The organism is Mesorhizobium kowhaii (assembly GCF_003253745.1).
Classification (GTDB): domain Bacteria; phylum Pseudomonadota; class Alphaproteobacteria; order Rhizobiales; family Rhizobiaceae; genus Mesorhizobium; species Mesorhizobium kowhaii.
This window is the reverse complement of record NZ_MZXV01000075.1, coordinates 1-85,296: the sequence shown is the minus strand read 5'-3', so window position 1 is coordinate 85,296 and position 85,296 is coordinate 1. Positions and strand designations below refer to the sequence as shown.

The following is an 85,296-nucleotide window of genomic DNA, read 5'->3' as shown; positions in this document are numbered from 1 at the left end:
ACATCGGCAACAACAATCCGGTGAAGCTGGCCGCCTATGTCGAGGCGCTGGAAAACGCGCTTGGCAGAAAGGCCATCATCGAACTGCTGCCGCTGCAGGCCGGCGACGTGCCCGATACCTTTGCCGACACATCGGCGCTGGAGCAGGCGGTCGGCTACCGCCCGGTGACGACGGTGACCGAAGGGGTAGGGCGGTTTGTGGACTGGTACCAGGCGTATTTTGGACAGACCTAGCTGAGGTCGCATCCTGGCGCCAAATAGTCCGGCCGTTTGTCAGGCGCCGAGATTGACAAGCCATTGCATAGAAGCGCAGCGGCTTATGTCAGGGCTGGGGTTCCGGCACGAGAGCCGCTTGAACGGAATTATCCTCCTGCAGACGCGCGCCTGCGACGATGCGTAAAGCAACTGCGCGGTGAGGAAGACCTACCTCACGCATCATTACATAATTTTCCGGAGGAAGGAACCTAGTGCCACTCGCCAACTTATGGCGAGATGAGCACACGCGGCACCGACTTCCTTTTGCTGAGTCTCGTACCGGTCCTATTTTGCAGCTCGCTTCTTCAGGCTCAAGCCTGGCAGCCGTTCGGTGTCAGGCAGCTTGGCTTCACATTCGATGTTCCCCCGGGTTTTGTGCTGACACAGCGTTCCGACCAGGGCGCGGCTTTTCGGGGCGAAAACGATGCCTTCCTTGCAGTGTGGGGAGCCAGACTCGGCAACGCCAGTTTTCGCGCCGAGATCGAGCATCGCATGGTCGAGGACGAAAAGGCTGGGTGGAAGCTGACCTATCGGCGCGTCACCCCGGGGTGGGCGAGTTACTCGGGCATCAAGGATCGCCAGATTCGATATGTGCGCGCTATCGCGGTCTGCAACGACCGTGCTGCGCTCTTCACCATAAATTACAGCAAGTCGGAAAAAATCCCCTATGACCCGGTTGTTGTACAGATGGTGCGATCCCTGAAAGCGGAAGGTTGCTAGCAACATATGAGCACCCGCGGAACCGACTTTTTGTACCAATGGATAGGCGCCAACGTCCCTAAAACGGCGGTTTCTGACATTATCTCAGTCGCCGATCTGACACAGAAGCTGTTCGCCGACGCAAAGGCAATAGGCATCAGCAGCACCGAGATCGAGGAAGACACGGGCAGCGTTTATGAGGCTATCCTCGACGCGATCGTGTTTCATAACGCCGGCTTAGCCGACTGATCGGCACTCAGCTATATCAGTCTTCATGGCGGGCAAGAACTGGACTTTCCAATCGCTGATCGACAGCAAGATGACGGTGACGGCGTCCTGTCAAAACTCCGCTTGCTACCATAGCCACAAGCTCGACCTGACAAAGCTCCGCGACCGCTTCGGCCCTGACGCGCCGGCCATGGAATGGGATATTCGTCCCAGGCTTCGGTGCAACAAATGCAACGGGAACGATGTCAGCCTGACATACACGCCCGACACCAGCCCGACCTACGGCAAAACTAAGGGCAGCTAATCGACCGTGTCGCGTAGCGCCTTCTTGCGTGTCGGCGTCCGCTATTTCTCCACCAGCCTAACCTTGTCGATGGCGACAGTCACCAGCGGCCCCAGGGCGATCGTCACCGTCTCGTCATCGATGCGCGTGACCTCGCGAATTGTACCGCTTCAGGATCTGTTCCGCGTTCGGAACGAGATTGTCCTCGACCTTTGCGGTGACCATCGTCCCACCACGGCGAACACCTTCCGCGTAGACGTGAGCATCGTTCTCCGGCATGCCGGATTGCGGTGAGTGGTGCCGTCGTCGGCGGTGCTGCAGGCGGCATCATCGGCGCAATGACGGAGCGCCGCTGGCCAAGGGCAAACTTGGTCGGCCCGTCACTGCTTCCTCAGTGACGGGCTTCCATTTTTCCTGCATCCAGTTTCTTGAAGACGCCACACCAGAACCGGTAATCGGCCTTCCGTCCAGCAAAGTGCGCCTCCAACGCGCAGCAAGCCAAAGCCGTCTTCGCTTGGTCCCCGTAAAGTTCGATCGCTGCGGAAATGGCTCGTTCCGGATCAGCGAGTTCTGCCAAGGTCAACGCCGGATAGGCTTCGCTATCGGCCGGCATTCGAAGGCCTCCTGTATCGTGCCATCGTAACTTAACACGACGACTTCACGCGTCCAGTTCCAAAGGTTCGTGCTCTGGATCGTCGTGATGGGCGACTTGGCGAAAATCGCGCATGTCGATCTGCTGGCCGCAGATCGGGCAAGTCATGAAATTCTCCTGTTCGTTCGCAGGTTCGCCGCCGTGCCGTTTGCCGGGGATAGGAGGTCCAAGGTCGGATAGCTTCGTCATGACCGTTGAACATCCGATCTAGCTAAAATGTTCCGGAACCATTTTAGCGCATGCTAATTGAATCGCGGTTTTGCGAGTCAGTTCATGCGTTTGAAGTTTGTCCCGCCACTAATGCCGACCTTGGTTGAGAAGCCTCCCGAAGGCGATGGATGGATTCACGAGGTCAAGTTCGACGGCTACCGCTCCCAGATCATCAGGGATGGCGAAGGCCTGCGGATCTTCACCCGCCGCGGTCTCGACTGGACGTCGAAATATCGTGACCTCGCCAAGGCTGCCGGTGAACTCGAGGTGGAAAGCGCCATCATCGACGGCGAGATCATCGTTCTCAACGCTGCCGGCCTGTCTGACTTTGGCGAGTTGCGAAAGGCGATCACCAGGCGTCAGCATGATCTCTATTTCGTCGCCTTCGATCTGCTGCACCTCAACGGCCATGATCTGCGAGACATGCCCTTAGAGCACCGACGCGAGATCCTGGCCGAGATGATCCCGGATGGCGGCCGCATACAGTTCAGCCAGGCGCTGCCGGGCGACGCCCAGGCGATCTTCCATCTCGTCGACCAGGCCGGACTAGAAGGCATGGTCTCCAAGCGTAAGGACAGCAAGTATCGCAGCGGCCCGTCGACCAATTGGCTGAAGGCGAAATGCTATGCGATCGGCGAGTTCGATCTGCTCGGCGTCGAGTGGCAGAGCGAGGCACAGGGCGCTACGTCGGTTCGGCCTTCATCACCTTGAACCGGGAGAGGCGCGAACGGCTCTGGCAGCGTGTCCAGGAGCGCGTAGGCGCGGCGCCCAAGGGCATGAAGCGGCCGGCGACGCAATGGGTCAAGCCTGGGCTGATCGGCCGTGTGAAGCACCTCCGCGGCGAGGAGGATCTACGTCACGCATCGCTGCAGGATTTTCGGGAAGAATGAGCAAGCGCGCCGATTGTTTCTTGGCGTGTGCGGCGACTGCGCAGAGGAAAGCCAATGCGGCAGCATCGCACGCCGTCCGCGACGGGCCGTTGGCGAAAAGTGCGGCGTCCGCAGCTTGTATCGACAAGCCATGCTTTTGGGCGAAAGAGGTGCGGCCGTCATCGAGCTACGCGTCAATCATGGCACCGGGATCTTCGGTGATGAGTCCAGGGCCGCCGCCGCGGTCCTCGCAATCTCGGTGTCGGATTCCTTGCTCAGTCCGGCGACACCCACAGCGCCCACGACTTCGCCATGCACACGCACCGGTACGCCGCCCTGCAATGCCATGATTTGGGCGGTGACGAAGGCGGTACGACCATGATCGATGCTTTCCTCGATTTCCACGGTCGGCCGCTGGAGCCGTGCGGCCGTTCGTGCCTTCTGTATGGCCAGATCCACGCTGCCTGGGCGGACACCGTCCATCCGCTGGAAGGCAAGCAGATCCCCGCCCGGATCAACCACAGCGATTGCCGACGGAGCCTTCCGCTGCTGCGCGCTCTCCCTGGCCGTTTTCAACACTGTCTGCGCCCCAGCCTGGTCCAGGACCAGCACGCTGATGGTTTGTGCCTCGGCCGGCAGGCAGAAGACTGCTGCCAGGATAACGGCGGTGATTCCATGTTTCGTCATCGCGAGCCTCGCTTCCGGATCAGCCGGTTCTCTCAAGGTAAAGGCGATATCTGACCTCCGCTTTGCCATGATTGCTGCATTCGATCGGGTCTTGCGGCCTTTTCGCAGCCAAGAGAAAGCGGTTGGAACCCGCCTCCTGTGGCTACCCTGCCAACAGTGAACAAAACCGATGAAGGTCGACGGTAAAATTCACTGGTTCACCGAGCGATTTCGCGGGTAGTCATTTTCTGATGGCAAAGGGCTGGACGTTCCAATCTCTGATCGATGCAAAGATGCGGTGACGGCGCGTCGCCAGACGGCGCCGTGCCACCACCGTCAGCCGCTCGACCTAGTGAAGCTCCGCTATCGGTTCGGACCGGATGCGCCCGCAATGGCGGATGACCTCGTTCGAAAACTGAAATGTGGCAGGTGTGGCGGCAGGAAAGTCGGCCTGATCTACTCGCCGGACACAACGCCAAGGGACTTTAGGTCGACATAACGCGGGATAAGAAAGCTCCCTTTATGGCCACGGCTTGACGGAACATTAGCCATCTCTAATTGTGCTATGGCGGCGGCGATGTCTCACCCACACCCCTGCCGAAGATCGGGCCCCCCCGATCGGCCCGCGCTTGCCCGCAAGCGGCGCGGGCTTTCAGTGCCTAGGGGAAGAGATGACCGACAAGCCGGCCACAACCTACGTCGTGAGCGTGTTCGAGATGCCGCACTGGCGGACTGTCCTGACCACGACGGACATAAACAAGGCTCTGGCCAAGGCAAAGGAAATAGGCGACCAAGTGCGGATCGAGCGGCGCGTTCAAGACGGTGGATGACACGCCGTCAAACCCGATTCTTGCGCAGCCTCACCCCAGCGCCGCCGGCCACCAGCAGTCCGCCGCGTGCCCCCACGCGACGGACCTCTGATGGGCGGCTACATCACAAAGGAATCAACCGCTTGTAGTTGTATTGTGAACTGCGGGATCGCGTTAGCCTATGGTGTGATCGCGGAAGCCCAAAGGCGCAGATCGAGGAGATCACGCCGAAGGGGAAGAGGCGGTGGGGCTCTGCCTAGATCGCGTCTGCAGGCGCAAAGAAGCAGTTTTCGTGCTCCTCGGTCGGGTGCAGGCAGATATGAAAGTTATCATCGCCAGACGGAATTACGGCATCGTAGGGAACGAAGTAGCGGTCTTGGTGGGTAACTTTCTGATGGTCGCCTGGCCGCCGCAAGATGATCACGTAGCCATCAGGTCGTGGTGTCACGGTTGTGCTTGGGATTTTGCCGCATTCTCCCGTCACCGGATCGCCGTGGCAGCAGGCGGATGGATAGGTCCAGCTGCTATGCGCACTGTGTGCTAACGCAGAACCATCCTCAAGCGCCGCAGCCGTGGCTATCACGCCTGCCAACCCCACCATGTGTCGTGTTCCGACCGCGTGCACTCGAAATGGTCCCCGAGCGGCGACCGACGTCGTCACAGGTATTGTACACCATTCGCAGGCGCTAATATAGAAATGCGCCTTGGCACCGGCCGGCCCTTACCAGCGCCTCAGGCGCTAGAGCAACAGCAGGTAGGCGCCCATGCCGGCCATGAGCAGGCAAGTGGCCATGCCGATCATGTCGCGCTACCTGTAGCGCCAGACGGCGCCAGCGAGCATCGAGGCCGCGATTGTGGCGATGTAGAGCGGGATGATGAAGGTCACGGGACTCAGTTCAGCCCATCCACCTTGCTGCTCCATCGTAGTCGCCTTGGCCCGCCGCCCAATGGGGTGACGGGCTTCAGCAGTTAGATTCGTCAGTCGTAGACTTTGACAATCTTGCGGGTGCCCGGGTCCACGAGAACCGTCCGGTTGTCGATCACGACATAGCGGTATTTGACGTCGGGCACTTTCACTTCATGCAGCTCGACTGTGTCGGGCAGCGCTGTGCCGATATTGAGTTCCACGCCGGGAATCTTGACCGATGCCAAGGGCTGCTTCTTCACATACTCATGGATGACAGTATCCTGCTCAGGCGTGATGACCACGTCCTGAGCAGCGACCGCGCCGATACCGGCGAAGAGCAACAACGCCGCAGCGGCGCCCGTAAGATGCATTCTCATGATTTTCTCCTCGTTATTGTCAGGCCGGCGCACGACGACATCGTCTAAACCGGCCCCACAACCAAACTTGGGGCTACCTTAAACGTTCCGGGGTTGAGGCTTTGGTCGGGCGGCAGGTAGGACTTGAGTCTGATCGAAAAACGCAATGGTGTTACCCGTCACTTTGCGTGGAACAGCCTACTTTCAGGGATGTTGTTTGTCCGAAAAGTAGGGAGAAATCAGATGGATAGAAGTGTTAGTCAAGCGCGCTGGTTGCTTGCACCAATCTTCGCGACAGCCGTGACCTTTCTCGTGATCGGAGTAGCTCTTGGCTGACATTTTTGCAGATCGGCGCAGCTGCGTCCCTTCCTGTGCTGATAGGGTTCGCGAGCCGCACGGCGATTGGCGAACCCTCAATTTGTACCGAGCGCAAGGCCTGCCTTTCCGGCCGCGCGCCTGGAGTTTGTAACATTAGAGTTGTGTAACATTGGGAGGCTTTCTATGGATCGGCGATCCTTCTTGACAGCAATGTTTGGCATTGCAGGGGCAGCGGCCTTTGCAAGCGCGGTTCGGCCTATCAATGCGGTAGCCGGCGTTCCAGGCGCCGAAAGCGGCATTCTCGATGAACTCGAGGCGCCAGAGGCCGAGACCTTCGACGACGAAGGTACTCCGGCAGAGGTGGAGCAGGTCTACTATCGGCGCTACCACCGCCGCTGCTATCGCCGCTACCACCGCCGGGGTTGGAGAAGGGTCTGCCGTAGCTATTGGCGACATGGTCGTCGGCGCGTCCGGTGCTACCGCAGGCATGCTTGGGGCATGTATCGGTATTAGCGCCTACCTGTGGGAGCGTTCCCACGGGCTGGGGCGGAGGATCCGTCGCTTCGAAAATGGGGCGGCGGGGCCTTCGATTCCGTGACGGATTTGGATGTTAGCGGCCCGGCACCCCTTCTGTTGGGATGAGCTAGGGCACCGGGCCTAACCGACAGGATGCCTGTGAGGAACAATGCTGGCGGCTGGAAGCTTTATGCGCTTCTGCTAATGTAAAGTGAAGCACCGAAGGTCGGGCGATGACAGGTACGCCGGCACTTGTAAGCGTGTTCGAGAAACCGCACTGGCGACAATACCACGCTCAACCAAGTCGCATGCAGATTTCTGCGCAATGGCAAAGAAGATGGGCGGCTAGGCCGACCGTCGAAGGCGGGCACCGGGTCCGCCTCCGAGTTGACTGCGGGCAGGTACTCCTCGCGAGGAGGTTGCCATAAATGGCGCCGGCCGGCCGGAACAGGTCCGCCGCGCTCAGCGATAGCTGAGGCTTCGAGCTACATGTTGCTTTATGCGGAAGACCAGCGAAAACGCCTAGGGCTTGCCGACTTCACGCGGCTGTAGGCGGTACCCAACCTATTGGATGAATTTTAAGGCCCCGGCGCTGCGTCGATGCGCTGGGGCCTTAGGCATGTACGAGCTACCTAGCATGTCCGTTTGTGAGCGTGGCCTAATATGGTCAACAAACGGCAGGCGATGCTCACCCGCTCTCCTGCCGAAGATCGGGATACGCACCACCTGATCGGCCCGCGCTTTCCGCGAGGAGGCGCGGGCTTTTGCGTGGCTCCTTCGGTTAGATAGCCGACTAGGGACTTCAGTCGTAGTTGAGCTATCTCTAATATGAGAATAGCGTAGACAGAGAGCTACAGATGTGGGCTGGGCAAGGTCTCGTCGCTTCGCAAATGGGGCGGCGGACCTTTGGATGGAGCGGCCCGGCACCCCTGCGGGTTGGGATGGGGCTAGGAGACACCGGGCCTAGCCGGCGGGATGTGCTCGCGAGGAACATCGCCGCCAGCTGGAGATCATTTATGCGCCTTTGCTAATTTAAAGTGAAGCGCCTAATGAAGGAACGCAAAGGTCTGGCGATAACAGGCGCGCCGGCAACAACCTACGTGGTGAGCGTATTCGAGAAGCCACATTGGCGCAGTGTCCTGACCACCAAAGACAAGGCCAAGCGCTGGCGATGGCCAAAGAGATCGGCGACAAGGTGAGGGTCGAGGAGATCACGCCGAGGGCGACGAGGCGCTGATCGCTATTCTGGATCGCGGAAGCGGTCTGTAGCCCGGCACCCAGTGGTGGTTCAAAGGCTGGCAAAACGCCGAAGAGGCTCGCCGGTCGATTAGGAAGGGTATGAGGGCCTCTACCCACAGGTGAGCGAACCTGTTCCAACAGTCATCGCCTGTCGTCCTGACGTTTTTCTATCTCATACGACAACCACTGACAGAGCATGCCGACGATGGACAGTGCAGCACCGCCAATCAAACAGGCGATAAACACAGGGCCTTTTGAGGCACTGGACCAACTTACGATGGCGACAAGAACAACGCTCGCTGTTGAAACCAGATACCCAATGCCCTTCAGCAGATGCATGGACGCTCTTGCCATTGGCGGAAATCTCCGAGGCTACACCCGCAACATTCTCTCACTACCGAGGTTCCATCGGAGGAACGATCGATTCCGCCCGGGACGCCCATGTCGATCAAATCATCCGCCCGGCTAAGCGCCGGAGCGTCTTTCTTGAGAGCGCAGGAACAACTCGTCACCGTTCGGGTTTTCCTTTGTAGCAGTTCCTCGACCGATGCCGATCAGGGATGCTCCCGATGTCCCCTCCCAGGGGACGTGGGCACGGTGCTGAGGGTCTAACAGAAGGAGAGCACAGATGAATTGGGATCAAATCAAAGGAAAATGGATGCAGTTCAAAGGCAAAGCCAAGGAGCAATGGGGCGACCTCACCGACGACGATCTCGATCGGATTGATGGCAATCGCGACCAACTCCTGGGACGTATCCAAGAGCGGTACGGGATTGCCAAGGAGGAGGCGGAGCGGCAGATCGACGCCTGGTCCAGAAGGGTCTAATCAGACTTAAATGCCATGCCATCCACGTTGATCCGAAAGGCGGACTACGATCCGGAAAGCCGAATCCTCTCGGTCCTTTTGACACTGAACACACCAGAGGGGCGCCGAGCCTTTACCGGAAGTGAGCGTAGGACCTCGCGACCGCTTTGGCCGGCGCCCTTTCAGGCAACCTTCAGCGTTCGCCGCGGGCCATCATCCAAAAGGCTGTATTCCAACAACTCGAGCGAGAGCGATACACTTAGGTGCGGTGGTGACCCGTAATGGGTCAATAGGTTTGGCACCGCAATTGCGTTGACAGATTTGGGGTGGGGTGCGGACCCGTCGCTTCGCAAATGGAGCGGCGGGACTGCCGTCCCACGCAGCCTTGCATCGGCGGCGAGTCCGATGCTCGCCGGCTCACTGCTTGCCGTTTCCGGCTTCGGCTGGCCGCTACTCATCGCTGGAGCCCTGAAGATCGTCTATGACATTCTTCTGCTCGTGACGTTCCGCAAGATTCGGCCGCCGGAGGAACGATAGTACAGTTCCCAACGACGTCGGAATCGGCGACGCGAATGATTCAACTTATGCCTGCTTCAATCCGAGCCGCCCATGCCCATGGCGGAGACACCCTGAGCGGCCATCCGCTGGAATAGGTCGTCGACCTGCGCCGGCGAAAGGCTGGCGTTCTCGGCGATCCACCAGGCAAGTACGGCAAGAAATGCTCCCGATATGAACTGGACCGCGAATTCGATCGGCACGCCTGTGTCGCCGGTCCGCTTGCCGGCAAGTTCCGTCCGCACGGCGCGCCGTATCCGTTCACGCAATTGGTCGTGGATGGTATCGCCACTGCTCGCAAGCAGCGCGTGGTGAAGCGACCGGAACGCCCGCGCGTGCTCGAACATCGGCAGGCTGAATTCGAACAAACGGTTGCCTGTCTTTTCGTCTGCCGGCACGCGCCTGCTCAGCGACTGCAGATGCGCTTCCAGGGTCGCGCTGCGCAGTTCGTCCTTGCCGGCGTAATGGGTGTAGAAGGTCGACCTGCCAACATCAGCTTTCTGGCAGATGTCTTCCACAGTGGAGCCGCATAGCCGCGCTCGGGGATCAGGGCAATCAGCGCGTCCTGCAGCAGGGCGCGCGTGCGTGCGACGCGACGATCGATCGTACCCCTGTCATCGGTCCGCTCAATTTTCATGGTCATTGCCCCTTGCCGCATGCGGTTTCGGACATTCGGCGGTCCGGTGTCTGGCAATAGAACTCCCGGACACAGTGTCCAATATGATACGCCAAGTCCAGAAGCTCAATGATGTTTTGAGCGCACCGGAAACCGACGAGGAGGCAAAAAGACATGCACCAATTTGGTCATCAGGCCGGCAACGGACAGCATTCGCGAAAGGGCGTCATAGTGCTTGCCGTGCTTGTCAAACTGTCGCTGGTCGCTGGTTTCCTGCTCATGCTGCATTTCGGGGGCGGCTATCTCAATGCCGGTGCCTGGACGGCTGCAGTCCACGGTCTCATTCTGGCACTGATCGTGACCGTGACGCTCTGGGGCGGTTTGCGTCACATGCAGCCCGCCGGCGCGCATGGCGCGAGCTCGAGAGGCATCGGCATCGTCCTACACAGCGGGGCCGGCTACGATCTGCTGGTGCGCATCCTGACCTGGGGCCGCGCGAGCCGGTTCCGTGAATTCATGCTGCGTCTGGCAAGGCTCCAGCGCGGCGAGGCGGTGCTCGATGTCGCTTGCGGCACGGGCACGCTGGCCATCGCCGCGAGACGGCTGGTCGGCCCGAGCGGCAGTGTTGCCGGCATCGATGCGTCGGCCGAGATGATCGAGAGAGCGCGCGCCAAGGCCATCCGCGCCGGCATCGATCTGGATCTCGTCAATGCGACCGCTCAGGAAATCCCTTTCCCGGAGGGGCACTTCGACATCGTGATCGGCACACTCATGCTTCACCATCTGTCGCAGCCCGTCCGCTCGACCTTTTTTCAAGAGGCAAGGCGCGTGCTGAAGCCCGGCGGTCGGCTGCTGCTGATCGACTTCAGCAGGCCGCTGCGCGAATCCAGATTGCCGAGGCTCCATCGGCATGCCCATATCGACATGAATGCGGTCGGAACGCTGTTGGCCGAGGCAGGTTTCAAGATCGAAGACATCGGCGCCGTCGGAGCCATGAATCTGGACTATGTTCGCGCCGCGACAGACAAGGCCCTTCCAGCCTGATCGCGGCATGCGGCTGCCGCCGGACCGGGCGCCGCCCGAAGACGCCCGTTACGCGGGCCGCGTTGCGCTATCGGCGAATCCGGCTTTATCTCGCCGGATTGCCATGTCTGAATCGTCGGGCTGATGTCCAAGGCCTTCTTTTCCCTGGCAAGTTCCATCGTCGATGAATGATCCCGCGCCGGTCCCATTTTGGCCTGCTTGCGCTTCCAGGTGTCCAGGCTGACGTGAACGATAAGGAAGTAGGCGCGTATGCGGCTGACATGTGGGATTTCAGGCGTGGCACTCCTGTTCGCTTCGACCGTTGCGGCGGGCGCCCACCCTCATGTCTTCGCCGAAGCGCGGCTGGACCTGACGGTCGGCGCCGACAGGTCGGTCAAGTCGCTTAGGCATCTCTGGCGGTTCGACGAGCTCTTCTCCTCGTCGGTGCTGATGGAATTCGACAAGAATTCCGACCTCACCCTCGATGCCAAGGAACTCGACGCCGCCGCTCTCACCATCCATGCCTCGCTCGCCGAATACAATTATTTCCAAATGGTCACGGTGGATGGCAAGGACGTGGTGATGACGCCGCCGGCCAGGCTCGTCATCAGGTACAAGAACAATCAACTCGTCATCCAGTTCGAGACGCAGCCGAAAGAGATGCTGCCGCTCGCCGGCAAGGTCAGCATCGGCGTCTATGATCCGACTTTCTACACGGCGATCGATTTCACCGACGACGACAAGCTTGCGGTGGCGGGCCTTCCGCAAGGCTGCGCACGCGCCGTCGTGCGTCCCGATCCGGACACGGCGATCGCGCAGAACCAGAAGAGCCTGACAGATGCGTTCTTCAGCGATCCGACCGGAACCGATCTCGGCAAGATTTTCGCGACCCGCCTCGAACTGACATGCGCTTGACGGGCCGGGCCGCCTGATGTTCCTGCACCTCCTCGAATTCCAGCGCACGATCTACCTGGCGCTTGCCGAGCAGATCAAACTGCTGTCCACCGGCGGCGACTGGCTGGGTTTCATGGCATTCTTGCCGATGGGTGCGCTCTTCGGTGCCGCGCACGCGCTGACGCCCGGCCACAGCAAGGCGGTGCTGGCAACCTATCTGGCCGGCTCGGATGCCAAGGTGGCGCGTGGCCTCCTGGTCTCGATCACGCTCTCCGTCACCCATGTGACCATCGCGGTGGTGATTGCCGCCCTGTCCTTGCCGCTCGTCTCGATCGCCTTGGGCAGCGTCGGTCGTGCGCCGCTGCTGGAAGACATCAGCCGCGGACTGCTTGGGTTGATCGGCCTGTGGATGCTGTGGCGGGCACTCAGCCATGGGCATCATCACAAGCACGAGGGCGAGGCCGTCGGCTTCATGGCCGGCCTGATCCCGTGCCCGCTGACGCTGTTCGTGATGACTTTCGCGATTTCGCGGAGCGTTCCGGTGGCGGGCCTTCTCTTTGCCGGCACGATGATGATTGGCGTGGCGATCACGCTATCCGCCGTCGCAATTTTGTCGATCCTACTGCGCGAACGCCTGGTGTGGTTTGTCGAAGGTAGGTCGCTCCTGTTCGAAGCGATCACCCGCTCCATCGAGGGCTTGGCTGGCGCTGCCCTGATCGCGCTTGCCATCCACGAAATCTTGCTTCGCTGATTTGACCAAGACACGACTGATTGTGCGCTGCTCGTAAGATGTCGTCCCCATTCGTGAATTAGGCCTGCCACGGCCACTTTGCACATTCCTTCCGAACCTGCGCAGGGCTCAGACCCAAGTCTGCCAGTTGATGGTTCTCGAGGTCAGCCAGTTGTTCCCGTTGGCGATGGAATTCGATCCAGCGCGCCACCGACGCCATCGAGCGCACTAAATTTTCTATGACGCGATGGGCACTTGCCGTTGGCGGTGAACGCCTCGGCGTCTCAATCAGCAGGGGGTTCAACATTTCTCATCCTTCCGCAGTGCTCTGGTTGACGTGTGGTGCGGAAATGCTCCAATCTGCCCACCGGCGCAAAGCATGGTTTCTCGTGCTTGGCCCAATTTTTCTCATGACATGGTGCGAAATTGGCCCGCCGATTGCCATCACTCAACGCCCTCAAAGCCTTCGAGGCGGCGGCGCGCCACGAGAGCTTCACCAGGGCGGCGGACGAACTTTCCGTGACGCAGGGCGCGGTGAGCCATCAGGTGAAGGCGCTCGAGCTCGAATTGGGCATCAGGCTGTTCGATCGCGAACGTCAAAAGCTCAGCATCACACGGGCCGGCCTCTCCTATCTGGAGGTCGTGCGCGATGCCTTCGACCGTATCGCTCTCGGCACGCAACGCATCCAGCATCTATCTCGGGCCGGAGCGCTGACGGTCAGCACGTCGCCCGACTTTGCCGCCAAGTGGTTGGTAAACCGCCTTGGCAGGTTTGCAGAGACGCATCCGGACATCGATCTCAGGATTTCCGCAACCATGCATCACGTCGACTTCGCAAGAGAGGACGTCGATCTTGCCGTGCGGCATGGCGATGGCAACTGGGCGGGGCATGATGTTGTCCGCCTGTGCTCCGAGCAACTGTTCGCGGTCTGCAGTCCCAAACTTCACCAGCGGATGCGCGAGCCGTCCGATGTGCTGAAATTTCCGTTGCTGCATCTTGATGACCGAAAGGACTGGTCGGAATGGCTCGAGGCCGCTGGCGTGGTCCATGCCGAACTCTCCCACGGACCGGTCTTGAACCGCGCCAGCATGGTCATAGACGCCGCTATCGACGGCCAGGGCGTCGCACTCGCCCGCACCACGCTTGCGGCTTGGGACCTCATCAACGGCCGCCTCGTAAGACCGTTCGCCACGGCTCTGCGATTGTCCAAGACCTACTGGATCGTCTGCCCCAAGGCGACGTCGATGCTCCCCAAAATCACGACATTCCGCGACTGGCTGTTGGCCGAGGCCGCCGATGATGTGCGCCGCCTCGACACGCTCGGTCCATAGGTCCAGCGCCTTCCAGATCGCGATGTCCCGTAGGGGGTATTCAAAGGCGGGGAGGGCGGTCCTGTGCCTGTGCCTTGTCTCCTATTCCGGCCCAGTCGACAATCTAGCTTCAAGCATTGTGCAGCGTCGCTGGCTACTCCGGGGTAGCCCTAGACCAACCGCTTTCGTGTGCACTATGTGTGCAATGAGAACTAAGATATAGCCGGGTGGCCTTCCGTTGCGGCGGAATAATCGTAAATTGGGCTACGTTTGGGCGGGTGTGTCAGGGCCAAATTGCTCAGTCGTTCCAACCGGGTATTGGACGGACTGAGACGAAAAAAAGATAATGAAATGAATAAGATAGAGAGACGTCTTGCTCTTGCGCCTATGATGGACTGGACGGACCGGCACTGCCGGTTCTTGCATCGCCAGTTGACGAGCCGTGCGCTGCTCTACACTGAGATGGTGGTGGCCGATGCGGTCATCCAGGGCGCCCGCGAGCGACTGCTTGGCTTCGATGCGGGGGAACATCCGGTCGCGCTGCAACTCGGTGGCTCGGATCCACGCAAGCTTGCCGAGGCGGCGCGCATCGGCGAGGCCTTTGGCTATGACGAGATCAACCTCAATGTAGGCTGCCCGTCCGACCGCGTCCAGTCGGGCACCTTCGGCGCCTGCCTGATGAAAGTGCCAGACCTCGTCGCCGACTGCGTCGCCGCGATGAAAGCGGCGGTGGCGATTCCCGTCACCGTCAAATGCCGCATCGGCGTCGACGAGCAGGATCCGGAGCCGGCGCTCGACGCGCTGGCGGACGGTGTTTTCGAAGCCGGCGCCGACGCGCTCTGGGTGCATGCGCGCAAGGCGTGGCTGGAAGGGCTGAGCCCCAAGGAAAACCGTGACATCCCACCGCTTGACTATGGCCGCGTCTATCGGCTGAAGGCCAGAAAACAGAACGAATTCATTGGCATCAATGGCGGGATTCAGTCGATCGAAGAAGCGCGGACGCATCTCGACCATGTCGACGGTGCCATGCTTGGCCGCGCCGCCTACCACACGCCCGGCATTCTGGCAGGCGTCGACGCCGCCTTCTACGGCGTCAAGTCCGACGCGTTCGATTTCGGCGCGCTGATCGATGCTATGGCAGACTACGCGGCCCACCATATCGAGCAGGGCGGGCGACTTGGCCATGTCACCCGCCATATGGTCGGACTGTTCCATGGCTTGCCGGGCGCGCGCCGTTACCGCCAGATCCTGTCCACCGACGCGACCCGGCCCGGCGCCGGACCGGACGTGCTGAAGACGGCTTTCGCCGCCGTCGAGTTCGGTGGAGCGGCGGCCGAAGCGGCCTGAGGCGTTCGGGTCGGGGTCAATCCCTGAGGATCATGCGGTCGCCGCGCACATCGAAGCCCGACAACGAGCCGATGAAGTTCATGCCGAGCAGGCTCTGGCTGAGCATGCCGGGTGCCGCGATCATCACCGGCATGTCCCTGCGCACGATGCCGCCGATCGCCAGCTGATCGGTCTTCACGGCCGCAGCGCGCGCCATGCCGTTGGCGGTCGAAACCGGTATGGTGTAGTTGAGCGCCGCTGGATTGAATCCGGATGCCTGGGCGTCCTCGGAGGTCAGCACCGTGCTGGTCGCGCCAGTGTCGACCACGGCCCGCACCGGGTTGCCGTTGACCAGGATGCGCGCTTCGAAATGGCCATTGTCCGCCTTGTCGAGCGTCACCGTGGCGTGGCCGTCCTCGACGCCCAGGGCCAGCGGGCTGCCGGGAACGAGGCCCGCGGTCACCCGGCTGGCGACATCCTGCAGTTCGTAACGATACTGGTAGCCGGCGATCAGCGCGAGCGCGATGGCCGCCCAGGCGCCGAGGTTGCGGGCCATGGCGCCCAAGGGCCTGCCCGAGCGAAGCAGGCCGGCGCCGATCAGGGCGCCGAAGGCGCCAAGCCAGATCAGCCGGCCAAAGTCGTAATTCTCGACGCCGAGCGTGCTGCCGCCGGAATCGTTGAGCATGAGCAGGACTGCTCCCACCCCGATCATGGCAATCAGTATCCAGAACAGCCGGTTCATCTGTGTGCTCGCCTCACGAAAGCACGTCGCGTTCGCGCGCCATGCGGGTGCGGCGCGTTTCCCGGCGCGGCCGACGCTCGACCGTGTCCAGCCGGGCAGGCAATTCAGCCATGACACTACGGCGTGTTTCCGGCGTCATTGCGATCCAGCCGCCGATTTCCTCGCGCGTGCGGCCGCAACCGAAGCAGAAGCCGGTTTTCATGTCGATCGAACAGACCAGGATGCACGGGGATTCGATGGCCGTCACGTCTTTCTCTTGAGGGTTTCCATCCGGAATCCCTTGTTCCATCTCCACATGGTGCAACCGCAAAGCCAATGCAAGCCCTCGCGATTGCGCCCTTCTGGGCGACCTTTGCGGCAAATGCAGGAGCATGATCCAAGAGGTTGTGCCAACCGCGCAAGGCGGCTATGCCGCTCACCAACTCCAGGGAATGATCGCCGACGACATGACCAGCGCGCCTTTCGATGATTTTCGCAACCTCTTGGCCAATTTGCCAGCAGCCGACACAACAGCCGAAGCCCGTGTGCGCACGCTGTTTGCCAAGGCCGACAAGCCCAGCAATTCGCTTGGCCGTATCGAGGACATCGCCGCCTGGCTGGCCGCATGGAGTGGCCGTGCTCCACCCGCGGTGACAAGACCGCTGATGGCGGTCTTTGCAGGCAACCATGGCGTTATCAGGCATGGCATTTCGCCACGGCTGGTGGCGGCGACCGCCAACGCGGTCGAGCTTTGTGCCGCCGGTGGCGCTGCGATCAACCAGATCTGCATCGCCAATGATCTCGGGCTGAAGGTTTTCGATCTTGCCCTGCACATCCCGACCGCCGACATCACCGAGGATGCCGCTCTCGACGAGCGCGGCTGCGCCGCCACCATGGCCTTCGGCATGGAAGCGATCGCCGGCGGCACCGACCTGCTTTGCCTCGGCGATCTAGGCGTCGGCAACTCCACCGTTGCTGCTGCCTTGTTTGCGGCGCTGTTCGGGGGCAGGGGCGCCGACTGGGTCGGGCCGGGGTCCGGCGCCGATGCGGCGATGCAGGCACGCAAGGCGGAGGTGGTCGATGCGGCGATGGCCTTTCATGGTGGCCATCTCGGCAACCCGTTTGAGGCGCTGCGCCGGGTCGGTGGCCGTGAGTTCGCGGCGATTGCCGGCGCCATCCTCGCCGCACGGATGCAGAAGATTCCGGTGCTGCTCGACGGATCTGCGGCAACGGCCGCTGCGGCGGTGCTCCATGCCGCCAACCCCGCAGCGCTCGACCATTGCCTTCTTGCCAGCCTGTCGCCAGAGCCCGCGCACGCCCGCGCCGCCGAACGCCTCGGTCTTCAGCCGTTGCTCGATCTGGGCATCAGCCACGCCGAAGGGACAGGGGCCGCTCTTGCCGCAGGTCTGGTCAAGGCGGCGGCGCTGACCAGTTCGGGCATGGCGGCGGCTGTTCGGGGTTAGGCGCCAGGCACGCCGTATCCGGGCGACGTCTGCTACCGCCGCCGCGCCGCCACCGCCGCGGTCGGCAGCGCGGGCAATTCCTCCATCACCCGGCTCAGCGGGAAGATGGCGATCGCCTCGGTGCCTTCGCGCAGTTTGGAATGGAGTTCGAACTCGCCGCCATGCATGGCCAGCAGCCCTTGCACGATCGGCAGGCCGAGCCCGGTGCCTTGCTCGGCGCTCTTGATGGCGATCGAGCCCTGGCCGAAGGCCGACAGCACCACCGGGATTTCGTCTTCGGGGATGCCGGGACCATTGTCCTTGATCGAAATGTACTGTCCGCCACCGGCCGTCCAACCGACGCGAACGCGGATTTCGCCGCCGGTGGCGGTGAACTTGATAGCATTCGACAGAAGGTTGAGCGTGATTTGCCGCACTGCCCGCTCGTCGGCGAACAGGCGCAGCAACTCATGCTCGAAATCCTGGACGACGCGGATATCCTTGTTGCGCGCCCTCAATTCCATCATGTGACAGCAATCCTCGACGATGTTGAGCAGCATCACCGGCTCCTCGTTGAGCTGGTAGCGGCCGGCCTCGATGCGCGACAGGTCGAGGATCTCGTTGATGAGGTCGAGCAGATGCTGGCCGGATTCGTGCACATCATGGGCATAGTCGCGATAGGTGGGATTGCTCATTGGTCCGAGCACTTCGTTCGACATCACCTCGGAGAAGCCAAGAATGGCGTTGAGTGGCGTGCGCAGTTCGTGACTCATCGAAGCGAGGAACCGCGATTTCGCGAGATTGGCGTCTTCCGCCCGCCGCCGTGCCTCGTCCGACATCGATTTCGCCGTCTCCAGTTCGGCGACCAGCGCATCCTTTTCCGAGCGGAATGACAGCAGCATCAGGGACGCGCGGTTGAGGTGGCGAGCCACATAGACGAAGAAGGGCAGCGACACGACCAGCAGCCCAGCCATGATCGCCCCGACCGGCATCCACAGCTTGACGCCGGCATAGGCGTAGAGCGCCACCGGAACGGCAAAGGTCGCCAGCAAGGCGCCGCTCAAGGATGAGGTCATCACCGCGGTCGCCGCCATGGCGACCAGCAGCACCACCGCCTTGACGACATGGAACTGGTCGACCTGGCAAGTGCTGCAGCCAAGCCAGACGAACCAACCCCAGCCGAGCCCGCACAGGAAGTGGCCGATCAGCAATTCTCTTTGTGTTCGCAAGGGGTTGAGATCGGAAGCTTCAGTACGCTCAATGCGCCGTGCCATGAAGGTAACGATGGTGTAGCAGGCGAGCGTGAACAGTGCCCAGAGCCCGATTTCATTGCCGACGCCGGTGAACCGGCCGGCTGCCGCGATCGCCAGGACGAGCAGCGGGATGGCGATGGCGCCGCTGGTCATCGCGCGGGCATGGAGCTTCAGCAGTTCGCGATCGAAATCAGGATTGCCGGCCTGCTGCGAAAGACGGTCGCGCGTCTTGCGCACCGCGCGCGCGACATCGCTGTTGCGATGAGGTTTCCGGCGGTCCACAATGAACTTGTCCGCTGTGTTCGAGCGTTGCAAGGGCATGAAACTTCAATTTATGCGAGCAGCGGTTTCCAAGTGTTAAGCTACGTTCGAATGATTAACCAACCGTTTGCCATATGAGACGTTCATGGGGCCCGGGGCCGCGCCGGCGATACGTTGCGCCACCCCGAAGCCTGTGGCGCCGGCTGCTGGATTACGGGCTTACCGTCATCATTCTCGGGCTGCTGATCCTGCTGGCGGCCCGTCTCGACAGGGTGGAGACACGCAAGACCGAGGGTGCGGCAATCGTCAACGATGGCGATTCGATCACGCTTGGCGCCGAGCGCATCCGCATGCGCGGCATCGATGCCCCGGAGTATACGCAGACCTGCCGCAGGAATGGCGCCGACTATTCCTGCGGCACGCTGGCGCGCCAGTCGCTGGTGCGGCTGATCGCCGGCAGACCCGTCTCCTGTACCGGCTGGCAGCGTGATCGCTACGGCCGGCTGCTTGGCGACTGCACCGCCGGCGGCAAGGACCTCAACCGTGCGCAGGTGGAGGCGGGCTGGGCGGTTGCCTTTGGCGACTTCAAGAGCGAGGAGGCCGTCGCCCGCGCAGGAAAGGCTGGCATCTGGGCGGGTACGTTCGACCAGCCGCAGGACTGGCGCGACAGCCATCACGGCGAAGTCGTTGAGAGAAAACACGGCACGCTGGCGTCGATCGGCGATGCCGTGCGCGAGATTTTTCGGTTCTGGTGAAGCCCGTAAGGGGCTGAACCCTATAGTTGTTGGGAAACCGGGAGGATGGGAATGAAGTTGTTCGATGGCGGCCGCGCACCCAACCCGAGGCGGGTCCGCGTTTTCCTGGCCGAGAAAGGCATCGCGGTTCCGCTGGTGCCTATCGACATGGGCGCGCTGGAGCACAGGAAGCAGTCGGTCAGTTCGCGCAACCCTTTGCAACGCCTGCCGGTGCTTGAACTCGACGACGGCACCATCCTCACCGAATCCGTTGCCATCTGTCGCTATTTCGAGGAGTTGCATCCCGAGCCGGCCCTGTTCGGGCGTGGCGCGCTCGGCAAGGCGCAAGTCGAGATGTGGCAGAGACGGATGGAATTCAACCTGCTCAGTTGCGTCGCCCAGGCCTTCCGTCACATCCATCCGGCGATGAAGGAATGGGAAATTCCGCAGATTCCCGAATGGGGCGAGGCCAACAAGCCCAAGGCCGTAGAATTCCTCAGGCTGCTGGACGATGAGCTGGGCAACCGGGAATTCATCGCCGGTGACAGCTACTCGATTGCCGACATCACTGGCCTGATCGCCATCGACTTCATGAAGCCGGCACGCATCAAGGTGCCGGACGAATGCGCCAATGTGTTGCGCTGGCATCAGGCAGTTTCCAGCCGACCGAGCGCCGCTGCCTAGCCATGATCCCGAAAAATGGAAGCCGGTTTTCGGACGAGATCATGGTCAACGAGGATGCGCTCGAAAGCTTCGCCGCGACGGTTCGCGCTTGCCGCATCTGCGTCGAAAATCCGATCGGCAAGCGATTGCCGCACGAACCGCGACCGGTGCTGCGACCATCGTCCAGCGCCCGCATCCTGATCGCCAGCCAGGCGCCGGGAACCAAGGTGCATATCACAGGCATGCCGTTCACCGATGCCTCCGGCGACCGCTTGCGCAGCTGGCTCGGGGTGACAAGCGAGGAATTCTACGACATCGAGAAATTCGCCATCGTGCCGATGGGCTTTTGCTTTCCCGGCCAGGATGCCAAGGGTGGCGACTTGCCGCCAAGGCGCGAATGCGCGCCGGCCTGGCGCGCGCCCTTGATGGCCTTGATGCCACGGATCGATCTGGTGCTGACGATCGGCATCTATGCGCAGTCCTGGCACATGGGTGCGGCGCGCCGGCCCTCGCTGACGGAAACGGTGATGGACTGGCGAGCCATCTGGAATGCGCCCGGCGGTCACAAAGTGCTGCCACTGCCGCATCCGTCGTGGCGCAACAGCGGCTGGCTGAAGAAGAATCCATGGTTTGAAATGGATTTGCTGCCATTCCTGAGATCGGAAATCCGCTATCGTCTCGATTGACCTTTCAGCAAGAAATCACTCGCTTTTTGCTCAATTGGCAGAATTTCTTTCTTGTGAAAGGTCCTGATAAGGCGGAATATAGCCAATCTATTCCCCCGGAGAGAAAAAGATGGACCGCCTCGATAGAAAAATTCTCCGCCTTTTGCAGGAGGACGCGACACTCGCGGTCGCTGACGTTGCCAAGAAAGTCGGGCTGTCGACGACACCTTGCTGGCGGCGCATCCAGAAGCTTGAGGAAGAGGGCGTCATCAAGCGGCGCGTCGCCATCCTCGACCATGAAAAGGTCAATGTGCGGGTCACCGTCTTCGTGTCGATCCGCACCAATTCGCACAGCCATGAATGGCTGCGGCGGTTTTCCGAGGTCATCCAGGAATTTCCCGAAGTGGTCGAGTTCTACCGCATGAGCGGCGATGTCGACTATCTCCTGCGCGTCGTGGTGCCCGACATCGCCGCCTACGATGCCTTCTACAAGCGGCTGATCGCCAAGATCGAGATTCGCGACGTGTCGTCGTCCTTCGCCATGGAGCAGATCAAATACACGACCGAAATCCCGCTCGATTACATGGTGCTGGACAAGGAATCGGGCGCCAACGCCGCTTGAGCTGACGGGACCGATCAGTTCTTTTTCTTGTTGAGGAAACTCCAGGGTGAGTTCACCGGCAGCGTGATCGTGTCAGGCACACTGTCGACGCTCACCACATCGGCCTTGCGCACGGTGTAACCGGACTGGATCACGCTGACGCCATCGAGAATGAACAGCTGGCTTTTCTCCATATCCGGCTTCAGCGCACCGGTAACCGAGACCGGCTGGTAGGCTTCCGACATCTTGTAGGGGCGAGCCGGCGTGACCAGCACGATCTGGTTGGGCGGCGGCGTCGGCATGTGGCTGCAGGCGCCGGTCCACGGCACCAGCAGGAACTGATAGACAAGGTCGCCGTCGCGGTCGACCGGCAGTGCATAGCCGGCCAGCTGAATGGTCTTGTCCTGCAGATCAAGAGACAGCGTCTCGCCATGGTCGGGCAATTTGGCCGCGATCATCGGCAGCCCGACGTTTTCGGCGGCGGTTTGTGTCGCCGGGCGCAGATCCTTCCAGAATATGTGTGCGGTCTCGGCCGAGGCATCGGTGGCAATGGACACAAACAGCGCGGCTGCGAGCGCTATGGTTGATCCGATATGGTTGTTCATTGGCCGCTTCCTTTGGTCTGGAGTAAAGACGCCGCTACCAATGACGTCAACGCTCGAGCCGCATCACATGTCGGCGAGAACCGGCCATGCCAATCTCGTGGAACCCGCGCGCCGCAAACATGTCGCGAAAACCCATGAAGCTGTAGCTCGGCGATGCCTGGTCGACCGGATAGGCCTCGATCGTGCTGGCCCCTTCGGCGAAGGCGTGGTTGATGGCCGCGTCTAGCAGTGCGGCGGCCAACCCGGCGCCGCGCAAGGCCCTTGGCACGTAAAAACAAACGATCGACCAGATATCGGCCTCGCTGTCGTCCTGTTGGCGTGAAAGCCTGCGATAGGCCTGGCGTGGCGCGACCGAGCACCAACCGACGGTCTTGCCGTCAAGATGGGCGAGGATGCCGACCGGCGTGCCGGCATCGACAATCGCCATCATGGCCCGCTTTTTCTCGTCGTTGTGGACATGCTCGCGGCTGGGCAGATGGCGCCAGGCCATGCACCAGCAATATTTCGGTGCGCCCGGCTGTTCGAACAGGTTTTCGAAATCGGCGCGTGTCGAGCGCGTCACTTCCGTGAAGCGGATTTCACGTCCGTCAGCTTTTCCTGGCGGCGAGGCGCTCGAGCGTCCTGGCATCCGATAGTTCCTTCACAGCATCCTTGCCGATCCAGCGCGCCGTCTTGTCGGTCGATTGCGCGAGCCTTTCGGCGACAGCAAGGACAGCACCGTGCATTTCCATCGATCGTTTGCCGATCGAACGAAGGGCCCAGTTCACGCCCTTCTTGACGAAGTTGCGGCCGTCGGTGGCATGCGCTTCGATGATCGGCAGGAAGGCGAGAAAGGTCGCCTCCGGCTCTTTCTTCCGATGGACGACAGACCAGGCCATCATGGCAAAGGCCGTGCGTCGAACGAATTCCCGTTCATCGGCCGCGAACTCGCCGATCAGTTCTTTCCAGGCGTCGGTGTCGACGAAGAGATCGGAGACGCCATCGACGATGTCCCAGGAGTCGAAACTCGACGCCCATTGCCTTGCGTCCGCGGCAGAAAACCGCTTCGGGTCGGCCGTGACGGAAGCGATGAACTGCGCCTCCATGATACCTGTCTGCCACAGCGCGAAAGCGCGCTCATGGTTGCGCTTGATTTTCCTAGCAATCTGCCGCTGCACGCCGTGCGGGATGCCGAGCGCACGTTCGATCTTGATGCCATAGCGCAGCATGCCACGGCGATTTTCCTCCGAGCCGATCGAGCGCAGATGCGCGACGATTTCGTCGGCACTGGACTGGGGCGAAAGCTCGGCCATCGCGACCCCTATTTTTCCAGGCGCGCCAGCAGCGAGGACGTATCCCAGCGCTTGCCGCCCATCGCCTGCACATCCTTGTAGAATTGATCGACAAGTGCGGTCACCGGCAGCTTGGCGCCGTTGCGGTCGGCCTCGGTCAGGCAGATACCGAGATCCTTGCGCATCCAGTCGACAGCGAAGCCGAAATCATATTTGCCGGCATTCATCGTCTTGTGCCGGTTCTCCATCTGCCAGGAACCGGCAGCACCCTTGGAAATCACCTTGATCACCTTCTCGATGTCGAGCCCGGCCCTCTTGCCGAAATGAATGCCTTCGGCCAGACCCTGGACGAGGCCGGCGATGGTGATCTGGTTGATCATCTTGGTGAGCTGGCCAGCACCTGCCGATCCCATCAAGCCGACCATGCGGGCATAGGCATCGATAACGGGCCTCGCCCTGTCGAAAGCTTCCTGCTCGCCGCCGACCATGACGGTCAGCACGCCATTCTCGGCGCCGGCCTGGCCGCCGGAGACCGGCGCATCGAGAAACGAAAAGCCACCCGCTTCCGCGGCCGCGGCCAGTTCGCGTGCGACCTCGGCCGAGGCCGTGGTATTGTCGATGAAGACCGAACCTTTCTTCATCGATTTGAAGGCACCTTCGGGACCTGTCGTCACCGAACGCAGATCGTCATCATTGCCAACGCAGGAGAAGACGAAATCCTTGCCCTTGGCCGCTTCCGCCGGTGTCAGCGCCAGGCTGCCGCCATGCTGGCCAACCCATTGCTCGGCCTTGGCCTTGGTGCGGTTGTAGACGGCGACGTCATGGCCCCCCTTGTTCCTGAGGTGCCCGGCCATTGGATAGCCCATCACGCCAAGACCGAGAAATGCCACAGATGCCATGAGCTTGCCCTTCAGACGGAAACGGAATTTGCTGCGAAAGCTCTAGGCCCTACGCTCAATTCGTCAAGACGCCTGTGGGCTGATCGACTGGTGCAGGCAGATGGAATCAGTCAGCGTTTCAGGTGGATGGTGATCCGGCGCTCGATCCATTCAACGCCATGGCGCAATATCTCGACCATGACGAGGTAGACGACGGCGACCCAGATATACGCCTGAATGTCGAAGGAGTTGGCGAAGGCGAGCTTTGCGTTGCCCATCAGGTCGTAGACGGTGATGATGGCGACGATGGCCGAAGCCTTGATCATCAGGATGAGTTCGTTGCCATAAGGCCGCAAGGCGACAATCAATGCCTGCGGCAGGATGATCTTGCGCAGCGTCTGCAATTTGTGCAGGCCAAGGGAAGCAGCACCTTCCCACTGGCCCCTGGGCACGCTCTCGATGGCGCCGCGCAGGATTTCGGCCTGGTAGGCGGCGGTGTTGAGCGCAAAGGCAAAGACGCCGCAGTTGAATGCGTCCTTGAAAAAATCCCAAAGTGTGAATCGGGCGAGAGTCAGCCCATCGCTGAAGACCGGAAGGTAGATACCGAATTCGCTGAGTTGCGGCCGGAAAGAGCCGACGCCGTAATAGACGAGAAAAGTCTGTACCAGCAGCGGCGTGCCACGGAAAAAGTAGACATAGCAATAGGCGAGGCCGGACAGGATCCGGTTGCTGGACATGCGGCCGTAAGCGACGGGAACCGACAGTATCGCACCAATCACCATCGCTATGGCGACCAGCGACAGGGTGACCCCAAGCCCTTTCAGATAGGCCGGCGCATACTTGGCAAAGAAGGCGGGATTCCAGGCAAGAACCAGATAGGCAACGATGCCCAGCCCGAAGGCTATCCACATGCAGACGAGCGCATAGCCAGCGATGCGGGGACGCGGCCAGCCCCGCGCCCGGGGCGGTGGCCGTTCGACCATGGTGGCGGTGGCGCTCATCGTTGTGCCTCCCGCCGACCGAGTGAGCGCAGGATCGCGCTGGTGGCGAAGGACGACACGATTGCCAGGCCAAGAAAGACCAGGGCCGCCACACTGTAAAACATGAACGAGTGCTTGGTGACGCGAGCCGCCACACCGGCATTGCGCAACGTCTCGGCGAGACCGACGACCGACACGAGCGACGTGTCCTTGAGCAGACTAAGCCAGCAGTTTTCGAGCCCGGGAAATGCGATGCGGAGCAGCTGCGGCAAGATCACCTTGCGCATGGTCAGCCAGTTGGAAAGGCCGATGGCATAGCCACCCTCATACTGGCCTTTCGGTATGGCGCGGAAGGCCGACAGGAAAACCTCGCTGGCATAGGACGAGAAGATCAGCGCAAGCACTATCATGCCGGCGACGAAGCTGTTGACATCGATGGTCGCTTCGGGCCGGAAATATCGGATGAGGTGCTGCAGCAGAATTGGCATGCCGAAGAAAAACAGGAAAAGCGTCACCAGTTCCGGCAGGCCACGGAAGACCGTGGTGTAGATGTTGGCGGCAAGGCGCAGCGAAGGTTCTTCGGACTGTTTGGCCAGTGCTATGAAAAAACCGATCGTCAGCCCAATCGGCAGTGTAGCGAGCGCAAGCGCCACGGTGACCAGTGCGCCATAAGCGATATCATCAAGCCAGCCATCGGGTCCCCAACTGAGAAGTGTCCATAAGCTCTGGGCTGGCATTGACTGGTCTTGTCTCCACGGCGATCACAGAAGACCGGAAGGCGGCGGGAGACCCCCGCCGCCTTTGTCATATTATCAGGATTCGGCGCCGAAGACGTCGAACTTGAAGTACTTGTCGTTGATTTCCTTGTACTTTCCGTTGGCGCGAATAGCATCGATGGCCGCATTGAACTTGTTGACGAGATCGGTCTCGCCCTTGCGTACGGCAATGCCGGCGCCCGGTCCGAAGATGTCGACCGGTTGCGGCGACGGCTGGCCGAGAATCTTGCAGCATGCGCCATCAGGCGAATCCAGCCACTGCTGAAGCACAACAATATCGTCCTCGATGGCGTCGAGACGACCATTGGCAAGATCGGCCTGCTCCTCGGGGCTACTCGGATAGCCCTTGATGGTGCTGTCGGTGTAAGTCTTCGAGGCATAGTTGAAATGCGTGGTCGTGGTGGCGACACCAATGGTCTTGCCGGCGAGATCTGCCTTGGTCACGCCTTTCAGCGTGCTGTCTTTAGGCACGGCCAGGGCCGACGGCGTGTTGTAATATTTGTTGGTGAAGTCGACCTTCTCCTTGCGCTCCGGCGTGATCGACATCGAGGCGACGATGGCGTCGAACTTGCCGGCCTGGAGAGCGGGGATGATGCCGTCCCAATCCTGGGCGACGAAGGTGCACTTGACCTTCATCTGGTCACAAAGCGCCTTGGCGATGTCGATGTCGAAACCGACGAGCTGGCCATCGGCGGTGAGGTTGTTGAAGGGTGGGTAGGCGCCTTCGGTGCCGATCCTCAGGGTCTTTTCCTGGGCCTGGGCTACGCCGAGCGTCAGCAGCGCAGCCGATGCGGCAAGCGCGATACGCAGTGCAATACGCATGATAGTCCTCTCTTTACGGTCCCGGCCGTCGTTCCTAACGGCTCTGTGGGGCGGTGCTTTTGACCGCCCGCTGGCGCGATACTCCCACTCTTTCCAAGAAAAAAGCAACTGCAAAACCACAAAAATGGGCAAGACTATTCTGCCGCTGCGTTAGCTCTCAAGCAACAAGCCCGGTGGCCCGCTCAATGAAGTCGGCTATTGATTCGACGTCGTTGAGATCGAACACCGGCAGGGGCTCGCGTTCGGCCGCAAAATCGGCGGCGACGGCGACGATGTTCGGATCACCTGCCGAAAGCGGCGTGCGGTCCTTCGCCTCCAGCCGGCGGGTTTCGATCTTGGGATGGGCTTCGCGCTTGTAGCCTTCGACCAGCACCAGATCGCAAGGGGCGAGCCGTGACAGAACCGCCTCCAGCGTCGGCTCATCCTCACCGCGCAGTTCGTGCATCAGCGCCCAACGATTGCCGGACACGATCGCGACTTCGGTGGCGCCGGCCTGCCTGTGGCGGAAGCTGTCGGCGCCCGGCCTGTCGATGTCGAAGTCATGATGGGCGTGTTTCACCGTCGACACCTTCCAGCCGCGCCGGACAAGTTCGGTGACCAGCTTTTCGGTCAGTGTCGTCTTGCCGGAATTCTTCCAGCCGGTGATGCCGAAGACGCGTCTGTTCATGGCTTCATGCTTTGCAACAGACGTTCGGCCTGAACAAGATCGTCAGGCTCGTTTATGTTGAAGAAAGGGTCGACTGGTTGGCCTGCGGATTGCGGAACCGGAAATTCCACCTCGACAAAATCATCTCGGTCGATGAAGGCCGAAACCCGCCTGATATCCTCATCGACCAGAAAGTGCCGCAAGGCGCCGCGACAGTCCATCGGCCACAGCGCGAAGGTCGGGTGCCGCTTGCCGGCCGAGCAAGCCACGGCAATCGAACCGGAACGTTGATCGGCGGCGGCCGCCAGCCGTTCGACAAGATCCAGCGGCAGGAAGGGCGTGTCGCCAGCAGCGGTGACGATCGCCGTGCAAGCCGTGTTGGCGGCTGCCCATTCGAGGCCGGTCAGGATTCCGGCAAGCGGTCCGGCAAAGCCCGTGACGGTGTCGGCAAGCACCGGCAGTCCAAAGCGGGAGAACCGCGACGGATCGCCGTTGGCGCTGAGCGCCAGACGGTCGATCTGTGGGCCAAAGCGCGACACGACCTGGTCAAGCACACAACCGCCGCCAAGCGGCAACAGGCTTTTGTCGCCACCGCCCATTCGTCTTGACTGGCCGCCGGCCAGAATGATCCCCGCAACATCTCGCTTCATGCCATCGAGCCTGTACGCCAGCCGTCGGAAATCACAAGAGCCTGCTAGATTCCATCCGGGACCATGGTTGGCCCGGTGCTTTCGGCGACGATCTTCCGCCGGCCGACGACCCGCTCACGGTAGAGCGCATAGAGGCCGGAGCCGATGATGATCGTGGCGCCGACGATCATCGGCAGATCGGGAATGTCGGCGAAGACGAACAGGCCAAGCAGGATCGACCAGATCAGGGCGGTGTAGCGGAACGGCGCGATGAAGGAGATGTCGCCCGCCCGCATCGCCATGATGATGAACTGGTAGCCGATGAGCACCAGCACAGCGGCCAGCGCCAGCAGGGCCGTGCTGTTCCCCGTCATCGGCGTCCAGCCACCCATCGGCGACAGCAGCGCGGCGCCCAGGATTGTCATGGCAAGCGCGGTGGCGGTCGACACCAGCAGCGTCGGAATGGCCTTGGGAATCCGCTTGGTGGCGAGATCGCGTACCGCACAACAGGCAACGCAGGCCAGCGCCACCAGCGAGTAGACGCTGAACCCCTCAAAACCTGGCCGCACGATGACCAGCACACCGGCAAATCCGATGGCGATGGCCAGCCAGCGCCGCCAACCAACGCCCTCATTGAAGACCAGTGCCGCGCCCATCGTCACCGCGAGCGGCAGCGCCTGGAGGACAGCCGAGACACTGGCGATCGGCAAATGGGCGAGCGCGATCAGGAAAGTCACCGTGCCGCCGGCTTCGCCGAGGACGCGCAGCGCCACCATTGGCTCCAGCATCGAGCGTAGCCGGACCAGAGCACCGCGCTGCCAGGCAAGCGAGGCGACGAACAGGGTCGCAAACGCTCCTCTGATCAGCATGACTTGTGCCATGTTCATCGATTGCGAAGAGTATTTGGTGATGGCGTCGTTAAGGGTGAAGCCGGCCATCGCCACCACCATGAACAACGCGCCGCGAAGATTTGGAGAGAGGGGCAAGATGACTACCGGCTTTGCTTTGCAGCAAACCTGTAGCAGTCGGGCATGAAACAGCAACAGCAAAGGGCTGGGCCACAGGATCGTCCGTGGCCCAGACTATCGCCGGCAACAGCGGCAGACCTTATTTCTTCGGTGTAAGCACCTCGGTGCCGTTGCCTTCCTTGCCGGCGATCGTCCACAGGCCGTGCAGCGAACCGTCGTCCATCACCTTGTAGACGACGAGGCCGATGTCCTTGTCCATGACATAGCCGGCGGAGAAGGCGTCATCGTTGCGCATGCAGATGCCGTCGGAAGATGAGCCGCCCGTCTCCCAGTGGATTGTGCAGGTCGTCCCGCTGGTCAGCGTGATGGTGGCTTCGCCGCCATAAGCCGAGCCGTCGAAGTTGGTGCCGGCGACGGTATAGGTGCCGCCGATCGACTGGGCCGAGGCGGGCAAGGCCATGATGCCGAGCAATGAAAGAGCAAGAACGAGTTTGCGCATGTCTTAATCCCCCACGGAGCGAAAATCGCGATGTGCAGGCTAGGGCGCAACAAGCCAACGGTAAATCCGGCCGGCGCCTGCGCTCAGCAATATTGTCGTTGTGTGGCGGAAATGCTCACCGTGCCTTGAGGCTGCCGGCGATGGCGCCGACAAGCGGATCGTATTTCGATTTCGCGGCGGGCGGATATTCGATCCAGACCGTGCGGATGACGCCATCCCGGCCGAACAGGCGTCGCTCGTAGAAAATGTTCCCATCCTTCAAGCCCGACAGCACCGCCCAGTCCTTGCTGGCCTTGCTGTAGGTGACCTTGTAGCCAGGTTCACTACTGGCTTTCTCGGCCGCCACGAAACCCTTGGGCGTGTCATCGTCGATGTTGAGGATGCCCGAGCAGATCAGGCTGGCGCCATCGGCACTCAGCCATTGCTGGCCGTCGCCATTGTCCGGCTCAGGCTGGCGGTCGGTGAAGATGTCGTCGGGAAAGGTGCAGACTGTGCCGAAGCGTTCATTCACATAGGTGAATGGCGCGGCAACGACGTTGGTCGCTGCAATTGTTGCGATAACCGCCAGAAATGAGGAACGACTCAGCATATCTCGCCTCGAAGCCAATGACCCGGAGGCGATCCTGCATGAATTTTGCGAAAAGATCAGCCGCCGGTGACGCTCATATGCCGCGAAACGGAAGGGCGGCTGGTGCGGCGGTCGATGATGAAGTCATGGCCTTTGGGCTTGCGGCCGATCGCTTCGTCTATTGCCGCGGCGACCAGTTCATTGCCTTCGGACGCACGCAAGGGCGCGCGCAGGTCGGCGGCGTCCTCCTGGCCGAGGCACATATAGAGCGTGCCGGTGCAGGTCAGCCGGACGCGGTTGCAGCTTTCGCAGAAATTATGCGTCATCGGCGTGATGAAGCCGAGCCGTCCGCCGGTCTCGGCGACATGCACGTAGCGAGCCGGGCCGCCGGTCTTGAAGGGAATGTCGGTCAGCGTGAACTGGCGTTCCAGCGACGCGCGCAGCAGCGACAGCGGCAGGTATTGATCGGTGCGGTCGCCCTCGATCTCGCCCATCGGCATGGTTTCGATGACCGTCAGGTCCATGCCGCGGCCATGCGCCCAGCGCATCATCTCTGGCAGTTCGACGTCGTTGAAATCCCTCAATGCCACAGCGTTGAGCTTGACCTTCAGCCCGGCAGCCTGTGCGGCATCGATGCCTTGCATGACCTTGTCGAGATGGCCCCAGCGGGTTATCTTGTGGAACTTGTCGGCATCGAGCGTGTCGAGCGAGACGTTGATGCGCTTGACCCCGCAATCGGCAAGCTCGGCGGCGAAGCGCGACAGCTGCGAGCCGTTGGTGGTCAGCGTCAATTCTTCCAGCGCGCCGCTGTCGAGATGCCGCGACAGCTGGCGCACGAGGTGCATGATGTTCTTGCGAACCAGCGGCTCGCCGCCGGTGAGGCGCAATTTCCTGACGCCTTTTTCGATGAAGACCGTGCACAGCCGGTCGAGTTCTTCCAGCGACAGCAGGTCCTTCTTCGGCAGGAAGGCCATGTCCTCGGCCATGCAATAGGTGCAACGGAAATCGCAGCGGTCTGTGACCGACACTCTGAGATAGCTGATCGTGCGACCAAAAGGATCGATCATGTTCATGCTGCAAGCAATTCCCGTGGCCGTGAGCGGCATCGTTATATACCGCTATGTGATACGATCCGGCCGGCCATTCAAGATACCGCGTCTCGATCTTTGGTAACATTCCCTGGCCGACATCGCATGTCGGCTCACCTCAAATGGCCTTTTCCCTTCTGGCGAAGCAGCGTAGGGAAGGGTGGATTGCTACGGGATCGAACACCATGACCGCACCCAGGGAACTCCGCGTCTCGAAGGACCGCAAACTGCTGTCCGTCACCTTTCCAGATCATCGGCCGTTCGAACTGCCGGCGGAGCTGTTGCGTGTCGCTTCGCCATCGGCCGAAGTGCAGGGCCATTCGCCGGACCAGCGGGTGACGGTTCCCGGCAAGCGCAATGTGGCGATCCTGAAGATCGAGCCGGTCGGCAACTACGCAGTGCGCATCACCTTCGATGATTTCCACGATACCGGCATCTTCACCTGGAATTACCTGCACACGCTCGGCCACGAGAAGGACGAGCGCTGGAATGCCTATCTCGCCGAGCTTGCGGAAAAAGGCTTGAGCCGGGACCGCTAGATTGATCCCGTCGCTGTCGTCAAAACGTCATCGAAGTGGGGTAGCGCCGGCAAAGGTTTGGAGACGAAGACAATGTCCGTCATCACCATGGTCGAGCAGCTCGAGGCGCTCTATGGCGTTCCGGGCGAAGCCTCACTGGTCAAGGAACTCGACCACGTCATTCCGGAATACGCCGCCTTCATCGAGGCCTCGCCGTTCGTCGCGCTGGCAACCAGTGGACCGGAGGGGCTGGACTGTTCGCCGCGCGGCGATCTCGCCGGCTTCGTGCGCATCGTCGATCCGAAAACGCTGATGATGCCGGACCGTCGCGGCAACAACCGCGCCGACTCGCTCAGGAACATCATCCGCGATCCGCGCGTCGGTCTTTTGTTTCTCGTGCCGGGTTCCGGCACGACGCTGCGCATCAACGGCCGCGCCCATATCACGACGGATACAACGCTGTGCGCGTCATTCAGCGTGGACGGCAAGGCGGCGCGCTCGGTTACCGTCGTCGATGTCGATTCGGTCTATTTCCAATGCGCCCGCGCCATTGTCCGCTCCGAGCTCTGGAACCCGGCGAGGCATGTCGACCCCAAGTCGCTGCCGACGCCCGGACAGATTCTGGAAGTCACCAGCCGCAAGAACATCGACGGCGAAACCTACGACAAGGAATGGCCGGAGCGGGCGAAGAAGACGATGTGGTAAGCTCAGGGCTGAAAGGGCGGCTAGGCGTCTTTCAGCACATCATAAATCTTGCGCATCTGCTCGCCGATCATGTCGCACTGTTCCGGTGTCGACTGGCTCATCGCCTTCTCGATCAACGCCATATGCACTTTCAGCGCCTGCATCAGCAGCGCCCCGCCGGCCTCGGTCAGGGCAAGCCGCAGGATGCGCTTGTCCTTCTCGTCGCCTTCGCGGCGCAGCAGGCCACGCGCCTCCAGCTGCGGCAAGAGCATGGTGATGTTGGAGCGGCCGACGAGCAGCTTGCGGGCAAGGTCGTGCTGCGACATGCCGGGGTGGCGATAGAGGTTCATCAGCACGTCGAGCTGCGCCGGCTTCAGGTCGAGCGGCGCGAGTTTTGTCGCCAGCGTGCGCTCAAGCACATGGCAGGCGCGCGCCACCGCGACCCAGTTGCGAAAACGTGGGTTGTCCCAAGGTAACTCTTGTTTATTGTTCATCTTTGAACTATTATGTTCATGCTTGAACGTATGGATGGATTCTCACTATGGCATCAATCGGGCTGAAGGTCATCCGGGGCGTGTTTGGTGCGGCCGAACGTATTGCCCCGCGCCTGACCGGGCGCGCGGCTTTCGAACTGTTCTGCCGTACGCCGAACGTGAAGGCACTCAGCGATGGCGAGCGCCGCGCCGTCGACCGCGCGGCCGAGTTCATGACCGAGGCGCGCCATCACCGGCTGAAGACGGCGACCGGCTGCGTCATGGTGCACGAATTCCGTCCGGAGCCGGGCAGGACGGCCGCCGGCACGGTGCTTGTCGTCCATGGCTGGCGTTCGCGCACCGAATATATGCGTGCGCTGATCGAAGGCTATCGCGCCGCCGGCTACAGGGTGGTTTCGCTTGACCTGCCGGGCCACGGCCAGTCGCAGGGCCGACGGCTGAACATGGTCAACGCCGTGGATGCAATGCGGGTTGCCGGCGAATGGTTCGGCCCGTTCGTGGCGGCGGTCGGCCATTCCTTCGGTGGCGCCGTCGCCGCCAATGCCATTGCCGGTTCGGTCAAGAACATCCCGCCGCTGGTGGCCGGACGCCTGGTGCTGATCGCAGCGCCCAGTTCCCTGCCGGCGATCTTCGCCGACTTCAGCCGCATGCTCAATGTCGGCCCGCGCTCGCAGGCCGCCATGGCGGACCGTGTCGAACATCTTTCCGGCCGGCCGCTGCATGAATTCACCGGCGACCGCCAGCTCGCCCATGCGCCGGTGCCGACCTTGGTCATCCACGCACCGGACGACCGTGAAGTTCCGGCCGATCATGCAACACGCTATGCCGGCGCCGGCGGCCATGTGCGGGTTTACTGGGCCGATGGGCTCGGTCACCGCCGCATTCTGGCAGACAAGGGCGTGGTCGGACGCGCGGTCGGCTTTGTGGCGGAGCATCGGGAGCCGTCGCTGCTGCATTGAGCGGCGATCGAAGCTATTTCTTCTCGCCCGGATCGACCGGCAATCCGGCGGCCTTCCAGGCGGTGTAGCCGCCAAGGATGTGCTTGACCGGCGACAGGCCCATATCCTGTGCCGTCTTGGTGGCCAGCGCCGAACGCCAGCCGCCGGCGCAGAAGAAGACGAAGCTCTTTCCCGAAGCGAAGAACGGCTTGTGATAGGGGCTTTCGGGGTCGATCCAGAATTCCAGCATGCCGCGGGTGACATGCTTGGCGCCGGGAACCCTGCCGTCGCGTTCGACCTCGCGCGGATCGCGCAGGTCGACGAAGATGGTGTCTTCATCGTCAAGCAGCCCGGCCGCTTCCTCCGGCGACACCACCTCGATCTCGGCGTTCGCCTCATCCAGCAGTTCGCGATACCCCTTTTTCACAGGCTTGTCCTCCCGACCGCGCATTTGGCTGGCTGTCTAAGCAGACATTCGTGGGATGCCCCACGAAGTCTGCTTAGATTCCCTTGTTTTTCGCAGGTTCTGATCGCAAAACCGTGGGACACTTTTGCGGAACCTGCTTAGATTTGCAGCACAATGGCCGGCGTTTGTCACGCTCTGTCCGTGCCGGCCATCGTGCGCCACGCCGCCATCGCGCCGGCCACGGTTGCCAGAAGAGCCGAATGCGAGGCGCCGTCGCGGGCCTGGATCGACATGCCGTGCTGAACCGTGGCGTAGAAGGTGGCAGCAGCGCTGCAGTCCAAGCTCGCCGGCAGTTCGCCTTCGGCAACGCCGCGTTCGAGACGCTTCCGCAGGGCGGCATGATTCTCGGCGCGACGGCGGCGCAGATCGTCGCAGATGGCGCCGCGACTGGAGTCCTGGTGCAGCGCGCCGAGCGTTATCAGGCAGCCCTGCGGGCGATCGGTCTGCGCATAGGCTTTCGCCGTCAGGCATAAAAATTGTTCGATCGCCAGCCGCGCGGTCGGTGCTTCCTCAAGCGCCAGCCAGATGTCGGCACCCTCGGTGCGCGAATAAAAATCCGTCGCCTCAAGGAACAGTGCCTCCTTGCTGCCGAAGGCGGCGTAGAGGCTGGGCGAGTTGATGCCCATGGCGGCGGTCAGGTCACTCATCGATGCGCCTTCGTAACCGCGGGCCCAAAAAACCTCCATCGCGCAGCGCAGGGCTGCGGTTCGATCGAAGGTGCGGGGGCGGCCTCGTTCCGACATGACGCTCTTTTCTGTGTCGATCGATACATAAATCAGTTGACGCAGCCGGGCAAGGCTGACAGTTATTTATGTATCGATCATTACACAAATGGAGAAACAAATGTCATCCAGCAGCTTGAACGGCAAGGCCGCACTCGTCACCGGCGGCAGTCGCGGCATCGGTGCGGCGATTGCGCGAAGGCTGGCGGCCGATGGCGCCAGTGTCGCGCTGACGTATGTGCATGGCGAGGAGCAGGCCCGCTCGGTTGTTGCCGAGATAGAGGCCAAGGGTGGGCGCGCCATCGCCATCAAGGCCGACAACCGCGATGCCGTGGCGATAGACAAGGCCGTCGATGACGCCGTGACCGCATTCGGTCGGCTCGACATCCTGGTCAACAGCGCCGGCATCTGGCGCGCCGCACCCATCGACACCCTGTCGCTCGCCGATTTCGACGAGACCATGTCGGTCAATCTCAGAGCCCCGTTCATCGCCTCGAAGGCGGCGACCGCGCATATGGGCGAGGGCGGCAGGATCATCTCGATCGGCAGCAATCTTGCCGAGCGGGTGACCGACACCAGTCTTGGCGCCTATTCGGCCAGCAAGGCGGCGCTGGTCGGCCTGACCAAGGCGCTGGCGCGCGACCTCGGCCCGCGCGGCATCACCGCCAATGTCGTTCACCCCGGTTCGACCGATACCGACATGAACCCGGCTGATGGCCCGCATGCCGAGCACCAGCGCCAGAAGATGGCGACGCCGCGCTTTGGCAAGGCCGAGGACATCGCCGGCATGGTCGCCTGGCTCGCAGGTCCGGAAGGCCGCTTTGTCACCGGCGCGGCACTGACCATCGACGGCGGCGCCAACGCCTGATCCGCATTGGATTTCCCCGGCTGGAGCGGAGACATCCGCTCCAGCCGTCACGATGTTGTGAAACCGTTCTGCAACAGGCGTTCGGAAATTTATGAAAGCTTAACGAAATCAGTATGAATCAGTATAGTCGCGCCTTACATCCGCCATGCGGTGCGCGAGATCGTCTAGCGGTGCGGAACGGGAGCCGGTTACAACCGGAGCGGGTTATCCATGAAATTCCTCGGAAAAAAAGCAACCGTGATGCCGCTGATGGCGATCACGGCGACGCTCGCTTTCGGCGTGCCCCAGGCCGGCGCGCAGGGGCTCTTCGAAATGCTTTTCGGCGGCGGCATCAGGCATGAGCCGCAAGGCGAGTTTCCGCCCCCACCACCCAAGCACAAGCCGAAAGCACCGGGTGGCGGCGGTGGCGGTGTGAAAATCAGCGGCCCGTCCTACTACACCTACAAGGCCGATCGGCTGGTGCGCATCGACTTTTCGGCGCTGGCCGCGGCACCACTGCCGGCGGCCGCGCAGGACGCCGCTTTCGTGCCGTCAGCCACGGGCGCTGCTTTTCGTGAAGCGGTTGCCGGCTTGAGCGACTACGAACTCTATGCCGAGCCGGACATCGCCAAGGCGCTGATCGCCTACTACTCGGCCAATCCGGATTTCATCTGGGTGACCGGAACCAGCCTCAACAGCCGCGCGCAGGATGCGGTGCGGGTGCTCGGCGAGGCAGCGAGCTACGGCCTTGAACCCGCCGACTACACGGTCGACGTGCCCGCCGCCAGCGCGTCACCGGCCGACGCCAATGCGCAACTGAAAGAGCTCGTCCGCTTCGAGATGGCGCTGTCGGCACGCGTGCTGCGTTATGCCCATGATGCCCAGAACGGCCGCGTCGAGCCCAACCGCATGACCGGCTACTATGATTTCCCGGCCAAGCCGCTCGACTTGCAAGGTGTGCTGAAAACGCTGGCGCATACCCAGGAAGTGCGCACCTATCTCGAATCGCGGCATCCGCAGAATGCGGAATACCAGGCGCTGCGCGTCGAACTGGAATCCCTGCAGGCCAGTGCCGAGAACGAAATTGTCGTCGACCCCAAGCTGCTGCTGAAGCCGGGCGAAACCAGCCCCGAGCTGCCGAAGCTGCTGACCCTGATCGCACGCAATCTCGATGACGAGATGGGCGGCGCCTATGGCGAGATCCTGTCACGGCTGGCGACCAGCGAGGTCTATGTTCCCGAACTGGTGCCGCTAATCAAGGCTGTGCAGCAGAAAGAGGGCATGAAGGGTGACGGCGTCATCGGTCCGCGCACTGTTGCCCTGTTGGCTGGAACGTCCAAAGCCGACCGGCTGCTCAAGGTAGAGGTGGCGCTGGAGGAATTGCGCTGGCTGCCCTCCGATCTCGGCAGCCCGCGGGTCTTCATCAACCAGCCTGCCTTCACCGCGAGCTATATCGACAATGGCGAGGAAAAACTGAAGACGCGCGTTGTCGTCGGCCGGGTCACCAACCAGACTGCTTTCTTTTTCGACCAGATCAAGCAGGTCGACTTCCATCCCTATTGGGGCGTGCCGCAGTCGATCATCGTCAACGAGATGCTGCCCAGATTGCGCAGCGATCCCGGCTATCTCGACCGGGCCGGCTACGAGGTGACCGACTCGCGCGGCAAGCGCATCCCTTCGTCGGCGGTCAACTGGGGCGCTTACGGCGCCAACATTCCCTACAGTGTGCGCCAGCAGCCGAGCGAGGCCAATGCGCTGGGCGAGCTGAAGATCCTGTTCCCCAACAAGCATGCGATCTACATGCATGACACGCCGCAGAAATCGTTCTTCAAGCAAGACATGCGTGCGCTCAGCCATGGCTGTGTGCGGCTGCAGGATCCGCGCGGCATGGCGGCGGCGGTGCTCGGCACCTCGGTCGACTATATCGCCGAGAAGCTGAAGCACGGACATTCGACCGAGGATGTGACGCGCAAGATCCCGGTCTATGTCGCCTATCTCACCGCCTGGCCTGATATGTCCGGCAAGGTTGAGTATTTCGGCGACGTCTACGATCGCGACTCGCGGCTGAAGCAGGCATTGGACGCCACCGAGGCGGTTCGCTCACCGTCGAGTTGAGCAAGGGCCCTCGGTTTTTAACGCTCCAACAGCGGTCGCCGAAAACCGGCGTCCCGCCCGGCGATCAGCCAATAGACCGATCCGGCGACAAGGCCGGCAGCGGCGATGATGCCGATGTCGGCCCAGCGCTCGGGGTCCATGTCCTCCGCTGAACTTGGCCAGATCAGGAAGAAACCGCCGGCGGCGGCCGCGGCACCGAATACCATGTGCAGCAGGACATTGCGCAGCGAGAAGAGCTCGGCAATCAGCGCGAAGATGAGCGTCTGCAGTGCGGTCACGACAATGGTCAGGAAATAGATGAACATGCCGAGCGGCGGCACCACCAAGGCCGCGATCGGCGTGACACCCATGACGTCGAAATAGGCGGGCGCGTTGGGCAAGGAACTGAGCGCGGCGTAGATCGCCACGACGGCGATCAAGCCGACCAGGACCGACACAAGGTAGCCGGCCAATATCATCAATATGCGCTTCAGCACATGCTTCGCCGTCGCCATGCCCATCCCCCATGCGGCGCCCAACCGCAACAATCAATCAGCCATCAAAGCGAGACTGACGCAAGGGGAGGCGCCCTCTGGCAAGGTTTCGCGGAGAGTGGCTGTTCAGGCGCCGCCGCACATGTGCTGCGAATCGGGCAGCGCCCGCGATCCTTTGATGGCGAGATCGATGCCGTAGTAGACGCGGCCGCGCTCATCGTCCTTGGGGCAATCCCTGGGAATCGAGATCAGGCACATCACGGCAGCGTCGCCGACCTTCGACGCGGCCAGGCCAGGCTCGCGATCATAGGAGACGGCGGTGCCGCCATTGGTGAATGTCGCGGCACTGCCTGCCTCGGGACTGGCCGTTGCCAGCGGATCGTCGCCAAGCCGCGTCGTCAGCGTTTCGATATGGGTGGACGCGCATTGCCCGATTGCCGAGGGCAGGGGCTGGTCAGCCCCGTTCGGGTTGTGCGCGGCGGCTTCCAGCGCCTTTTTGCCGATCAAGGCGGTGTTGTAATCCTGCACCCATGACGGCCCATTGCCATAGGTCTGCAGCGCGTTGTTCAGCGCGCTGACGATGCAGGCGGTATCGCTCTTGCAGGTATTGCGGTCGGCAATCAGCCCGCGGGCGATCATGCGTTTGTCGCCACCGAACGCCGGCTCGAAATCCTTGAACGCCCTGGAAACCAGCAGATCGATGGCCGACAGCTGCGGATCGGCGCAAATCGCCTTTTCCGCCGGCAAACTCGCCTTGCCGCAGTCGAAGGACGGCCCGTCGGCCCGCGCCGGAGCGGTCCCAAGGATGCCGCCGGCCAGGATGATGGCGAGCACAAGCAGGCGATAGGTTCGAACGGAAGATCGCATCAGTGCCCCAAGCCAACGGCATTGCCCAAGGCGCAGCCCACGCCCTGGCTTCGACATCATACGCCAAGAATGGACAATTTTAGGCGAGAGCCCGCTGGCCAATGAGAATGCGCGAGAACGGGTCGGCGCATTCGCGTCGGGCACGACGCCTGCAGCCGTCCTATTTTGGCTCGGCGGTCACGGGATCGTAGGGATTTCGACCTTCGCCTTGTCCGATGTGTAGTAGGTGACGACGTAGGCGCCGCTGTCCCAGTCGACCTCCTTCACATAGCGAAAGCCGTCGCGCTGTTCGACCTTGGCGAGGATCTCCGACAGCTTCTTGGCATTGGGCGGCGGCAGCCGGCTCTCATCCGCGGCAAGGGCCGGCCCGCCGGCGAGAAGAACGGCGACGCTTGTCGCCAGCAGAAATCTGGACATGGCTTTCCCTCAACTTTCGTCGGACAGAAACTCGCTGCCATGCCGGTTTGTTCCGCAGCTGGAATGCATGACGATTTTAGGTCTGTCGGAAGCGCAGGCAGCTACCGTTTGCAGGCCGGCTGAATATCGACGGATCTTAGTCCACCGGTTTGCGGGCTGCCCGGTGCTTTCCATCCCGAACTGCGCGTTTCATCCAGGCTTTTTGCTGGATGATCCCGAGACACCGGCGACGGACGCTGGAGAGGTCGGTCGTTTCATTTCAGTGTGACCAGGTCTATACTCCACGTGGGACAGGCCAGATCGATGGACCGTAAGCTTTCTGCCATTCTCGCTGCCGATGTTGTGGGCTATTCCGCCCAGATGGAACGCGACGAGGCCGGCACGTTCGAGCGCCTTCGTGCTCGACGCAAGGAACTGTTCGAGCCTGAGATTGCCCGCCACCACGGCCACATCTTCAAGCTGATGGGCGATGGACTGCTGGCCGAATTCGGCAGCGTCGTGGACGCGGTCGAATGTGCCGTGTCGTTGCAGCACGCCCTGGCGGAACGCAACGCCGCCGTTTCCGAGGATCATCGGATTCGCGTCAGGATCGGGATCAATCTCGGCGAGGTGATTGTCGAGGGCGAGGACCGATATGGCGAGGGCGTCAACGTCGCTGCCAGGCTCCAACAACTAGCGGAACCTGGCGGCATCTGTGTCTCGGCAAAGGTCGCAAAAGAGGTTGAGAAGAAGTTGGCTTTCGGCTTTGAGCCGATGGGCCAACAGAAGCTGAAGAACATCGCCGAACCGGTGCAGGCGTACCGGGTGCTGCTCGATCCCACGGTGGCGGGAAAGCCCATGGCTGTCAATCGACACCCACGCTTCAGGCGCAATCTGGCCGTCGCTATTGGGGTCCTTGTTGTCGCAGTCGGCCTTGCAGCAGCGTGGTGGCGACCGTGGGAGCCACCGCTTCCGCCCACCGCTCTGACGGCCAATGCGAAAGCCGACACCCGGCCATCCCTCGTCGTGCTTCCATTTGACAATCTCAGCGACGACAAGGCGCAAGGTTATCTGGCTGACGGTTTCACCGAGGACCTGACCACAGAACTTGCACGCGTGCCCGGCCTGTTCGTCGTATCGCGAAACGCGGCTTCCACCTACAAGGACAAGGAGACTAAACCCGCTGAGGTCGCCGCAGCGCTTGGTGTCCGGTACATACTGGAGGGCTCGATACGTCGGGTCGGCGACGACATGCGTATCAACGCGCAATTGATCGACGGCTCGACCACCGGTCATCTCTGGGCAGAACGTTTCGACGGCCAGTGGACGGATGTGTTTGCGCTGCAGGACAAGGTCGTCGTCAGCATCGCAGGCGCGCTCAAGCTCCGTCTCGTCAGCGGCCAAGGCAAGGCAGATGTCGCGGGCGGCACGCGCAATCCTGCAGCCTACGAAGCTTACCTCCAGGGCATGGAAATCTACAATCGTCGCAATACTCCAGACGAGTTTGCGCAGGCAGTGAGGTTTTTCCAGCAAGCGCTGGAACTCGATCCGAATTTCGGCGCGGCGGCAGCCTCGCTCGCATGGGCCTATTGGGACATGGACGGGCCGCGGGTCAAAGCTTTAGCCTTTTCGGAATCTGTGGCGTTTTACAACGTCTACAAGTACCTGGGGGAGGCGGCCAAGCATCCTTCGCCGTCCTACTATCAGCTCGTCGCCAGTTTGCTGGTTCGCGAGCACCGGTCCGACGAGGCAGTCGCGGTTATGTTCAAGGCAGTGGCGCTCGACCCGAGCGATCCCCTGAACTATGTCGGGCTGGCAGAAGCCCTGAATTTCAATGGCAGGCCGAACGAGGCGCGCGACTATCTCGTCGCGGCCAACCGTGTCGACCCAGGCGGCAATGACCATCGGTACTACCAGGCTGGGCTGGCTGAATTTGGCCAGGGTCGTTTCGAGGAAGCTGTCGACTACCTTGAAAGGATCGATCTCCAATCGCCCGATCCATGGCCGAAATTCTACGGCCTGCAGGTGTTGGTTTCGGCCTACGCACATCTCGGGCGCAGTGACCAGGTCGCGGCCTATAGTGACAGGCTAAGGAACGTCATGTTGGAACGAAAGGATGGAGGGGCAAATCAGCTGGTCACGCAGAGGTATTTTGTGTTCAAGAACCCGGCTGACATCGGGCGTCTGCTGGACGGCCTGGACAAGGCCGGTTTGCCGGAGTTGCCGGAAGGGGTCGATCTGGATGCAAAGGACCGGCTTACCGGTTCGGAGATCAGGTCGCTCATCCTCGGTCGTGACCTGCGCGGGGGAGGCGCATGGATAGATAAAGGAACCAGCTGGGTGCAGCAGAACTTCCTGTGCGACGCCTTTCCGAAAGTTCAGACAACCTGCGGCGCGATCTTCCGCAATCCTGCCGGGACGCCGGAGCGACGCAACGAGTATACGGCAGTCTTCCGTTTCGATCGTTTTGAGTTTTCGACCGTCAAATAAGACCACCCGGGACCTGCCGGAGAATATTAGCTGTGGCCAATGCACAAGTGAGCCTTTGGGCTCCGGTCGCGCCGGCCCACGCCCGAAGTTCCCCAGCCCCCAAGGTTAAGTCCGGCGCGACCTTCTGGTTGTCTGCGGCCTGTTGTGCCCACGGGCAGGGCGAGCGCACTATGGCGCAAGTCGGTCCCATTGCCGACTTTCCCGCACCCAATATTACTGTGAAGGATGATCTTGCTTTGAGGGCAACCACCGCCCACAACACAAAGGCTTCAATGGTTTTTATGCGGCCAGTTGGTCTCTGCCGGGCCGCATACGGTCAGCCGTCACTCCGGCAACCCCGCGATCCGCATGTGTCCGATCCAGCGCTCGAGGGGTCCGGGGGCGGTCCAATTCTTCTCCCACTGCTTGCGTTGTTTGCTGATGGAGTCGCCGGGCGAGTCTTTGAGGAAAACCGCAAGCGCTTCCTTTGCCTCCCGCTGGTTTCCCAGACAAGCGTAGATCCCCGCAAGCATTCGGTGTGCGCCGATCGGGATTGGGGACATTTTCCGCATCGCCGTTAGCGCAGCCCCGCAATCGTTCTTTTCATAGAGCGCCCAGCCCATGTCCCAGTTGTACCAGTCGGGGTAGAAGGGATCGATGCCTTTGGCCTGCTCGATCCGATCGATCGCTTCGTCGGTGCGGCCGGCAAAGAGCAGAGGGGCCGCACTGCCCTCGAGGATATTCGAGGCGCTGGGGTTCAGGGCGATCGCCTGATCGAACTGCGCAATGGCCTGCTCGATCTCGCCGGCTTCACTATGGATTTGGGCGCGGATTTGATGCGCGTTGGCATCGTCCGGAGCGAGCAGGATGGCCTTGTCGGCGTACTCTGCGGCCCTCTTCAACGCCTCGTCGGGGTTGTTTTCCTGCTTGTGCCAGAATACCGAGTCAAAGCGATAGGACCAGGCCAGCCCGATATAGCCGAATTGGGAGTTCGGATCCGCTTCAATCGCCTTGAGGCTGAACTGCCGCAGCAGTTCGTTCCCCGCGGCAGAAAAATCCTTTTTGTTCGCGGCAGACCCCATCAGGAGATAACTGAGCGCGCTAACCCGGGCGGCGTCGCTCTGTGGCAAGGGTCGCTCGATCCTTTGCCCGACCCGAGCCGCAAGCGTGCGGATGATCTCCTCCTGGACGACGAAAAGATCGCCGATCTCCCGGTTGTAGGTATTGGCCCAGACATGCGATCCGTCATGCGCATTCAGCAACTGGGCGGTCACTTTCAGCCGGTCTCCGGCCTTCTGCTGGCTGCCTTCGAGCAGGTAGTCGACGCCGAGTTCTTCGCCAATCTGCCTGATGTCAACCGGCTTACCGCGGTACCTGAAGCTCGAGTTCCGGGCGATGACGGCATAAGTCTTGCTCCGCGCCAGCTCGGTGACGATCCCCTCGGCAACGGCATCGCTGAGATATCCTTTGTCCGCACCGGCACTCATGTCGTCGAAGGGAAGGATAGCAATCCTGGGCATGTCGCTCGAACGAACGGGAGCGGCTCGCCATATTTCCGCGCCGTAGTATGCGCCGATCGCTGCCGCAACGAGAACGACTGCGACCAGAATGAAGCCGCGCTGCGAGAATCGTGTCTTGGCACGTGCCGTGCCGGCGTTTGGGTCCGCCGCGTCGGATGGATCGGTATTCAGCCGATAGCCTCTCTTTGGGAGGGTTTCCACGATCACGTGCGCGTCGTCGCCCAACGCACGGCGAATATCGGCAATGCATTGAGTGAGGCTGTCTTCGGTCACGAAGGTATCGGGCCAAACCGCCTGCATCAGCGCATCCTTGGACACGATTTCGCCCGGTCGCGAAGCGAGCACGGAGAGCACCTCGGCGGACTGGCTGCGAAGAGTGACCGCTTTGCCTTCGACGGTTCGGAGTTCTTTGCTTTTCGTCAGGAAGACAAAACCGCGAAACGTGATCGTTTCAGCAGATTTCGCCTCAATTTCAGGAGCCGTTCGGGACATTTCACCCTCCTGGCGCGCTTCCTAGCCTAGCCAATTCGGCCTTCGGCCTTCGCTTCCAAGCGATCCTAGCAGCACCGGATTGGAAAGAAGGATAACATGAAACGCACCAAGCTCATCATCGCTCTCGCTCTTCTTTTGGCAGCGCAAACGGCTGCGGAAGCGGATTCCCGCATCGCGAAACTCTGCGGCTCTGACCATGTCAACGAGGCCGCCTCAAGGGATGACGTGCGTCCCAACCCCGGCGGTTATTATGTCGCCAGCCTTAAGTCGATGGATGACCGCGCCATGTTCACCGCCATCGCTGTCACAATCCATCTGACCAACCAGGGGAAGCTAATCAGGCTCCCCCACGTGAAACCCATGACTTCCATGGCCGAATGCAGAGCTTGGACCCATCAACAGGAGTTCATGCCCGCACTCCCCGACTATCTCGCCACCTTCCATTACTGCGATTACGCATCAGTGGCTAACGTACGAAGCGGTCAGCGACCTGTCAGGCAAATGGCCGGTGAGACGAGTGCTCGATGAAGCCCGTCCCCACTGGCAACATAGCTGCAAAACAGAAAATTCCATGCGGCTGGGCCGATGATAGCCAAATCACCATCGACGAGTGGGTGAAACGCTTCGCGCCGAAGCGCGTCGACCCCGGCTCGAACTAACGGGTTGCATAACACCTGCTATCCGTGCACCCGCTCAGCGCACTGCGCCGCTACTGACCAATATGCGACGCGACCGACATCATCGCCTCAGAGTTCGGGTGGGCGCCCAAGCCGCCATCGAAAACCTCGGAGAACGTCCAGCGAACGACGCCGTTGCGGTCGAGCAGGAACTGGCCCATGAGCTGGCCCACGCCGGTCGCCATCATTTGCTGGTCCGCTTCAGTGATATCGTAATTGTCTTTTTTGTTCAGATATTCGAGCGTGGCAAACGGATCCATCGGCTCAGGCATTTCGCCTGGCACGTTGAGCCGCATCGCCTTCACATCGCTCATTGAGACCTTATGCGGCAATGCGCTCTCGCCCTCAGTTATTTGCATATTGGGCAATCCAAAGGCGCGGTGTGAAACGCGCTCCGGATCGGATGCAGCAAGCAAACCAACCATCGGATGGTAGCGGAGATAAAGGCGCGCTCGCTCGATGGGCGTGTTCACCACCGTGAGGCTTTCGATGCCCTTTGCGTTAAGGGCTGGTGTGAGCAGCGAAACCGTCGCGATATGACGCCTGCAAAACGGACAATGCAGACCTCGATACAGCCCAACCAGCACTGGCTTCTCGCCGCGGAAATCGTCGATAGCTACCTTGCCCTCGCGAGTAATTGCGTCGAGTACGAAATTGGGCGCTCGTTCACCCAGTTGCAGAGGGCCTACGTCGGCGCGGTCAGACATGCTTGATCCTCCTCGCGGGTCAATCCAGTAACGAAAGCGCGGCGGTACTTCCGGCTCCAGCCCGTGTTCGGCACACACTTCCTGTGCGTGTTGAAATTGCAATATAGCACAGAGATGGGCGGACGTTGGGGCGCTACCTTGGTGTCGGCACTTTCCGAGCTTGATTTCCGGCCATTTTCGCGTCTTCATCACGGACGGCCTCGTCCGCGATGTTGTCGGACTCGAGGCTGTCGGGCTGCCGGTTTACTGTGCCGGGATCATCGCGAACTCGCCGGCGCGCAATGGTCCAGGCACTGTCGGATTTCCGGTGGTGTTGGGAGGCGTGACCATCTCGCCGGGAGACATATTGGTCGGCGACCGCGATGGCGTCGCTGTGGTGCCACGCCTGGCGGCTGAGACAGTGCTGGCGCGGCTCGCCGCCGTCAGGGCGGCCGAGCAGGCTCTTGATGCCCAGGTGCGCCAAGGTCTGGAAATGCCCGACTTCGCTGAGGCCGTCCTCAAGTCTGACAGGTCGCGCTTCGTTGACTGAAATTGGGTCGCCGAATTGCAAAAGAGATTTGAGTTTAGAATGACACGTTTGGTGCTGATAGGGCCGATCTGCTCCGGCAAGTCCACGATTGCGGAGCGCCTCTCCGACCGTTTGTCACTGCGCAACATCCCGCTCGATCTCGTACGTTGGGGATACTATTACCAGATCGGCTATGACCGGCGGGAAGAGTGGCGGCGTGTCAAGGCAATGGGCTGGCGTGCACGTTTCGACTACTGGAAACCGTTCGAGGCGTATGCTGTGGAGCAGGTGCTTCTCGACTATCCGGATACGATCATCGACTTCGGCGCAGGTCACTCGGTCTATGAGGACGACGTGCTTCTGGCGCGCGTCCAGACCGCGGTCAAGCGCGCTTCACATGTCGTTTATCTGCTGCCCTCGCCAGATATCGAGCGCTCGCTGGACATCTTATGCGCTAGGGCTGAGGTACCGGAAGACGAAAGGGCGGATTTTGTCGCATTAAACCGGCCGTTCCTGGAGCACCCGTCAAACGCGTCACTGGCGACGGCAACGTTCTACACCGACGGCTACAGTGTCGATGAGACCTGTGAGCAGATTGCCCGCATACTCGACAGCCAAGCGCCGCCGGTGAGTTAATCGCTTGCACCTATCGAACCGGGACATCACAAGTTATAAAGGCAGAGCCGACATGCGTCCTGTACCTGGCTCGGCCTTCAGGGCGAATGCTGGTTGAGGGGCCGACGTAATAGACCCCCGCCAGCGTGCGGAGGACTTAACCCACCAAAACGTAACCTATGCGGCGCGTCGTTGAGCGGGCTGGAGACCTGAACGGGTTCGACGAGGGTCGACGGCGGTCACGATGCCGTGGTGGTGATCGCAATAGACGCGATCCGGCGAAGTTGGCCCGGCACAAAAACGGTAACCGCCGGGTACTGACGGGTCTTCGCTCACCGGGAAGCGGCACTGATAGACGCCTAGCTGAATGAGGGGGACGTCTCTCGAAGTTGGTCTGATATTTTCAGGCATGGTTTTCAGGTTCCTGGTTCATGGCCATTGCCGGCTGACGGCCGCAGTGCGACAGCGTCAAGGCGAGCTTCTCTCGTTTTGGAGGGCTATGGATCACCATATGGTGTTGGTCGCAGCGTCAATGAAGCCCGGGACCCTGCTTTCGGAAGCCAGTTGTTGCGACTTAAGGACACACTTGCCGCGGTTGCCAGCGCGAAGGCCCCCGGCGGGCGATGTTTTCGTCCCACTGATCGCTCCGCCCCCTGAGGGGCAGGGTCCCAACGCGCTGCGCGCTTTCGGTTTTCAGGGCCCTCAACCGGCCAGCCCCGGGAGGGCGGGCTGCGGGATCGAATACATTTTGTCAGCAGACAGCGTGGTCGCGTCCCAGCGCATCTCTCCGAACCGTTGCGCCGGTGCTATGGTGTGCCTGCATAGTCAGACAGCAGGGATATGAGGCATGCCCGAAGTCACCCGCCGTACACTTCTTGCGTTCGCCGCCGTGGCCTCGGTCGTTGAACCGACGTTTGCTGAAGGGGAAGGGGCCTCACCCGAATTGCGGGCGCTGATCGGAGCCCATGAAGCCAGCTATGTCGGGCTTCACAGGGTTGTTCATCAAGCCGGCAGCAGCAGCCACGAACGCAAGCGGGCAGACCGGATTGAACAGGAAGCATTGCTGGCCATCTGCTCCTATCCGGCGATCAGCCGAGGCGATCGCCGGGCCAAGGCCGAGTACCTGTTGACCGCTGAGGCTCGGGGTGAACTCGACCTGGAAGAGCACATGCAGGCCATCCTGCACGCGATGAAGCGCTGATCGCGGCTCGACCGGCGCAGAGCTTGGACCCATCAACGACGACCGCCTCGAGGTTTCGTTCTGGGATCTCGAGTAGATGAAAGTGCGGAACGGCTCCGACGTCTGCCAGTTCCAGAGCTACACGAGCTACAGCAGTGCCCTGAATTTCGCCCGGAAGAATTTGGTGGGGAAGGGGCGGACTGTAGCTGCTAGCTGGATTGGCTTGGGGCGCGGCGCCGAGGCGTTGGCAAGCGCCCAAGCGAAGCTCGGCCACGGGAGTTGGGTCATTCTGGGGCTTGTTCGGGCTCGGTGCCGCGTTTCTTGATGAAGAACAGGAATGGCAACCGCTTCCCGGAGACGCCTGCCTGATTATCCGCGCCGCGCTCATTGTTGCGCCGCCGCCAGCCGTGGAGTGAATTCAAATGCCAACTGGGGATGACTTTCGGCGAGAGGCAATCGCTCAGATATCGCGAGCAAGCCAACAGGGCCGCGCACACGTAGAAATCAATGCAGGCGAGCTTCATCGTGTCGTCGGATCGTACCCGAACGGCGGCGCCCATCGAATGCCCATGGCATGTAGCGTCTTGCGAGAGTTGATGCACCCAGGCGATGAAATCGTCTTTCAACCCGAATCTGGCGCCGGAGCTTGGCTAACGATCCGATATCGATTCCCGCGCTAGAGCACCTATGGAATATCCGCGTTCAGAAACCAGTGAGACCAGGCGCCGGTTGCGAGCACTTCGTAGAGTTCCAGTTCATCGCGAGGATAGCGGCGCACAGCGGCGTGCGCATCATTGTCTGGCTCGGGTTCGTGAACAATTCGAACGCTATGGCCCCGGGCCGAGCACGCGGTGCGTATGTCGCCGGCCTTACCCCGGGCGAACCCACTTTTGGGAGAGATCTTCAGCGAGCTGTTGCGTAGCGTGTGGACAGCTGCGGTAACTTTTTGCTGGTCAGATCCTGCAAAATGTTCAAGCCAAGTGGCGGACAAATAGGAATCAACATCGCGCATCGCAAAGGCTTCGGGGAGAATGCCAATTACATCGTCCGTGCCATCAGCCTTTCGCAGCTTGGAAAAGGGGACACTTCGTATCAAGTGGCCTTCGTCCGGTATCTTATCACCCTTCATCCGAAAACCACTGCTGGGGGTTATAAGGCTGCAAGACAACAGGGAGCCGCAGAATTGTAGTTTGGCCGGCTGCCGTCTCACAGCCGACATCGGTCTGGGTTGAGACAACCCACCGAACGCTGTCGTCGGGCTTACAAACGATCGTGAGGCGATTGCTTCCAGTCGTCCAGGACGCGACCAAATTTCCATCGTTGGTCGCGCCGAGACCCGGCCGTCGCGCCTTGAGGAAAATCAACATTCGGATAAACGTTAAGGATGATCCGGAAACAACCGGCTTGTCGTCTTCATCCCATTCTTCCGCGTCAAGGAGGCTATCGACCTGTCTGAATAGGCGCGCCCTCCAGTCCGACGACAACAGGTGCATGGCAACTGTGTTCGTCGTGACTTTGAAAATTGCTTTGGCGTTTTCCAACAGCGTACTGAGATGGCTATCACTACCGCGAGGCTTGCTATCGCCCAAAGGCTTGAATGATCTGGTAAGCGCATTGGACAATGCATAATTCATCTGCGTTGAATATGCGCCGGCCGCTCCACTCGGGGGCAGCGCCGTGGGGGTTCGTGGGTGAGCGGCTACCGTTTGGGTAGTTCTTGTCATCGAAATAAATCTCTGGCTCGGTCGGTAATGCAGCGCTCAAAGATAGTGTTCTTCAATGGTCGCGCCTCTTCGAGAATCGCCAGAACATCGGCGCTTTTGGATGGTATGTCGCGCATCCTAAAGACGTCAATGTCCAACAAAATGGACATATGGTTCAGCAATGGCGACGGTGCAACTATGGTAGACATAATGTTGCAGTCCCAATGAGGATTGGCTGTCGGCATCGACGCCTGTACCAGAAATGTGGACATCGGCTTGTCGGAAATATTTGGGATTTGGGGCAATAAATTTAGATAATCACTGAGTTCGATGCGTTCTTCGCCGTTGATTGGTATGTCTATACGGTTAATAAACCTAGCCCCCAGCCGAACAACACCCCTTCCCGATTGCCCCTTTGACCAGATACGCCAGTTCTTCCTGATGCGTTCACTTAGAACGTCCCACCCCGGATAGGGTGCGGCACGTGCAACTATTAGACTGGTGTCCGCGAAGATCACGATATCTGCTTGGTCATCCGAAGTCCTTCGGAAGCGATCCGGTGTTTGATCGGAGTGGATCGTGGCAGCACCGCCAAGCGTGTCGATGCGAACTTCAATGCCTTTTTCAATGGTTTGATTCTTGTAGTCGCCCGCGACCTTGTTCGACATTGCCTGCAGGTCGTCAAAGGATATGGGACTATTTGTGAGGAACTCGACGACAGCTTCGACAATCGGCGGACGGAGATAGGAATTCACCAGATTGCCCCCCTTGGTTCTTTTCAGGGCATTCTATAACGACACGCTGCGGCCGGGTCGACGAGATTTATTTAGCATCCTTGGTCGCCTTCGGCCCGGGTTCGGGAAGGTTTTGCGCCAGAGCCAAAGCACGGGCGGCGGATTGGCGCCGATCCAAATCTAGCCGCTGATCCGCAAGGCGGTGTGGGCATGCTCGCTCATGCGATGCTTCCGCCTGCCCGTGTTCGCTGCTATCCGCAGGTGTATATTCGACGAATATTTAAGGTATTCGCGCGAAACGACAGTAAGTGATTGGCTTTGTTGGTACGCCCAAGGGAATCGAACCCCTGTTGCCGCCGTGAAAGGGCGAAGGAGTCGAGCCGAGCGGAACGCCAATCTGGAAACTCAGTGGCGACATGGTGGCGATCCGGAAGGGGTGCCTATCGGAATTGCTGACAAGGCCATCAGCAGATAATTGATTTTTATATGGAAAATGGTGGGCGATGCAGGGATTGAACCTGCGACCCCACCCGTGTGAAGGGTGTGCTCTCCCGCTGAGCTAATCGCCCGCTCGTTGCCCGAAGGCCAAGCGAGCCGCGATATAAGGGAGGCGGGTGCGGGAAGTCAAGGCGGTGTCCGGCAATCCGACACAGATCGGATTGTCGCCCTTTCGGGCCTGTTTCCGACGTGACGCCCGGCCGCTTTCCCCTCACTATCCAGCGGTGGCAATCAGCCTTTGCGCCAGATCGAGGGTCAGCGCGTCGAAATGCGAGATCACCGCCGAGGGCTCGAATTCGCGCACATGGCGGTCGGTGTAGCCGAAATCGACCGCCACCACTGGAATGCCGGCGGCCTTGGCGGTGTCAATGTCGGTCTGCGAATCGCCAACCATCAGGGCGCGATGCGGGTCGCCGCCGGCGAGCTTGATGGTTTCAGTCAGATGGCGCGGGTCGGGCTTGCGGAATGCGAATGTGTCCTGTCCGGCGATTGCGGCGAAGTGCCTGGTCAGGCCGAGCGCCTCGATCAGCGCCAGCGAGTTGGCTTCGTATTTGTTGGTGCAGATGGCCAGGAGATAGCCGGCATTCTCGAAACGCGCGATCGCCTCGATGACACCGGGGTAGGGGCGCGATTTGCCGGGGATGTTGTCGGTGTAATGGTCGAGGAAGAGTTTCAGCAGCCGGTCGTGTTCCTCGACATCGAGCGATCGCTGCTGGGCTGCATGCGCCCGTTCAATCATCACCCGGCCACCGTGACCGACAAAGCGCCTGAAGCCGGCTTCGTCGACCGCCGTGATCTGGCTGGCGGCAAGGCTGTGGTTCAGGCTGTCGAGCAGGTCCGGCGCTGTATCGATCAGCGTACCATCGAGGTCGAACACGATGATCGGGCGAGTCATGGTCTGTCCTGCGCAGGTTTTTGCATGGGGCAGGCGATAGCGGCTGCGGCGCGTCAAGGCAAGCGTGCTGGGCAAGCTCGCGGGAGCAAGCAGGCCCACCGGGCATTTCGCGGCGAGCCGCCAGAAATGAAAAACCCGCCACGGCGGCGGGTCGTTGGCGCAAATCAGCACCATGGACAGATATGTAGCATAGCTGCCATCACCAGGTCAAGAAAAAATTCCTATCGGAGCTGCCCGCGCATTGCCCCTGACTGCGCGTTGCACAACATGCAGCCCGCCAACAGCAGTGGGCCGCGGCCAAAGGCTTTGACCGGACCGGCAAAAATGCTAGGAGCCCGAAACGCTAGGTTTCCGGGGCAGCAAGCGGCATGGATGCAAGACAGTTGAAGGTTGAAGCCGCACGGGCAGCACTCGCTTATGTGAGCGACGGCATGCGGCTCGGCATCGGCACGGGCACCACCGCCGAAGAGTTCGTGCGGCTGCTTGCGAGCAAGGTTGCCACTGGCATGACCGTCATCGGCGTGCCGACGTCGGAGCGCACCGCGTTGCTGTGCCGCGAGCTTGGCGTGCCGCTGTCGACGCTGGAGGAAACGCCTGAGCTCGATCTCACCGTCGATGGCGCCGACGAGGTCGATCCGGAGCTGACCCTGATCAAGGGCGGCGGCGGCGCGCTGCTGCGCGAGAAGATCGTCGCAGCCGCTTCCCAACGCATGATCGTGATTGCCGACCGGTCGAAGATGGTCGAGACGCTCGGCCGTTTTCCACTGCCGATCGAAGTCAACCGGTTTGGCCTGCGCGCAACCGAAATCGCGATTGGCGCCGCGGCTGAGAAGCTCGGCCTTTCCGGTCCGGTCATATTGAGGATGACGGGGGGCCAGGCTTTTGTTACAGACGGCGGCCATTTTATCCTCGATGCATCTTTTGGCCGCATTCCGGATACAAGAGCGCTTTCGAATGCTCTCCACGCCATTCCGGGCGTGGTTGAGCATGGTCTTTTCATCGGGCTGGCGTCAGCGGCCATCATCGCCGGCGGCGACGGTATCCAAACTGTCCATGCCGCCCGAAAACCAGGGAGTTCTATCGATCATGATGTTGCATAACCGGGTTCGCAGCCTTTGCGCCGTTCTGGCGGCTTCGGCTGTTTTGGCCTTCTCTTCGCCGGCGTTTTCTCAGGATGTCACGGACTCGCACCTGAAGGCCGCCCGCGCTGCGGTCGCGGCGATCCACGCGACCGACCCGTTCGACAACATCCTGCCGCAGGCCGCAGCCGCGCTCGAATCGCAGCTCATCCAGAAGAACCCCGACATGCAGGAACTGATCGGCAAGACGATCAACGAGAAGGCGCTGGCGCTGGCCTCGCGCCGCGCCGACCTCGAAAAGGAAGCCGCACTCGCCTACGCAAAAGTGTTCTCCGAAAAGGACCTGACCGACATCGCCGCCTTCTACAATTCCGATGCGGGCAAGAAGCTGCTCGATAGCGGCCCAACGGTGACCCGCGACCTGGTCAAGGCAGCCGACATCTGGCAGAACGGCGTCGCCCGCGATCTCGCCCAGCAGGTTGGCGAAACGCTGGCCGCGGCCGCCAAGGCCAAGGCGCCGGCAGCCCCTGCCGATGCCGCAGCGCCCGCGGATGGAGCTGCGCCTGCGGACGGCGCCGCACCCGCCGATGGTTCGGCCCCGGCAGACGACACGCAGAACTGATCCTGCGCTTTCAAACGGCCTTGCGGCCATCGACGAAGCCCGGCTTGTCCGGGCTTTTCTTTTGATGCCTGGCGGCCTACCTGTCTGTGGATTTCTGAAGCTTGAGGAGCCGCTACATGGCCGGTTACGACTACGATCTTTTCGTCATCGGCGGCGGCTCGGGCGGGGTGAGGGCGGCGCGCGTCGCGGCGGCACTCGGCAAGCGCGTCGGCATCGCCGAGGAGTACCGCTATGGCGGCACCTGCGTTATCAGGGGCTGCGTGCCGAAAAAGCTCTACGTCTATGCCTCGCAATTTCCCGAGCATTTCACTGACGCCGCCGGCTATGGCTGGACGGTGCCGGAGGCCAGTTTCGACTGGCAGACACTGGTCGCCAACAAGGATCGCGAAATCAGCCGGCTGGAGGCGATCTACCAGAGGAATGTCGAGGGCGCCGGCGGCGAGGCCTTTCACTCGCGCGCCATGATCGTCGATCGGCATGTCGTGCATCTTCTGGGCGACGATCGCACCGTCACCGCCGACCAGATCCTGATCGCCACCGGTGGCCGCCCGGCGCCGCATCCGGCGCTGCCCGGCCATGAACATTGCATCTTTTCCAACGAGGCTTTCGATCTCAAGAAGCTGCCCAAGGCGATCATGATCGAGGGCGGCGGCTACATCGCCGTCGAGTTCGCCAACATCTTCCACGGCCTCGGCGTCGACACCACGCTGGTTTATCGCGGCAAGGAGATCCTCAGCCGCTTCGACATGGACCTGCGGCGCATGCTGCACGAGACGATGGAAAAGAAGGGGATAAAGATCCTCTGCCATTCCGTGTCCGAATGGGTGCGCAAGCGGCCGGACGGCCGGCTCGACGCGCTCGTCACCGGCGGCAAGGTGCTGACGGTCGACCAGGTGATGCTGGCCATCGGCCGCATCCCCAACACCGAGAATATGGGTCTGGAAGGCATCGGCCTGGAGATGACCAAGACCGGTGCGATCGCGGTCGACCAATACTCCCGCACCAACATCGACAACATCTGGGCGATCGGCGACGTCACCAACCGCGTGCAGCTGACGCCGGTGGCGATCCACGAGGCGATGTGTTTCATCGAAACGGCCTTCAAGGGAAATCCGACGGCGCCCGACCACGACACGATTGCCACCGCCGTCTTTTCACAGCCCGAAATCGGCACGGTCGGCCTGTCGGAGGATGATGCGGTCAAACGCTTCCCCGACATCGAGGTCTACCGCGCCACATTCCGGCCGATGCGGCACACGCTGTCCGGCCGCGACGAGAAGATGCTGATGAAGCTGGTGGTCGACGGCGCTTCGAAGAGAGTGCTCGGCGCCCACATCCTGGGGCCGGATGCCGGCGAGATGGCGCAGCTTCTCGGCATTCCGCTGAAGGCCGGGCTGACCAAGGATGATTTCGACCGCACAATGGCGGTGCATCCGACGGCGGCGGAAGAACTCGTCACCATGTACAAGCCGACTTATCGGGTGAAGGACGGCCAGCGCGTGGATTAGCGGCAAACGCCGGACCACGGATCTCCGCCGCGGCAAGGTCCTCCTTGCCACGGCGGAGATAAGAGGAACTGCTCAGAGGAGCGTGCCGCGCAGGATCACCAGCGCCACCTCGAAATAGATCACCAGCCCGGTGACATCGACCAGCGTGGCGACGAACGGGGCCGACGCGCTGGCTGGATCGAAGCCGATGCGTTTCAGGGCGAACGGCAGCATTGACCCCGACAGCGAGCCGAAGGTGACGATGCCGACCAGTGCCGCGCCGACCGTCGTGGCGATCAGCGGCCAGTGCGGCCCATAGTCGTAGAAGCCCATATATTGCCAGAGCGCGATGCGGCAGATGCCGACCACGCCGAGCATGGCGCCGAGCACGAGGCCGGTGGGCAGCTCGCGCAGCGCCACCCGCCACCAGTCGCCAAGCCCGATCTCGCGCAGCGCCAGCGCCCGGATGACCAGCGAGGTCGCCTGCGAGCCGGAATTGCCGCCCGAGCTCATGATCAGCGGGATGAAGAGCGTCAGCACGATCGCCTTTTCCAGCTCGCCCTCGTAGCTCTGCATGGCGTTGGCCGTCAGCATCTCGCTGATGAACAGCGCGCACAGCCAGCCGCCGCGCTTCCTGATCATCGCAAGGAAGCTCATCTTCATGTACGGCTCGTCCAGCGCCTCCATGCCGCCGAAACGGTGCACGTCCTCGGTCGTCTCCTCGATCATCGTATCGATAATGTCGTCGATGGTGACGATGCCGAGGATCTTGCCGTGGTCGACGACCGGGACGGCGAGCAGATCGTATTTCGAGATCGTCTGCGCCAGGGTTTCGCGATCGGTCAGTGGGGTGACCGTCACCGGCGCACGATCCGGCGCCACCGTCATGATCGAGTCCTCCGGCTCACCGGTGATCAACCGGCGCAGGCCGGTCGACCGCACCAGGAGGTGCGTTTCCGGATCGACGATATAGATCGCGTAGACGGTTTCGCGCGTCCGCTCGACTTTGCGGATGTAGTCGAGCGTGCGGCCTACGGTCCAGTCCGAGGGCACGCTGACGAACTCCGTCGTCATGATCGACGCGGCACTGCCTTCGGGATAGCCGAGAATGGCAAGCAGCGTGGCGCGCAGCGGTGGCGCAAGCCCGCCGAGCAGCTCGGAACGGGCCGGTTCCTCCAGCTCGCGCAGGATGTCGGCGGCGCGGTCGACCGACATGGCGGTGAGCAGCTTGCCCGCCTTGGCGCGCGGCAGCGCCTCCATGAGTTCGGGCGCGCCGTCGAGTTCAGGCTGGTCGAAGATCTCGACCAACCTCTCGAACGTCACTTCACACAGCAGTTCCGTCGCGGTTGCTCGCGGCTCCCTGTTCAGGGCCTCGACAATGTCGGCAACGTGATCGTTGGCTAGGATACGGGCGATCGCGACGGCTTCGTCGCTCGCCACCGGGGCAAATTCGTTCATGGTTCACTTCCCTGCCGTCCGGCAGGACATGAACCATGTGAGGTCACGTCTAGGCGGACGGCGGTTGCGTTCGACTGTGACTGTCGCCAGGCATGGCGCGGTGACCTTTCCGCTTGCGGGTTCGCGTTTGACTATCTGCAAGCGGGCGCAACATAGGAGCGCGCCTTGCCGAGTCAATCGCAGTGAGGATGGAAAACGGTGCCGAATGGCACCAATCGCGAGACTGTGATCACCGGCCGCCGCATGACACGGCCGGCCGAGATCAAAGCGTCGTTACTTCTGCTTCAGCCGGCGCGAGAAGCGCAGCCATTTGTCCTCGACCGGCCTTGGCTGGGCGAGAATGGTGGTGAGTTCGACAGGCAGGGTCGGAACCAGGGGCTTCTTGGTGGCGACACCGTCGGCGATCGCGACGATGCTGTGATAGAATTCGCTGCCGGTCATCGATCTCGGCGCCACCGCCTCGTGCATGACGCTGATCACCGTGACATCGGGACAGTTGTCCTTGATGGCCTGATGGAAGGCAATCTTGCCCTCCGGATCGAGCGCGCCGGTCGCCTCGTCGAGGAACAGCAGCCCTGGCTGCTGCAGCACGATGCGTGCCACCACCAGCTTCTGTTTCTGGCCGCCCGACAGAACCTGGTCCCAGCTTTTGCCTTCACGGCTTCCTTCGGCCAAATGCGAGATGAAGTCGCCAAGGCCGGCCTTGTACAGCGCCGCCGCGACCTGCGCGTCGCTGTGGTCGTGTTCGGAGCCCGGCAGGCAGACCAGCTGCTTCAGCGATACCGGCTGCAGCTTGACCTCCTGGGCGGCATAGAAACTCTTCACCCCCTCGGGGAAGACGATGGTGCCATGGCCATAGGGCCACAGGCCGTTGATCGCCTTGATCAGCGAAGTCTTGCCGCAACCGGATTCGCCTTTCAGGAACGTCCATTCGCCGCGCCGGAAGCGCAAATTGGCGGCACTGAGGAACGGCGAGGCGTCTTCGCCCTGATGCGCCAGCTCGAGCTTCTGGATGGTCAGGCCGAAAACCGGGTTCTGTGCGGCATAGTGGAAGTCGGAGCGACCTGTCTGGCTGTAGAACTCCTGCGGATGCTGCACGTTCTCGATCGCATTGGCGAGCTCTGTGACACGCTGGCTGTTGGCACGCAGCGTGGCGATGGCCGGCATGACGTGGATGAACCACGAACATTGGCCGATCAGCGAATTGACCAGCTCGGAGCCGGTTATGTAGCCCTTGAGATCGAGACCGTTGTGGATGAACGGCACCAGGCCGGGTCCGTAGGCGACAATGCGGGCGCCGATGAAATTGTAGATCAGCTCGAACGACATGTAGACGGTGTTGACGATGTTCAGCCGCGTCCATGTGCCGTCGATATCGACATAGAGCCGACCATGCATGGTCCTCTGCACGCCTTCGCCCTGAGAGGCCGCGACATGGAAGCTACGGCGCAGGAACGTCGTCAGCTCGCCGCGATAGCTGCCTTCGGCCTGCTGCATCCTGACGTTGAGGCGCTCGAGCAGGCCGCCGAGCTTGACCGCAATCCATGTGTTGAAGGGGACGTAAATGGCGACCGCCAGGAGAGCAAGGGCGGCGCTGCCATAGCTTCCCAAGAACTCAAGTCCCTTCACCTCGACCGAGCTTTTCAGCAATGCGCCGCCAACAAAGTAGAACGAGGTGAAGACACTGAATACGCCCATGGCAAGCCCGATGGCGCCGCCGGTCATGTCCTTGATGGATTCCTGGACGCGCTGGTCGATGTTGTCGGGGGCCGGTGTGCCGCTGCCAGTCGACGCATGCTGGGCATGGAAATGCGTGTGATTGGTGTCCAGCAATGCTTCGTTGAAGCGGCTGTCCAGCCAGCCACGCCATTTGCGGTGCAATGTCGCCGAGACAAGATTGCGGATGCCGGTAAAGCCGGCGTCCTTGAGCAAGACCAGCAGCACGAGGATGCCGGCATTGACCAGCAACGTGCGAAGCGGCGTGGTGTTGGCGGCGTCGTGGAAGAAGGCGATCGAGTTGACCAACTCGCCGGAGGCTTCGGCGAACCAGACACCGGCCTTGCTGGACAGCGCCGTGAGCAGCGCGATCACCAGCGTCAGGGTCCAAGCTTCCTTCCACCGGTCCGAGACCCAGTAGGCCCGCATCAGTCCCCAGAAGCTGCGCATCGACGATACCGGCGTCAGAAGCGATGGCCTTGCGGCATCACGAGGTGTTTTTTCCGGTACTGACTCTTGCGATGGTCTACCGACCCGAATCACGATCCCGCCTAAACCTTTTTTGTTTTGTTACGGATGGTAACACCAATTGATCATATTCTATTAATTTTTAAAGCTGGCCAAAGGGATTACCCCGGCGGCCGTTGCCATGAGGCAACAGGTTGCGGCGCTAAAACGCAGTCAAACCGATCGGAAAAAGCGGAATATCGCTATTGATTTCAAATTGTTGATGGACGCGAGCGGGTCGTCGGCGAAGTTTCCCTTAGGGAAGGTTTTCACACGGGTTTGTGAACTCGAAAATCGAATGGACGGGTCTATTTCCTCACTGCGGACTGACCGGAACTTCGGAAATTGTGCCGTTCGTGACCTCGCCAGGCTTGCCGTCTATCCTTGTCGGAGGCTGAAAAGTGACTGGAAACGGTCGTTGCGGCAGCGTCTGTCGATCTCCGCTTCGCCGATCTCGAAACGAACATGTCCTGCGGGCGATTCACCAGATCGTCACCCGCGCCGGGCGGCACATCCCGCCCTATAGGGTCAGATCAGGAACCGTGTTTGACAATTCCTCCGTTCGGGATTGAACCTTGCCGGGCATTGTCGAGACCCATGCATGTCCGGTTCTCCAACAAGGAAGTTCTCCAATGCTTGTACGCGCGGCCGCTGTCCTGTCCCTCTTCGCCTGGCTGCCCCTGGCGCATGCCGCCGAGCAGAGCATCCCGGCCGGCACTGAGGGCCAGATCGAGTTCAACACGCCGTCCGACAACATTGGCTGCATCTACACGGCGAAGGGCGGCACCAGCACCTATGAGCCGCAGGACGGCGGTCCGGAACTCAGCTGCTCACGCGTCGCGCCGAGCTATGTCACCATCATCCTAGGCCCCAAAGGGCCGGCGACGCTGATCAAGAACCCTGGCGAGCAACCTTGCTGCAGCGATGCCACTAGGCTCGCTTACGGCAACCGCTGGAGCGAAGGTCCGTTCTCGTGCGAATCGTCGACCAAGGGCCTGACCTGCACGGCCACAAACGGCCATGGATTTTTTATCAGCAAGGCCAAGGTGGCGGTGAAGTGACACCTGTTCTTGGCACGGAATGGGAGCGTGGCCGGTCTCAGCCGACCTTTTCCAATTCGCCGCGCGCCTTGGCAGCAGCCACCTGACGAATGGCATCGGCCAGGGTGTCGACGTCCTGTGCGCCCATGACCGCATATTTGCCCTCGAGCAGGAAGCAAGGCACGCCTGATATGCCCATGCGCGACGCGGTGGCGATCTCGGTGCGAACCGCCTCAACGTCGGCGTCGGTCGGCAAAAGCGTGGCAACCACGGATGCATCCATGCCGGCCTCGCGCGCGGCCTCGATCAGCACGGTATGGTCGCCGATGTCAGCGCCTTCCTCGAAATTGAGCTGGAACAGGCGGCGCACCAGCCGATTCTGCACGGCTTCGCCGGCGGCACCGGCCCAGCGGATCAGGCGGTGCGCATCGAGCGTGTTCGGCGCCACCTTGATGGCGTCGAACGCGAACGAAATGCCCTCGGCTTCGCCCAGCGGTTCGATGCGGGCATGAATTTCGCGGATGCGTTCGTCGCTGCCGAACTTGGCCAGCATATATTCGTGGCGATCCTTGCCTTGCGGCGGAATGGTCGGATCGAGCTGGAACGGCCGCCAGCGGACATGCACCTCGGTGCCGTCGCCAACAGCGGCGATCGCCTTGTCGAGCCGCTTCTGGCCGATGAAGCACCATGGACAGACGACGTCGGACACCACATCGACGGTGATGGCGCTCAGTTCGCTCATCTCGATCTCCTGAATCCTCAGTTCGGCTTGCGCCACCAGCTTGGCAGTTGATACCCAAATATGGGCGTCTTTTGCGGATGGTCCAGATAGTTCCAGTAGGCAATCCATTGCTGCGTGTTGTACTGCGTCGGCACCATGTAATTGCCGGAGATCAGCAACCGGTCGAGAACGCGGACCGCGGCGACGTAATCTTCTTTCGACCGGGCTCGCAGCATCGCGTCAATCGCAGCGTCCACCGCCGGATCGGCGACCCCGGCCAGGTTGAACGAGCCTTCGGCCTTGGCCGCCTCGGATCCCCAGCGTCCGAGCTGTTCGATGCCCGGCGACAACGAGTTGTTGAAGCCGCTTGATCCAATCAGAGCCTCGAAGTCAAAGCGCTGCTTGCGCGACTGGATCTGGTCGCCGTCGAGGCTGCGAATCGTCACATCGATGCCGATCTTCTCGAGCGAGCGCTGGTAGATGCCGGCAAGGCGCTCCTCGTCCTGCGAGGCGACCAGAATCTCGAAACCGAAGGGTTTGCCGTCGGGATCGAGCATTGTCCCGTCCTGCACGTGGTAACCGACGCTTTTCAGCAGCTCGAAGGCCGCCTTCAGCACCTTGCGATCCTGCCCTGATCCGTCGGTGACCGGTGGCCGGTACGTGCCATCCATGACATCGGCCGGCACGCGGCCGGGGTAGGGCGCCAGAAGTGCCTTTTCCCTGTCGTCGGCCGGATGACCGAGCGCGGAAAGCTCGGAATTCTGCCAGTAACTCATCGCGCGCGCATATTTGCCGCCGAACAGGTTCTTGTTGGCCCATTCAAAGTCGTAGAGCATGCCGAGTGCACGCCGCACGACCGGGTTGGCGAACTTCTGCAGCCGCATGTTGAACAGGAAACCGGTCACCACGGGCGGAATGCCGGTGTCGAAGGTTTCGGCAACCACATCGCCCTTGTGGAAGGCCGGAAAATCGAGATCGCGCTCGCGCTTGACCGGATCGCTGTCGTCGTCGATGGCGCAAAGGCCCTTCTTGAACGCTTCGAGCTTGGCGTTGGCGTTGAGGAAATACTCGATGGTGATCTGGTCGTAATTGTCGAAACCGCGCTTGGCCGGGACGTCCTTGCCCCAGTAATCGGGGTTGCGCTTGAAGACAATGCGTTGGCCAGGCTGTACCTGCGCAACGGTGTAGGGGCCACTGCCGATCAGTGGCTTCAGCGTCGTCTTGTCGAACGTCTCCTTGTCGAAGGCATGCTTCGGCAGGATCGGCGTCAGCGCGATGATCAAGGGCGTCTCACGATTGGCCTTGTCGTTGAAGGTGAAGCGCACACTGTGGTCGCCGGTCTTTTCAAGCTTGGCGATCAGGCTCATCCGCGCACTGTAGGGCGGGCGACCCTTGTCGGTATAGACATCGTAGGTGAACAGCACGTCCTCCGGCGTCACCGGCTGGCCATCCGACCATTTGGCTTTCGGGTTCAGATGGAATTCGATGCTCTTGCGCTCGGGATCCATGTCGGCGGTGTCGGCAAGCAAGCCGTACAGACTGAAAGGCTCATCGTAGTTGCGCTGCATCAGCGGCTCAAAGACGAGATTGCCGTAATTCTGATCCATCATGCCGCGCGCCGTCGTGCGCAGGCTCTTGAGGATGAAGGGGTTGAGATTGTCGAAACTGCCGACGACGCAATAGGTGATCGAGCCACCCTTCGGCGCATCCGGATTGACGTAGTTGAAATGCGTGTAGTCGGGTGGCAGGGCCGGTTCGCCCTGCATGGCGATGGCGTGCTTCGGCTCCGACGCGGCCGGCTGATGCGAAAGGGCGAGAAACGATATCGCGGTGATCAGCCAAACAAGAACGCGGCCCATGACCGTCTCCTTACTGGGTCGGCTTGATGATTCGGTGCGCACCCTAGCATGAGGCAGCTGCGTGCCGGCCAATGGCGTCATCAAGAATTACAAGTGGCGGGCTGGATTCGACATCGCTTGCAGTGTAACACGCCCCCCGAAGTCATTCTGTTGCCTCATTTTGGCAACAGGTAGCTGGACCACACGGCGCGAAGAAGCCGGTCCTGGGATCATTTGAGAGGAAGTGCACGACATGACGAGCCTGAACAGCAACGCGTACCGCCTGTCGGTCATGGCCGCTGGCGTGGTCGGCTTTCTGGGCGCAGGGCTTCCCGCTGCTTCCGCACAGCAGCAACAGCAGATTCCGCAAGGCTGGTTCAAGGCTTGCACCAAGCAGGAAGACGTCGACATCTGCAACGTCCAGAACATCACCACCGCCGGCAACGGCCAGCTGATCACCGGCGTCAGCCTGATCGAGCTGAAGGGCAAGGTGAACCGCAAGGTGTTCCAGGTGACGGTCCCGACCGGTCGTCTGGTGCCTCCCGGCATCGGCCTGCAGATCGACACCGGCAAGGCACAGAAGCTCGACTATGTGATCTGCTTCCCGGATCGTTGCGTGGCGGAAGTGCCGCTCACCGACCAGCTCGTCGCCGCGTTCAAGAAGGGCCAGGCAATCACGTTGACCTCGGTCAATTTCCAGAATCAGCCGAATCCGATCAAGGTCGCCCTGCAGGGCTTCAGTGGTGCCTATGACGGCCCGCCGCTGCAGCAGTCCGACATCGAGGACCGGCAGAAGAAGCTTCAGGACTTCGTCGCCAAGAACAACCAGGATTTCGCCAAGAAGCTCAAGGACGAGCAGGACAAGGCGAAGACCGCCAACTGATCAGCCGATTTTTATCGGCCTAATAAAAAAGCGGGGGTCATGCCCCGCTTTTTTTGCACCTGTCGTTTGGCCGGTCAGTGCCTGGACTGCCGTTTCGGCTCGTAACGACCGTCCGGCTTCTTGTCGAACATCTCCTTGATCTGCGGATGCCGGACCGGCTCGCCCGACTGATCCTCGAGCAGATTCTGCTCGGAGACATAGGCGATGTATTCGGTTTCCGAATTCTCGGCGAGCAGATGATAGAAGGGTTGATCCTTGCGCGGGCGCACGTCGGCGGGGATGGCTTCGTACCATTCGTCGGTGTTGGCGAATTGCGGATCGACGTCGAAAATGATGCCCCTGAAGGGAAACAGCCGGTGGCGAACCACCTGTCCGATCGCGAATTTGGCTGTTTTCATCATACTCACCACTGAATTCCCTAGACTTATTTGGCGCAGACCGGGCGTCAATTCAATCCCGAAGCGTTTTGAGCGCGCCTTGAAGCTACGCAGGGCGCGGCGCAAAGGTTTTGCCGCATGCGGTTGATGTCGACGATCGCCGATGAGGCAGACTGCCGGGATGTCCAGAGAATGGCTATCAGCGCGCCGGCCTTCGCAGGCCGCCGGCCAGCGCCGCGAAGCCGCTGCCGGGACGAAGCCCCTCGCGCATGAAAAAGGCGCGAAGCGGCGCGAAGCCGCCGAGCACGCCGAGCCCGGCAACACGGGCCATCTGTGCCGGCAGCAGGTCGGAAAGCAGCGACATGTTGAGCAGATTGACCGCACTGCTGCGCGCCAGAATATCGGGGCGGCGTTTGAAATCGTAGGCTGCAAGGGCCTTGGCAGCGCCGGGGTCAGTACGATTTTCACCTGCAATACCAACGAGATCGTCGATATCCCTGATACCGAGATTGAGGCCTTGCGCGCCGATCGGCGGAAACACGTGGGCGGCTTCGCCGACAAGCGCCACGCGCTCCCGCGCGAAACGCAGCGGCGTCACCGCCGAAAGCGGATAGATCTGCCGGCCCGGCTCGACCGTCACCCGGCCCAGCATCGACTGCATCTGCTGTTCGACCCGCAGCGAAAGCGTTGCATCGTCCAATGCGGCGAGTTCCGTTGCGGTCTCGGGCTTCACCACCCACACAAGGCTCGAGCGATTGCCGGGCAGCGGAACCTGCGTGAACGGACCGGTCTCGGTGTGGAATTCGGTCGAGGTGAAGGCATGATCGCCGCTGTGACGGAAATTGAGGACAAAAGCTGCCTGCGGGTAGGAGCGAGCCGAGGTCGAGATGCCGGCGGCCTGGCGCGCCGGCGACAGCCGTCCGTCGGCGGCGACCGCCAGGGAAGCATCCACCGTGCTGCCATCGGCCAGGACGGCACGGGCATATTCGGCATCGAGATGCCAGTTCGCCACCATCGACCGTCGCCATTCGATGCCGGTATGCGTGGCAACTGTGCCGGCGAGTGCGGGATTGAGGACGCTGTTGGGCAGGTTCAGCCCGAACTGGTCCTCGCCAATCTCGCTGGCACGGAAGGTGACGACGGGGCTACGGATCAGCCGGCTGGTCGCGTCGACGATGCGCATCACTTTCAGAGGCGCCGCCTTGGGCTTGATGTCTTCGAGCACGCCCAGCCGCGCAAGCACCTGCAAGGCGGGGTTCATCAGGGCTGTCGTGCGGCCATCAGGGGCAGAAGCTTCGGGCCCGACAAGCGTCACCGGGAAACCGGCATCGGCGAAAGCGAGCGCCGCGATCAGCCCTGCCGGCCCCGTGCCAGCAACCAGTATCCGCGCAGTTTCCTGATGCTCCAAGATCGGCTTCCGGCTTGCAATGCGAGGCGGTCCACCCGACCTGCCAGTCGATGAGCATATAGGTCAATTCATGCCGCTTGATCAACGCGGCGATTCGGCCCATTCGGATGTCATGACCGGCCAGCAAGACGATTTCAACCATCTCGACCGCGCCGGCCGCGCCATGGCGAACATCGCGCGCAGTCCCCGTTTGACGGTAAACGTCGCTGTCGGCGCTTGTATCCTGCTTGCCTGGCTGTTCCTTGCCGCGATGGCAATCCGCGGCGCCGAGGGGCGGATTCCGGGCGTCAGCGGCCCTGGCGACGCTCTCCTGCGCAACCTGCCGCGACTGCCGTTACCGGATTTCCTGGAGCGGTTCTTTGCGCTCTGCCTCTCGCCCGCGCCGCTGGACGGAAGTGCCGGCGTGCAGGCAGGCGCACTCGTCTTGATGTGGTTCCTGATGGCGATCGCGACCATGCTGCCTTCGGCCGCCCCGATGATCCGCACCTATTGCGAGATCGCCGACACGGCTCGAATCAAGGGCGAGCCGGTCGTTCATCCGCTGGTGCTGGTTGCCGGTTACCTCAGTGTCTGGCTCGCTGCCTCCGCGATGTTCGCAACGCTGACCCTTGCCAGTCACGCATTCGCTTCGTCCGGCGGGATGCTCGACCCGGTCGTCGGCATTGCCGGCGCGCTCGCTCTGCTGATTGCGGGCCTCTACCAATTCAGCGGCCTGAAGGAGGCCTGTCTGAAGAAATGCAAGAACCCGTTCTCGATCCTGTTCGCGAACTGGAGCGCGAGGCCCATCCGCGTCTTCCGGCTTGGCGTCGCGCAAGGCCTGTGGTGCCTCGGCTGCTGCTGGGCGTTGATGCTGGTGATGTTCGCCGTCGGGGTGATGAACGTCTTCTGGATGGCGTTGATCGGGCTGTTCACCCTGATCGAAAAACAAACGGCGAGCAGGGTTCCAACCCGGCTGGCCGGTGCGATACTGCTTGTCTGGGCAGCAGCGCTGCTAGTAGTCTCGCTATGAGTGGGGGAAAATCGATGGCAGATCAGAGCTGGGCGATGAAAGGAGAGCTCGTACTCTCCTGCAATTGCACGGTTTTTTGCCCTTGCGTGCTGTCGCTCGGCAATCATCCACCGACCGAAGGCTATTGCCAGACCTGGGCGGGGTTTCGCATCGATGCCGGCCATTTCGGCGACGTCGACCTGTCGGGGCTCAATCTCGGACTGATCATGGAAATCCCCGGCTATATGAGCCGCGGCAACTGGACCGCCGGCCTGTTCATCGACAAGCGCGCCTCGGTCTACGCGGTCAAGGCGTTGACGAAGATTTTCACCGGCAAGGCGGGCGGGACCACATCGTTGCTCTCCATCCTTGTCGGCAAATTCCTCGGTGTCGAACAAGTGCCGATCACCTATGAGACGCGTGACAGGACACGCATCTTCCAGATACCGAAGATCATCGACGGGGCGGTGACACCGATCCCCGGCAAGGACCGCGACAAGGATACGGTGATCAGCAATTCGGAATATTGGATTGCGCCTGAGATCATCGTTGCCAGGTCCGACAAGAGCAAGATGCGGGCTTTCGGCCGCAACTGGAATTTCGCTGGCCGTTCGGCCGAAATCTGCAAGCTGGATTGGCGGGGCCCGTGAGCAAGAACACAACGGCCAGGAAGATCACGGCCAAGAAGTTGACTGATCGTATTCCGCGACCGAAGAAGAAAGTCACCTGGCCGCAGGCGAGGGCGTTCTCCGTCCATTTGCTGACCGCCTCGGGCTCGTTCCTGGCCTTCCTGTCGCTGGTGGCGGCGAGCGAAGAGCGCTGGACCGCGATGTTCTGGTGGCTGGGGCTGGCATTGTTCGTCGACGGCATCGACGGGCCGATCGCCAGAAAGCTCGAGGTCAAGGAGATCCTGCCGACCTGGTCGGGCGAAGTGCTCGACAACATCATCGACTACGTGACCTACGTCCTGATCCCGGCCTTCGCGCTTTACCAGCGCGGCTTCATGGGCGAGGGACTGTCATTCCTGTCGGCGGCGATCATCGTCGTCTCAAGCGCCATCTACTATGCCGACACCGGCATGAAGACGAAGGAGAATTTCTTCAAGGGATTCCCTGTGGTCTGGAACATGGTGGTGTTCACGCTGTTCGTCATCGAACCGGGACAATGGGTTTCGTTCGCGGTGGTGGTGGTGGCCGGCATTCTGACTTTCGTGCCGATCAACTTCATCCATCCGGTGCGGGTGGTGCGGCTGCGGCGCATCAATCTCGCGATGACGCTTTTGTGGTGCGCTTTTGGCGCACTGGCGCTGGCGCAGGCGGCACTGGCTGCCTTCTACGATCAGATCGGCGTGCTGGGCGAGCAGGTCAGCACCTTCACCAAGATCGGCATCACCATTACCGGGCTCTACCTCGCCTGCATCGGTGGCGTCATGCAGTTCTTTCCAAATCTCGGTGCCAAAAAAGCCTGACTAGCCCCAAGGAAGCCCAGCCCATGTCCAAAGCGATCCGCATCCACGCCAATGGTGGCCCGGAAGTCCTGACCTATGAGGACGCCGATCCCGGCCGGCCAGGATCAGAGCAGATCCTGATCCGGCATACGGCGATCGGCCTCAATTTCATCGATGTCTATCATCGCACGGGCCTTTATCCGCCGCCGGGCGGATTTCCGCTGATTCCGGGCAGTGAGGCTGCCGGCGTCGTGCTGGAGGTCGGCCAGGGCGTCGACTGGCTGAAGCCGGGCGACCGGATCGCCTATTCGACGAATGTCGGCGCCTATGCCGAACAACGCGTGATTGCCGCTGACCGGGTGGTGAGGATTCCGGACGGCATAAGCGACGAACAGGCGGCCGCGATGATGCTGAAAGGCATGACCGCTGAATACCTGCTGCGCCGGACTTTCAAAGTGAAAGCAGGCGACACGATCCTGTTTCACGCCGCGGCCGGCGGCGTCGGGCTTATCCTCGGGCAATGGGCGAAACATCTCGGCGCGACCGTCATCGGCACCGCCAGCTCAACCGACAAGATCGAGCTCGCCAAGGCGCATGGCTTCGACCATGTCATCAACTACAAGGAACAGGATTTCGTCGCCGGCGTCGCCGCTATCACCGGCGGCCGCAAATGCGACGTCGTCTACGATTCGGTCGGCAACGACACGTTTCCGGCTTCGCTCGACTGCCTGAGGCCGCTCGGCATGTTCGTCAGCTTCGGCCAGTCCTCGGGACCGATCCCGCCGTTCAGCATGTCGTTGCTGGCCCAGAAGGGCTCACTGTTCGCCACAAGGCCGACCTTGTTCGTCTACAATGCAAAACGCGAGGATCTCGATGCTTCAGCCGCCGCCTTGTTCGAGGTCGTGCTCAGTGGTGCCGTCAAGGTCAAGATCAACCAGCGCTATGCGCTCAAGGACGTCGGCAAGGCGCATTCCGACCTTGAAGGCCGCAGGACGACAGGGACCACCATTCTCATCCCTTAGGGTGTGTAGCTATTCAGGTGATGCCGGCCTGACCTGAATATCAACACACCCTGGTCCCTTCTGCCTTGCTATCCCTTGAATTTCCGCTGAAATTCTTGAAGCTCTTTCAAGACGCGTGCCGCTTTCCGATGAGAGCAGGCCGCGCCTACCATGCTTGCGGGAACACAGAACATATCTGGCTAACCAGATGGGAGGCACTGTGAGTGCAAATCAGGATGCCACGAACCTGCTCGAGGTCCGTGGCCTTACCAAGATATTCGGCACGCTGACGGCGTGCGATCATATCGATCTCGACATCGCCAGGGGTGAAATCCACGCTTTGCTCGGCGAAAACGGCGCCGGCAAGTCGACGCTGGTCAAGATGCTGTTCGGCTCGCTTGAGCCCAATTCCGGCGAGATTTTCTGGAACGGCCAGGCCGTCAGGATTTCCAGCCCGGGCGTGGCGAAAAAGCTCGGCATCGGCATGGTGTTCCAGCATTTTTCGCTGTTCGAGGCGCTGACCGCGGCCGAGAACATCGCGCTGTCGCTGGATGACGGTTCGCCGATCAGCAGCATCGCGGCGAAGGCGAGAGCGCTTTCCTACAGCTACGGCCTGCCGCTCGATCCAGAATCTCTGGTCGGCGACCTGTCGGTCGGCGAGCGCCAGCGCATCGAAATCATCCGCTGCCTTCTGCAAACGCCACAGCTCATCATTTTGGACGAGCCGACCTCGGTGCTGACGCCGCAGGAAGCCGACAAGCTGTTCCAGACGCTGGAGCGTCTGCGCTCGGAAGGCAAATCCATCCTCTACATTTCGCACCGGCTTGAAGAGGTCAAACGCATCTGCGACCGCGCCACCGTGTTGCGACATGGCAAGGTGGTCGGCCACTGCAATCCGCGGGAGGAAACAGCCTCGTCGCTGGCCCGCATGATGGTCGGCAACGAAGTGCAGGCCGTGGTGCGTGCGCCGGTCGATGGGATCGAAACCGCGCAGCCGCTGCTCGAAATCCGCAACCTCAGCCGCAAGCCGGCAACGCCGTTCTCGATACCGCTCAAGGGCATCAGCCTGAACGTCCGCGCCGGCGAGGTGATCGGCATCGCGGGCGTCGCCGGCAACGGCCAGGGCGAATTCTTCGAATCCGTCTCCGGCGAGGTGTTGCAGCAGGATGCCGCCTCCGTGCGCATTCGCGGCAAGGATGCGGGCGGCCTCACCATCACCGGACGCCGCTTGTTGGGGGCTGCCTTCGTGCCGGAAGAGCGCCTCGGCCATGGTGCCGCGCCGCGCATGAAGCTTTCCGAAAACCTGCTGCTGTCGCGCCATGCCACCGACGGCAAGGCCTTTGTCGGCACCGGTGGAATGGTCAAGAGCGGCGCCATCTACGCCGCTGCCCAACGCATCATCGAGGCGATGGATGTGCGCAAGAGCGCGCCGGATCCGGAGGCCGCGGCACTTTCGGGCGGCAATCTGCAGAAATTCATCGTCGGACGTGAACTCGACCGCCGGCCTAGCGTCATGGTGGTCAACCAGCCGACCTGGGGTGTCGACGCGGGTGCTGCCGCCCACATCCGGCAGGCCCTGATCGAACTGTCACGCAGCGGATCGGCGGTGCTGGTGATCAGCCAGGACCTCGACGAGCTGTTCGAGATATCGGATGCGATCGCGGTCATGCACAATGGCGAGCTATCCAAGCCGTTGCCGATCGCCGAGGCGACCTTCGAGAAGGTCGGCTTGCTGATGGGCGGCGCCGAGCCCGGCCACGCCGAACATACGCTGGAGACGGCATGATGCGCCTCGAACTCGTCAAACGCCCGCAGCGCTCCGTGCTGTTCTCGGCCCTGTCGCCATTCCTCGCCTTCGCACTGACGATCATCGCCGGCGCCATCATGTTCGCGCTGCTCGGCGTCAACCCGTTGACCGCTTTCCGGATCTACTTCATCGAGCCGGTCAGCCAGGTCTGGCAGTTGCATGAACTGGCGATCAAGGCGGCGCCGCTCATCCTGATCGCTGTCGGCCTGTCGGTTTGCTACAAGGCCAACATCTGGAACATCGGCGCCGAGGGTCAATTCATCCTGGGCGGCATCGCTGGTTCGATCATTCCGGTGCTGTTTCCGCAGTTCGAAGGTCCACTGGTGCTGCCGCTGATGCTGTTGCTCGGCATGGTCGGCGGTGCCGCCTATGCGGCAATCCCGGCTCTGCTCAAGACGCGCTTCGGCACCAACGAGATCCTGACCAGCCTGATGCTGGTCTATGTCGCCCAGCTCTTCCTCGACTGGCTGGTGCGCGGACCGTGGCGCGATCCGCAGGGCCATGGTTTCCCGCAGACCATTCAGTTCAACGACTCGGCCGTCCTGCCGGAACTGATGCCGGATGCCGGACGGGCAAACTGGGGATTTGTCTTCGCGCTGATCGCCGCGGTGCTGGTCTGGATCCTGATGAGCCGCATGCTGAAGGGTTTTGAGGTCCGCGTGCTGGGCTCAAGCCCGCGGGCAGGGCGCTTCGCCGGCTTCGGCCTCAACCGCATGGTGTTCTTCGCCTTCCTGCTGTCGGGTGCCTTGGCAGGCCTTGCCGGCATCTCGGAAGTTTCGGGCGCCATCGGCCAGCTGCAGCCTGTCATTTCGCCCGGCTATGGCTTCACCGCCATCATCGTGGCGTTCCTTGGTCGCCTCAACCCACTCGGCATCGTTGCCGCCGGCCTGGTGCTGGCGCTGACCTATCTCGGCGGTGAAGCAGTGCAAAGCGCGCTCGGCATCTCCGACAAGGTGGCGCGGGTGTTCCAGGGCATGCTGCTGTTCTTCGTGCTCGGCTGCGACACGCTCATTCACTACCGCATTCGTCTGATCGGCCTGGCACTGACCAAACCGGAAAGTGCTGCGAAACTCGAAGCCGCGCCAAAGTTGAAGGAAGCCCGTTGATGGACATCACCGTAAACATCCTTCTGACCATCGCTACCGCTGCGACTCCCCTGCTGATCGCGGCGATCGGCGAACTGGTGGTCGAGCGCTCCGGCGTGCTCAATCTCGGCGTCGAAGGCATGATGATCATGGGCGCCGTCGGCGGCTTCGGCGCCACCTATCTAACGGGATCACCCTGGATCGGCCTTCTGGCGGCGATCGCCATGGGCGCGGTGTTCTCGCTGCTGTTCGCCGTCATGACGCTGTCGCTGGCCACCAACCAGGTGGCGACCGGCCTGTCGCTGACGCTGCTCGGCCTCGGCCTCTCCGGCATGATGGGGACGAGCTTTGTCGGCCAGCCCGGCGAGCGGCTGCCCAACCTCGACATCCCTGGGCTGACCTCGATCCCTGTCATCGGCAGGCTGCTGTTCGGGCAGGACCCGATCTTCTACATCTCGATCGCGCTGACCGCGGCCGTCATGTGGTTCCTGTTCAAGACCCGTACCGGGCTGACGCTGCGCTCGATCGGCGACAGCCATACGTCAGCCCATGCACTGGGCATCCACGTCATCCGCTATCGTTATCTCGCGGTGATCTTCGGCGGCGCCTGTGCCGGTCTCGCCGGCGGCCATCTGTCGCTGGTCTACACGCCGCAATGGGTCGAGAACATGACGGCCGGCCGCGGCTGGATCGCGCTGGCACTGGTGGTGTTCGCGTCGTGGCGGCCATGGCGGGTGCTGGCCGGCGCCTACATCTTCGGCGCGGTGTGGATCGGCCAGCTTCATGCACAGGCTTTTGGCATTCCAGTGCCGTCACAGTTTCTTTCTTCGCTACCCTATCTGGCAACCGTCGTGGTTCTCGTTCTAATCTCGCGCAACAAGCGTCTGACGATGATGAACACGCCGGCTTCCTTGGGGCAGCCATTCGTTCCGGATCGTTGACAATAAAAACAGACGGGAAGCTCCAAGGCTTAACACAGAGAGGTAACACAATGAAAAAACTGCTTATTGCCCTGATGACCACGACAGCGGCATTTTCGCTGGCAGCGTCCGCAGAGGCAGCCGACAAATTGAAAGCTTGCTGGGTCTACACCGGCCCGATCGGTGATTTCGGCTATTCCTACCAGCACGACCAGGGCCGTCTCGAGGTGGAGAAGGCGCTCGGCGACAAGGTCGAAACCGCCTATCTCGAAAACGTCTCCGAGGGCCCCGATGCCGACCGTGCTTTCGAGCGTCTGGCACGCGAAGGCTGCAAGATCATCTTCGGCACTTCCTTCGGCTTCATGGACCCGGAAGTGAAGGTCGCCAAGAAATTCCCCAAAGTGATGTTCGAGCACGCAACCGGCTACAAGACCGGTGACAATCTCGGCATCTACAATGCGCGTTTCTATGAAGGCCGCTATGTGCTCGGCCAGATCGCCGCCAAGGAATCGAAGGCTGGCGTCGCCGGCTACATCGTTTCCTTCCCGATCCCCGAAGTGGTGATGGGCATCAACTCCTTCATGCTCGGAGCACAGTCGATCAATCCGAACTTCAAGGCCAAGATCGTCTGGGTGAACTCGTGGTTCGATCCGGGCAAGGAAGCCGACGCCGCCAAGGCGCTGTTCGACCAGGGCGCCGACATCGTCGTCCAGCACACCGATTCGACCGCTGCCCTGCAGGTGGCCGAAGAGCGCAAGCTGCACGGCTTCGGCCAGTCCTCGGACATGATCAAGTTCGCGCCGAACGCGGCACTGACCTCGCTTACCGACGAATGGGGCCCGTACTACATCAGCCGGGTCCAGGCAGCCCTCGACGGCACCTGGAAGCCGGACAATGTCTGGCTCGGCATCAAGGACGGCGCGGTCAAGCTCGCGCCTTTCACCAACATGCCCGACGACGTGAAGGCGATGGCGGAAGCCACCGCAAAGAAGATTGCCGGCGGCTGGAATCCCTTCACCGGACCGATCGCCAAGCAGGACGGCACGCCGTGGCTGAAGGATGGCGAGGTCGCCGATGACGGCACGCTGCTCGGCATGAACTTCTATGTGAAGGGCGTCGACGACAAGCTGCCGCAATAAGCGACGCGAGAGACCAAGAGGAAAGGGCGCCGCGTGGCGCCCTTTTCATTCGGCGGGTTGCGTCCCGGCTTGGGTGCGACGAAATCTCGCCAACCCGACATCGACCGCGCGGCCGAGCCAAATCCTGAGCAGCCGCTGCGCTGGTCGTTCGCAGGTGCGCCAGATCGCGCACGAAACAATGAGCACGAGTGGGATGCAGCCAACGGCGGCAAACCATTTGCCGACCAGCGGTACCGCGGCGTTGATGGCGAGATAACCGATGTTCTGGTGCAGGAGATAGAGCGGATAGGTCAGCCCGCCGAGCGCCAGAGTGAGCGCCGATGACCGGACACGATGGCGCAGCAGCACCGCGCCGATCAGCGCGCCATGCATGACGACGTTGGCGACGACGAGATTGGCCGACGAAACGGCAATGCCATAGTGGTCCTGCATCCAGTGCTGCGTCACGGATAGTGTGCCGCATGAGATCAGGAACGATGCTGCAAGCAGCAGCAAGGCGGGCAGGGAACGGCCATGTGCGTGGAGGTGGTGGACCAGCACGCCGGCGGCGAAGAACGGCCCGAACTCGGTGATGAACAGCAGCCTTGCCGCGCCGCTGCCGAGGAAGAATTCGTTCAAGGCCGAGATCGCCAGCCAGATGAAGATCAATTCCAGCTTGCGTCTCTGGAAGAGCCCGGTGAACAGGGCCAGCGTCACCCAACCGTAGAAAACCAGTTCAAGAACGATCGACCAGTAGACGCCATCCATGAAAGGCTGGCCGAAGGCTGGCGCGAACATCGACAGATTGGCGGCATACTGGGCGAAAGAGGCTGGAAGCAGCGGTGTGCCGGCAAGGACGACAATCGCGAAGGTGATTGTCATGCAGAGCAGGAAGCCCGGATAGAGGCGAACGAAACGCGCGATCGCAAACTGGTCCCAGCGACGGCTTTCCGCCGACCAGGCAATGACGAAACCGCTGATCAGAAAGAACAGATTGACGCCGAGATAGCCGTAGAGGGCGAACGGCGCGGCAAGCGGATAACCCTCGCCGATAACGCCTTCGGCGGCCGCGCCGCGAAAGAAATAGTGAAAGAGCACGACAGCCAGCGCCGCCGTCAGCTTGAGCAGGTCCAGCGTCGCGATGTAATCCTGGCTGGCAGGTCTGACGTGCATCCGAATTTCCGCATTTACGGTCGGGAAACCATACTGCGGATCGCGGCTGAACGGGTTAAGAGGGCTGAACTATCGCCAGGTGTAGTAAACGGCCTGTCAGACCGCCGAACCGTAGAGGTCATAGGCATCGGCGCGGTTGATCTTGACGGTGACGATGTCGCCGGCACGCAGCGGACGGCGCGACTGGATATGCACCGAGCCGTCGATTTCGGGCGCGTCGTATTTGGTGCGGCCCTTTGCCGATGTGCCGTGCGCTTCGTCGATCAGCACCGGCAGGCGCTTGCCGACCTTCTTGGCCAGCTGCGTCGCCGAGATCTTCTGCTGACGCTGCATGAAGCGATGCCAGCGCGCTTCCTTGATCTCCTGCGGAACCTGTTCGAGGCCGAGATCGTTGGAGCGGGCGCCCCGGACCGGCTCGTATTTGAAGCAGCCGGCGCGGTCGATCTTGGCCTCGTCGAGCCAGTCGAGCAGCATTTCGAAATCATCATCCGTTTCGCCGGGAAAGCCGACGATGAAGGTCGAGCGGATGGCGAGATCCGGGCAGACCTCGCGCCAGCCGCGGATGCGCTCAAGCGTCTTTTCGCCATGGGCGGGCCGACGCATGTTCTTCAGCACCTGCGGCGAAGCATGCTGGAACGGGATGTCCAGATAAGGAAGGATCTTGCCTTCGGCCATCAGCGGGATGACGTCAGCAACATGCGGGTAGGGGTAGACATAGTGCATGCGGACCCAGATGCCGAGCTTGCCCAACTCCTCGGAAAGATCGAGGAACTTCGCCCGCACTTCGCGGTCGCCGAACATGCTGGTCTGGTACTTGATGTCGATACCGTAGGCGCTGGTGTCCTGCGAGATGACGAGGATCTCCTTGACGCCGGCCTTGGCCAGTTTCTCGGCTTCGCGCAGCACATCGGCCGCGGGCCGCGAGACGAGGTCGCCACGCAGCGCCGGGATAATGCAGAAGGTGCAGCGGTTGTTGCAGCCTTCGGAAATCTTGAGATAGGCGTAGTGGCGCGGGGTCAGCTTGACGCCTTGTGGCGGCAGCAGGTCGATATAGGGATCGTGCGAAGGTGGCGCCGCCTCATGCACGGCAGCCATCACGCTCTCATAGGCCTGCGGCCCGGTGATCGCCAGCACATTGGGGTGCCTCTCGCGAATGACGTCCGGCTCTGCACCAAGGCAGCCGGTGACGATGACCCTGCCGTTTTCCGAAAGCGCGGAGCCGATGGCGTTGAGCGACTCGTCGCGGGCGGAATCGAGAAAGCCGCAGGTGTTGACCACGACAAGATCGGCACCATCATGCTTGCGTGCGATCTCGTAACCCTCGGCGCGCAGGCGCGTGATGATGCGTTCCGAATCCACAAGGGCCTTCGGGCATCCAAGACTGACAAAACTCACGCGAGGAGCGGACATATAGGGTTTCCGGGCTTTTCAGGATTGCCGGCGCAGTACCACACTTATTGCGGCATTGGTATGGGCACGCCTTCGATGCGGCAAAACGCACAGCGATTGCGCCGCGGAACATGCTTTTCCGGATCGAAGAAGCGGCGGGCAGGCGCCTCAGCTGACCACGTTGTTTACATGCGGCCAGACTTCCATCGCACCACGATAAACCATGTCCACCGCCACATAGAGAATGATGAGCAGGCCGATATAGGCGATCCAGCGGTGGCGATGCAGCAGCTTGGCGATGAAAGTCGCGGCGAGCCCCATCAGCGCGATCGACAGCACGAGGCCGATGACCAGCACCGGGAAATGATCGCGCGCAGCACCTGCGACCGCCAGCACGTTGTCGAGCGACATCGACACGTCAGCGACGACGATCTGCAATGCTGCCTGGCCGAGCGTCTTGCGCTTCGTCTTGCCGGCCACTCTGTTGTCGCTGTTGAGATCGGAGTTCGACAGCGCCTCGGTCGCTTCCAGCTCATCGGCATGGGACGTGCGCAGCTCGCGGTACATCTTCCAGCAGACCCACAGCAGCAAGATACCGCCGGCCAGCAGCAGGCCGACGATCGCCAGCAGCTTGACGGTAACAGCGGCAAAGCCGATGCGCAGCACCGTTGCCGCCAGCACGCCGATGAGGATCGCCTTCTTGCGTTGTTCGGCCGGCAAGCCGGCAGCAGCAAGGCCAATGACGATCGCATTGTCGCCAGCCAGCACCAGGTCGATGGCGATGACCTGGAGCAGGGCCGTCAGGCTGGCAGCGCTGAAAATGTCCATCGACCGGAAGCCCTTGCTGGTTCGCCGAGTGTTCGTCGATTATCCAGACCGGCCCTAACTTGGTGGTCCCTTGGCGTCAAGGGACCACTCGCGACGACCTGACCAAACTATCTTGTGCCGAAGCCGCATTAGAGGATCCGCGGCGCTCGCCGACAGCCGGGCAGAACCACCACGGCCGACCACAAATCAATCGTAGAGATTATACTTTGCCCAATCGGCTTCCGGAATCTCGTCGCCGATCCGATAGCGGAGCTGCAAAACCTGCATATGGTCGGGCGCCGTCTGGCACTTGAATTTCAGCCGGTACCATTGTCCCTTGCTGCGAAACGCGGCACCCGGGCTTCTGATTGCATCAGCGCCCATCTCGGGCGTCGCGAAGGCGTAGGCGACGACGCGATCCGCCTTGAACTTGCGATCGTCATGGGTGATCCGGTCGAGCACTTCGGCGTCACAACGCTGTTCAAGACGGGTTTGGGGATCGAGTTTTAACAGGCCGGCGCGCAAGGCATTGTCCATTGCGTTGGCCGGAAAACCCAGTGTCACGGACGCCAGGGCCGTCATGCAGAGCTTCTTCATGGGCGGGACAAGCATCATATTTTGTCGGAAAAATCAACCAAGGGGAGGGCCTCGAACCCTCCAGGAATCATCAATCAGATGGTCGATGCGTTCAAAATTGCGTGTCGAGATTCATCGTGCGACGGCTGCGGCCAACGGACCAACGAGGCACGGCCGGCATCCGTGAGATCGTAGAGGCCGCGATCGACGCGCGCGAACCAGCCATAGACATTGTGCCGCAGAATTTTCGGCGCGATCAGCGTCAGCGCCTTCAGATCACGCGGGCGCTTGGGTCCATCCGCCATGGCGGCGGCGCAGGCGAGGGCGCTTTGGCGATAGGCGGTCATAATCGGATTGCGCGATCCTCCTCCCGCGACAGGATCGCCGCGACGGCGCTGGTGCTCGTCGACCAGGCGAGAGCGCCGGCGCGCATTCTTGCGCGGCGCCATGGCGATCGGGCTGAGAAGCACCTCGACCCGGTCATTCGCGGTCACGCCCAGCAGGCCGAAGCCAAGCCGGCGGCAGAGATTGCGAAACCGCGCATCGCCTTCGCGTCCCTTGCCCCGGGCCGATAGGCGCGCGGCCAGCCACACCTCGTCGCAGGCTGTCGCACGGTCCACGCCCTGCAGCACAAGCTCAAGATTGAACTGCAGCTTCAGCTCGCAGATGACGACGATGGGCGGCTCTCCGTCGCGCACCGCGACGATGTCGCAGCCACCGATCTCACCCTTCACGACGAAGTCGAGGCTTTCGAGGAACCGCTTCACCGGCGCATAAAGTGAGGTCTCGTTCATACCCAAGAGACTTAGCCGATTCGGTGCAAAAAGCCTTCCTGCCAGCACACAGCCGTTGGGAGCGCGCCCAGCAGTCCGATTGAGGTCGCCCGATTGGTGGGAACAAACCTGTCCCGATGCCATACCGTGTCAGGCGTCAGCTTCGGTGCTCGGTGCTGCTGGATTCGATAGCTGCCCGCGGGGCAGGAGCGGATAGCCGATCTGACCAAAATAGGTGGAAGGGACCGGATCATCGACGCCGTACTTCTCCGGCACCTTGTTGCCGGTGGCATTATAGGTACCGAACATCACGTCGAGGAAGGGCAACTGCCCGGCGAAGTTCTTGTCATAGGCTTCACGCTGGTTGGCATGGTGCCAGCGATGGAACTGCGGGCTGGCGATCAGCCACTTCAAAGGGCCGAACGTGATCCGCATGTTTGAATGGACAAGCATCGTGTGCCAAAAATAGATCAATGAAAAGACGGCGATCGAGGCTTCGGAGAACCCAAGGAAAAAGATCGGCGTCAGCGATATTGCCTTCGTGACTATGATGTCGATCGGGTGAGAGTGGAAAGCGCCGAGCCAGTCCAACTCCTTGATGCCGTGGTGAACGGCATGGAACTTCCAAAGCGCAGGGATTTTATGGAAGGCGCGATGTGTCCAATAGACGCCGGCATCGGTGATCAGGATGATTTCCGCAACCTGCAGCCAGATGGGCTGACCTCCGACGGCCTGCGTTATCGATTGCGGGACAAGGATTGCAGCGACGCCGAGGATACTGGCGGCCATCATGACGACGGCTGCCTTTATGATGAAGCTGTTGAACAGCACATAGATCAGATCGACAGCCAGGCCCTGGCGGAAGATCTTCTGCGGCCGCTCGGCAAACAGATTTTCGAACGGAATGAAGATTAGCGCGCAGATCAACAGCGCCTTGATACCAAAGATATCCATTCACCCGCCTCTATCGCCCTGTCTTTCGCCAGAGCACCGTTTGCGCTCCAGCTCCTGATCAGAACCACATCTCCCTTTCCAAAGGCTGAAGCGGTCTTCCAGTAATGCTCCTGGCCGGAATGTGATGGATGCGCTTGTCATTCGCGGAAAGCGGCTGATCCCGTACTTTAGAGCGGTTCATCGTTTCACGGAAACGTGGAACCGCGCTCTCTCTTTGTTTTGACGCAATTCCCCTAGGGAAAGCGCTATGCGCTTTTCCCGGGAAAACCGCTTCAAACTTTTCCTGGAATTGCTCTAACGCGCCAAGCCGCGCTTGATGCGATCGACCACCGCCCTTACCGGGGCGGATGCACGCCAGGTCGTGCTGGACGTTATGGCGTCCTGGCGAGCCTGCGCCTCCTGGCTCGCCTTTCGCGCACGTTCAATCTCCTCGACCAGCCGCGAATTGTCCGAGCGCAGGTGCTCCAACTCGGCATCGTTTTGGCGCGAGTGCACGCTGGCTATGTGAGACCATAGCTGCCGTTGCCATCGGTCCAGGGAAGTCTCCCGGTCCAATGCGTGAGGCTGGAGCTGATCCCGGACCGCGGACGCGAGCCTGCCGAGGCCCATCACGGCCACGGTGTCCGGAAGGAAAACCGTCTCGTGCATAATGCCGAGACGATCGAGAAAGCGCTCCGCATTGACAATCGCATCCGCGATCAGGTTGGCGTCGTGGAAGGAAACGATGCAGTCCGGTTTCATAAGCGACAGAACGCCGACAAAGTCCGAAAAACAGGCCGTGTTCGTGTGCTCTGCGTCGATCAGCGCGAGCGTCGCCTTGGGCTCGATCGACTCGGAAGGCACAGCGGAGACGTCGCTATCAATGGTGGTCAGTTTGGCCATTGCGGCGGGCGGAAGCCTGTCCGACAGCAAGGTGATCATCCGGGCCGCCGTGTTGTCGGGGTAGTGAAAAACCTCGGCACGTTCGTCGGGCTGGGTCGCTGGCCGTAGATCGACCGATATCGCCGCCTCACAGGCCGGATCGATCAGGTGCGGTAACAGGCTGCCGCCGATATCCGAGCCAACCTCGAGATAGACGTAGCGGCCGAGCATCGATCGAGCAAAATTCTGCACGCGCAGGAAACTTGTGCGGTCACTGAGCGTGCTTCCGGTATTGACCTGGAAAACAGCAATGTCGAGCGTCTCGATCATGCCCATCGCTTGATTGGCGGTTAGCATTCAGGGGGCTCCGTTAGACAGTTATTCGCAGCTCGCTTGCATGGCGCGACTGGTTGGATCGTGCAAATCCTGTTGCACTTCGTTTGGATATCCGCAACAGCGTATTTCGATACGGAACTGTTACGCGCCTTGAAAGGTCGACGATGAACCGCCTCTATACAGATCTCCTGATCAAGATCATCGCCAATACAATCTACGGCTCTGGTTCGCAGGTGATCGATCCCTCGAAAATGGGAGAGTCGACCCCCTTCAATCGCGAGGATCGCCTCGTGGGTCGCGATTGGCCGACGGTTGCTCATTCGATGGCGGGCGTCAGGCGTCTGACAAATGTGCGCGATCTCGTCCAGCGCGCCATCGATGAGAACGTGCCTGGGGATTTCATTGAGACCGGCGTCTGGCGCGGCGGCTGCTGTATCCTCATGAGAGGCGTGCTGGCCGCCAACGGGATCAAGGACAGGAAGGTGTACGTTGCGGACTCATTTGACGGTTTGCCACCGCCGGATCCCGAGAATTTTCCGGCCGACCAGGGTGACAGGCTGCACGAATACCGCCAGCTGGCGATTGATCAGGCACAGGTCGAATCCAACTTTGCCGCCTATGACCTGCTGGACGACCAGGTGGTCTTCGTCAAAGGCCTGTTCGGGGACACCTTGCCTGGCCTGAAAGCCGGTCCATTCGCCCTGATTCGACTGGACGGCGATATGTACGAGTCGACCACCGACAGCCTCGAAGCGCTCTATCCAAGACTGTCGCCCGGCGGATTCACGATCATCGACGACCTTGCGCTTCCACCATGCCGGCAGGCGGTCGAGGACTACCGCGCGCGCAACGGCATCAAAGCCGAGCTCCACGAGATAGACTGGACAGGCGGTTGGTGGCAGAAGCCAATGGCTGACAACTGAGCCACGGAAGCGCGATGAAAACGAACTACCTGTCCGTCGTCGTTGTCGCCTACAACATTCCCCGAGAACTGCCGCGAACCTTGCTTTCGCTCGCATCGCCCTATCAGCAAGGCGTGACGACGGACGATTACGAGGTCATCGTCGTCGATAACGGATCATCACCGGCCGTTGGCGAGGGCCTGGTCGCGGACTATGGGCCGAACTTTCGCCTGCTGCGCATCGATGACGCATTGCCTTCGCCGGCGGCTGCCGTCAATCGCGGGATAAGGGAGGCGAGGGGTGACAAGATCGGCGTGATGATCGACGGCGCGCGGATCGTGACGCCCGGGTTGGTGCATTTCGCTCGCATCGGCCTGGGCATGGCTCCGACGGCAGTCGTGGCCGCGCCTGGTTGGTATCTTGGCAGCGACTCCCAGGTGAATGCGCGTGGCAATGGCTATACGAAGGCCATAGAGGATTCGCTTTTGCAATCGATCCGATGGCCGGAAGATGGATATCGGTTGTTCGAGATCGGGACGATGGATGAGTCGTCGGTCGATCCGTGGTTCACGCCGATATCCGAGGCCAATGCTCTGTTCATGAGCCGGGAGAACTGGCAGGCGATCGATGGCATGGATGAGCGCTTCAGCTATCCGGGAGGCGGCTTCGTCAACATCGATACGCTCGAACGAGCGATGGAGATGCCGCGGGCACAGCTCATCCTCACTCTGGGGGAGGCAACATTTCACCAGTTGCACGGGGGCGTCGCCACCAACGCAAGCGTCGAACAGCCCAAACACTGGCTCCTCTGGAAGGCCGAAAGGGATGCATTGAGGGGTCGCGAGGACTTTACCTTTCACGCCCCCTCGGCGTTCGTGGGATCGCTGCCTCGAGCGCTTGCACCGCACCTTGCCCGCGCCCTGATTGCGTCCCCGCACGGCGTCGGGCCAGCCACGGCGGCGGGCTTCAGGGCGCCATTGAAGGCATCGGAAGAACCCGCGCCGACGAACCAGGCAGCCGCGACACTCGTCGAGTTGGCCAAGGCCCAGTTCGAGCGCGGGAATTACAAGGCGGCGGCAGACATCGCTCGCATTGCAAGCAGCCATGCACCCGCCGAGCTTGCAACGTCACGCCTGCTTTTGTCCGCCGGCCTTCTTTCGCGGTACAGTGAGGATCGGGATGCCGCCTATTTTACGGCGATCGGCGATGCGCACCGTGTCATCGGCGAGAACGAAACGGCTGATAGTCAATACCGCAAGGCACTGGCGCTTGCCGCTGACAGCGTGGGTGCCCATACCGGCCTGGCCAGTATGCGGATGTCGGGGCCTTCCTATTACGACTGGCTGGAGCGTCTTTACGCAGAGCTGAAGCCCGCTGTCGTGGTGGAGATAGGCGTCTTTGACGGTGTATCGCTTTCCAAGATCAAGGCACCAACCCTTGCAATAGGCATCGATCCCAACCCACGCGCCACCGTGGCGCTCGGCGCGGAGACGCACATTTTTCCGGAGACGAGTGACGCCTTCTTTGATCGCGGTGGAGCGGACGCCTTGCTTGCCGGCCGCCCGGTCGGCGTCGGGTTCATCGACGGTCTACACAGTTTCGACCAGGTGCTGCGCGATTTTGCGAACCTCGAACGCTATTGCGACGCCGGCTCGGTTCTGCTCGTGCACGACACCGCCGCCCTGGACGAAGCGACGCAAAGGGTTCCGCCGACGACGCAATTCCACACCGGCGATGTCTGGAAATTGGTACCGGCGCTGAAGACGCTGCGGCCGGACCTCGACGTGTTCACCATTGCCACGCCGTGGACCGGGCTCACCGTCATATCCGGCTTCGGCAAGGGCGGATACGATCGTTCATGGATGGTCGACGCGGGCCAACGCTTTGCAAACATGGAGTTTGCCGAGATCGAGGCAAACCTTGGCGAGGCGCTTAGCCTGGTTGCAAACGAATGGGAGCCGGTGTTTGCGCGGCTCAGAGCCAACCTCGTCGGCAAAGCAGGTGGCAATCACAATCAACGCAGCTGGCGGCGGCAAATTGCGAAGCTGGTGAAGAGGCTATGATGGGCGGGTTCCTGCATCAGTACTTTTTGAACAACAGCGGCAAGGAGATGTACAAGTGGCTGCACTATTTCGACGTTTACGAGCGCCACTTCGAACGGTTCCGAAACCGGAGGCCGGTCGTCGTTGAAATCGGCGTCTACAAGGGAGGATCGCTTGAGATGTGGCGTGCCTATTTCGGCGAGGGCGCGCGAATCGTCGGAATAGACATCGATCCTGCATGCAAGGCGCACGAGTCCGAAGGGGTTGAGGTCTTCATCGGAAGTCAGGACGACCCTCAACTGCTCGATCGGATCGTCGAGAAGTATGGTCCCATCGACATCGTCATCGATGATGGTAGCCACATGATGGATCATGTCATCGCGACATTCGAGCATCTCTACAATCACGTGCAGCCGAACGGGGTGTACTTCGTCGAGGACACGCATACGAGTTATTGGGATGACTATGGCGGCGGGCTGCGCAAGCCGGGATCGTTCATGGAATTCGCCAAGGCAAAGCTCGACGAGATCAACGCGCATCACGCGCGCGGCGCCTTGCCGCCGAGCGCCTTCACCAATGCAACAGACTCGATCTGTGTTTATGACAGCATTGTCGTCTTTGAAAAACGGCCGCAGGGCAAACGTCAGTCCCTCTTGACAGGACAGGGTTAGAATCCGTTCACGGGCCGGTCTGAAACCGTTGGCTCTCGGTGCTTCGCGCTTAAGGTGGGTCCGAACGGAAGTAATCGCGCCGACGATCTTGGGCCAATTATTCCCTGAAGGCCCGGGAAAGCTGATCGGTGATGGGTTTCATCAGATAAGACCAGACAGCGCGGTCACCAGTCTGGATATGCAATTCGGCAGGCATGCCCGGAATGAGCCGGGTTGCCGTTTTCAGGCAGATCGCCTCGTCTGTAATGTTGATGCGGGCCTCGTAGTAGGCAGTCTTGTTGGCTGCGTCCTTGACCAGATCGGGGGAGATACGATCCACCGTTCCATGACACTCCGGCGTGGTGTTGCGATCGAAGGCCGAGAAGCGGATGACGACTGCCTGGCCAAGGCTGACATCGTCGATGCGCAAGGGCGGAACCTGGGCATCGATCACCAGGTCGTCCGTCTGCGGCACGATCAGCATCATGGTCTCGCCAGACGCGACAACGCCGCCAACCGTGTGGATCGCAAGTTCCTGCACGACGCCTGATTGCGGGGCCTTAATTGTCATATGGCCCAGCTGGTCTATGGCCACCTGCTTGCGCTCGACCAGTTCGGCCTCCTTGCCTTCGGCCTCGCGCAGGTCGGCATTGGCGCTTTTGCGAAAGTCGTTGTCGAGCTGGATCCTGGCCAGCGCGTTCTCGCTGATGCGCCCTTCTACTTCGGCGATCGCGGCCAGGAGTCTTCCGGCCTCGCCCTTTTGCTGGATCGTCTGTGTCTTCAAAGCGGTCAGGCGATCCAACGACGCGAACCTCTTGGCGTAGAGATCCTGGATGATGGCGAGGTCGTTGGTCGCCAGGTCAAGAGCTTCCAGGGCTGCGGCGCGCTGGGCTTTGAGGCCTTCGATCTGTTCGCGATATTGGTCGTTGCGGGTTCCAAGCTGCGCCTTCTGGCTTTCCAGAAGCGTCATGTTGCTTTGATGCAATGCGTTTTCACCCGCGATGAGGATCGCCATTGCGGGATCGCTGGCCCGGGCGGACAGATCGTCCGGGATGATCATCTCGTCGCGGCCGATGGTCTCTGCCTCCAGGCGGGCCATTTGCAGCCGTGCGCGGTCCAGCTGTTGGCCGACAATGCCGAGATTTGCGCGTGCCACCGTATCGTCGAAGCGAACCAGGACCTGGCCGGCCGTAACCTTGTCGCCATTTCGCACAAGGATTTTGCTGACGGTTCCGCCAGTCTGCTCCTGCACCTTCTTCACATTCGATTCCACCACCACCGTTCCGTTGGCGATAACCGCACCGGCAAGGGATGTGGTCCCGGCCCAGATGCCGATGCCGCCAACAAGTGCCGCGACAACGACGAGGCCGGATCCAATGGTCGATCGAACTCCGTCGTGGCGCATCGGCGGGCGTTGCAATGCGGGCAGGGCTGCTCCGTGCGATAGCGCCATGTCGGCCGTTTGCATGGGCGAGTG

95 protein-coding genes, 1 tRNA gene and 3 pseudogenes are annotated in these 85,296 nt (G+C 61.3%); 46 read left to right on the top strand and 53 right to left on the bottom strand.

The genetic code is table 11. From position 1 onward, the window contains the following. The 4 genes and pseudogenes from B5V02_RS33495 to B5V02_RS33480 all read left to right on the top strand — a co-directional run. A pseudogene (locus B5V02_RS33495) lies at positions 1 to 233 on the top strand (capsular biosynthesis protein CpsI); the annotation flags it as partial. Between the two features lie 258 nt (positions 234 to 491). Further along, the gene (locus B5V02_RS33490) at positions 492 to 974 is read left to right on the top strand and encodes a hypothetical protein (protein WP_111548246.1); all 483 of its coding nucleotides are present in this window, start codon (positions 492 to 494) and stop codon (positions 972 to 974) included. A 6-nt stretch (positions 975 to 980) separates the two neighbouring features. Further along, on the top strand, positions 981 to 1,202 hold the full coding sequence (locus B5V02_RS33485) for a DUF768 domain-containing protein (protein WP_111548245.1): 222 nt from the start codon (positions 981 to 983) through the stop codon (positions 1,200 to 1,202). A 25-nt stretch (positions 1,203 to 1,227) separates the two neighbouring features. Further along, complete coding sequence (locus B5V02_RS33480) at positions 1,228 to 1,485, top strand: hypothetical protein (protein ID WP_111548244.1); 258 nt, start codon at positions 1,228 to 1,230, stop codon at positions 1,483 to 1,485. A gap of 370 nt (positions 1,486 to 1,855) precedes the next feature. Here B5V02_RS33480 and B5V02_RS33475 read toward each other — a convergent pair whose 3' ends face one another. Continuing rightward, entirely contained in the window at positions 1,856 to 2,077 is a 222-nt protein-coding gene (locus tag B5V02_RS33475) for a hypothetical protein (RefSeq protein WP_111548243.1), read from the bottom strand. A 45-nt stretch (positions 2,078 to 2,122) separates the two neighbouring features. After that, positions 2,123 to 2,305 (bottom strand): hypothetical protein, encoded by a 183-nt coding sequence (locus tag B5V02_RS33470; protein WP_111548242.1) that lies wholly within the window; start codon positions 2,303 to 2,305, stop codon positions 2,123 to 2,125. 84 nt (positions 2,306 to 2,389) lie between these two features. Here B5V02_RS33470 and B5V02_RS33465 point away from each other — a divergent pair. After that, positions 2,390 to 3,216 (top strand): annotated as a pseudogene (locus B5V02_RS33465) (ATP-dependent DNA ligase). A 177-nt stretch (positions 3,217 to 3,393) separates the two neighbouring features. On the opposite strand, the gene B5V02_RS33455 reads toward B5V02_RS33465, so the two are convergent. Further along, positions 3,394 to 3,951 (bottom strand): GlcG/HbpS family heme-binding protein, encoded by a 558-nt coding sequence (locus B5V02_RS33455; RefSeq protein ID WP_208647175.1) that lies wholly within the window; start codon positions 3,949 to 3,951, stop codon positions 3,394 to 3,396. A 581-nt stretch (positions 3,952 to 4,532) separates the two neighbouring features. On the opposite strand from B5V02_RS33455, the gene B5V02_RS40925 reads away from it, so the two are divergent. Then, positions 4,533 to 4,691 (top strand): hypothetical protein, encoded by a 159-nt coding sequence (locus tag B5V02_RS40925; protein ID WP_167458775.1) that lies wholly within the window; start codon positions 4,533 to 4,535, stop codon positions 4,689 to 4,691. A 235-nt stretch (positions 4,692 to 4,926) separates the two neighbouring features. Here the strand turns inward: B5V02_RS40925 and B5V02_RS40295 are convergent, their stop codons facing one another. The 3 genes from B5V02_RS40295 to B5V02_RS33435 all read right to left on the bottom strand — a co-directional run bounded on the left by B5V02_RS40295 (position 4,927) and on the right by B5V02_RS33435 (position 8,345). Further along, positions 4,927 to 5,271 carry a hypothetical protein gene (locus B5V02_RS40295; protein ID WP_146606204.1) on the bottom strand — a complete coding sequence of 115 codons (345 nt, stop codon included), beginning with the start codon at positions 5,269 to 5,271 and terminating at the stop codon, positions 4,927 to 4,929. A gap of 377 nt (positions 5,272 to 5,648) precedes the next feature. Beyond that, positions 5,649 to 5,954 (bottom strand): DUF1236 domain-containing protein, encoded by a 306-nt coding sequence (locus tag B5V02_RS33445; RefSeq protein ID WP_111548259.1) that lies wholly within the window; start codon positions 5,952 to 5,954, stop codon positions 5,649 to 5,651. Between the two features lie 2,193 nt (positions 5,955 to 8,147). Then, complete coding sequence (locus B5V02_RS33435) at positions 8,148 to 8,345, bottom strand: hypothetical protein (RefSeq protein WP_111548239.1); 198 nt, start codon at positions 8,343 to 8,345, stop codon at positions 8,148 to 8,150. A 289-nt stretch (positions 8,346 to 8,634) separates the two neighbouring features. Between B5V02_RS33435 and B5V02_RS33430 the strand changes: the two genes are divergently transcribed. Continuing rightward, positions 8,635 to 8,832 carry a CsbD family protein gene (locus tag B5V02_RS33430; protein ID WP_111548238.1) on the top strand — a complete coding sequence of 66 codons (198 nt, stop codon included), beginning with the start codon at positions 8,635 to 8,637 and terminating at the stop codon, positions 8,830 to 8,832. Positions 8,833 to 9,216: 384 nt separating this feature from the next. Beyond that, positions 9,217 to 9,348, top strand: a complete 132-nt coding sequence (locus tag B5V02_RS42055) for a hypothetical protein (protein ID WP_425374444.1) — start codon at positions 9,217 to 9,219, stop codon at positions 9,346 to 9,348. A 56-nt stretch (positions 9,349 to 9,404) separates the two neighbouring features. On the opposite strand, the gene B5V02_RS41240 is transcribed toward B5V02_RS42055, so the two are convergent. Further along, a complete protein-coding gene (locus B5V02_RS41240; protein WP_208647174.1) occupies positions 9,405 to 9,884 on the bottom strand; it encodes a TetR-like C-terminal domain-containing protein in 480 nt (159 codons plus the stop codon). A gap of 272 nt (positions 9,885 to 10,156) precedes the next feature. Here B5V02_RS41240 and B5V02_RS33410 point away from each other — a divergent pair, with 272 nt between their 5' ends. The 3 genes from B5V02_RS33410 to B5V02_RS33400 all read left to right on the top strand — a co-directional run bounded on the left by B5V02_RS33410 (position 10,157) and on the right by B5V02_RS33400 (position 12,650). Further along, positions 10,157 to 11,026, top strand: a complete 870-nt coding sequence (locus tag B5V02_RS33410) for a class I SAM-dependent methyltransferase (RefSeq protein WP_111548237.1) — start codon at positions 10,157 to 10,159, stop codon at positions 11,024 to 11,026. 249 nt (positions 11,027 to 11,275) lie between these two features. Then, complete coding sequence (locus B5V02_RS33405; RefSeq protein WP_111548236.1) at positions 11,276 to 11,920, top strand: DUF1007 family protein; 645 nt, start codon at positions 11,276 to 11,278, stop codon at positions 11,918 to 11,920. A 16-nt stretch (positions 11,921 to 11,936) separates the two neighbouring features. Further along, entirely contained in the window at positions 11,937 to 12,650 is a 714-nt protein-coding gene (locus tag B5V02_RS33400) for a HoxN/HupN/NixA family nickel/cobalt transporter (protein WP_111548235.1), read from the top strand. 58 nt (positions 12,651 to 12,708) lie between these two features. Here the strand turns inward: B5V02_RS33400 and B5V02_RS42850 are convergent, their stop codons facing one another. After that, entirely contained in the window at positions 12,709 to 12,849 is a 141-nt protein-coding gene (locus B5V02_RS42850) for a DUF1127 domain-containing protein (RefSeq protein ID WP_425374445.1), read from the bottom strand. A 218-nt stretch (positions 12,850 to 13,067) separates the two neighbouring features. On the opposite strand from B5V02_RS42850, the gene B5V02_RS33390 reads away from it, so the two are divergent. Together B5V02_RS33390 and dusA are read left to right on the top strand one after the other, a co-directional pair. Beyond that, a complete protein-coding gene (locus B5V02_RS33390) occupies positions 13,068 to 13,961 on the top strand; it encodes a transcriptional regulator GcvA (protein ID WP_245446350.1) in 894 nt (297 codons plus the stop codon). A 330-nt stretch (positions 13,962 to 14,291) separates the two neighbouring features. Next, on the top strand, positions 14,292 to 15,287 hold the full coding sequence (gene dusA, locus B5V02_RS33385) for a tRNA dihydrouridine(20/20a) synthase DusA (RefSeq protein WP_111548232.1): 996 nt from the start codon (positions 14,292 to 14,294) through the stop codon (positions 15,285 to 15,287). A gap of 16 nt (positions 15,288 to 15,303) precedes the next feature. Here the strand turns inward: dusA and B5V02_RS33380 are convergent, their stop codons facing one another. Further along, positions 15,304 to 16,008, bottom strand: coding sequence for a TIGR02281 family clan AA aspartic protease (locus B5V02_RS33380; RefSeq protein WP_111548231.1), 705 nt, complete (start codon positions 16,006 to 16,008; stop codon positions 15,304 to 15,306). A 13-nt stretch (positions 16,009 to 16,021) separates the two neighbouring features. Continuing rightward, a complete protein-coding gene (locus B5V02_RS33375; protein ID WP_167458774.1) occupies positions 16,022 to 16,255 on the bottom strand; it encodes a DUF1289 domain-containing protein in 234 nt (77 codons plus the stop codon). Between the two features lie 199 nt (positions 16,256 to 16,454). Here B5V02_RS33375 and B5V02_RS33370 point away from each other — a divergent pair, with 199 nt between their 5' ends. After that, entirely contained in the window at positions 16,455 to 17,450 is a 996-nt protein-coding gene (locus B5V02_RS33370) for a nicotinate-nucleotide--dimethylbenzimidazole phosphoribosyltransferase (RefSeq protein ID WP_111548257.1), read from the top strand. Between the two features lie 32 nt (positions 17,451 to 17,482). Here the strand turns inward: B5V02_RS33370 and B5V02_RS33365 are convergent, their stop codons facing one another. Next, the gene (locus tag B5V02_RS33365) at positions 17,483 to 19,003 is read right to left on the bottom strand and encodes a sensor histidine kinase (protein WP_111548229.1); all 1,521 of its coding nucleotides are present in this window, start codon (positions 19,001 to 19,003) and stop codon (positions 17,483 to 17,485) included. Positions 19,004 to 19,077: 74 nt separating this feature from the next. Between B5V02_RS33365 and B5V02_RS33360 the strand changes: the two genes are divergently transcribed. The 4 genes from B5V02_RS33360 to B5V02_RS33345 all read left to right on the top strand — a co-directional run bounded on the left by B5V02_RS33360 (position 19,078) and on the right by B5V02_RS33345 (position 21,627). After that, positions 19,078 to 19,698, top strand: coding sequence for a thermonuclease family protein (locus tag B5V02_RS33360; protein ID WP_111548228.1), 621 nt, complete (start codon positions 19,078 to 19,080; stop codon positions 19,696 to 19,698). Positions 19,699 to 19,749: 51 nt separating this feature from the next. Continuing rightward, complete coding sequence (locus B5V02_RS33355; protein ID WP_111548227.1) at positions 19,750 to 20,361, top strand: glutathione S-transferase; 612 nt, start codon at positions 19,750 to 19,752, stop codon at positions 20,359 to 20,361. Next, positions 20,301 to 21,026: a uracil-DNA glycosylase family protein gene (locus B5V02_RS33350; RefSeq protein ID WP_111548226.1), complete on the top strand. Its 726-nt coding sequence runs from the start codon at positions 20,301 to 20,303 to the stop codon at positions 21,024 to 21,026. The genes B5V02_RS33355 and B5V02_RS33350 overlap by 61 nt, the downstream gene beginning before the upstream one ends. A gap of 109 nt (positions 21,027 to 21,135) precedes the next feature. Continuing rightward, positions 21,136 to 21,627 carry an Lrp/AsnC family transcriptional regulator gene (locus B5V02_RS33345; RefSeq protein ID WP_006205209.1) on the top strand — a complete coding sequence of 164 codons (492 nt, stop codon included), beginning with the start codon at positions 21,136 to 21,138 and terminating at the stop codon, positions 21,625 to 21,627. Between the two features lie 14 nt (positions 21,628 to 21,641). Here the strand turns inward: B5V02_RS33345 and B5V02_RS33340 are convergent, their stop codons facing one another. The 13 genes from B5V02_RS33340 to moaA all read right to left on the bottom strand — a co-directional run bounded on the left by B5V02_RS33340 (position 21,642) and on the right by moaA (position 31,321). After that, a complete protein-coding gene (locus tag B5V02_RS33340; RefSeq protein WP_111548225.1) occupies positions 21,642 to 22,211 on the bottom strand; it encodes a DUF3299 domain-containing protein in 570 nt (189 codons plus the stop codon). A 46-nt stretch (positions 22,212 to 22,257) separates the two neighbouring features. Then, positions 22,258 to 22,839, bottom strand: a complete 582-nt coding sequence (locus tag B5V02_RS33335; protein WP_111548224.1) for a GNAT family N-acetyltransferase — start codon at positions 22,837 to 22,839, stop codon at positions 22,258 to 22,260. Continuing rightward, on the bottom strand, positions 22,799 to 23,503 hold the full coding sequence (locus B5V02_RS33330; RefSeq protein WP_111548223.1) for a DNA alkylation repair protein: 705 nt from the start codon (positions 23,501 to 23,503) through the stop codon (positions 22,799 to 22,801). The genes B5V02_RS33335 and B5V02_RS33330 overlap by 41 nt, the downstream gene beginning before the upstream one ends. Before the next feature lie 8 nt (positions 23,504 to 23,511). Then, positions 23,512 to 24,381 carry an NAD(P)-dependent oxidoreductase gene (locus B5V02_RS33325; RefSeq protein WP_111548222.1) on the bottom strand — a complete coding sequence of 290 codons (870 nt, stop codon included), beginning with the start codon at positions 24,379 to 24,381 and terminating at the stop codon, positions 23,512 to 23,514. Between the two features lie 110 nt (positions 24,382 to 24,491). Next, entirely contained in the window at positions 24,492 to 25,361 is an 870-nt protein-coding gene (locus tag B5V02_RS33320; protein WP_111548221.1) for an ABC transporter permease, read from the bottom strand. Continuing rightward, positions 25,358 to 26,077, bottom strand: coding sequence for an ABC transporter permease (locus B5V02_RS33315; protein WP_111548220.1), 720 nt, complete (start codon positions 26,075 to 26,077; stop codon positions 25,358 to 25,360). The genes B5V02_RS33320 and B5V02_RS33315 overlap by 4 nt, the downstream gene beginning before the upstream one ends. A gap of 75 nt (positions 26,078 to 26,152) precedes the next feature. Further along, on the bottom strand, positions 26,153 to 26,938 hold the full coding sequence (locus tag B5V02_RS33310) for an ABC transporter substrate-binding protein (protein WP_111548219.1): 786 nt from the start codon (positions 26,936 to 26,938) through the stop codon (positions 26,153 to 26,155). A 157-nt stretch (positions 26,939 to 27,095) separates the two neighbouring features. Continuing rightward, complete coding sequence (gene mobB, locus B5V02_RS33305; protein ID WP_111548218.1) at positions 27,096 to 27,605, bottom strand: molybdopterin-guanine dinucleotide biosynthesis protein B; 510 nt, start codon at positions 27,603 to 27,605, stop codon at positions 27,096 to 27,098. Then, entirely contained in the window at positions 27,602 to 28,234 is a 633-nt protein-coding gene (mobA, locus tag B5V02_RS33300) for a molybdenum cofactor guanylyltransferase MobA (protein ID WP_111548217.1), read from the bottom strand. Before mobA ends, mobB begins: the two co-directional genes overlap by 4 nt. 44 nt (positions 28,235 to 28,278) lie before the next feature. Then, on the bottom strand, positions 28,279 to 29,199 hold the full coding sequence (locus tag B5V02_RS33295; protein WP_111548256.1) for a DMT family transporter: 921 nt from the start codon (positions 29,197 to 29,199) through the stop codon (positions 28,279 to 28,281). Between the two features lie 121 nt (positions 29,200 to 29,320). Further along, on the bottom strand, positions 29,321 to 29,680 hold the full coding sequence (locus B5V02_RS33290; RefSeq protein WP_111548216.1) for a hypothetical protein: 360 nt from the start codon (positions 29,678 to 29,680) through the stop codon (positions 29,321 to 29,323). 115 nt (positions 29,681 to 29,795) lie between these two features. Then, positions 29,796 to 30,269 (bottom strand): hypothetical protein, encoded by a 474-nt coding sequence (locus tag B5V02_RS33285; RefSeq protein WP_111548215.1) that lies wholly within the window; start codon positions 30,267 to 30,269, stop codon positions 29,796 to 29,798. 56 nt (positions 30,270 to 30,325) lie between these two features. Then, entirely contained in the window at positions 30,326 to 31,321 is a 996-nt protein-coding gene (gene moaA, locus B5V02_RS33280; RefSeq protein WP_111548214.1) for a GTP 3',8-cyclase MoaA, read from the bottom strand. Positions 31,322 to 31,521: 200 nt separating this feature from the next. On the opposite strand from moaA, the gene B5V02_RS33275 reads away from it, so the two are divergent. Both B5V02_RS33275 and B5V02_RS33270 read left to right on the top strand, forming a co-directional pair. After that, a complete protein-coding gene (locus B5V02_RS33275) occupies positions 31,522 to 31,875 on the top strand; it encodes a gamma-butyrobetaine hydroxylase family protein (protein WP_095091538.1) in 354 nt (117 codons plus the stop codon). A 72-nt stretch (positions 31,876 to 31,947) separates the two neighbouring features. Then, complete coding sequence (locus B5V02_RS33270) at positions 31,948 to 32,559, top strand: pyridoxamine 5'-phosphate oxidase family protein (RefSeq protein ID WP_111548213.1); 612 nt, start codon at positions 31,948 to 31,950, stop codon at positions 32,557 to 32,559. A 20-nt stretch (positions 32,560 to 32,579) separates the two neighbouring features. Here B5V02_RS33270 and B5V02_RS33265 read toward each other — a convergent pair whose 3' ends face one another. Further along, on the bottom strand, positions 32,580 to 33,032 hold the full coding sequence (locus tag B5V02_RS33265; RefSeq protein ID WP_111548212.1) for a MarR family winged helix-turn-helix transcriptional regulator: 453 nt from the start codon (positions 33,030 to 33,032) through the stop codon (positions 32,580 to 32,582). 47 nt (positions 33,033 to 33,079) lie between these two features. On the opposite strand from B5V02_RS33265, the gene B5V02_RS33260 reads away from it, so the two are divergent. Continuing rightward, complete coding sequence (locus B5V02_RS33260; RefSeq protein WP_111548211.1) at positions 33,080 to 33,991, top strand: alpha/beta hydrolase; 912 nt, start codon at positions 33,080 to 33,082, stop codon at positions 33,989 to 33,991. Between the two features lie 13 nt (positions 33,992 to 34,004). On the opposite strand, the gene B5V02_RS33255 is transcribed toward B5V02_RS33260, so the two are convergent. Both B5V02_RS33255 and B5V02_RS33250 read right to left on the bottom strand, forming a co-directional pair. Continuing rightward, positions 34,005 to 34,397 carry a rhodanese-like domain-containing protein gene (locus B5V02_RS33255; RefSeq protein ID WP_111548255.1) on the bottom strand — a complete coding sequence of 131 codons (393 nt, stop codon included), beginning with the start codon at positions 34,395 to 34,397 and terminating at the stop codon, positions 34,005 to 34,007. 167 nt (positions 34,398 to 34,564) lie between these two features. Then, positions 34,565 to 35,179, bottom strand: a complete 615-nt coding sequence (locus B5V02_RS33250; protein ID WP_111548210.1) for a TetR/AcrR family transcriptional regulator — start codon at positions 35,177 to 35,179, stop codon at positions 34,565 to 34,567. Positions 35,180 to 35,279: 100 nt separating this feature from the next. On the opposite strand from B5V02_RS33250, the gene B5V02_RS33245 reads away from it, so the two are divergent. Both B5V02_RS33245 and B5V02_RS33240 read left to right on the top strand, forming a co-directional pair. Further along, positions 35,280 to 36,026 (top strand): 3-oxoacyl-ACP reductase family protein, encoded by a 747-nt coding sequence (locus tag B5V02_RS33245; protein WP_111548209.1) that lies wholly within the window; start codon positions 35,280 to 35,282, stop codon positions 36,024 to 36,026. Between the two features lie 210 nt (positions 36,027 to 36,236). Then, positions 36,237 to 38,120, top strand: coding sequence for a L,D-transpeptidase family protein (locus B5V02_RS33240; protein WP_111548208.1), 1,884 nt, complete (start codon positions 36,237 to 36,239; stop codon positions 38,118 to 38,120). 17 nt (positions 38,121 to 38,137) lie between these two features. Here B5V02_RS33240 and B5V02_RS33235 read toward each other — a convergent pair whose 3' ends face one another. The 3 genes from B5V02_RS33235 to B5V02_RS33225 form a co-directional block, all read right to left on the bottom strand. Next, positions 38,138 to 38,620, bottom strand: coding sequence for a hypothetical protein (locus B5V02_RS33235; protein ID WP_167458777.1), 483 nt, complete (start codon positions 38,618 to 38,620; stop codon positions 38,138 to 38,140). A 99-nt stretch (positions 38,621 to 38,719) separates the two neighbouring features. Continuing rightward, the gene (locus tag B5V02_RS33230; protein ID WP_245446349.1) at positions 38,720 to 39,460 is read right to left on the bottom strand and encodes a lysozyme inhibitor LprI family protein; all 741 of its coding nucleotides are present in this window, start codon (positions 39,458 to 39,460) and stop codon (positions 38,720 to 38,722) included. A gap of 177 nt (positions 39,461 to 39,637) precedes the next feature. Beyond that, the gene (locus B5V02_RS33225) at positions 39,638 to 39,877 is read right to left on the bottom strand and encodes a PepSY domain-containing protein (protein WP_245446348.1); all 240 of its coding nucleotides are present in this window, start codon (positions 39,875 to 39,877) and stop codon (positions 39,638 to 39,640) included. A gap of 303 nt (positions 39,878 to 40,180) precedes the next feature. Between B5V02_RS33225 and B5V02_RS33220 the strand changes: the two genes are divergently transcribed. Continuing rightward, positions 40,181 to 42,346: an adenylate/guanylate cyclase domain-containing protein gene (locus B5V02_RS33220; RefSeq protein WP_111548253.1), complete on the top strand. Its 2,166-nt coding sequence runs from the start codon at positions 40,181 to 40,183 to the stop codon at positions 42,344 to 42,346. Between the two features lie 323 nt (positions 42,347 to 42,669). Here the strand turns inward: B5V02_RS33220 and B5V02_RS33215 are convergent, their stop codons facing one another. After that, positions 42,670 to 44,337: a winged helix-turn-helix domain-containing tetratricopeptide repeat protein gene (locus B5V02_RS33215; protein ID WP_111548206.1), complete on the bottom strand. Its 1,668-nt coding sequence runs from the start codon at positions 44,335 to 44,337 to the stop codon at positions 42,670 to 42,672. Between the two features lie 96 nt (positions 44,338 to 44,433). On the opposite strand from B5V02_RS33215, the gene B5V02_RS33210 reads away from it, so the two are divergent. Beyond that, complete coding sequence (locus B5V02_RS33210) at positions 44,434 to 44,865, top strand: hypothetical protein (RefSeq protein ID WP_111548205.1); 432 nt, start codon at positions 44,434 to 44,436, stop codon at positions 44,863 to 44,865. Further along, positions 44,862 to 44,996: a hypothetical protein gene (locus tag B5V02_RS42335; RefSeq protein WP_281005005.1), complete on the top strand. Its 135-nt coding sequence runs from the start codon at positions 44,862 to 44,864 to the stop codon at positions 44,994 to 44,996. The genes B5V02_RS33210 and B5V02_RS42335 overlap by 4 nt, the downstream gene beginning before the upstream one ends. A 50-nt stretch (positions 44,997 to 45,046) precedes the next feature. Here the strand turns inward: B5V02_RS42335 and B5V02_RS33205 are convergent, their stop codons facing one another. Next, the gene (locus tag B5V02_RS33205; RefSeq protein WP_111548204.1) at positions 45,047 to 45,721 is read right to left on the bottom strand and encodes a peroxiredoxin-like family protein; all 675 of its coding nucleotides are present in this window, start codon (positions 45,719 to 45,721) and stop codon (positions 45,047 to 45,049) included. A 160-nt stretch (positions 45,722 to 45,881) separates the two neighbouring features. Here B5V02_RS33205 and B5V02_RS33200 point away from each other — a divergent pair, with 160 nt between their 5' ends. Then, a complete protein-coding gene (locus B5V02_RS33200) occupies positions 45,882 to 46,250 on the top strand; it encodes an RraA family protein (protein WP_167458773.1) in 369 nt (122 codons plus the stop codon). Positions 46,251 to 46,289: 39 nt separating this feature from the next. After that, complete coding sequence (locus B5V02_RS33195; RefSeq protein ID WP_111548202.1) at positions 46,290 to 46,865, top strand: shikimate kinase; 576 nt, start codon at positions 46,290 to 46,292, stop codon at positions 46,863 to 46,865. Between the two features lie 156 nt (positions 46,866 to 47,021). Here B5V02_RS33195 and B5V02_RS42845 read toward each other — a convergent pair whose 3' ends face one another. Continuing rightward, positions 47,022 to 47,255, bottom strand: a complete 234-nt coding sequence (locus tag B5V02_RS42845) for a GcrA family cell cycle regulator (protein ID WP_111548201.1) — start codon at positions 47,253 to 47,255, stop codon at positions 47,022 to 47,024. A gap of 436 nt (positions 47,256 to 47,691) precedes the next feature. Between B5V02_RS42845 and B5V02_RS33180 the strand changes: the two genes are divergently transcribed. Continuing rightward, a complete protein-coding gene (locus B5V02_RS33180) occupies positions 47,692 to 48,045 on the top strand; it encodes a hypothetical protein (RefSeq protein ID WP_111548199.1) in 354 nt (117 codons plus the stop codon). A 263-nt stretch (positions 48,046 to 48,308) separates the two neighbouring features. On the opposite strand, the gene B5V02_RS33175 is transcribed toward B5V02_RS33180, so the two are convergent. From B5V02_RS33175 to B5V02_RS33150, 6 genes are all read right to left on the bottom strand, one after another. Further along, on the bottom strand, positions 48,309 to 48,650 hold the full coding sequence (locus B5V02_RS33175; protein ID WP_111548198.1) for a hypothetical protein: 342 nt from the start codon (positions 48,648 to 48,650) through the stop codon (positions 48,309 to 48,311). A 59-nt stretch (positions 48,651 to 48,709) separates the two neighbouring features. After that, positions 48,710 to 49,153 carry a hypothetical protein gene (locus B5V02_RS33170; RefSeq protein ID WP_111548197.1) on the bottom strand — a complete coding sequence of 148 codons (444 nt, stop codon included), beginning with the start codon at positions 49,151 to 49,153 and terminating at the stop codon, positions 48,710 to 48,712. Beyond that, on the bottom strand, positions 49,143 to 49,646 hold the full coding sequence (locus B5V02_RS33165) for a hypothetical protein (RefSeq protein WP_146606202.1): 504 nt from the start codon (positions 49,644 to 49,646) through the stop codon (positions 49,143 to 49,145). The genes B5V02_RS33170 and B5V02_RS33165 overlap by 11 nt, the downstream gene beginning before the upstream one ends. 98 nt (positions 49,647 to 49,744) lie before the next feature. After that, complete coding sequence (locus B5V02_RS33160) at positions 49,745 to 50,482, bottom strand: TIGR04255 family protein (protein ID WP_167458772.1); 738 nt, start codon at positions 50,480 to 50,482, stop codon at positions 49,745 to 49,747. A 473-nt stretch (positions 50,483 to 50,955) separates the two neighbouring features. Further along, positions 50,956 to 51,030 (bottom strand) — tRNA-Val (locus B5V02_RS33155). 143 nt (positions 51,031 to 51,173) lie between these two features. Then, positions 51,174 to 51,854, bottom strand: a complete 681-nt coding sequence (locus tag B5V02_RS33150) for a phosphoglycolate phosphatase (protein ID WP_111548252.1) — start codon at positions 51,852 to 51,854, stop codon at positions 51,174 to 51,176. A 368-nt stretch (positions 51,855 to 52,222) separates the two neighbouring features. Between B5V02_RS33150 and rpiA the strand changes: the two genes are divergently transcribed. From rpiA to gor, 3 genes are all read left to right on the top strand, one after another. Beyond that, positions 52,223 to 52,954 (top strand): ribose-5-phosphate isomerase RpiA, encoded by a 732-nt coding sequence (rpiA, locus tag B5V02_RS33145; RefSeq protein WP_111548194.1) that lies wholly within the window; start codon positions 52,223 to 52,225, stop codon positions 52,952 to 52,954. Beyond that, the gene (locus B5V02_RS33140; RefSeq protein WP_111548193.1) at positions 52,941 to 53,555 is read left to right on the top strand and encodes a DUF2059 domain-containing protein; all 615 of its coding nucleotides are present in this window, start codon (positions 52,941 to 52,943) and stop codon (positions 53,553 to 53,555) included. The genes rpiA and B5V02_RS33140 overlap by 14 nt, the downstream gene beginning before the upstream one ends. A 116-nt stretch (positions 53,556 to 53,671) precedes the next feature. Continuing rightward, positions 53,672 to 55,063, top strand: a complete 1,392-nt coding sequence (gor, locus tag B5V02_RS33135; protein ID WP_111548192.1) for a glutathione-disulfide reductase — start codon at positions 53,672 to 53,674, stop codon at positions 55,061 to 55,063. 72 nt (positions 55,064 to 55,135) lie between these two features. Here the strand turns inward: gor and mgtE are convergent, their stop codons facing one another. Together mgtE and B5V02_RS33125 are read right to left on the bottom strand one after the other, a co-directional pair. Beyond that, positions 55,136 to 56,500 (bottom strand): magnesium transporter, encoded by a 1,365-nt coding sequence (gene mgtE, locus B5V02_RS33130; protein ID WP_111548191.1) that lies wholly within the window; start codon positions 56,498 to 56,500, stop codon positions 55,136 to 55,138. Positions 56,501 to 56,773: 273 nt separating this feature from the next. Then, positions 56,774 to 58,666, bottom strand: coding sequence for an ABC transporter ATP-binding protein/permease (locus B5V02_RS33125; protein ID WP_167458771.1), 1,893 nt, complete (start codon positions 58,664 to 58,666; stop codon positions 56,774 to 56,776). A gap of 689 nt (positions 58,667 to 59,355) precedes the next feature. On the opposite strand from B5V02_RS33125, the gene B5V02_RS33120 reads away from it, so the two are divergent. Next, positions 59,356 to 59,784 (top strand): hypothetical protein, encoded by a 429-nt coding sequence (locus B5V02_RS33120; RefSeq protein WP_111548189.1) that lies wholly within the window; start codon positions 59,356 to 59,358, stop codon positions 59,782 to 59,784. Positions 59,785 to 59,821: 37 nt separating this feature from the next. Here the strand turns inward: B5V02_RS33120 and B5V02_RS33115 are convergent, their stop codons facing one another. Together B5V02_RS33115 and B5V02_RS33110 are read right to left on the bottom strand one after the other, a co-directional pair. Then, on the bottom strand, positions 59,822 to 60,505 hold the full coding sequence (locus tag B5V02_RS33115; RefSeq protein ID WP_111548251.1) for a DsbA family oxidoreductase: 684 nt from the start codon (positions 60,503 to 60,505) through the stop codon (positions 59,822 to 59,824). Positions 60,506 to 60,522: 17 nt separating this feature from the next. Next, positions 60,523 to 62,343, bottom strand: coding sequence for an extracellular solute-binding protein (locus B5V02_RS33110; RefSeq protein ID WP_111548188.1), 1,821 nt, complete (start codon positions 62,341 to 62,343; stop codon positions 60,523 to 60,525). A gap of 232 nt (positions 62,344 to 62,575) precedes the next feature. On the opposite strand from B5V02_RS33110, the gene B5V02_RS33105 reads away from it, so the two are divergent. After that, the gene (locus tag B5V02_RS33105; protein WP_111548187.1) at positions 62,576 to 63,205 is read left to right on the top strand and encodes an invasion associated locus B family protein; all 630 of its coding nucleotides are present in this window, start codon (positions 62,576 to 62,578) and stop codon (positions 63,203 to 63,205) included. A gap of 74 nt (positions 63,206 to 63,279) precedes the next feature. Here B5V02_RS33105 and hspQ read toward each other — a convergent pair whose 3' ends face one another. After that, on the bottom strand, positions 63,280 to 63,603 hold the full coding sequence (gene hspQ, locus B5V02_RS33100; protein WP_027027770.1) for a heat shock protein HspQ: 324 nt from the start codon (positions 63,601 to 63,603) through the stop codon (positions 63,280 to 63,282). Between the two features lie 178 nt (positions 63,604 to 63,781). Next, complete coding sequence (locus B5V02_RS33095) at positions 63,782 to 64,990, bottom strand: UbiH/UbiF family hydroxylase (protein WP_111548185.1); 1,209 nt, start codon at positions 64,988 to 64,990, stop codon at positions 63,782 to 63,784. Positions 64,991 to 65,060: 70 nt separating this feature from the next. Between B5V02_RS33095 and B5V02_RS33090 the strand changes: the two genes are divergently transcribed. The 8 genes from B5V02_RS33090 (at position 65,061) to B5V02_RS33055 (ending at position 73,377) form a co-directional block, all read left to right on the top strand. Then, positions 65,061 to 65,999 (top strand): DUF2182 domain-containing protein, encoded by a 939-nt coding sequence (locus tag B5V02_RS33090; protein ID WP_111548250.1) that lies wholly within the window; start codon positions 65,061 to 65,063, stop codon positions 65,997 to 65,999. Between the two features lie 14 nt (positions 66,000 to 66,013). After that, positions 66,014 to 66,628 (top strand): DUF1326 domain-containing protein, encoded by a 615-nt coding sequence (locus B5V02_RS33085; protein WP_111548184.1) that lies wholly within the window; start codon positions 66,014 to 66,016, stop codon positions 66,626 to 66,628. Further along, entirely contained in the window at positions 66,625 to 67,446 is an 822-nt protein-coding gene (pcsA, locus tag B5V02_RS33080) for a phosphatidylcholine synthase (protein ID WP_111548249.1), read from the top strand. The genes B5V02_RS33085 and pcsA overlap by 4 nt, the downstream gene beginning before the upstream one ends. Positions 67,447 to 67,469: 23 nt before the next feature. Next, positions 67,470 to 68,447, top strand: coding sequence for a quinone oxidoreductase family protein (locus tag B5V02_RS33075; RefSeq protein WP_111548183.1), 978 nt, complete (start codon positions 67,470 to 67,472; stop codon positions 68,445 to 68,447). Between the two features lie 187 nt (positions 68,448 to 68,634). Beyond that, a complete protein-coding gene (locus tag B5V02_RS33070) occupies positions 68,635 to 70,212 on the top strand; it encodes an ABC transporter ATP-binding protein (protein WP_167458770.1) in 1,578 nt (525 codons plus the stop codon). Beyond that, positions 70,209 to 71,339 (top strand): ABC transporter permease, encoded by a 1,131-nt coding sequence (locus B5V02_RS33065; RefSeq protein WP_111548182.1) that lies wholly within the window; start codon positions 70,209 to 70,211, stop codon positions 71,337 to 71,339. The genes B5V02_RS33070 and B5V02_RS33065 overlap by 4 nt, the downstream gene beginning before the upstream one ends. Further along, positions 71,339 to 72,259, top strand: a complete 921-nt coding sequence (locus tag B5V02_RS33060; protein ID WP_111548181.1) for an ABC transporter permease — start codon at positions 71,339 to 71,341, stop codon at positions 72,257 to 72,259. Before B5V02_RS33065 ends, B5V02_RS33060 begins: the two co-directional genes overlap by 1 nt. Positions 72,260 to 72,309: 50 nt before the next feature. After that, positions 72,310 to 73,377 carry a BMP family ABC transporter substrate-binding protein gene (locus tag B5V02_RS33055; RefSeq protein ID WP_111548180.1) on the top strand — a complete coding sequence of 356 codons (1,068 nt, stop codon included), beginning with the start codon at positions 72,310 to 72,312 and terminating at the stop codon, positions 73,375 to 73,377. Positions 73,378 to 73,422: 45 nt separating this feature from the next. Here B5V02_RS33055 and B5V02_RS33050 read toward each other — a convergent pair whose 3' ends face one another. From B5V02_RS33050 to B5V02_RS33020, 7 genes are all read right to left on the bottom strand, one after another. Further along, on the bottom strand, positions 73,423 to 74,529 hold the full coding sequence (locus B5V02_RS33050; protein WP_111548179.1) for an acyltransferase family protein: 1,107 nt from the start codon (positions 74,527 to 74,529) through the stop codon (positions 73,423 to 73,425). Between the two features lie 96 nt (positions 74,530 to 74,625). Next, positions 74,626 to 75,939, bottom strand: coding sequence for a 30S ribosomal protein S12 methylthiotransferase RimO (gene rimO / locus B5V02_RS33045; protein ID WP_111548178.1), 1,314 nt, complete (start codon positions 75,937 to 75,939; stop codon positions 74,626 to 74,628). Positions 75,940 to 76,086: 147 nt separating this feature from the next. Continuing rightward, positions 76,087 to 76,746, bottom strand: coding sequence for a TerC family protein (locus B5V02_RS33040; protein ID WP_111548177.1), 660 nt, complete (start codon positions 76,744 to 76,746; stop codon positions 76,087 to 76,089). 186 nt (positions 76,747 to 76,932) lie between these two features. Beyond that, positions 76,933 to 77,340, bottom strand: coding sequence for a DUF930 domain-containing protein (locus tag B5V02_RS33035; protein WP_167458769.1), 408 nt, complete (start codon positions 77,338 to 77,340; stop codon positions 76,933 to 76,935). Positions 77,341 to 77,396: 56 nt separating this feature from the next. Next, positions 77,397 to 78,095, bottom strand: coding sequence for a DUF2161 domain-containing phosphodiesterase (locus B5V02_RS33030; RefSeq protein WP_111548176.1), 699 nt, complete (start codon positions 78,093 to 78,095; stop codon positions 77,397 to 77,399). A gap of 129 nt (positions 78,096 to 78,224) precedes the next feature. After that, positions 78,225 to 79,028: a sterol desaturase family protein gene (locus B5V02_RS33025; protein ID WP_111548175.1), complete on the bottom strand. Its 804-nt coding sequence runs from the start codon at positions 79,026 to 79,028 to the stop codon at positions 78,225 to 78,227. A 294-nt stretch (positions 79,029 to 79,322) separates the two neighbouring features. After that, on the bottom strand, positions 79,323 to 80,246 hold the full coding sequence (locus B5V02_RS33020; protein WP_146606201.1) for a class I SAM-dependent methyltransferase: 924 nt from the start codon (positions 80,244 to 80,246) through the stop codon (positions 79,323 to 79,325). A gap of 53 nt (positions 80,247 to 80,299) precedes the next feature. Between B5V02_RS33020 and B5V02_RS33015 the strand changes: the two genes are divergently transcribed. The 4 genes and pseudogenes from B5V02_RS33015 (at position 80,300) to B5V02_RS33005 (ending at position 83,840) form a co-directional block, all read left to right on the top strand. Then, the gene (locus tag B5V02_RS33015) at positions 80,300 to 81,148 is read left to right on the top strand and encodes a TylF/MycF/NovP-related O-methyltransferase (protein WP_245446347.1); all 849 of its coding nucleotides are present in this window, start codon (positions 80,300 to 80,302) and stop codon (positions 81,146 to 81,148) included. Positions 81,149 to 81,162: 14 nt separating this feature from the next. Further along, positions 81,163 to 81,435, top strand: a pseudogene (locus B5V02_RS42840) (glycosyltransferase family 2 protein); the annotation flags it as partial. A 9-nt stretch (positions 81,436 to 81,444) separates the two neighbouring features. After that, positions 81,445 to 83,190 carry a class I SAM-dependent methyltransferase gene (locus B5V02_RS33010; RefSeq protein ID WP_245446346.1) on the top strand — a complete coding sequence of 582 codons (1,746 nt, stop codon included), beginning with the start codon at positions 81,445 to 81,447 and terminating at the stop codon, positions 83,188 to 83,190. Continuing rightward, on the top strand, positions 83,187 to 83,840 hold the full coding sequence (locus tag B5V02_RS33005) for a class I SAM-dependent methyltransferase (RefSeq protein ID WP_111548171.1): 654 nt from the start codon (positions 83,187 to 83,189) through the stop codon (positions 83,838 to 83,840). The genes B5V02_RS33010 and B5V02_RS33005 overlap by 4 nt, the downstream gene beginning before the upstream one ends. 97 nt (positions 83,841 to 83,937) lie before the next feature. Here the strand turns inward: B5V02_RS33005 and B5V02_RS33000 are convergent. Beyond that, positions 83,938 to 85,296: HlyD family type I secretion periplasmic adaptor subunit (locus B5V02_RS33000; protein WP_342633891.1), on the bottom strand; the 1,359-nt coding region annotated here is incomplete at its 5' end.

Coding starts and splice junctions, on each gene's coding strand:
- B5V02_RS33220 (WP_111548253.1), top strand. CDS start 40,181: ATGGACCGTAAGCTTTCTGCCATTCTCGCTGCCGATGTTGTGGGCTAT.
- B5V02_RS33005 (WP_111548171.1), top strand. CDS start 83,187: ATGATGGGCGGGTTCCTGCATCAGTACTTTTTGAACAACAGCGGCAAG.
- B5V02_RS33245 (WP_111548209.1), top strand. CDS start 35,280: ATGTCATCCAGCAGCTTGAACGGCAAGGCCGCACTCGTCACCGGCGGC.
- B5V02_RS33355 (WP_111548227.1), top strand. CDS start 19,750: ATGAAGTTGTTCGATGGCGGCCGCGCACCCAACCCGAGGCGGGTCCGC.
- B5V02_RS33205 (WP_111548204.1), bottom strand. CDS start 45,721: ATGTCTGACCGCGCCGACGTAGGCCCTCTGCAACTGGGTGAACGAGCG.
- B5V02_RS42335 (WP_281005005.1), top strand. CDS start 44,862: ATGAAGCCCGTCCCCACTGGCAACATAGCTGCAAAACAGAAAATTCCA.
- B5V02_RS33110 (WP_111548188.1), bottom strand. CDS start 62,343: ATGGGCCGCGTTCTTGTTTGGCTGATCACCGCGATATCGTTTCTCGCC.
- B5V02_RS42845 (WP_111548201.1), bottom strand. CDS start 47,255: ATGCCTGAAAATATCAGACCAACTTCGAGAGACGTCCCCCTCATTCAG.
- B5V02_RS33215 (WP_111548206.1), bottom strand. CDS start 44,337: ATGTCCCGAACGGCTCCTGAAATTGAGGCGAAATCTGCTGAAACGATC.
- B5V02_RS33330 (WP_111548223.1), bottom strand. CDS start 23,503: ATGGCCGAGCTTTCGCCCCAGTCCAGTGCCGACGAAATCGTCGCGCAT.
- B5V02_RS33285 (WP_111548215.1), bottom strand. CDS start 30,269: ATGCTGAGTCGTTCCTCATTTCTGGCGGTTATCGCAACAATTGCAGCG.
- B5V02_RS33470 (WP_111548242.1), bottom strand. CDS start 2,305: ATGACGAAGCTATCCGACCTTGGACCTCCTATCCCCGGCAAACGGCAC.
- B5V02_RS33055 (WP_111548180.1), top strand. CDS start 72,310: ATGAAAAAACTGCTTATTGCCCTGATGACCACGACAGCGGCATTTTCG.
- B5V02_RS33120 (WP_111548189.1), top strand. CDS start 59,356: ATGCTTGTACGCGCGGCCGCTGTCCTGTCCCTCTTCGCCTGGCTGCCC.
- dusA (WP_111548232.1), top strand. CDS start 14,292: ATGAATAAGATAGAGAGACGTCTTGCTCTTGCGCCTATGATGGACTGG.
- B5V02_RS33020 (WP_146606201.1), bottom strand. CDS start 80,246: ATGCTAACCGCCAATCAAGCGATGGGCATGATCGAGACGCTCGACATT.
- B5V02_RS33260 (WP_111548211.1), top strand. CDS start 33,080: ATGGCATCAATCGGGCTGAAGGTCATCCGGGGCGTGTTTGGTGCGGCC.
- B5V02_RS33240 (WP_111548208.1), top strand. CDS start 36,237: ATGAAATTCCTCGGAAAAAAAGCAACCGTGATGCCGCTGATGGCGATC.
- B5V02_RS33445 (WP_111548259.1), bottom strand. CDS start 5,954: ATGAGAATGCATCTTACGGGCGCCGCTGCGGCGTTGTTGCTCTTCGCC.
- B5V02_RS33230 (WP_245446349.1), bottom strand. CDS start 39,460: ATGCGATCTTCCGTTCGAACCTATCGCCTGCTTGTGCTCGCCATCATC.
- B5V02_RS33060 (WP_111548181.1), top strand. CDS start 71,339: ATGGACATCACCGTAAACATCCTTCTGACCATCGCTACCGCTGCGACT.
- hspQ (WP_027027770.1), bottom strand. CDS start 63,603: ATGAAAACAGCCAAATTCGCGATCGGACAGGTGGTTCGCCACCGGCTG.
- B5V02_RS42850 (WP_425374445.1), bottom strand. CDS start 12,849: ATGGCGTCGGTGGCGCGCTGGATCGAATTCCATCGCCAACGGGAACAA.
- B5V02_RS33365 (WP_111548229.1), bottom strand. CDS start 19,003: ATGCCCTTGCAACGCTCGAACACAGCGGACAAGTTCATTGTGGACCGC.
- rpiA (WP_111548194.1), top strand. CDS start 52,223: ATGGATGCAAGACAGTTGAAGGTTGAAGCCGCACGGGCAGCACTCGCT.
- mgtE (WP_111548191.1), bottom strand. CDS start 56,500: ATGAACGAATTTGCCCCGGTGGCGAGCGACGAAGCCGTCGCGATCGCC.
- B5V02_RS33115 (WP_111548251.1), bottom strand. CDS start 60,505: ATGAGCGAACTGAGCGCCATCACCGTCGATGTGGTGTCCGACGTCGTC.
- B5V02_RS33370 (WP_111548257.1), top strand. CDS start 16,455: ATGACCAGCGCGCCTTTCGATGATTTTCGCAACCTCTTGGCCAATTTG.
- B5V02_RS33235 (WP_167458777.1), bottom strand. CDS start 38,620: ATGGGCATGGCGACGGCGAAGCATGTGCTGAAGCGCATATTGATGATA.
- B5V02_RS33380 (WP_111548231.1), bottom strand. CDS start 16,008: ATGAACCGGCTGTTCTGGATACTGATTGCCATGATCGGGGTGGGAGCA.
- B5V02_RS33090 (WP_111548250.1), top strand. CDS start 65,061: ATGCCGCTTGATCAACGCGGCGATTCGGCCCATTCGGATGTCATGACC.
- B5V02_RS33125 (WP_167458771.1), bottom strand. CDS start 58,666: ATGCGCAGCTTCTGGGGACTGATGCGGGCCTACTGGGTCTCGGACCGG.
- B5V02_RS33250 (WP_111548210.1), bottom strand. CDS start 35,179: ATGTCGGAACGAGGCCGCCCCCGCACCTTCGATCGAACCGCAGCCCTG.
- B5V02_RS33105 (WP_111548187.1), top strand. CDS start 62,576: ATGACGAGCCTGAACAGCAACGCGTACCGCCTGTCGGTCATGGCCGCT.
- mobB (WP_111548218.1), bottom strand. CDS start 27,605: ATGAACAGACGCGTCTTCGGCATCACCGGCTGGAAGAATTCCGGCAAG.
- B5V02_RS33065 (WP_111548182.1), top strand. CDS start 70,209: ATGATGCGCCTCGAACTCGTCAAACGCCCGCAGCGCTCCGTGCTGTTC.
- B5V02_RS33150 (WP_111548252.1), bottom strand. CDS start 51,854: ATGACTCGCCCGATCATCGTGTTCGACCTCGATGGTACGCTGATCGAT.
- moaA (WP_111548214.1), bottom strand. CDS start 31,321: ATGAACATGATCGATCCTTTTGGTCGCACGATCAGCTATCTCAGAGTG.
- B5V02_RS33010 (WP_245446346.1), top strand. CDS start 81,445: ATGATCGACGGCGCGCGGATCGTGACGCCCGGGTTGGTGCATTTCGCT.
- B5V02_RS33325 (WP_111548222.1), bottom strand. CDS start 24,381: ATGGCATCTGTGGCATTTCTCGGTCTTGGCGTGATGGGCTATCCAATG.
- B5V02_RS33315 (WP_111548220.1), bottom strand. CDS start 26,077: ATGCCAGCCCAGAGCTTATGGACACTTCTCAGTTGGGGACCCGATGGC.
- B5V02_RS33170 (WP_111548197.1), bottom strand. CDS start 49,153: ATGAAGGGTGATAAGATACCGGACGAAGGCCACTTGATACGAAGTGTC.
- B5V02_RS33085 (WP_111548184.1), top strand. CDS start 66,014: ATGGCAGATCAGAGCTGGGCGATGAAAGGAGAGCTCGTACTCTCCTGC.
- gor (WP_111548192.1), top strand. CDS start 53,672: ATGGCCGGTTACGACTACGATCTTTTCGTCATCGGCGGCGGCTCGGGC.
- B5V02_RS42055 (WP_425374444.1), top strand. CDS start 9,217: ATGCTCGCCGGCTCACTGCTTGCCGTTTCCGGCTTCGGCTGGCCGCTA.
- B5V02_RS33405 (WP_111548236.1), top strand. CDS start 11,276: ATGCGGCTGACATGTGGGATTTCAGGCGTGGCACTCCTGTTCGCTTCG.
- B5V02_RS33310 (WP_111548219.1), bottom strand. CDS start 26,938: ATGCGTATTGCACTGCGTATCGCGCTTGCCGCATCGGCTGCGCTGCTG.
- B5V02_RS33290 (WP_111548216.1), bottom strand. CDS start 29,680: ATGCGCAAACTCGTTCTTGCTCTTTCATTGCTCGGCATCATGGCCTTG.
- B5V02_RS33320 (WP_111548221.1), bottom strand. CDS start 25,361: ATGAGCGCCACCGCCACCATGGTCGAACGGCCACCGCCCCGGGCGCGG.
- B5V02_RS33360 (WP_111548228.1), top strand. CDS start 19,078: ATGAGACGTTCATGGGGCCCGGGGCCGCGCCGGCGATACGTTGCGCCA.
- B5V02_RS40925 (WP_167458775.1), top strand. CDS start 4,533: ATGACCGACAAGCCGGCCACAACCTACGTCGTGAGCGTGTTCGAGATG.
- B5V02_RS33180 (WP_111548199.1), top strand. CDS start 47,692: ATGCCCGAAGTCACCCGCCGTACACTTCTTGCGTTCGCCGCCGTGGCC.
- B5V02_RS33050 (WP_111548179.1), bottom strand. CDS start 74,529: ATGCACGTCAGACCTGCCAGCCAGGATTACATCGCGACGCTGGACCTG.
- B5V02_RS33225 (WP_245446348.1), bottom strand. CDS start 39,877: ATGTCCAGATTTCTGCTGGCGACAAGCGTCGCCGTTCTTCTCGCCGGC.
- B5V02_RS33025 (WP_111548175.1), bottom strand. CDS start 79,028: ATGGATATCTTTGGTATCAAGGCGCTGTTGATCTGCGCGCTAATCTTC.
- B5V02_RS33480 (WP_111548244.1), top strand. CDS start 1,228: ATGGCGGGCAAGAACTGGACTTTCCAATCGCTGATCGACAGCAAGATG.
- B5V02_RS33350 (WP_111548226.1), top strand. CDS start 20,301: ATGCGCCAATGTGTTGCGCTGGCATCAGGCAGTTTCCAGCCGACCGAG.
- B5V02_RS33400 (WP_111548235.1), top strand. CDS start 11,937: ATGTTCCTGCACCTCCTCGAATTCCAGCGCACGATCTACCTGGCGCTT.
- B5V02_RS33075 (WP_111548183.1), top strand. CDS start 67,470: ATGTCCAAAGCGATCCGCATCCACGCCAATGGTGGCCCGGAAGTCCTG.
- B5V02_RS33430 (WP_111548238.1), top strand. CDS start 8,635: ATGAATTGGGATCAAATCAAAGGAAAATGGATGCAGTTCAAAGGCAAA.
- B5V02_RS33270 (WP_111548213.1), top strand. CDS start 31,948: ATGTCCGTCATCACCATGGTCGAGCAGCTCGAGGCGCTCTATGGCGTT.
- B5V02_RS33040 (WP_111548177.1), bottom strand. CDS start 76,746: ATGGACATTTTCAGCGCTGCCAGCCTGACGGCCCTGCTCCAGGTCATC.
- B5V02_RS33195 (WP_111548202.1), top strand. CDS start 46,290: ATGACACGTTTGGTGCTGATAGGGCCGATCTGCTCCGGCAAGTCCACG.
- B5V02_RS33335 (WP_111548224.1), bottom strand. CDS start 22,839: ATGCCAGGACGCTCGAGCGCCTCGCCGCCAGGAAAAGCTGACGGACGT.
- B5V02_RS33275 (WP_095091538.1), top strand. CDS start 31,522: ATGACCGCACCCAGGGAACTCCGCGTCTCGAAGGACCGCAAACTGCTG.
- B5V02_RS33485 (WP_111548245.1), top strand. CDS start 981: ATGAGCACCCGCGGAACCGACTTTTTGTACCAATGGATAGGCGCCAAC.
- B5V02_RS33035 (WP_167458769.1), bottom strand. CDS start 77,340: ATGATGCTTGTCCCGCCCATGAAGAAGCTCTGCATGACGGCCCTGGCG.
- B5V02_RS33410 (WP_111548237.1), top strand. CDS start 10,157: ATGCACCAATTTGGTCATCAGGCCGGCAACGGACAGCATTCGCGAAAG.
- mobA (WP_111548217.1), bottom strand. CDS start 28,234: ATGAAGCGAGATGTTGCGGGGATCATTCTGGCCGGCGGCCAGTCAAGA.
- B5V02_RS33140 (WP_111548193.1), top strand. CDS start 52,941: ATGATGTTGCATAACCGGGTTCGCAGCCTTTGCGCCGTTCTGGCGGCT.
- B5V02_RS33340 (WP_111548225.1), bottom strand. CDS start 22,211: ATGAACAACCATATCGGATCAACCATAGCGCTCGCAGCCGCGCTGTTT.
- B5V02_RS40295 (WP_146606204.1), bottom strand. CDS start 5,271: ATGGTGGGGTTGGCAGGCGTGATAGCCACGGCTGCGGCGCTTGAGGAT.
- B5V02_RS33490 (WP_111548246.1), top strand. CDS start 492: ATGAGCACACGCGGCACCGACTTCCTTTTGCTGAGTCTCGTACCGGTC.
- B5V02_RS33265 (WP_111548212.1), bottom strand. CDS start 33,032: ATGAACAATAAACAAGAGTTACCTTGGGACAACCCACGTTTTCGCAAC.
- B5V02_RS33030 (WP_111548176.1), bottom strand. CDS start 78,095: ATGAACGAGACCTCACTTTATGCGCCGGTGAAGCGGTTCCTCGAAAGC.
- B5V02_RS33345 (WP_006205209.1), top strand. CDS start 21,136: ATGGACCGCCTCGATAGAAAAATTCTCCGCCTTTTGCAGGAGGACGCG.
- B5V02_RS33070 (WP_167458770.1), top strand. CDS start 68,635: ATGGGAGGCACTGTGAGTGCAAATCAGGATGCCACGAACCTGCTCGAG.
- rimO (WP_111548178.1), bottom strand. CDS start 75,939: ATGTCCGCTCCTCGCGTGAGTTTTGTCAGTCTTGGATGCCCGAAGGCC.
- B5V02_RS33435 (WP_111548239.1), bottom strand. CDS start 8,345: ATGCATCTGCTGAAGGGCATTGGGTATCTGGTTTCAACAGCGAGCGTT.
- B5V02_RS33455 (WP_208647175.1), bottom strand. CDS start 3,951: ATGGCAAAGCGGAGGTCAGATATCGCCTTTACCTTGAGAGAACCGGCT.
- B5V02_RS33210 (WP_111548205.1), top strand. CDS start 44,434: ATGAAACGCACCAAGCTCATCATCGCTCTCGCTCTTCTTTTGGCAGCG.
- B5V02_RS33475 (WP_111548243.1), bottom strand. CDS start 2,077: ATGCCGGCCGATAGCGAAGCCTATCCGGCGTTGACCTTGGCAGAACTC.